The sequence below is a fragment of the Rhizocola hellebori genome, assembly GCF_016862955.1.
Lineage (GTDB): Bacteria > Actinomycetota > Actinomycetes > Mycobacteriales > Micromonosporaceae > Rhizocola > Rhizocola hellebori.
Genome location: NZ_BONY01000012.1, coordinates 1 through 109,518 on the forward strand (window position 1 = coordinate 1; position 109,518 = coordinate 109,518).

Consider the following 109,518-nt stretch of genomic DNA (forward strand, 5'->3'; position numbering starts at 1 on the left):
ACCTACATCTCTGCGTTAGGAGAGTGAGACAGAGGTGTAGGTGCGGTGGGACCTCCTGCCACCGGCTCTCGTTGCCCGCTGCGCCGCTTCCGCCGCCCGCGCCCCTTCCCTGGAACCGCCTCGCGGGGAGGCCGTGTTTTCCCAGAAAGTCGCCACGATCTGCGGGTGCCGCGCGGCACCACGCGGCGCGGCACCACGCGGCGCGGCACCACGCGGCGCCGCGCGGGGGGCCAGAGCGGGGCGGGCCAGAGCGGAGCGGCGGCTCGTGTTGGGGGAGGGCTAGCTGTAGGACGGGCGGCGGAGCATTTGGTCGGCGTCGTTGAGCGGGACTCCGGTGGCGATGAGCAGGTCGAGCACGGCGGCGTCGGCGGAGGCGGCGACGGTGGCGGCTGAGATCGACAGGGGCTGGGAGCGCATGACGTCGACCCAGCGGCCGGCGGAGATGAGCAGCGGGCGGGCCTCGTGCGGCTGGCCGTCTCGGTGCATCTCGTCGCGCAGGACGGCTAGGCCGTCGGCAAGGGCTTCGAGCATTTGGGGGAGGGCGGGCGGCACCGGCTCGCCCGTGCGAAGCACCCCCCACCAGGCGTGGCGGGCGAGGGTGCGGATGTCGCGAACGGCGAAGCCGATCTCGCGCGCGGAGTTGACGTTCTCGGCGAGGTTGCGCCGGGAGACGCGGCTCCAGATGGCGGAGCGGCGCACCTGGCGGAGCACGTCCTGTAAGCGGTTCAGCTCGTGGTCGACGTCGTTGAGGGCGAAGACCGCAGTCCCGGCGGCGGCGGTGTCACCGGAACGCAGGGCCGCCGCGATTGCCCGGGTGTTGATCGAGAGAAGGCTCAGCACAGGCTCGATGGCCTCGTTGACCCGGCGGACTGGATTGCGTGGGGTGCTCAGGTAGGCCACCGCGATCGCGACGAACGCCCCGATGAGCGCGCTGAGGGCGGCGTGCCGGGTGGAGAAGTGCGGGATGAACATCGTGGTCACGAGCGCGCCGTTGACCTCGCCGAACAGGAACAGCCACAGGCCGCGCCGATGTGGTGCGCACAGCACCTGGACCAGGGTGACGGCCACGAGCGGCGCGAAGAGTGGGAAACTGCGCTCGACCACGTAGCCGATTCCGATCGACACCAGGGCGGAGGCGCCGACCTGGACAAGCGTCAGACCCGATTCGCTCAGGAAGAGCTTGCGCATCGCCGTCCATTCGGATTGTGAAGGTTTATCCGGATAAGCCAAGATTAGTGTGTCTGACCTCGCAATTTGGGTCACAGCGCATTCACAGCGGGTTGACGGAAGGTTGATCGTGTAGGCGGACGTTGCATCGGGTACCAAATGGGGAAATGGATCGGAGTAGAAGGTGCGAAGTCACAACGGCCTCAAGACAGCAGCCCTGCTCGGGCTGCTCACTGCGATTATTTTGGCCGTCGGCTATTGGTTCGGCGGCAGCACAGGCCTGGTGATCGCTGTGGTGCTTTCACTGGTCATGAACGGGGTCAGCTACTTCTTCTCAGACAAGATCGCGCTGCGTTCGATGCGCGCACGGCCGGTCACCCAGGCCGAGTTCCCGCAGCTCTACCAGATGGTCGGCGAGCTGGCCGCGCAGGCGAAGCAGCCCATGCCACGCCTGTATGTCAGCCCGACCATGCAGCCCAACGCCTTCGCCACCGGCCGCAACCCGCAAAACGCCGCGGTTTGTGTGACCGAGGGGATCACCGGCATCCTCGACTACCGCGAGCTTCGGGGAGTCATCGGGCACGAGCTTTCCCACGTTTACAACCGGGACATCCTGATCGCCAGCGTGGCGGCCGGTCTGGCCGGCATCATCACCATGCTCGCCAATCTGGCCTGGTTCATCCCGATCGGCGGCAGCAGCGACGATGACGGTCCCAACATGGGCGTCGTCCTGCTCATGCTGATCCTCGGCCCGCTTGCCGCGGGGATCATCCAGATGGCGATCAGCCGGAGCCGTGAGTTCCAGGCCGACGCGTCCGGAGCAGAGCTCACCGATGACCCGTTGGCGCTGGCCAGTGCGCTTAAGAAGATTCATATGGGTACCCAGAAAATGCCGCTCCCGGCGGAGCCACGTCTTGAGAGTTCGGCTCACCTGATGATCGCCAACCCGTTCCGCGGTGGTGGCATCAGCAAGCTGTTCTCCACCCACCCGCCGATGGAGGAGCGGGTTCGCCGGCTCGAGCTGATGGCGGCGAACTCGGGCCCTATCCAGTACAGGCGCTGATCTTTTCGGCGGTGGCGGGCAGCCGATAAGCTGCCCGCCATGTCACCCCGTGCGCCCCTCAGCGTCGGCTTCTCCGCGCTGGCGAAGATAGTCACGATCATCCTGGCGCTGGCGGTCGTTGCCGTTGGCGCCGTCGTCGCCCTCATCGCCTACGGCTTCGCCTACGGCGAGCGCGAGTCGATCACCTCCTCCATCGGCGACGGCGTGACGCACCGGGACGCGGACGGCAAGCTCGTCCCCGGCCCAGGTGTCCAGCAGGAGATCGACACCGTTGGCTGGATCGGCATGATCGCGGGCGGTTTTTGCTCGCTCGTCTTGGTACTTCTCGCGTTCTACCTCGCGCTGCGGGTGCTTCGCACGGCAGCGTGGATCTCCGGTTCTGAGCTGTCCATGCGCGGGGCCGTGCGCAGGCGGTCCGCCGATCTGGCCACCGCCCGGGTGAGCACCCGCAAACAGCCCAATCAGCTGGTCGCCAACGACCTCACCCTCAACCTCGGGTCGCTCAAAGATGATCAGCTGATGATGCTGGCCAATGCGATCAGCAACAAACGCGTCCGAAGTGGACCGTCGGATGAGGCGTTCGTCACCGCCGACCGTCTCCGGGAGCTGGCGAGAGACCCCTTCGCCTAACTTGTGTTAGGATCAAACACGGCATTCACTCCTTACAGCGCTCGCAACTGCGGGCGCTGTTTGCGCGCGCCTTTGGAAGGGGGCTCTGGAATGAAAGCGTTCAAGCAATATGTGGCGGTGTGGCGAGTTCCGGGCGCCCCGCTTCTCCTGATCGTCGGCATGTTCGCCCGGGTCGGGATCGGCATGATCTCGCTGGCGCTGCTGCTGCTTGTGCACAACGCCACCGGTAGCTACGCCACCGCCGCGATAGCGACCGCCTGCTACGCCATCGCGGGCGCCGCGCTCGGCCCGATCTGGGGACGGCTGGCCGACCGCTTTGGACCGACCCGGGTCCTGCTGGCCTCCGGGTCGGCGCATCCGATCGCGCTCGCGGTCCTTCTGCTCATCCACCAAGGGCCAATCAACTGGATCTATGTCGCCGCTGCCGCGGCGGGTGCGACATATCCGCCGCTGACCGCTGCCATCCGTGGCGCGTGGACTTCCCTCACCCGCCCAGACGGCCCCTACGGCGCGGTGCGGCCCACTGCTCTCGCTGCGGAAACCTCGATGTTCGAGCTTGTCTTCGTGGTCGGCCCGCTGCTCGTGGCGCTCTTCGTGGCCCTGGCCAACCCGGCCTTCGCCATCGGCTTCTCCGCCGCAGCCACTCTGGTGGGGACAATCGCTCTCGCGCTCGGATCGGCCATCCGCGGCCAGAAGCCGCACCCGTCCGCCGAGCCCACCTCCGGACTCGGCCCGCTTCGCGCGCCCGGCTTCGCCGCCCTGCTCGCCTGCTGCGCCGGTCTCGGCGCAGCCTTCGGCGCCTCGACCGTCGCCATCCCCGCCTACGCACAGGCCCAGGGCGGTTCCAATCCGGAAACCATGGCGGGCGTGCTGATCGCGGTCTGGAGCCTGGGCAGCGCTCTCGGCGGGCTCTGGTTCGGCACTCGCGTCGTCCGTTCGGCGCTGAGCCGCCAGTTCGCCATTCTGCTCGCCGCCGTCGCGGCCAGCCTCATGATCCTGCCGATCATGCCGGGCCCGATCGCGCTCGGGGTTGCCCTGGTCATCGGCGGAGCCACCATCGCACCGGCGCTGACCATCGAAAACGCTCTCGTCGGCAGGCTCGCCCCGGGCCGCATGATGAACGAGGCCTACACCTGGATGGTCACCATCGGCGTGTCGGCAAGCGCGTTCGGAAGCTCGATCGCCGGCGTCATCGTCGACCACTCCGGGGCCGGTCCCGCTTTCCTTTTCGCGGGATTGGCTGCCGCCTTCGGCGCGGCTGTCGCCGCTTTCCCATCGGGCGCCATTGCCCGCGCCGACGCCGCAGCCGTCTACTCCTGATCCGCCTCACGCGGCCGCCCCACACCGGGCGGCCGCACCGAGTGTCAGCGGTAGTTGGTGAACTGCAGGGCCACGCCCAGGTCAGCCCCCTTGAGCAGGGCTATCACCTCTTGCAGGTCATCCTTCTTCTTGCCGGTGACCCGCAGCTGGTCGCCCTGAATCTGCGCCTGCACACCCTTGGGGCCCTCGTCACGGATCTTCTTCGAGATGGCTTTTGCCTTCTCCTGATCGATCCCCTGAACTATCTTGCAGTCGATCCGGTAGATCTTCCCGGACGGCTTCGGCTCACCCGCGTCGAGCGACTTCAACGAGATGTCGCGCTTGATGAGCTTCTCCTTGAAGACCTCCAGCGCGGCCTTCGCCCTATCCTCGGTGCTGGCCTTGATAACCACCGCCTCATCACCGGCCCAGTCAATCTCCGCGCCGGTGTCGCGGAAGTCGAACCGAGTGCCAAGCTCCTTCTGAGCCTGACGAAGGGCGTTATCCGCCTCTTGGTGATCCACTTTGCTGACGATATCGAAGGACGGGTTGCTAGCCACGTGCACTGCCTCCTCAGGGTGCCAATGGAGTCACCCTAGTCTGCCCGCCAACCCATCGCCCCTCAACGTTCACCACGCAGCCATAACAGCGCGCCCCGCCCGCGTTTTGGAGCCGCGGGGCGGGGCGCTTTGCTTTGCAGAATTAGGCGATGGCTGCCTTCGGGTCCGGTCCGTAGGCGTTGGCCTGCGGCTGCCCAGCCTGGAGGACAAGGCCAAGCAGCCAGAAGCTGCCGATGAAGGGCACGAAGGTAATCAGGTACCACCAGCCGGACTTGCCACCGTCGTGCAACCGGCGAACGGTCACCGCCAGGGTCGGAATGATGGTCGCCAGAAGGTAAATGAAGTACACGTACATCAAGGCGTCGATCTCAGCCGCATTCGCCACAACGATCAGAGCGACCGCGATCACGACGTGGATGAGCGCAAACATCCAGAACTCTTTACGCCGGGCCCGTCCGCTGAACTTGGCGTAGCTCTTGAGGACGTTGAGGTACCAGCTCACTTGTTTCCCTTTCCTAATGTGGATCAAGTAAGCAGGGACAGTAGAGATCTGGATCACGTTGGACAACCGCCGAACAGATGATCGAAAGGAATCCGAACAGTCGCTGGTGTGACCATGGTCCAACCCGGTTGCACGACCCCGCCCCGGTACCGTTATTCTTGCGGGGCACTAACCAAGGCAGGTTGCCCGAGTGGTCAATGGGAACGGTCTGTAAAACCGTCGCGAGAGCTACGTTGGTTCGAACCCAACACCTGCCACCACCAGCAAAAAGAGGCTCCGAGCAGCATTCGCTCGGAGTCTCTTTCTTTGTGAGCTGATTCCGTTCGTGGATCAGTAGATGCTGTCCAGCATCAGCCAGTCGCCGGGGCCGGGGTATATGGAGCGGTTGGCGGTGTGCTGGTGGTAGAGGCAGCTGGTCTCGAAGAGGTTGTGGGCGAGGCCGAGTGCGTGGCCCAGCTCGTGGCAGCTGGTTTCCCGGTGCCAGTGGGCGTCGCCTGAGGGGATGTAGCCGGCGCCGGTGTAGTCGTTGAGTTTGACTACGGCTGCGGTTCTGGTGAGGCCGTTGTGGGTGTAGGAGGCTTGGCCGACCCAGCCGATGTCGCCGTAATCCTGGTTGTAGACGTCGACGCAATGGGCGCTGGACGGGCACGAGTAGCTGAAGCGGTACCCGGAATCAATGGCAATGGATTCGTTCCACTTGACGACGGATTCATAGACGGGCCATTGGGCGCCGGTGTGGTCAAGGAAATAGACGGCGGGATGGGTGCCGCCCCAGTGGTATCGGTTGATGCCGCACAGCCGAAGGTAGGCGTAGGCGCCTTGAATACTGCAATCGACCTCGGCCGGGGCGATGACACCATTGGCTGTGGCCGTTGGGGCGATTAGGCCTCGGGTGCCGGCGGCTTTGAGCTTTTCGTAGAGGGCGTGTGCGCTGACGCCTCGGGCGGGAGTCCAGGTGGTCACGGTCTGAGTGCCATCCGGGTTGTTGACGACGGCGCTAACTTCCTCGATAAAGTCGACTTTGGTGAGGGTCTGGCTCGGTGCGGCCATAGCGGGCGCCACGGGGGCGGTCAGGGTGAGGGCCGCGGAGATGGCGACGACTAGCTGGCGATATCTCATGCCGCCGATGCTCGGCGGGGCCGCTATGCGATCTCTGTGTGAATCCTATGCCGGGGGGAGAGCGCCGTCTTCTTGAAAAGCTTTGACGGCTGCGGCCGGTAAGCCCTACCGCAGCCGTCCCCCGTTGTGTTGCTGTATGAGCAGTGTGCGCCGGGGCGGTTGCGTATCGGCTGCTCGATAACCATCAATGAATAGGGGATTGGCGAGGAGGGGGCCGATCGGCTGTCGAGATGCGATCAATGGTGGGGATGGATAGTGTCGACTCATAAACAACAGGCGGACAAAGTACGACCGAATGGCTATACTTCCGCGAGTCGACGGCGTGGCACGCCGTCCGGCCTTCCGCACCCGCAGGGAGCTGTGGCACGATCGCCATCAGTACTATGACCGCTTCTTACCCCGCTGGAGACGATGATGCGAACGAGCAGGCTTCGCCGCTGGTTGCTCCGCGGCGCATTGTTATCGGCGGCCATGACCGCGCCACTGGCGGCCACGCAACCTGCGCAGGCCGATGAGTGGCAGTGGGACGACACGCCGGCGGTGGGCTCGTATGAGTCCAAGCCAGTCGCCGGGTGGTTCCCTGACGAGTCGACGAGCGCGGCTCACGCCGAGCTCGGCAAGGCGGCTCAGGTCGCCTCGACCGGTGTCACGGCCACGCCGCCGGATCAATTGATTCTCGCCGAGTCCTATGAATGGCAGTGGGACTGATCGGAGTCCTCAGCGAAGCGTGTTGTCGATGATGAGGTGCCAGGGTGGCGGCGACTGCAAGCGGTAGAGCCACCAGGCGCTCGCCTGAGTTGGCGTGGCTCGTCACCGGACCCATGGCAATCTTGGCTGCAGTTCTGGTGTCGGTCATCGCCATCCGAAACGATCGGCCCATCGGCGGTTGGTCGACAGCCGTCCTCTTCCTCGCGTTGTTTGTGGCCACTGAGCTTTCGGTGATCCGGTTTGATGTTCGCCGGCAGACATTCATGCTTACCCTGGTCGAGATTCCACTTCTCCTGGGGCTTTTCTTTCTCTCTCCTCTGATCTTTGTGGCGACTAGGGTCGCGGCGTCGATTCTGATTCACCTCAAGCGGCGTGCGCAGCCGGTCAAGTCCGCGTTCAACGTCGCGCTGATCGCGCTGGCGGCTTCCGCGGCGAGCCTGGTGGTGGTCTCGTTCGCCAAGCCGACCACGACCAGCGCGGTCGGCGACGCGACCGCGCCGCGGACATGGCTCGTGCTCGCGGCGGCGGTCTTGACGACGGTGCTGATCTCCCTCGGCGGCGTGGTCGGCATCATCACGCTGGTCCAGGGCAGCATTCCGCCCACGCAGCTCGTCTCCATCGCGGTGCCGGGCATGCTGATGGCTGCGGTCAACACATCGATCGCCCTGGTCGTGCTGCTTACGCTGCAAGCGAGCTGGTGGGCGCTGGTGGTCATCGCCGCGCTGCTCGCGTTCTCGATCCTTGCCTACCGCAATTACGCCCAATCGCTTCGCCAGCACCGCACGCTGAGTGAGATCTACGATCTGACCCGGGCGATCTCCGATACCCCCCACGACGGGACCTTGCCTGACACCCTGCTGGGCCGGATCCGCCAGCTGATGCAGGCCGAGTATGCGACGTTGTGGCTGCCCGCGCAGGGCAGGCACCCAGAGGTCCTGCTCAGTGCGCGCACAGACGACAAAGGCCTGCTCGATGTGGCCGGCGCGCCCGATGAGCTGCGCAGACGGGCTCTTGAGTCGGGCGAGACGGTGGCGGTCGGGGCGCAGCTCGGCGGCGATCAGCTGTTCAACGACATGCGCGAGATCGGCCTCAAGGACGCGATCGTGGTCCCGTTGCGGGCCGGATCCGCAGTCATCGGCACGCTTGAAGTGGCCAGCCGGCTGGGCGACAACTTCCACTTCACCGTGGCCGATGTGCGCCTGCTGGAGGCGGTGGCGGCGCATGCCGCGGTGGCCGTGGAGAACAACCGGCTTGTCGACAGACTTCGTTTTGACGCGTACCACGACGTGCTCACCGGATTGCCCAACAGACGGCGCATCGTGCAGTCGCTCGACGAAGCGGTCCGGGTGCGCACCCATGGCGAGGTGGTCGCCATCCTGATGTTCGACATCGACGGGCTGCGCGACGTCAACGACTCCCTGGGCCACGCGGCCGGCGACCGGCTGGTGGCCGAGGTGGGCAGCCGGCTGCGAGCCACCGCGCCGCCCGCCGCGCTGGTCGGCAGGCTGGGCGGCGGGGACGAGTTCGTGGTGACGTTGCGCGCGGCAAACGCCGAGTCGGCGATCGCGCTGGCCCAGAAGCTGCGTAAGCAGCTGCAGGATCCGATGACCATCGGCACGCTGACCCTCGATGTCGACGCCGCGGTCGGGATCGCCCTGCACCCGGAGCACGGCTCGGAGCCGGCCATGCTGCTGCAGCGGGCCGACGTGGCGACCCACGCGGCCAAGTCGGTCGCCAACGGGGTTCAGCTCTTCGATCCGGCGCTGGAGTCGAGATCGGTGCGGCGGCTCGGGCTCGCGGGAGACCTGCGCCGGGCGCTCGACAACGGGGACCTCGAGATCTACTTCCAGCCGAAGGTCAGCTTGCGGGACAGGCGCCTGGTCGGCGTGGAATGCCTCGCGCGATGGGACCATCCGACCCACGGTTCTGTTGCGCCAGAAGACTTTGTGGCGGTCGCCGAGCACACCGGACAGTTGGGCCGGCTCACCGAAGCCGTGTTGCGCGAGGGTTTGCGCCGCGCGAGGCAGTGGGTCGACGCGGGCCGCCCCCTGTCGGTAGCGGTGAACCTTTCCCCGCGCACGCTGCACGACCACGAGTTCGCGTCCACTGTGGACAATCTGCTGCAGCACTATGGGGTGGCGGCCGACCGGCTGACATTGGAGATCACCGAGGACGGCATGGTGGACGGGATAGACCGCCATCTGCCGACCCTGCGGCATCTGTTCGACCTGGGCGTAAGGCTCTCCGTCGACGATTTCGGCACCGGCTACTCGTCGCTGTCCTACCTCAGGCGCCTGCCGGTGCACGAGGTGAAGGTCGACCGCTCGTTCGTCCAGGGCATGGCGACCGATCCGGGCGATCTGGCGATAGTGCGCGCGGTGGTCGACATCTCCCGCCATTTCGGGCTGGATGTGGTGGCCGAAGGCGTCGAGAGCGAGCTCACGCTGGAGCTGCTGGACGAGATCGGCTGCGACATCGGCCAGGGCTTCCTGTTCAGCCGCCCATTGCCCTACGAGCGCCTGGAGGCGTGGCTCGGCGCGCAGACCGACGCGGAGCCCACCCCGGGCGGCGAGGTGCGCCGCCTGCGGGCCGTGGGCTGACACACATCCAACCCGATTTCCCCCTCGCCAAGGTGTTGTGTACTCTTACCGAGGCACGCGCTCTGCTTGGCGGCAGAGCGGCATGTTGCAGCGCCCCCTTAGCTCAGTCGGCAGAGCGTCTCCATGGTAAGGAGAAGGTCTACGGTTCGATTCCGTAAGGGGGCTCGGTTGGGTTCTACCCCTCCACGGCGGTGTAGCTCAGATGGCAGAGCAAGCGGCTCATAATCGCTGTGTCGCCGGTTCAATTCCGGCCACCGCTACTTTGGTCACAGCGAGTGGCCGTCATGCTCGTGTTCAGGTACTTTTAACGGCACTTTGTAATCCAGAAGTAGAAGGGCACTCCTGTGGCCAAGTCGACTGACGTACGTCCGAAGATCACCATGGCGTGTGTGGACTGCAAGGAGCGCAACTACATCACCAAGAAGAACCGGCGCAACGACCCGGATCGGATTGAGCTGAAGAAGTTCTGCCCTAAGTGCGGCAAGCACACCGCGCACCGCGAAACCCGCTGATCAAAGTCTTTCAAGAAGGGGTGGCCTGCACGGGCCACCCCTTCTTGGCATAGGTTCAATGCCATGCCGTTGGACCAGTCTTTTAACGGGCGCTCCTATCCGCCCACCGCCCCTTACCAGGTGGGGCGGGAGAAGATCCGGGAGTTCGCCACCGCGATCGGCGCGGCCGACCCGGTGCACCACGATCTCGAGGCGGCCAAGGCCGCGGGATATCCCGATCTCGTCGCGCCGCCGACCTGGCCGATCGTGATCACCATGGCGGCGCTCAAACAGATCGTCATGGACCCGGCTCTCGGCGTCGATTACAGCCGGGTGGTCCACGGTGACCAGCGCTTTCTTTACACCCGGCCGGTGGTGGCGGGAGATGATCTCGTGGTGGTCAACCACATCGAGGAGATCCTTTCCCGGGGTGGGCACGACTTCCTCACCACCCGCCAGGAGGTGCGGACCACCGCCGACGAGCTCGTCGTAACGGTTTGGCACAAAACTGTGGTCAGGGGTGAATGACGTGGCGTTTGAGGCAGGCCAGGTTCTTCCGGAACAAATCTTTCGGGTGACACGCGCCGATCTGGTTCGCTACGCGGGCGCTTCCGGCGACTTCAACCCGATCCACTGGAGCGAGCGCACAGCCACCGCCGTCGGGCTGCCCGGCGTCATCGCGCACGGGATGCTCACCATGGCCCTGGCCGGCCAGGCGGTGGCGACCTGGGCCGGGCGTGGCGACGCGGTGACCGACTTCGGCGTGCGTTTCACGCGGCCGGTCCCGGTACCCGACGATGAAGAAGGCACAAAATTGAGCTTCACCGCTGTGGTGAAGGCGGCTGATGCCGAGTCGGCGACCATCGAACTCACCGCCACCTGCGGCGGAGAACGCGTGCTGGCGCAGGCCCGGGCCAAAGTCAGGCAGGTCTGACCCGAAATTTGAGGGGTAGCCGGGTTGGCCCGTTGCGCCGACTACCCGTACACTGGTCGGCCGAGGGGTCCCAACGCGGGCCCCTCCTAGGGGTGTGGCGCAATTGGCAGCGCAGCGGTCTCCAAAACCGCAGGTTGCAGGTTCGAGTCCTGTCGCCCCTGCGTCTTACTAGACGCGGTCTCTTTGCGGCACTATCGGAAGAGACCGAACCACCCCGCGATATGGAAGTAGGGCGAAGTGGCCGAGAGCAACCGGCGTGGCGATGAAGACGCCACGGAACACGTTGACGACGTGTTCGACGACGCTGTCGACGACGACGCCACAGCGGATGACGACTCCAAGACTTCGCGCCGTGGCGGCACCGCCGTCAGGGAGCGCGCCAAGTCGGAGCCGACCGAGAAGAAGGTCGGCATCTTCGGCCGCATCGGCCGGTTCTTCCGCGAGGTCATCGGCGAGCTGCGTAAGGTCATCTGGCCGACGCGTAACGAGCTGCTGACCTATACCGCAGTCGTGGTGGTGTTCGTGGCGATCATGCTGACGATCGTGTCCGGGCTCGATTACCTCTACGCTCGTGGTGTGCTGTTCGTCTTCGGCAACCCGAAGTAAGCACTGGCTTGGACGGAGCATCCGGCCAGCAAACTAGTGGTAGTAACACGGAAGTGAGCGCGAGCGTGTCCGAGCAGGACGAGACGAACCAAACCGTGGATGAGAACACCGGCACCGTCGCGGTGGCGGAGGACGAGTTCGACCCCGCAGCCGAGCTGCGGCAGAAGCTGCGTTACGCGCCGGGCGACTGGTATGTCGTGCACTCATACGCCGGCTACGAGAACAAGGTCAAGACCAACCTCGAGACCCGCATCACGAGCCTTGACATGGAGGAGTTCATCTTCCAGGTCGAGGTGCCGACGCGCGAGGAGATCGAGGTCAAGAACGGCAAGCGCACCCAGGTGCAGAACAAGGTCTTCCCCGGCTATCTGCTGGTGCGTATGGACCTGACGCCCGAGTCCTACTCGTGTGTGCGCAACACCCCCGGGGTGACCGGGTTCGTGGGCTCCACCGACCGGGCCGACCGCCCGGCGCCGCTGAGCCTCGACGAGGTGCTCAAGTGGCTGCTGCCCACGGTCGAGCAGGCCGCGGGCGCGAAGAAGGCCAAGCCCGAGGTTCGGGTGGTGGACTTCGAGGTGGGCGACTCGGTGACGGTGACCGATGGCGCCTTCGCCTCGCTCCCGGCGACCATCAGTGAGATCAGCGCGGATCAGCAGAAACTCAAGGTGCTGGTTTCGATCTTCGGTCGGGAAACCCCGGTTGAGCTGAACTTCAATCAGGTTTCAAAGATCTAATTCGGGTCATGTACCCTTGAACGCTGTTCAGGGTTGTTTTACCCTGCCCATCTTTCTAAGCCCAGGAAGTAGACATGCCTCCCAAGAGAAAACTCGTCAAGACCTTCACGCTTCAGCTGAAGGCCGGTCAGGCTACGCCTGCTCCGCCGGTGGGTCCTGCCCTCGGTCAGCACGGCGTGAACATCATGGAGTTCTGCAAGCAGTACAACGCGCAGACCGAATCGCAGCGCGGTGACATCGTTCCCGCGCAGATCAGCGTCTTCGAGGACAGGTCGTTCAGCTTCATCCTGAAGACCCCGCCCGCCGCGCGTCTGCTCATCAAGGCGGCCGGTGTGCCGAAGGGTTCCGGAACGCCGCACTCGGCCAAGGTCGGCAGCGTCACCAAGGCGCAGCTGCGTGAGATCGCCGAGAAGAAGATGGCCGACCTCAACGCCAACGACATCGAGATGGCTGAGCGCATCATCGCGGGCACCGCCCGTTCGATGGGCATCACCGTTCGCGACTGACTTTTAGACACACGTGGGAGGGCTCGCCTCGCCGAGTCCGCCATCAACCACAGGAGATTTGAAAATGCAGCACGGTAAGAACTACAAGAAGGCCGCCGAGCAGGTCGATCGCGACAAGCTCTACGGGCCGGCCGAGGCGATCAAGCTCGCCAAGCAGACCACCACCACGAAGTTCGATGCCACCGTTGAGGTCGCGATGCGCCTCGGCGTGGACCCCCGCAAGGCGGACCAGATGGTCCGCGGCACGGTCAACCTGCCGCACGGCACCGGTAAGACCGCCCGCGTGATCGTGTTCGCTTCGGGCGAGAAGGCCGCCGAGGCTGAGGCCGCCGGCGCCGACGTGGTGGGCAGCGACGAGCTGGTCGCTCGTATTCAGGGCGGATGGCTGGAGTTCGATGCCGCTATCGCCACCCCGGACCAGATGGCAAAGATCGGTCGAATCGCGCGGATCCTGGGCCCGCGCGGTCTCATGCCGAACCCGAAGACGGGCACCGTGACGCAGGACGTCACCAAAGCCGTCAGCGAGATCAAGGGTGGAAAGATCACCTTCCGGGTGGACAAGCACTCCAACCTGCACATGATCATTGGCAAGGCGTCGTTCTCGGCCGAGCAGCTGGTCGACAACTACGCGGCCGTCCTCGACGAGGTGCTGCGTTCGAAGCCGTCCGCGGCCAAGGGCAAGTACCTCAAGAAGGTCACCGTCGCCACGACGATGGGCCCTGGCGTGCCGGTGGACCCGAACATCATCAAGAACTTCCGCGAGAACGCCGAAGCGTGATGTGAGATAGGGCGCGGCATTTGGCCGCGCCCTATCTGTTCATGTAAAGTCTGTCAAGTTCCACCCAAAGACCGCTGGTCACCTGTGTTCACACAGGTCGAAGGCCCCGCAAAGCGGGCGGCCCGCGCAGGGAAGAACGGTTTCGCTAGCTCAGCTTTGTGCTGACAAGCCCCGTGCGCCCTGCGCCGGGGCGTTTTGTTTTGCCGGACCCTCGATGTCTGTGACCGGCCTGGAGCAAACGAGAGAGGAGGGGACATGGTTGACAAGATTCGTACCGACAAGGCGACCTCGGTCGCAGAGCTGACCGAGCGTTTCCAGAACTCGACGGCCACGGTGCTCACCGAGTACCGCGGTTTGACGGTGAAGCAGCTCACCGAGCTGCGTCGTTCCATGGGCGGTGCTCAGTACACCGTCACGAAGAACACGCTCGCCAAGCGCGCTGCCGCGAACGCCGGCCTCGACGGGCTCGACACGCTGTTCACCGGTCCTACCGCGCTCGCCTTCGTCTCCGGTGATGTCGTTGAGGCGGCCAAGGGTCTGCGCGACTTCGCGAAGGCCCACCCGCAGCTCGTCATCAAGGGCGGCATCTTCGAGGGCAAGCCGCTTTCCGCGGCTGAAGTCACGAAGCTCGCCGACCTCGAATCCCGCGAGGTTCTGCTGGCCAAGCTGGCCGGCGGCATGAAGGCCAACCTGGCCAAGGCGGCCGCGCTCTTCCAGGCGCCGCTGTCGAAGGCTGTGCGCACAGTTGATGCCCTCAGGGCAAAGCAAGAATCCGCAAGCGAATAAGCCAAGGGGGCTGTCAATTATGGCGAAGCTGAGCACCGACCAGTTGCTCGACGCGTTCAAAGAGATGACGCTGATCGAGCTGTCCGAGTTCGTTAAGACTTTCGAAGACACCTTCGATGTCAAGGCCGCGGCTCCGGTCGCGATGGCCGGCCCGGCCGGCCCCGCCGCCGCGGCGGAGGTCGTCGAGGAGCAGGACGAGTTCGACGTCGTCCTGGAGAGCGACGGTGGCAAGAAGATCCAGGTCATCAAGGTCGTGCGTGAGCTGACCGGCCTGGGCCTCAAGGAGGCCAAGGACGCGGTTGAGGCCGCCCCGAAGGCGATTCTGGAGAAGGTCAACAAGGAGTCTGCCGAGAAGGCCAAGGCCAAGCTCGAGGCTGAGGGTGCAAAGGTCACCCTGAAGTAACAACTTCCTGAGTAGGGTTCTTGAACCACACTCAACAATGGGCGGGTATCCGAGTCGGATGCCCGCCCATTGTGGTGGAAGGACTTGACTGAGTCGGTCTCGCCAGGCACGCTTTCCTCAGTACGACTTCCGAGGAGTACTAAGAGCACTAAAGAAGGTGTGACTGTGTTCCACGGCACGCTCTGCGGGAGCATGCCGTGTTGACTAGACGCCGGTCCGCCTTTCGGCTACACTGCTAGTTTGCGCTGCCCTTCTGCCTTTCCCTGCCCAGGAAACTGCTGGTCCGGGTTTGTCGGGGTGCTCGCGTAACGGCCGTTGTACCACCGGTCCTCGGAAGGACGTATCTTGGCAGCCTCCCGCCCTGCGAAGACCAGTCGATCGTCGAGCGCGTTCGCTCCTCGCCGGATTTCATTCGGCAGGATCACCGAACACCTCGAAGTCCCGAATCTTCTCGCGATCCAGACAGAGTCCTTTGATTGGCTCGTCGGCAACGATTCCTGGCAGACCCGCACCGCGAGCGAGTCTCACGCTCGTTCGGGTCTCGCTGAGATCCTCGAAGAGATCAGCCCTATCGAGGATTTCTCCGGAACCATGTCGCTGAGCTTCTCCGACCCGCGCTTCGATGAGGTCAAGGCCTCCATCGAGGAGTGCAAGGAGAAGGACCTCACCTATTGTGCGCCGCTGTTTGTGACGGCGGAATTCACCAACAACTCGACTGGCGAGATCAAGAGCCAGACGGTGTTCATGGGTGATTTCCCGATGATGACGCCGAAGGGGACGTTCATCATCAACGGCACCGAGCGCATCGTTGTCAGCCAGCTTGTCCGTTCTCCTGGCGTCTACTTCTCCAAGGAGCCCGACAAGACCTCCGACCGCGACCTCTCCAGCGTCAAGGTGATCCCGAGCCGGGGTGCCTGGCTGGAGTTCGACATCGACAAGCGTGACACCGTCGGGGTCCGGATCGACCGCAAGCGCCGCCAGGCGGTGACGGTCATCCTCAAGGCCATCGGCTGGTCCGCTGACCAGATCCGCGAGCGGTTCGGCTGGTCCGAGCTGATGATGGTGACCCTCGAGAAGGACCACATCGCCGGTCAGGACGAGGCGCTGCTAGACATCTACCGCAAACTGCGCCCTGGGGAGCCCCCGACGCGCGAGAACGCCCAGACCCTGCTCGACAACCTCTTCTTCAACCCGAAGCGGTACGACGTCGCCAAGGTCGGGCGCTACAAGTTCAACAAGAAGCTCGAAGTCAACGTCCCGATCACCACGGGCACGCTCACCGAAGACGACGTCGTCGCCACCGTCGAATACCTCTGCCGCCTGCACGCGGGTGAGGACGGCTACGAGGCTGACGACATCGACCACTTCGGTAACCGTCGCCTGCGCACCGTGGGTGAGCTGATCCAGAACCAGGTTCGGGTCGGTCTTTCCCGCATGGAGCGCGTGGTCCGCGAGCGGATGACGACCCAGGACGTCGAGGCGATCACGCCGCAGACCCTGATCAACATCCGCCCGGTGGTCGCCGCGATCAAGGAGTTCTTCGGAACCTCCCAGCTGTCGCAGTTCATGGACCAGACCAACCCGCTCGCGGGTCTGACCCACCGTCGCCGCCTGTCGGCGCTCGGCCCGGGTGGTCTGTCGCGTGACCGCGCCGGCTTCGAGGTCCGTGACGTGCACCCGTCGCACTACGGCCGGATGTGCCCGATCGAGACTCCGGAAGGCCCGAACATCGGCCTGATCGGTGCGCTCTCGACCTTCGCGCGGGTCAACCCGTTCGGGTTCGTCGAGACGCCGTACCGCAAGGTGGTTGAGGGCCGGGTCACCGACCAGATCGACTACCTGACCGCCGATGAGGAAGACCGTTACGTCAAGGCGCAGGCCAACGCGAAGCTGGCGCCTGACAACTCGTTCGCCGAAGACCGGGTGCTCGTTCGCCGTAAGGGCGGTGAGGTCGACCAGGTGCTGCCTTCGCAGGTGGACTACATGGACGTCTCGCCGCGCCAGATGGTGTCGGTCGCGACCGCGATGATCCCGTTCCTTGAGCACGACGACGCCAACCGCGCCCTCATGGGTGCGAACATGCAGCGCCAGGCCGTTCCGCTGGTCAAAGCAGAAGCGCCTTTGGTGGGTACCGGTATGGAATACCGTGCCGCCACAGACGCCGGCGATGTCGTGGTGGCCGAGGTCAGCGGTGTCGTCGAGGATCTGTGTGCCGACTACATCACCGTCCACCAGGACGATGGTCACCGCCGCACCTACCTGCTGCACAAGTTCCGCCGGTCCAACTCGGGCTCGTGTGTGAACCAGAAGCCGGTGGTCGCCGAGGGTGACCGGGTCGAGGTGGGCCAGGTCATCGCCGATGGTCCGTGCACCGACAACGGTGAGATGGCGCTAGGCCGCAACCTGCTGGTCGCCTTCATGCCGTGGGAGGGTCACAACTACGAGGACGCGATCATCCTGTCGCAGCGGCTCGTGCAAGAGGATGTTCTGACGAGCATTCACATCGAGGAGCACGAGGTCGACGCCCGTGACACCAAGCTCGGCCCGGAGGAGATCACCCGCGATATCCCGAACGTCAGCGAGGAAATGCTCGCCGACCTCGACGAGCGCGGCATCATCCGGATCGGCGCCGAGGTGGTTCCCGGCGACATCCTGGTCGGCAAGGTCACCCCGAAGGGTGAAACCGAGCTGACTCCGGAGGAGCGGCTGCTTCGCGCCATCTTCGGTGAGAAGGCGCGCGAGGTGCGTGACACCTCGCTGAAGGTGCCGCACGGCGAGACCGGCACGGTCATCGGCGTCCGCACGTTCTCCCGCGAAGACGGCGACGAGCTGCCGCCTGGTGTCAACGAGCTGGTTCGCGTCTACGTGGCCCAGAAGCGGAAGATCCAGGACGGTGACAAGCTCGCCGGCCGCCACGGCAACAAGGGTGTCATCTCGAAGATCCTCCCGGTCGAGGACATGCCGTTCCTTGAGGACGGCACGCCGGTCGACATCGTGCTCAACCCGCTGGGTGTGCCGGGCCGTATGAACATCGGTCAGGTGCTGGAAACCCACCTGGGCTGGGTGGCGAAGACGGGCTGGAAGGTCGAGGGGTCCGACGAGCCGTGGAAGAAGGCGCTCCAGTCGATCGGTGCTGACACGGCCGAGCCGAACACGAACGTCGCGACTCCGGTCTTCGACGGCGCGAACGACGACGAGATCGCCGGCCTGCTGGCCAGCACCCTGCCCAACCGCGACGGCACCCAGCTGATCGGCGAGTCGGGCAAGGCGAAGCTGTTCGATGGGCGTTCCGGCGAGCCGCTGCCGGACCCGATCTCGGTCGGCTACCTGTACATCCTGAAGCTGAACCACCTGGTCGACGACAAGATCCACGCTCGCTCGACCGGGCCGTACTCGATGATCACGCAGCAGCCGCTGGGTGGTAAGGCGCAGTTCGGTGGTCAGCGCTTCGGTGAAATGGAATGTTGGGCGATGCAGGCCTACGGCGCGGCTTACGCGCTGCAGGAGCTGCTCACCATCAAGTCCGACGACGTCCTGGGCCGGGTCAAGGTCTATGAGGCGATCGTCAAGGGCGAGAACATTCCCGAGCCGGGCATCCCGGAGTCGTTCAAGGTGTTGCTCAAGGAGCTGCAGTCGCTGTGCCTCAACGTTGAGGTGCTTTCCAGCGACGGCGTGCCGCTTGAAATGCGCGAGACCGACGACGAGGTGTTCCGCGCGGCAGAAGAGCTGGGCATCGATCTGGCGCGGCGACCCAACGAGGGCATTCTCTCAGTGGACGAGGTGTAAGTAAGTGCTGGACGTTAACTTCTTCGACGAGCTGCGGATCGGCCTCGCTGGGGCCGAGGACATCCGCCGCTGGTCGCACGGTGAGGTTAAGAAGCCGGAAACCATCAACTACCGAACCCTGAAGCCCGAAAAGGACGGACTCTTCTGCGAGAAGATCTTCGGTCCGCAGCGGGACTGGGAATGCTACTGCGGCAAGTACAAGCGGGTCCGGTTCAAGGGCATCGTCTGTGAGCGCTGTGGCGTCGAGGTGACCCGATCCAAGGTGCGCCGTGAGCGCATGGGTCACATCGAGCTGGCGGCCGCGGTCACGCACATCTGGTACTTCAAGGGTGTGCCGAGCCGGCTTGGTTACCTGCTCGACCTGGCGCCGAAGGACCTGGAGAAGATCATCTACTTCGCGTCCTACGTCGTCACGAGCGTGGACACCGAGTCGCGTCACCGCGACATGACCACGGTGGAGAACGAGATCTTCGCCGAGAAGCGTCAGGCGGAGAACGCCCGTGACGCCGAGGTGGAGAAGCGCGCGGTCAAGCTCGAGTCCGATCTGGCTGAGCTGGAGAGCGAAGGCGCCAAGGCCGACGTTCGACGCAAGGTCAAGGAGGCTGGCGAGCGCGAGATGCGCCAGATCCGCGACAAGGCGCAGCGCGAGATCGACCGTCTCGACGAGGTCCTCGACACGTTCCGCAAGCTCGAGCCCAAGCAGCTGGTCACCGACGAGCTGCTCTACCGCGAGCTGCGCGACCGGTTCGGCGAGTACTTCACCGGTGGCATGGGTGCGGAGGCCATCAAGGCGCTCCTGCAGAACATGGACCTGGAGGCCGAGGCCGACTCGCTGCGCGAGACCATCCGCTCGGGCAAGGGGCAGCGCAAGCTGCGTGCGCTCAAGCGGCTCAAGGTGGTCGCCGCGTTCCTCGCGACCGGCAACTCGCCGCTGGGCATGGTGCTGGATTGCGTGCCGGTGATCCCGCCGGATCTGCGCCCGATGGTTCAGCTCGACGGTGGCCGGTTCGCCACCTCCGACCTGAACGACCTCTACCGCCGAGTCATCAACCGCAACAACCGGTTGAAGCGCCTAATCGACCTCGGTGCGCCTGAGATCATCGTCAACAACGAGAAGCGGATGCTTCAGGAGGCCGTCGACGCGCTGTTCGACAACGGCCGCCGTGGGCGTCCCGTCACCGGCCCGGGTAACCGGCCGCTGAAGTCGCTGTCCGACATGCTCAAGGGCAAGCAGGGTCGCTTCCGTCAGAACCTGCTCGGCAAGCGCGTGGACTACTCCGGTCGTTCCGTGATCGTCGTGGGTCCGCGGCTCAAGCTGCACCAGTGTGGTCTGCCCAAGCAGATGGCGCTGGAGCTGTTCAAGCCGTTCGTGATGAAGCGTCTGGTCGACCTCAACCACGCCCAGAACATCAAGTCCGCCAAGCGGATGGTCGAGCGTCAGCGCCCGGTCGTGTGGGATGTGCTGGAAGAGGTCATCACGGAGCACCCGGTGTTGCTCAACCGCGCGCCGACCCTGCACCGTCTGGGCATCCAGGCCTTCGAGCCACAGCTGGTCGAAGGTAAAGCCATTCAAATTCACCCACTCGTGTGTACGGCGTTCAACGCCGACTTCGACGGTGACCAGATGGCTGTCCACGTGCCGCTGTCCGCGGAGGCGCAGGCCGAGGCCCGCATCCTCATGCTGTCCAGCAACAACATCCTCAAGCCGGCCGACGGCAAGCCGGTGACCATGCCTACCCAGGACATGATCATCGGTCTGTACCACCTCACCCACCAGCGCACCGGCATGAAGGGCGAAGGCCGCGTCTTCAGCTCTGACGCCGAGGCGATGATGGCCTTCGACGCGGGCGAGCTTCACCTGCAGACGCCGGTGAAGATCCGCCTGGGCGACGTGACCGAGGTGGACAACGGGCCGGGCGAGGCGTGGACGGCTCCCGAGGGCTGGGCGCCGGGTCAGCAGGTGCTGCTCGAGACAACACTGGGCCGGGTTTTGTTCAACGAGACCCTTCCGGTGGGATATCGCTACGTCAACTACGAGGTGCGCAAGGGCCAGCTTTCGGCGATCGTCAACGACCTCGCCGAGCGCTACCCGAAGGTCGCCCTCGCGGCGACGCTGGATGCGTTGAAGGAAGCCGGTTTCCACTGGGCCACCTGGTCCGGCGTGACCATCGGCATGGAAGACGTCATCTCGCCTCCTCGCAAGTGGCAGATCCTTGAGCGCTACGAGAAGGAAGCAGACAGGATCGACAAGCAGTATCAGCGTGGTCTCATGACCTCCGAGGAGCGTCGTGGCGAGCTGATCGAGCTGTGGTCCAAGGCGACCGCCGAGGTGGCCAAGGAGCTGGAAACCTCACTGCCGCAAGAGAACCCGCTATGGCGCATGATCCACTCTGGCGCTCGCGGCAACCTCCTGCAGCTGCGTCAGATCGCGGCGATCCGTGGTCTGGTGGCCAACCCGAAGGGTGAGATCATCCCGCGTCCGATCAAGTCTTCCTATCGCGAAGGCCTGAGCGTGCTGGAGTACTTCATCTCGACCCACGGTGCTCGTAAGGGCCTTGCCGACACCGCGCTTCGTACGGCCGACTCGGGTTACCTGACCCGCCGTCTGGTCGACGTCTCGCAGGACGTCATCATCCGCGAGGACGACTGTGGCACCGATCGCGCGATCCCGATGCAGATCGGGGTGCAGCTCGACGGTCAGCTGTCGGTCCACGAGCACGCCGAGACCGGCGGGCACGCCCGCACGCTGGCCGAGGAGGTGGCCGGAGTCCCGCGGGGCACCGACCTCAACTCGATCATCGTTGACCGGATGGTCAAGGCCGGTGTCGAGACGGTCCGGGTGCGTTCGGTGCTGACCTGTGAGTCGAAGCTCGGCGTGTGTGCGGCCTGTTACGGGCGCTCGCTGCCGACCGGCAAGCTTGTCGATGTCGGTGAGGCGGTGGGCATCATCGCCGCCCAGTCGATCGGTGAGCCCGGGACCCAGCTGACGATGCGAACCTTCCACACCGGTGGTGTGGCTGGCGAGGACATCACCCAGGGTCTGCCTCGTGTGCAGGAAATCTTCGAGGCGCGCGTGCCCAAGGGCAAGGCGCCGATCGCGGAAACCGCTGGGCGGATTCGCATCGAGGCGGGAGACCGGTCGAAGAAGATCATCATCGTGCCGGACGACGGCAGCGATGAGATCGTCCACGACAAGATCTCCAACCGGGTGCGCCTTCGCATGCACGACGGCGATCACGTCGAGGTCGGCGAGAAGCTCACCGAGGGCACCATCGACCCGCACGAGCTCCTTCGGGTGCTCGGGCCGCGGGCGGTCCAGGTCCACCTGACCAATGAGGTCCAGGAGGTCTACCGCTCGCAGGGTGTGATGATCCACGACAAGCACATCGAGATCATCATCCGCCAGATGCTCAAGCGGGTCACGATCATCGAGTCGGGTGCGACCGAGTTCCTGCCGGGTCTGCTGGTGGATCGGGCGCAGTTCGAAGCGGAGAACCGCCGCATCGTCGCCGAGGGCGGCGAGCCTGCGGCAGGCCGTCCGGTGCTGATGGGTATCACCAAGGCGTCGCTCGCCACCGAGTCGTGGCTCTCGGCCGCCTCCTTCCAGGAGACGACCCGAGTCTTGACCGATGCGGCGATCAACGCGCGCAGTGACTCGCTCATCGGCCTCAAGGAGAACGTCATCATCGGAAAGCTCATCCCGGCGGGTACTGGCATCAGCAAGTACCGCAACGTCCGGGTGGAGCCGACCGAGGAGGCGAAGGCCAAGGTTTACTCGATGACCGCTTACGGCGAGACCGACTACGGTTTCGGCCCGGCGAGCGGTGTCGCGGTTCCGTTGGACGACTTCGATTTCGGCTCGTACCGCTAACTAGTTCTGTCCAAAAGCGAGGGATTCCGAGGTTTCGGGATCCCTCGCTTTGTTACTGTGCCTTTTATGCGTCATCCGGACGACCCGGACATAGCACCAAACTCCAAGGCCGCTGCGGCATTTTGTCTGGGGGTACTGGGCGCAGCCACCGGCATCATGCTGGGCGGCCTGATCCCGGCCACGGTCGCGCTCGTGCTGGCCCGCCAGGCACGCGCGGACATCGATGCCGGGGCGGGCTGGCAAACCGGGCACCGGCAGCTGAAGTGGGCCCATCGGCTCGCCTGGACAGGGATAGCCCTGGCCTTCGTCGCGATATCGACGCTGGTCATCGTTCGTCTGCTGCAGGGCGCCGTGGGTGAGCAAGACTTCCCGCCCACCGTGGACTGACCGGTTGACCCGCGTGGGAGGATCGCGTGGTGACGCACGATTCGCCGGGCGAGGGTTCGCCAAGGCGCGACCCCAACGGCGAAGCACCTGAGAGCTCGGCCACGCAGCCAACCCCGGAAGCCTGGCCGGCGCCGTCGCCGTGGCCTGAGCCGTCACCATGGTCGCGGCCCACCGAGCCGGTGCCGCCCCAGCAACCCGCGCCGCAGCAACCCGCGGCCCAGCCGACCGAGCCGGTGGCCGATCCCTGGGCCCGGCCGACTTCCCCGTTGCCCCCGCCGCCCGCAACCTCGGACCAGCCGACGCAGCCCGCCTATCCGGCTCAGCAACCGGTCTACGGCTCGCAGCCGACGCAGCCGGCGCATTGGGGGCAGCCAACGGAGCCGGCATCGCAGGCCCAGACTGCTTGGGTGCCGCCGGGCGGGCCAGTGCCGGGGTCTTCGGCTCCGGGGGCTTGGGTCCCGCCGGGCGGACCGGAGGCGGGGTCTTCGGCTCCGGGGGCTTGGGTGCCGCCGGGCGGACCGGTGGCGGGGTCTTCGGCTCCGGGGGCTTGGGTCCCGCCGGGTGGGTCGGTGTCGGGGGCTTGGGTGCCGCCCGGTGGGGCGGTGCCGGGTTCGCAGGGGCAGGGGGCTTGGGTGCCGCCTACGGTGCCGGTGGCTCAGGCGCAGGGGGCGGGATGGCCGCAGGGCGGGCCTCCGCCGCCGCAGGGTCCCTGGGGGCAGGGGCAGACACCGGGATGGCCGGCCGCGCAATCGCGCCCGGCCGGGCGTCGGCTGGCGACTTATCCACAGCCTGTGCGGATAGAGATGGTGCCGGACGCGCCGTATGGATTGGCGATCCTGCCGGCGTCGGTCACCACCTCGGGGGTGGCGATCGGGTCAACGGCCGCCGGAACGGGCTCCCTGCTCGTCTCTGGCGTGGTTTGGTGCTTCGGGTTGATGGGCGCCGAGGGTGGCTGGGGCGGGCTCGTCAGCGGGGCTTTCGGCGTGTTGGCGGTGCTGCTCGGAATCGGTGCGATCGGCCTGGGCTGGGCCGGGGTGCGCCAGATCCGGCGGGGCGGCGCCAGCAAGGGCCGCGGCTACGCCATCTCCGGCCTGATCTGCGGCGGAGCCGGTATTTTGCTCGCGGCTTCGGGCGTGGTGGTGGCCATCGCGCTGGTGCAGCGGGCCGCTGCTGGCACGTGATTACCCTCACCGATGGGTATCTATGGTGAGTGATCGTTCGGGACCGGGTAGACTGACTGGGCAGAGTTGCCTTCCAGGGGTCTCTGGGTCCCGTTTTGACCAGCGGGCCTGAGGTTAGGTATTCTTTCCCTTCGTGCCCAGGCATGCCTGGGCTCCTCGTGCGTGCACGATGCCGAGCGACTCGACACCTGTGTCGTGACCTGGTGTGCACCGCGATAAATGACAGACTCCGACAGTTCGAGAAATCGAGCCGCCGGGCCCGTGTGCCGGACGACACGCCCGACCGCGGGGGTGGGCAGGCGGGTAATCGTCTGCCGATCACAGCAGTTCGGGCCGCATACGCGGCCTCGGCCAAAACGAAGTTTCGCGACGGAGACGTCGCGGATGAGGAAAAGGGAGCGGAGACAACCGGTGCCCACAATCCAGCAGCTGGTCCGCAAGGGCCGCCAGGCGAAGACAGGCAAGACCAAGACGCCGGCGCTGAAGGGGAGCCCCCAGCGGCGCGGTGTGTGCACGCGTGTGTACACGACGACGCCCAAGAAGCCGAACTCGGCACTGCGCAAGGTAGCTCGCGTGAAGCTGAGCAGCCAGATTGAGGTGACCGCCTACATCCCGGGTGTCGGCCACAACCTTCAGGAGCACTCGATCGTGCTCGTCCGCGGTGGCCGTGTGAAGGACCTGCCCGGCGTTCGCTACAAGATCATTCGCGGTTCGCTTGACACCCAGGGTGTCCGTAACCGTAAGCAGGCACGTAGCCGTTACGGCGCGAAGAAGGAGAAGAGCTGACATGCCGCGTAAAGGCCCTGCCCCGCGCCGTCCCCTGCTCGCAGACCCGGTTTACAACTCGCCGCTGGTGACCCAGCTGATCAGCAAGATCCTGCTGAACGGCAAGCGCCAGCTGGCCGAGCGCATCGTGTACGGCGCCCTTGAGGGTTGCCGCGAGAAGACCAGCACCGACCCGGTGGTGACGCTCAAGCGTGCCATGGACAACGTGAAGCCGACCCTTGAGGTGCGCAGCCGCCGTGTTGGTGGCGCGACCTACCAGGTGCCGGTCGAGGTTCGCCCGGCTCGGGCCACCACGCTGGGCCTGCGCTGGCTGGTCTCGTACTCGAAGGCTCGCCGTGAGAAGACGATGATCGAGCGCCTCATGAACGAGCTGCTCGACGCCAGCAACGGTCTTGGTGCTGCTGTGAAGCGGCGCGAGGACACGCACAAGATGGCCGAATCCAACAAGGCTTTCGCCCACTACCGCTGGTAGTGGCAGACCCAACCTCTTTGAAGGGATCGTAAAGTGGCCGCCGCAGACGCCGCGCTCGCCAAGACTCGCAACATTGGCATCATGGCGCACATCGACGCCGGTAAGACGACCACGACCGAGCGGATCCTGTTCTACACCGGTATCACCTACAAGATCGGTGAGGTCCACGAGGGCGCGGCCGTCATGGACTGGATGGAACAGGAACAGGAGCGTGGCATCACCATCACCTCCGCCGCGACGAAGTGTGAGTGGAAGGGCCACACGATCCAGATCATCGACACTCCTGGGCACGTTGACTTCACCGTGGAAGTCGAGCGCTCGCTTCGGGTGCTCGACGGTGCCGTCGCCGTCTATGACGGTGTCGCTGGGGTGGAGCCGCAGACCGAGAACGTCTGGCGTCAGGCTGACAAGTACAACGTCCCGCGTATGTGCTTCGTCAACAAGCTGGACCGGACCGGCGCGGACTTCTTCCGCTGTGTCGACATGATGGTGACCCGGCTCAACGCCACCCCGCTCGTCCTGCAGATCCCGATCGGGCTCGAGGGCGACCACATCGGCGTCGTCGACCTGCTCGGCATGCGTGCGCTCACCTGGCGCGGGGAGACCCAGAAGGGTGACGACTACGCGATCGAGGAGATCCCGGCGGGGCTGAAGGACCAGGCGGAAGAGTGGCGCGTGAAGCTGCTCGAGACCATCGCCGAGGCCGACGACGAGATCATGGAGAAGTACCTCGAGGGCCACGAGTTCGCCGTTGAGGAGCTCAAGCCCGCGATCCGTCGTGCCACCATCGCCGGCAAGCTCAACCCGGTCGTGTGCGGTTCCGCCTTCAAGAACAAGGGCGTGCAGCCGATGCTCGACGCGGTGGTGGACTTCCTGCCGTCGCCTTTGGACATTCCCGCCATCGACGGTCTGTTGATGGACGGCGAGACCAAGGTCGAGCGGCACCCGGATGCCACCGAGCCGTTCTCCGGACTGGCCTTCAAGATCCAGACCGACAAGCACCTCGGCAAGCTCACCTACGTCCGGGTCTACTCGGGCAAGGTCGAGTCGGGCACCCAGGTCATCAACTCGACCAAGGACCGCAAGGAGCGCATCGGCAAGATCTACCAGATGCACGCGAACAAGCGCGAGGAGCGCGACTTCGCGTCGGCCGGTGACATCATCGCCGTGCAGGGCCTCAAGCAGACCACCACCGGTGACACGCTTTGCGACCCGCACAACCCGGTGATCCTCGAGTCGATGACGTTCCCCGAGCCGGTTATCTCGGTGGCGATCGAGCCGAAGACAAAGGCCGACCAGGAGAAGCTGGGAACAGCGATCCAGAAGCTGGCCGAAGAGGACCCGACCTTCCGCGTCAAGCTCGACGAGGAGACCGGTCAGACGGTCATCTCCGGTATGGGCGAGCTCCACCTGGAGATCCTTGTCGACCGGATGAAGCGCGAGTTCAACGTCGAGGCCAACGTCGGCAAGCCGCAGGTTGCCTACCGCGAGACCATCCGCCGCGCGGTGGACAAGGTTGAGTACACGCACAAGAAGCAGACCGGTGGTTCAGGTCAGTACGCGAGCGTGATCATCGCGATCGAGCCCCTGCCGCTCAACGGCGAAGCGACCTACGAGTTCGTCAACGCGGTCTCCGGTGGCCGGATCCCGAAGGAGTACATCCCGTCGGTGGACGCCGGTGCGCAGGACGCCCTGCAGTACGGCATCCTCGCCGGGTACCCCGTGGTGGGCGTCAAGATGACGCTGCTCGACGGTAAGTACCACGACGTCGACTCCTCGGAAATGGCGTTCAAGATCGCTGGCTCGATGGCGATCAAGGAGGCCTGCCGCAAGGCCGACCCCGCGATCCTTGAGCCGATGATGTCCGTCGAGGTCGTGACCCCGGAAGACAACATGGGTGACGTGATCGGCGACCTGAACTCCCGTCGTGGCATCATCCAGGCGATGGAAGAGCGCGGTGGCGCTCGGGTCGTCAGGGCGCTCGTGCCGCTGTCGGAGATGTTCGGCTACGTCGGCGATCTGCGGTCCAAGACCCAGGGCCGCGCCAGCTACAGCATGCAGTTCGACTCCTACGCCGAGGTTCCCGCGAACGTGGCGAAGGAGATTATCGCGAAGGCCACGGGCGAGTAATCGCCCGCGGCCTTGGCCGCCGGGGCTTCGGCCTCGTACCAAAGAAAAAATGCAAGGTCCTAAAGCGCCGGTTGGCGCCGTCGGGCGTATGAACCAAGACAGTCCACAGGAGGACACCAGTGGCGAAGGCGAAGTTCGAGCGGACTAAGCCGCACGTCAACATCGGCACCATTGGTCACATCGACCACGGTAAGACGACGCTGACGGCAGCTATTACGAAGGTCTTGCACGACAAGTTCCCGAACCTTAACCCGTATACGCCGTTCGATGAGATCGACAAGGCGCCGGAGGAGAAGGCTCGCGGTATCACCATCTCGATCGCACACGTCGAGTACCAGACCGAGAGCCGGCACTACGCACACGTCGACTGCCCCGGGCACGCCGACTACATCAAGAACATGATCACCGGTGCCGCTCAGATGGACGGCGCGATCCTGGTGGTCGCCGCCACCGACGGCCCGATGCCGCAGACCCGTGAGCACGTGCTGCTCGCTCGCCAGGTCGGCGTGCCCTACATCGTTGTCGCCCTGAACAAGAGCGACATGGTGGAGGACGAGGAGCTGCTGGAGCTCGTCGAGCTCGAGGTTCGTGAGCTGCTTTCGGCCCAGGAGTTCCCGGGCGACGACCTGCCGGTCGTGCGCGTTTCGGCGCTCAAGGCGCTCGAGGGCGACGCGAAGTGGTCCGAGGCTCTGCTCTCGCTGATGGACGCTGTCGACACCGCGATCCCGCAGCCCGAGCGTGAGACCGAGAAGCCGTTCCTGATGCCGGTTGAGGACGTGTTCACGATCTCCGGTCGTGGCACCGTGGTCACCGGTCGCGCCGAGCGCGGCATCCTCAAGCCGATGGAGGAGGTGGAGATCATCGGCATCAAGGAGAAGTCGATGAAGACCACCGTCACCGCCATCGAAATGTTCCGCAAGGTGCTCGACGAGGCCCGCGCCGGTGAGAACGTCGGTCTGCTGCTTCGTGGTATCAAGCGCGAAGAGGTTGAGCGCGGCATGGTCGTGGTGAAGCCCGGCACGACGACTCCGCACACGGAGTTCGAGTCGCAGGTCTACATCCTGTCCAAAGAGGAGGGTGGCCGTCACACGCCGTTCTTCAACAACTATCGTCCGCAGTTCTACTTCCGGACCACGGACGTAACCGGTGTGGCCACCCTGCCCGAGGGCACGGAGATGGTCATGCCTGGCGACAACGTGCAGATGACCGTCAAGCTGATCCAGCCGATCGCGATGGAGGAGCAGCTCCGCTTCGCCATCCGTGAGGGTGGCCGGACTGTCGGCGCCGGCCGGGTCACCAAGATTCTGAAGTGATCTTTGGGGCGCTCCGCTGTGAGGTGGAGCGCCCTCAAGGGCTCCCGATTTCACATTGCCGCACCTAGTACGGCATAATGAACAGGTTGCTCTGCGAACGGCTGATCGTTTGGCTGTTTCGCCTGGTGTCGAGCGTTTCGGCACCTTGCCTCTGAGAGCGGGCGTGACGCCTGCCGAGCCACGGAACGTCCTCGAAATGGGGATCAGTTTGGGCTCAGCGCGCGACACGCCCGACCGCGGGGGTCGGAGAACGGCGGCGGGTGACTGCCCTCCGCCGCAGGTAGCGGCTTGAGAGAAGGAACAGAAGCGATGGCGGGACAGAAGATCCGCATCCGGCTCAAGGCCTACGACCATGAGGTCGTCGATTCCTCGGCACGGAAGATCGTCGAGACGGTGACTCGGACTGGAGCGCAGGTTGCTGGCCCGGTGCCACTGCCCACGGAAATCAACCGTTTCTGCGTGATCCGTTCGCCGCACAAGTACAAGGATTCGCGCGAGCACTTCGAGATGCGCACACACAAGCGTCTGATCGACATCATCGACCCGACCCCCAAGACGGTGGATTCGCTTATGCGTCTCGACCTTCCGGCTGGTGTCGACATCGAGATCAAGCTGTAGGGACCGGACACTGATGGACAGGCTAGTAAAGGGCATCCTGGGCGCCAAGCTCGGCATGACCCAGGTCTGGGACAACAACAAAGTTGTTCCGGTGACTGTGGTTCAGGCCGGCCCTTGCGTCGTCACCCAGGTTCGCACCAATGACAAGGACGGCTACTCGGCGGTCCAGCTGGCGTATGGAGCGATCAACCCCCGCAAGGTGAACAAGCCCCGCTCGGGCCACTTCGCCAAGGCGGGCGTCGCACCGCGCCGCCACATCGTCGAGCTGCGTACCACCGACGCCGGCGAGTATGAGCTGGGCCAGGAGGTCACCGTTTCGACCTTCGCGGCTGGACAGCACATCGACGTCACCGGCAAGACCAAGGGCAAGGGCACCGCTGGTGTCATGAAGCGCCACGGCTTCAAGGGCCTTGGCTCCGCACACGGTGTGGAGCGCAAGCACCGCTCACCGGGCTCGATCGGCGCTTGCGCCACTCCGGGTCGCGTGTTCAAGGGCGTGCGTATGGCCGGCCGCATGGGCAACGTGCGCTACACCGCGCAGGGTCTCACCATCCAGGCTGTGGATGTGGAGAACAACCTGATTCTGGTGAAGGGCGCTATCCCTGGCCCGAAGGGCGCGCTGGTGCTGGTTCGCACCGCCGCTAAGCAGAAGAAGGGCGGTGTGGTCAAGAAATGACAACCGTTGACATTCTGAATGCCAAGGGCGACAAGGCCGGCTCGGTCGAGCTCCCCGAGGACATCTTTGATGTGCAGGCGAACATTCCGCTTATGCACCAGGTGGTCACGGCTCAGCTCGCCGCCGCGCGTCAGGGCACGCACAAGGCCAAGACGCGGGCCGAGGTCGCCGGTGGCGGCAAGAAGCCTTACAAGCAGAAGGGCACCGGTCGCGCCCGTCAGGGCTCGATCCGCGCGCCTCAGTTCACCGGTGGTGGCGTCGTGCACGGTCCCGTGCCGCGCGACTACAGCCAGCGGACCCCGAAGAAGATGAAGGCCGCCGCGCTTCGCGGAGCCCTCTCCGACCGGGCTCGCAACGGCAAGGTGCACGTCGTCTCCGCTTTCGTTGACGGCGACGCGCCGTCGACCAAGGCCGCCCTGGCCGCCGTCAAGGCGACCGCGGGTGACGCGCCCCGGGTGCTGGTGGTGCTGGGCGCGGAGGACGAGATCAACTGGATCAGCCTTCGCAACCTGCCCCAGGTGCACCTGCTCGAGGCTGGCCAGCTCAACACCTATGACGTTCTCGTTAGCGATGAGGTCATCTTCACGGCCGACGCGCTTGATGAGTTCCTGGGCATTCGTGCAGAGAGGAGCGAGAAATGACGACCATCGCCGATCCGCGCGACATCATCGTCGCTCCGGTGGTCTCTGAGAAGAGCTACAGCGAGCTCAACCGCAACTGGTACACCTTCCTGGTGCATCCGGACGCGAACAAGACCGAAATCAAGATCGCTATCCAGCAGATCTTCAATGTTCGGGTTCTGACCGTGAACACGCTCAACCGCGAGGGCAAGCGCAAGCGCACCCGTACCGGCTGGGGCAAGCGCAAGGACACGAAGCGGGCCATGGTGAAACTTGCCGATGGTGACCGTATCGAGGCCTTCGGCGGCCCGGTGAGCTGAAGGGTATAGACGAAAATGGGTATCCGTAAGTTTAAGCCGACGACGCCCGGTCGCCGTGGCTCCAGCGTCGCCGACTTCGCCGAGGTCACCCGGTCGACGCCGGAGAAGAGCCTGCTGGTTCCGCTGCCCAAAAAGGGCGGGCGCAACGCCTCCGGCAAGATCACGACGCGGCATCAGGGCGGTGGCCACAAGCGCCAGTACCGTCTGATCGACTTCAAGCGGGTGGACAAGGACGGCGTGCCGGCCAAGTGCGCTCACATCGAGTACGACCCGAACCGCACGGCCCGGATCGCGCTCCTGCACTACGCCGACGGCGAGAAGCGTTACATCATCGCGCCGAAGGACCTCAAGCAGGGCGACGCGGTCGAGTCGGGGCCGGGTGCTGACATCAAGCCGGGCAACAACCTTCCGATGCGCAACATCCCGGTCGGTACCACGATTCACAACGTGGAGCTGAAGCCGGGTGGCGGCGCGAAGCTGGCCCGCTCGGCCGGCGTCGGCATCCAGTTGCTGGGCCGCGAGGACGACTACGCCACGCTGCGTATGCCGTCGGGCGAAATCCGCAAGGTTGATGTCCGTTGCCGCGCAACGATTGGCGAGATCGGCAACGCCGAGCAGTCAAACATCAACTGGGGCAAGGCCGGCCGTATGCGGTGGAAGGGCAAGCGCCCCACCGTCCGTGGTGTCGCCATGAACCCGGTCGACCACCCGCACGGTGGTGGTGAGGGTAAGACCTCCGGTGGTCGCCACCCGGTCAACCCGCAGGGTAAGCCGGAAGGCCGTACCCGCCGCAAGGGCCAGGCCAGCGACAAGATGATCGTCCGCCGCCGCTACGCGAACCGCAAGCGCGGGTAAGGGAGCTAGGAAATGCCTCGCAGCCTTAAGAAGGGCCCGTTCGTGGACGACCACCTGCTCAAGAAGGTGGAAGTGCAGAACGAGAAGGGCTCCAAGAACGTCATCAAGACCTGGTCGCGGCGTTCAACCATCATCCCGGACATGCTCGGTCACACGATCGCTGTCCACGATGGACGCAAGCACGTCCCGGTCTTCGTGACCGAGGCGATGGTCGGGCACAAGCTCGGCGAGTTCGCGCTGACCCGCACGTTCAAGGGTCACGAGAAGGACGACAGGAAGGCTCGCCGTCGCTGACGGTGGACCGTAAGGATTTAGGGGAAACACGATGCCAACGAAGGAAGCACAGACCGTGCCGGGCGCCCGCGCGGTGGCTCGTCACGTACGTCTGTCTGCCACCAAGGCGCGCCGTGTGGTGAACCTCGTCCGCGGTCTACCCGCGAAGGAGGCTCTCACGGTGCTGCAGTTCGCGCCGCAGGCCGCGAGCGAGCCCGTGTACAAGGTGCTGGCGAGCGCTGTGGCGAACGCCGAGAACAACGAGCGCCTTGACCCGGACGCGCTGCTGGTCAGTGCGGCGTGGGTGGACGAGGGCCCGACCCTGAAGCGGTTCCGGCCGCGTGCGCAGGGTCGCGCTTATCGCATCCGCAAGCGCACCTGCCACATCACCATTGAGGTGGAAGCGGTGCAGCCCAAGGTTCGCCCGGCGGTGAAGAAGGTTGCCGCCAAGGCAGCCGCACCGGCGCCGGTCGAGGAGCCCGCTGTCGAAGCCAAGCCCGCCAAGAAGGCTGCTGCGAAGAAGGCAGCGGCTCCCAAGGCGGAGGCTGCGGAGAAGGCTCCCGCCAAGAAGGCCGCCGCTAAGAAGGCGCCTGCTAAGAAGGCTGCCGAGCAGGAGGAGACCGAGTAATGGGTCAGAAGGTTCACCCGATTGGGTTCCGGCTCGGCATCTCGACCGACTGGAAGTCGCGCTGGTACGCGGACAAGCTCTACAAGGACTACATCGGCGAGGATGTCAAGATCCGCCGCATGATGGCCAAGGGGCTTGAGCGCGCCGGCATTTCCAAGGTCGAGATCGAGCGCACCCGCGACAAGGTCCGCATCGACATCCACACCGCCCGGCCGGGCATCGTCATCGGCCGTAAGGGTGCGGAGGCCGACCGGCTTCGCGGCCAGCTCGAGAAGCTCACCGGCAAGCAGGTTCAGCTGAACATCCTCGAGGTCAAGAGCCCCGAGTCGGATGCCCAGCTGGTGTCGCAAGGTGTCGCCGAGCAGCTTTCGGGCCGCGTGGCGTTCCGCCGCGCGATGCGCAAGGCGATGCAGTCGGCGATGAAGAACCCGCTGGTGCGCGGTATCCGGATTCAGGTCTCGGGCCGCCTCGGCGGCGCGGAAATGAGCCGGACCGAGTTCTATCGCGAGGGTCGCGTCCCGCTGCACACGCTGCGGGCCAACATCGAGTACGGCTTCTTCGAGGCGCGTACGACCTTCGGCCGCATCGGCGTGAAGGTGTGGATTTACAAGGGTGACGCCGTACCGGGCCGCGAGCCTCAGGTCGACCCCGGTCGCCCCCGTCGCGGCGAGCGCGGGGACCGTCCGGAGCGTTCGGACCGGCCGCGCCGTGGGCGTTCCGGAGCCTCCGGGACGACCGGTGCAGGCACCGAGGCCGGCCGTGCGGCCGCCGCGGAACTCACCAAGGAAAGCAGCAGCGAAGCAGTGGAGACAGTGCCCGCGGCTGAGACGCAGCAGGAGGGCTGACAGATGCTGATGCCCCGTAAGCCCCCGAAGGGCTTCCGGAAGCCGCATCACCCGGATCGTTCGGGTAAGAGCAAGGGCGGCAACCGGGTGGTGTTCGGCGAGTTCGGCATTCAGGCGCTCGCGCCTGCTTACGTGACCAACCGCCAGATCGAGTCGGCGCGTATCGCGATGACTCGTCACATCAAGCGTGGTGGCAAGGTTTGGATCAACATCTTCCCGGACCAGGCCATCACCAAGAAGCCGGCGGAAACCCGGATGGGTTCCGGCAAGGGTTCACCGGAGTGGTGGGTCGCGAACGTCAAGCCGGGACGGATTCTCTTCGAGATGACGTTCCCGAACGAGACGATCGCTCGTGAGGCCATGCGCCGCGCGATCCACAAGCTGCCGATGAAATGCCGGATTGTGAAGCGCGAAGTGGGTGAGTCGTGATGGCAGCGGGAAGCAAGCCAGCCGAGCTGCGTGAGCTCTCCGGCGAGGAGTTGGTCATCAAGCTGCGGGAAGCCAAGGCGGAGCTGTTCAACCTCCGCGTGCAGGGGGCGACCGGACAGCTGGACAACAACCGGCGACTGCAGGTCATCCGTCGGGACATCGCCCGGATCTATACGATCATGCGCGAACGTGAGCTTGGTCTCTCGGCCGCGCCGACTGAGGTGGCTTAAGCACTATGAGTGAGACCAACGAGACCAACGAAAACGCAGTTCAGCGGAACCGGCGTAAGGTACGTGAGGGTCTGGTCGTCAGCGACAAGATGGATAAAACCGTCGTCGTCGTGGTCGAGGACCGCGTCAAGCACAAGCTCTACGGCAAGGTTCTTCGCCGTACGGCCAAGCTGAAGGCGCATGACGAGCAGAACGCGTGCGGTATAGGCGACCGTGTGCTGCTTATGGAGACCCGTCCCCTCTCCGCCACCAAGCGGTGGCGGGTCGTGGAAATCCTCGAGCGGGCTAAGTAAGCCAACGTTCCGCCAAGCTTCCGCTGAGCGGGAGAACTGGCAGACATTAGGAGATTGACGTGATTCAGCAGGAGTCGCGACTACGAGTCGCCGACAACACGGGTGCCCGGGAAATCCTGTGCATCCGCGTGCTCGGCGGTTCGGGTCGGCGCTACGCGAGCATCGGCGACGTCATCGTGGCCACCGTCAAAGACGCCATCCCCGGCGCCGGCGTGAAGAAGGGCGACGTCGTCAAGGCTGTCGTCGTGCGCACGGTCAAGGAGAAAAGGCGTCCGGACGGCTCGTACATCCGCTTCGACGAGAACGCCGCCGTCATCATCAAGGACGGCGGGGATCCGCGTGGCACCCGTATCTTCGGCCCGGTCGGCCGTGAGCTTCGGGACAAGCGGTTCATGAAGATTATTTCGCTTGCCCCGGAGGTGCTTTGATCATGAAGATCAAGAAGGGCGACAAGGTCCAGGTCATCGCCGGCAAGGACAAGGGCAAGGAGGGTGTGGTCCTCGCGGCCTACCCGCGCCTTGACAAGGTTCTCGTCGAGGGGATCAACCGGGTCACCAAGCACGAGAAGATCCGGACCAACCAGCGTGGTTCCAAGTCCGGCGGCATCGTCACCAAGGAGATGCCGATCCACGTGTCGAACGTGATGTACCTCGAGGACGGTAAGCCGGTCCGCGTGGGCTACAGCATCGGCGAGGACGGCCGCAAGGTTCGCATCTCGCGTAGTACAGGCAAGGAGATCGGCTGATGTCCACCGCGACCGAAGCTAAGACCATGCCGCGGTTGAAGGAGCGCTACCGCGCCGAGATTGCGGGCCAGCTGCGTGAGCAGTTCGGCTACAGCAACCCGATGATGGTGCCGGGCCTGGTAAAGATCGTGGTCAACATGGGTGTCGGCGAGGCTGCTCGCGACTCGAAGAAGATCGATGGTGCCGTCAAGGACCTGACCACGATCACCGGTCAGAAGCCGCAGATCCGGCGGGCTACCAAGTCCATCGCGCAGTTCAAGCTGCGCGAGGGCATGCCCATCGGGGCGAAGGTGACGCTGCGCGGCGACCGGATGTGGGAGTTCCTCGACCGGCTGCTGTCCATCGCGCTTCCGCGTATCCGTGACTTCCGCGGCCTCGACGGGCGCAAGCTCGACGGGCACGGCAACTACACGTTCGGTCTCACCGAGCAGTCGGTCTTCATCGAGATCGATCAGGACCGGATCGACGCGGTACGGGGCATGGACATCACGCTCGTGACCACCGCCAAGACCGACGACGAAGGCCGGGCGCTGCTCAAGCACCTGGGCTTCCCGTTCAAGGAGAACTGAGCATGGCTAAAAAGGCGCTGATCATTAAGGCTGCCGCCAAGCCGAAGTTCGCGGTGCGTGCCTACACCCGCTGCCAGAAGTGCGGCCGTCCGAAAGCGGTCTACCGCAAATTCGGGCTGTGCCGTGTGTGTCTGCGGGACATGGCCCACAAGGGCGAGCTGCCCGGCGTGTCGAAGGCTTCCTGGTAATTCCCAAGCTTCCCCTTCGCCGTAGGCCCACCGATGGGTCCGGGAACCGCGGCGAGAAAGGCTAACTAAGACAATGACCATGACCGACCCGATCGCAGACATGCTGACCCGTCTGCGTAACGCCAACCAGGCGTACCACGAGCAGGTGAAAATGCCCTACTCGAAGATCAAGGCGAACGTCGCCGAGGTCCTCAAGGCAGAGGGTTACATCGCCTCGTGGTCTGTCGAGGAGCCCGAGGAGGGCGCCGTCGGCAAAAAGCTGGTCGTCGAACTGAAGTTCGGCCCGAGCCGTGAGCGGAGCCTCGCCGGTATCCGGCGCGTCTCCAAGCCCGGTCTGCGGGTTTACGCCAAGTCACAGGAGCTGCCACGGGTGCTCGGTGGCCTCGGCGTGGCGATTATTTCGACGTCCCAGGGGCTGCTCACCGACAGGCAGGCCCGCAAGCGAGGGGTGGGCGGGGAAGTCCTCGCCTACGTCTGGTGAGGAAGGTCTGCCATGTCGAGAATTGGACGTAAGCCGATCCCGGTGCCCACTGGCGTCGAGATCACCATCGATGGACAGACCGTAAAGGTCAAGGGCCCCAAGGGTTCCCTTGAGCACACGGTCAGCGAGCCGATCATTGTGGAGCGCGGGGAGAACGGCGAGCTTCTCGTCACCCGCCCCAACGATGAGCGTCGCGCCAAGGAGCTGCACGGGCTCTCTCGGACCCTGGTCGCCAACATGATTGTTGGCGTCACCGAGGGTTACAAGAAGAGCCTGGAGATCAGTGGTACGGGTTACCGGGTCGCCGCCAAGGGCAGCGATCTGGAGTTCGCCCTCGGCTTCTCGCACCCAGTGCTGGTGCAAGCGCCGGAGGGGATCGCCTTCCAGGTGGAGAAGCCGACCCTGTTCCACATCTCCGGAATCAACAAGCAGCTCGTGGGCGAGATCGCGGCGAACATTCGCAAGATTCGCCCGCCGGAGCCCTACAAGGGCAAGGGCGTCAAGTACGTCGGCGAGGTTATCCGCCGTAAGGCCGGTAAGGCCGGCGGTAAGGGAGGTAAGAAGTGAGCGCCACGCTTCTCAAGCGCCGCGGTGGCAGCGATGTCGCCGCCAAGCGCGCGGTTGGCCGTGCGCGTCGGCACTTCCGCGTCCGCAAGAACGTCAGCGGAACCCCGGAGCGTCCTCGTCTGGTCGTCACCCGGTCGCTGCGCCAGATCACCGCTCAGATCGTCGACGACACCAAGGGTCACACCGTGGTATCGGCTTCGAGCCTGGACGCGTCGATCCGGACAGCCGCAGGCAGCAAGAGTGAAATCGCCACCAAGGTCGGCGCACTGCTCGGTGAGCGTGCCAAGGCCGCTGGTATCAGCAAGGTCGTCTTTGACCGCGGTGGTAACCGTTACGCGGGTCGCATCGCGGCCCTCGCCGATGCCGCTCGCGGCGCCGGACTCGAGTTCTAGGAAGGGTGGCTGGGTAACATGCCAGGTCCACAGCGCCGGGGCACGGGTTCCGGTACAGGAAGCAGCAACGAAGGCGGCGGCGACCGCGGCGGACGCGGCGAACGTCGCGGACGCGGCGAAGGTCGCGGCGGCCAGTCGGTCGAGAAGACCCCTCATCTTGAGCGGGTAGTCGCGATCAACCGTGTGGCCAAGGTGGTCAAGGGCGGACGCCGGTTCAGCTTCACCGCTCTGGTAGTGGTGGGCGACGGCGAAGGCACCGTCGGCGTCGGCTACGGCAAGGCCAAGGAGGTGCCCGCGGCGATCGCCAAGGGTGTCGAGGAGGCCAAGAAGCACTTCTTCAAGGTGCCCAGGATCGCCGCCACCATCCCGCACCCGGTGCAGGGTGAGGCAGCGGCCGGTGTGGTGCTGCTCAAGCCGGCGAGCGCTGGTACCGGTGTTATCGCCGGTGGCCCGGTGCGTGCCGTGCTGGAGTGCGCGGGCATCCACGACGTGCTGTCGAAGAGCCTCGGCTCGTCGAACCCGATCAACATCGTGCACGCGACCGTCGCCGCTCTGAAGATGCTGGAGTCCCCGGAGGCCATCGCGGCCCGCCGTGGGCTTCCGGTCGAGGATGTCGCGCCCGCCAAGCTTCTGGCGGCGCGTGCGGGAGCGGGTGCGTAATGGCGCAGTTGAAGGTGACCCAGGTCCGGTCCGACATCGGTGCGAAGAAGAACCAGCGTGATTCGCTGCGTTCGCTTGGTCTGAAGCGGATCCACGACGTGGTGGTGAAAGAGGATCGTCCCGAGATCAGGGGAATGATCTTTGCGGTCAGCCACCTCGTGAAGGTCGAGGAGGTTGAGTAAATGACGATCAAGATTCACCACCTCCGGCCGGCGCCAGGAGCCAAGACCGCGAAGACCCGAGTGGGTCGCGGTGAGGGTTCCAAGGGCAAGACGGCTGGACGTGGTACCAAGGGATCGAAAGCCCGCAGGAACATCTCGCCGGCGTTTGAGGGTGGGCAGATGCCCCTGCACATGCGCCTGCCGAAGGTGAAGGGCTTCAAGAACAAGTTCAAGGTCGTGTTCCAGGTGGTCAACCTGGACCGGCTCGCTGAGCTGTTCCCCAACGGCGGCCAGGTTGGCCCGCTCGAGCTCGCTCAGAACGGTGCGGTCCGCAAGGGCCAGCCGGTCAAGGTGCTCGGCACGGGTGACCTGAACGGCATCAAGCTCCAGGTTGCGGCGCACGCGTTCAGCGCTTCGGCCAAGGAGAAGATCGCGGCTGCCGGTGGCTCCGCAACGGAGCTCTGAAAGACGATGAGCCATGGCGTCCTTCCCGTTTGGGCAGGGCGCCGTGCTCCGTCCCGGAGCATTGATGGCAAAACGTTATGGCATCTTGGCCGAAGGGTCGGACACCATAAGCTCTTAGATCGACCCTGGCACAGATATCTGTTCGCCAGACCTGACCAATTCGGGTTCAGGCTGTTAGAGTCCGAACCCAGCTACGCGTGAAATCGCGCCGTAGCTGTTAGTCACGCCCCTTGAAGTCGCCACCGGCTACCGGTGCCCTCGCGCAGGAGGAAAGAGTTGCTCTCCGCGTTTATCAGTGCGTTCAAAACGCCTGACCTGCGCAAGAAGATCCTTTTCACATTAGGGATCATTGCGATCTACCGTCTCGGTGCCACGCTGCCCAGCCCGGGCGTTGCCTACGGCAATGTGCAGCAGTGTGTTGAGGCGATGAAGACCGGCGACCAGAGCGGGGTCTTTACACTGCTCAACCTCTTCTCCGGCGGCGCGCTCATGTCGCTGTCGGTCTTCGCGCTGGGCATCATGCCCTACATCACCGCGTCGATCATCCTGCAGCTGCTTACCGTGGTCATCCCGCGGTTGGAGCAGCTCCGCAAGGAGGGTCAGGCCGGTCAGGCGAAGATCACTCAGTACACCCGGTACCTGACGCTGGGTCTCGCGGTGTTGCAGTCCTCGGCCTTCATCGCCCTGGCGCGCTCCGGCCAGCTGTTCAACAACATGTGCAACGAGTTCCCGATCGTTCCGCAGACCAGCCTCCCGGACTGGGTCACCGTCGGCATGCTGGTCATCACGATGACCGCCGGCACCGGCGTGGTCATGTGGCTCGGCGAGCTCATCACCGACCGTGGTGTCGGAAACGGCATGTCCGTCCTCATCTTCACCTCGATCGCGGCGCGCCTGCCCTCAGAGGGCTGGCAGATCCTCGACTCGCAGGGTGTCTGGGGCTTCGTCGGCGTCATCGCGCTGGTCCTCGTGGTCATCACGCTGGTGGTCTACATCGAGCAGGCGCAGCGGCGCATCCCGGTGCAGTACGCCAAGCGGATGGTCGGCCGCAGGATGTACGGCGGCACGTCGACCTACATCCCGCTGAAGGTCAACCAGGCCGGTGTTATCCCGGTGATCTTCGCGTCCTCGCTGCTCTACCTGCCGCAGCTGGCACTCGACTTCATGCGCAGCGACAACCCGGGCAAGGTCTACATCTTCATCGAGAAGTACTTCGCTACGCCCACGTCGTGGTCCTACATCCTCACGTACGGCCTGCTGATCCTCTTCTTCACCTACTTCTACGTCTCGATCACGTTCAACCCGACCGAGGTCGCGGACAACATGAAGAAGTACGGTGGCTTCGTGCCGGGTATCCGCCCGGGCAAGCCGACGGCCGACTACCTCAGCTTCATCCTGAGCAGGATCACCCTTCCAGGCGCGCTCTACCTGGCCATCATCGCGGTGCTGCCGAACCTGTTCTTCATCGCGCTCGACAGCCAGGCCTACCAGAACTTCCCGTTCGGTGGAACGGCTGTGCTGATTATGGTCGGCGTGGGTCTGGAGACGGTCAAGCAGATCGAGAGCCAGCTCATGCAGCGTAGCTATGAAGGATTCCTGCGGTGACGTTGAGCTCCTCCAGGCGTCACCGCAGTGAGGAGACGTAATGCGATTGGTTCTGGTAGGTCCGCCCGGCGCGGGCAAGGGCACTCAGGCGGAGTACATCGCCGCCCACCTGTCTGTGCCCAAGATTTCGACGGGGGACATTTTCCGGGCCAACGTTACGCAGGCGACTCCGCTCGGACTCGAGGCCAAGCGCTACATGGACGCGGGTGGCCTCGTTCCCGACGAGGTAACGATCAACATGGTGCGGGAGCGTCTGACCGAGCCGGATGCCACGGACGGGTTCCTGCTCGATGGCTTTCCCCGGACGGTCCCGCAGGCCGAAGCGCTGGACAAGATGCTCGGCGACAGCGGCGTGAGCCTCGACCTGGTGCTGGAGCTGATCGTCGACAACGACGAGGTGATCCGGCGCCTGTCGGGCCGGCGCAACTGCCGCGGGTGCACCAAGATCTGGCACGTCGAGTTTGACGCGCCCTCCCGCGAAGGCGTCTGTGACCGTTGCGGGGGCGTGCTGTACCAGCGCGACGACGACAAGCCCGAGACCGTCGCCGAGCGGCTGCGGGTGTACGCCCGCGACACCTCGCCGCTCGTCGAGCACTACGGCGGGCAGGGCAAGCTGGTCGGGATCGACGCCACGGGACCGGTAGAAGATGTGACTGAGCGCGCAATCGACGCTCTCAGGTCCTACAGCGCGTAACTTTGCAGCTGTGGAAATCGAGATCAAAACTCCCGAACAGCTGGCCCTGATGCGCAAGGCCGGGCTGGTGGTAGCGGCCGCGCTGGAAGCCTGCCGGGAGGCGGTGAAGCCGGGCTTGACCACCGCCGATCTCGACGCGATCGCGGAGGACGTGATCCGGTCGAGCGGCGCGGTGCCGTCTTTCAAGGGCTACCACGGCTTTCCGGGCACGATCTGCTCATCTGTGAACGAGCAGGTGGTTCACACCATCCCGAATCCGCAGCAGGTGTTGCGCGAGGGTGACCTGATTTCGATCGACTGCGGGGCGATCCTCGACGGCTGGCACGGCGACGCCGCGATCACCGTGGGGGTAGGCGAGATCGCGCCGGAGTTGGTGACCATGACCGAGGTCGCGGTCGACTCGCTCTGGGCGGGCATCGCCGCGGCGGCCCGGGGAGTGAAGTCGGGCAAGGGAAGGCTGACCGACGTCTCTTACGCGATCGAGTCGTCGATCCGTAAGGCGCCGAAAAAATATGGCATTGTTCGCGGGTACGGCGGCCACGGCATCGGCACCGAGATGCACCAGGATCCGCACATCCACAACTACGGCCGGCCGGGCCGGGGCCCGTCCCTGATTCCCGGGATGGCGCTGGCCATCGAGCCCATGATCACTCTGGGCTCGCCAAAGACTCTCGAGCTGTCCGACGGCTGGACAGTCGTCACGCTCGACCGCCTTCCCGCAGTGCACGTCGAGCACTCCGTGGCCCTCTACGCCGACGGCGTCGTGGTCACCACCGCCGCCGACGGCGGCCGCGAGCGCCTCGGCGACTTGTTAAGCAGTGCTGCCCGCGACTTTCTTTAGCGGGAGCCAGCGTCACAGTGATTTGACACACCCGAGCGCGGGATGCGTGGGGGCCAGTTTGTATCGATGGGCGGGCACGCGTAGACTCGCCTATTGGCGCACCGCGTCTTCTCTGTCGTGCTCATCCGCGCTTCGGTAAGCAGACAGACCGCGGCTGGCGTAATCGAGAGATTACGAGAGACCCGGTAAGCCGACTTATCCACCCGACGTCAGGTAGCGGAGGACATGCCGAAAAAGGATGGGGCCATCGAGATCGAGGGCCGCGTAATAGAGCCACTCCCGAACGCAATGTTCCGGGTTGAGCTCGCGAACGGTCACAGGGTCTTGGCCCACATAAGCGGAAAAATGCGTCAGCACTACATCCGCATCCTGCCCGAGGACAGGGTCGTCGTCGAACTCTCGCCGTACGACTTGACCCGGGGACGCATCGTCTACCGCTACAAGTAACTAAGAGGGCGAGCCGTGAAGGTCAAGCCAAGCGTCAAGAAGATCTGCAATAAGTGCCGCGTCATCCGCAGGCACGGCCGGGTCATGATCATTTGTGATGACCCGCGCCACAAGCAGCGTCAAGGCTGATTGCAGACCGACATCTAAGTACAAGCTCGTTCCGGCCGCGGGGACGTCCCATTCGGGAAACTCCTGTGGCCAACCCCCGGTACCAGGCCGGGGCCTCTTTATGGGGATGGGAACGCGGCGCAGACCTGGTGGTATCACAGGAGCCAATCCATGGCACGTCTTGTTGGTGTGGATCTCCCGCGCGAAAAGCGCATGGAGATCGCACTTACTTACGTCTTCGGCATCGGCCGGACTCGCGCTCAGGAAACCCTGAAGGCGACCGGCATCAGCCCCGACAAGCGCGCGAAGGACCTCACCGACGACGAGGTCGTGCAGCTGCGGGATCACATCGAAGCCAACTACAAAGTAGAAGGTGACCTGCGCCGCGAGGTCGCCGCTGACATCCGCCGCAAGGTGGAGATCGGTTGCTACGAGGGCATCCGGCACCGCAAGGGGCTGCCTGTCCGTGGACAGCGGACCCGCACCAACGCTCGCACCCGCAAGGGCCCGAAGCGCACGGTGGCCGGCAAGAAGAAGGCCGGCAAGAAGTAGCGGTCAGCCGCAACCGATCTGAACTAAGGAGCGCACTAAGCAATGCCACCTAAGGCACGCACAGGCGCCGCGGCCGTCAAGAAGGTCCGGCGCAAGGAACGCAAGAACGTCTCCCACGGGCAGGCGCACATCAAGAGCACGTTCAACAACACCATCGTGTCCATCACGGACCCGACCGGTGCTGTTATCTCCTGGGCTTCCGCCGGTCAGGTGGGGTTCAAGGGTTCCCGTAAGTCCACCCCGTTCGCCGCTCAGCTGGCCGCCGAGGCCGCCGCGCGCCGGGCGATGGAGCACGGGATGCGCAAGGTTGACGTGTTCGTGAAGGGTCCCGGTTCGGGCCGTGAGACCGCCATTCGTTCGCTGACCGCCGCTGGACTTGAGGTCGGGCAGATTTCCGACGTCACCCCGCAGCCGCACAACGGATGCCGTCCGCCGAAGCGCCGCCGGGTCTAAGGGAGAAAGATAGATATGGCTCGTTATACAGGTGCCGACTGCCGTCGCTGCCGTCGTGAGAAGCAGAAGCTGTTCCTCAAGGGCAGCAAGTGCGATGGGCCCAAGTGCCCGTTCGAGTCCCGGCCGTTCCCGCCGGGGCAGCACGGCCGTGGCCGTGCCAAGGAGTCCGAGTACCTCCTGCAGCTGCGCGAGAAGCAGAAGGCCCGCCGCATCTACGGCGTGCTGGAGCGGCAGTTCCGCGGGTACTACGAGGAGGCCAACCGCAAGACGGGCAAGACCGGTGAGGTCCTGCTGCAGATTCTCGAATCGCGTCTGGACAACGTCGTGTACCGCGCTGGCCTGGCCAAGTCGCGTGACCACGCTCGCCAGCTCGTCAAGCACGGCCACTTCCTGGTCAACGGCAAGAAGGTCGACATCCCGTCGTACCGCGTCCACGCCCACGACATCGTCGAGGTCCGCGGCAAGTCGCGCGAGATGACGCCGTTCATCGTGGCGCAGGCCGAAGCGGGCTCGCGTGGCGTCCCGGCCTGGCTGGAGACCATCCCCAGCCAGTTCAAGGTGCTCGTCCACTCGATGCCGGCCCGGGGTGCCATTGACACCCAGGTCCAGGAACAGCTGATCGTCGAGCTCTACAGCAAGTAGCAGTTCATTTGGGAGGGCGTCATATAGCGGGCGCCCCTAACCAAGGAGAAACAAAGTGCTCATCACCCAAAGGCCGTCTCTGACCGAGGAATCGATCAGCGAGACCCGTTCCAAGTTCACCATCGAGCCGCTTGAGCCGGGCTTCGGCTACACGCTGGGCAACTCGCTTCGGCGCACCCTGCTCAGCTCGATCCCGGGCGCCGCTGTCACCAGCATCAAGGTCGACGGCGTGCTGCACGAGTTCACCACGATCCCCGGGGTCAAGGAGGACGTGGTCGAGCTGGTCATGAACGTCAAGGAGCTGTGCGTCTCGTCGGAGCACGACGAGCCGGTCAGCATGTACCTGCGCAAGCAGGGCCCCGGCGATGTGACCGCGGGCGACATCCAGCCTCCGGCCGGTGTCACCGTGCACAACGCCGACCTCAAGCTGGCGACGCTCAACGGCAAGGGCCGCCTGGACATGGAGCTGACGGTCGAGCGTGGCCGTGGTTACGTGACGGCGGCGCAGAACAAGAACGCCGGCGCCGAGATCGGCCGGATTCCGATCGACTCGATCTACTCGCCGGTGCTCAAGGTGACCTACCGGGTCGAGGCGACCCGTGTCGAGCAGCGCACCGACTTCGACCGCCTCATCATCGATGTGGAGTCGAAGGCGTCCATCTCGCCGCGCACCGCGCTGGCGAGCGCCGGGTCCACCCTGGTCGAGCTCTTCGGGCTCTGCCGCGAGCTGGACGAGACGGCCGAGGGTATCGACATCGGACCGTCGCCGCAGGACGCTCAGCTTGCCGCTGACCTGGCGCTGCCGATCGAGGAGCTGGACCTCACCGTCCGTTCCTACAACTGCCTCAAGCGCGAGGGCATCAACTCCGTCGGTGAGCTCATCGGGCGCACCGAGGCGGACCTCCTCGACATTCGCAACTTCGGCCAGAAGTCGATCGACGAGGTCAAGATGAAGCTGGCTGGTATGGGACTGGGGCTGAAGGATTCTGCTCCCACCTTCGACCCGGCCAATGTCGTGGATTCCTTTGGCGAGGCCGACTACGACAATGACGATTACCGCGAGACTGAACAGCTTTAAGGAGCACCAATGCCTACGCCCACCAAGGGTCCCCGCCTCGGGGGCAGCCCCGCGCACGAAAAGCTGATGCTGGCCAACCTCGCCAGCTCGCTGTTCAAGCACGGCCGGATCCAGACCACGGAGACCAAGGCCCGCCGGCTTCGCCCGCTGGCCGAGCGTCTCATCACCAAGGCCAAGCGCAACGACCTGGCGGCTCGCCGCGAGGTCCGCAAGACGATCGGCGAGAAGGACGTCTTCGTGTCGCTCTTCGAGGAGATCGCGCCGCGTTTCGCCAACCGTGAAGGCGGCTACACCCGCATCGTGAAGACCGGCCCGCGCAAGGGCGACGCTGCCCCGATGGCGATCATCGAGCTCGTCGAGGAACTCGTGGTGGCTGAGGAGCCGAAGAAGAAGGCCGCGGCCAAGGCTTCGGCGAAGAAAGCCGCGCAGGAGGACAAGGTCGCTGTGCTGTCCGGCGAGGCAGACGAGGCCGACGAGGCTAAGGCCTGAGTTGCACGTAACTGAAAGCGGGTCGGCGCCCATCGGGGTGCCGGCCCGCATTCGTTTGGATGTGGCCTACGACGGCACGAACTTCTCGGGGTGGGCTGTCCAACCTGGACGGAGAACCGTCGCGGGCGAGCTGACCGTCGCGCTGGAGAAGGTGTTCCAGACCGTCACGGGGCTGACCGTCGCGGGCCGCACGGATGCCGGCGTTCATGCGACAGGCCAGGTGTGTCACTTCGACGTGCCGGCGCAGCTGTGGGCCGAACGTGGCGTGGCGTTGGGAAGGCGGCTGGCCGGGCTGCTGCCACAGGACGTCAGGGTGATGCGGGCGGTTGAGGTGCCGCGCGAATTCGATGCCCGCTTCTCAGCTTTGTGGCGCCGATATGAGTACCGGGTGACCGACGCCGAATACGGCGCGAACCCGTTGCGCCGCTTGGACACCCTGGCCTGGCAGCGGAAGCTGGACCTGGGCGCGCTCAACGTGGCCGCGGCGGGCCTGACCGGAGAGCACGACTTCGTGGCCTTCTGCCGCCGCAAGGAGTTCGCCACCACCATCCGCGAGGTGACCGAGATTTCGTGGCGGCGCGACCCGCAAGACATCCTGATCGCCACCGTGCAGGCGGACGCCTTCTGCCAGCAGATGGTGCGCAGCCTGGTCGGGGCCATGCTCGCGGTGGGCGAGGGCCGGCGGGAGGCGGGCTGGCCGGCGAGCCTGCTGAAGCGCGCTGAGCGCGCCACAGACGTTCCGGTGGTGGCCGCCCATGGGCTGACCCTGGTGGCGGTGGGATATCCGGAGCAGGGCGACTACGCGGCCCGTGCCGAGGGCACCCGCAAGCTACGGACTCGCCGGGACTGACCCCGCCGGGCTGCCCTCGACGACCGGGTCGTTGGCGCGGGCCTCGAGTATCCGGTTCTTCAGGTAGAGCTGGACGATGTCTTCCATGATCTGCTGGGCGAACGGGTCGTCCTTCGGGATCTCTTTGCTGTCGCTGCGCGCGATCACGCAATAGGCGACGTAGTGACCCTTGACCGTCCAGCCGACCACGCTCGAAGCCAGGGCCAGGGCTTTGGTGCTCTTGTCGGAGGGGATCACGTACCCGACGAATCTGCCCTTCTGCCCTTCGACGATCTTCTTGATCTGGTCCCATGCCTTTTCGGCGTTGAGGGCCGTATCCAGGTTCATGATGCCGCCGGTGACCACATAGCCCTCGGCCGGTGTGCTCAGTGTTCCGCGCACCACCTGGCTGCAGCCCATGCCCTCGATCAGTTTGGTGATCTCGCCGGCAGTGGCCGACTTGCACTCGGTCAGCTCCTGCGCGTCGATCAGGGTGTAGACCTCGTTGGGCCGCTTCTGGTCGATCACGATCGATTTGTTGGGGAACAGCTCAGACTCGGTCAGCGGGACCGGATCGACCACCTGCGACGAGATGTCCACGGGGGTGCTGGTCGCCTTTGGAGCCTCCGTGTTGGCCTGCGCCTGCACGCCCTTCTGCTCATCCAGAACGATCAGGTAGGAGCCGATGCCGCAGACGGCGAGCACCAGAATGATCGTGATCGCGGTGAGGCTGGCCTTCCAGCGGCGCGACAGATGGGGGTTGAGGGAAACCCGCTGCCATCGCCGGCCCGGGGCGGCCGGCCTCGGCCGGGGCATCGGGCGCTGCACGCCGGGAGGCGGCTGCAGGTTCTGTGGACCTTGGCGGCGCATCGGCGGCGGTGGAGGCCCAGGCGGACGACCGCGGCCGGGTTGCGGCCGCGGGGCAGGGCTGATCGGCGGTGCTGAGGCAAGTCTTTCCGGCGACAGCCGGCTGTAGTCGCCACGTCCATTGCGCGGCGGCATCGGCCCGGGTGCCTGCGGTGGCGGCGGGGGGGCCGGTTGGGCGGGAGCTCGGCGCCGGGCGCCGGGAGGCGGCGGCGGGGGCACCGGAACACGCGGCATCGGCGGCGGCTCGTTGACCCCGCGTGGGCGGGCCATCGCGCCGTTGCGGGCGCCTGGCGGCTCGGGGGGTAGCGGTGGTTTGCGTTCGGAGAAGCCGTTGAAACCGTCGGGCGGAGGCTCGGGCGTGCGCCGGCGGCCAGACCCACGCGCGGCGGATGGGTCACGGGAGTCCCGTCGTGGCGGAGGCGGCCAGTCGCCGTTGCCTCCGCTATACCCATGAGCCATGTCGCACAGCGTAACGGACGTCATATGCCGTTCGCCCCTGCGGCGGGCTGGTCTGACCGATCGGGGGAGAATGTGCCGGTGACCGAGCACTATTTCACCGCGGAACCCACGAGCGAAACACGAATACGTGAGATTGACTTCACTGTGCAGGGGAACAGTTACTCACTGTCGGTGGCCAGTGGCGTTTTCTCCTCCGATCGGCTTGATCCCGGTACGAGTGTGTTTCTTCGCAAAGCGGAGCTGCCCGGCCCGCAGTCCGAAGGCGTTTTCCTCGATCTGGGGTGCGGCTACGGACCCATCGCCGTGGTGCTGGCGACGATGGCGCCGCAGGCGAAGGTGTGGGCGGTCGACATCAACGCCCGGGCAAGGGACCTGGCCCGCCGCAACGCGAAAGGTCTTGCCATCACGGTGGCCGCGCCGGACGAGGTGCCCACGGAGGTGACCTTCGCTCAGATCTGGTCGAACCCGCCGATTCATGTGGGCAAAGCCGAATTGCACAAGCTTCTGCTGACCTGGCTGCCGAGACTGGAACCCGACGGTGTGGCCTGGCTCGTGGTGGCCAAGCACCTGGGCAGCGACTCGCTGCAGCAGTGGCTTATCGGTCAAGGGTTCCCGACTCAGCGCCACGCCAGCGCGGCCGGCTTCCGGGTGCTGAAAGTAAGTCGCCAAAGCACCGCCTGATCAGGCAGTATTCCGGCCGTGGGATATATAGACGTGGCCGGGGTCGCTTTCGTGCTGCCCGACGGGCGGGAGCTTTTCAGCGACGTTTCCTTCCGCGTCGGTGAGGGGTCCAAGGTCGCTCTGGTCGGGCCGAACGGCGCGGGCAAGACGACCCTGCTGCGCATGGTGGCCGGTGACCTTCCCGTCAAGATCGGTGCGGTGGCCCGGTTCGGTGGGCTGGGCGTGATGCGTCAGTTCATCGGCATGGTGGCCGACGAGACGACGCTTGCGCAGCTCGCCTTCAGCTTGATGGAGCCGCAGCTGCGAGCGGCCGGCGAGCGGCTGGTCAAGGCCGAGGCGGCGATGCGGGAGCAGGACACGGTCAAGTCCCAGGTGCGCTATGCCGAGGCGCTCACCGGCTTCGGCGAGGCCGGTGGATACGACGCCGAGGTTCTTTTCGACACCGTTTCGACACTCATCCTCGACAAGCCGTGGGAGGCGACGAAGGACCGTCCAACCCGGACACTTTCCGGTGGCGAACAGAAACGTTTCGCGCTCGAGCTTTTACTGCGCGGTAACGACGAGGTGCTTCTCCTAGACGAGCCGGATAACTTTCTCGATGTACCAGCCAAACGCTGGCTCGAGCAGAGGTTGCGCGAATCCAAGAAGTCGATCCTCTATGTCAGCCACGATCGTGAGTTGCTCAACCAAACCGCCGATCGTGTGGTGGCCGTCGAGGGTGGCAGCGCGTGGACCCACGTGGGCAGCTTCGCCTCGTGGCACGAGGCCCGGGTGGCCCGCCACGACAGCATGGAGGAGCGCCGCCGCCGCTGGGACGAGGAACACGAGAAGCTGCGCCAGCTAATGCTTATGTACAAACAGAAGGCCGCCTATAACGATGGGATGGCTTCCCGGTACCAGGCGGCGCAAACTAGACTGAGGAAGTTTGAGGAGGCGGGTGCCCCGCCGCTGCCGCCCAAGGATCAGCAGATTCAGATGCGGCTGCGCGGCGCACGCACGGGTAAACGAGTGGTGATGTGCGAAGGTCTGGAGCTGGTGAACCTCACCTTCCCGTTCGACCTTGAGCTGTGGTACGGGGATCGGCTGGCGGTGCTGGGCGCGAACGGCACCGGCAAGTCACACTTCCTGCGGCTGCTCGCGGGCGAGACCATCGCCCATGAGGGTGGGCATCGCCTTGGCGCGCGGGTGGTGCCGGGCCACTTCTCCCAGACCCACGATCGCCCGGAGCTGATGCAGCACACGCTTTTGGACATTCTCTGGCGCGGCGACGCGGATCGCCCGTCGCTGGCCCGCGAGGCGGCCTACAAGGTTCTCGACCGCTACGAGCTTGCCAAGCAGGCCGAGCAGAGGTTCGGCACGCTCTCCGGCGGCCAGCAGGCTCGTTTTCTTATTCTGCTGCTTGAGTTGAGCGGCGTGACCCTGCTCCTGCTCGATGAGCCGACCGACAACCTTGACCTGGCAAGCGCCGAGGCGCTGGAGCAAGGGCTGGACGGCTTCGAGGGCACCGTCATCGCGGTGACGCACGATCGCTGGTTCACCCGCGGCTTCGACCGTTTCCTGCTGTTTCAAAACGATGGAGAGGTGCGCGAAACTGTAGAACCTGTTTGGGACGTACGCTAGCCATCGATCATCATAAAAGTGTATCTTCCTCGATAAGAAACTCTCTTTACCCCCGAGGGAGGAACAATGCGCCTCACCCGACGCGCAATGGTCGTAGCCACCGCCGCTGGATTGGTGGTCGGCGGTCTCGCTGGCGCGCCAGCGGAAGCCGCGTATGACATTTACGCGCAAGCAGCGCTGGCCAACGGCCTCGACGACACTCAGTCCGCAGGCAGCTATGTCTCCAACGGCCGCGTGGTCGTTGCAGTCACGAACGAAGCCGCCGCCGCCCAGATCCGTGCCAAGGGTGGCACGGCTCAGGTGGTCAAGTTCAGTGCCGCGGCCCTGAACGCAGTCGTCAGTGACCTTGACCCACACGTCGCCGGCACCGCATGGTCGGTGGATCCCTCCACCAACCAGGTTGTCGTAGACATCGACGAAACCGTTACCGGTGAGAAACTTGCCGCGGTCAAGACCGCGGTTGCCCGCGCCGGTGGCATGGCCCGCGTCGAGAAGATGACCGGTGTGCTGAAGAACAACATCCGTGGCGGCAACGCCATCTATGTCAGCGGCGCTCGCTGCTCGCTCGGTTTCAACGTGCGCAGCGGCAACACCTTCTACTTCATCACCGCCGGTCACTGCACCAACATCGGCGCCACCTGGAACGATGGCTCGACGACCCTCGGAACCCGGACGGGGACAAGCTTCCCGACCAACGACTACGGGATCGTGCGCTACAACGCCTCCTACACCAACCACCCCAGCGCCATCGCGAACGGCCAGACCATCACGTCGGCCGGTAACGCAGTGGTCGGCCAGGCTGTCCGCCGTCACGGCAGCACCACTGGCAACCGGGGCGGCACCGTCACCGGCCTGAACGCCACGGTCAACTACGCTCAGGGCTCCGTCTTCCAGATGATCCGCACCAACGTTTGCGCCGAGCCTGGCGACAGCGGCGGCTCGATGTACGCGGGGTCGGTTGCTCTCGGTCTCACCTCAGGCGGCAGTGGAAACTGCACCTCCGGTGGAACCACCTTCTTCCAGCCGGTTCCCGAGGTTCTGAGCCGTTACGGCGTCCAGATCGGCGGCTGACCTGAAGTTGCACAGGAGCTGGCGGCGGCGTTAGGCTGCCGTCAGCTTTTCACACGACCCACGGGAGTCCGGTGCACCGGGCTGAGAGGGGGCTTAGTAGCCCCGACCGTAGAACCTGATCCGGATCATGCCGGCGCAGGGAGGAGACCAGCATGCTGGGCAGAGTCCACCTCATCACCGACAGCAGGCCCGGCGCGGATCCGGTGCGCCAAGTGCGTTCCGTGTTGAGCGTGGCCACCGCGGACCTGGTGATTCAGTTCCGTCCCGCCGACGACTGGCCCGACCGTCTCGTTTACTACCAGGCCCTCGAAATCCTTGCCATGACAAGCGATTTGGGGGTACTGCTGCTCGTCAACGACCGGTTAGACATCGCTCTGGCCGCCGGGGCCGGCGGCGCCCATGTAGGCGCGCAAGACCTTCCGGTTTCCGTGGCGAGGCGCCTGCTCGGCGCGGGGGCGGTGCTCGGCGCGACAGCTCGTGACGCGCCCACCGCGAAGCAGGCAATGCTCGACGGTGCCACCTATGTCGGAGTGGGGCCCTGTTTCCAAAGCTCCACAAAGGACGGTCTACCAGCTCCACTTGGTCCGTCCGGATTGGCTCAGGTGACCCCCTACGCCCCGGTCATCGCGATCGGCGGCGTCACCCTCGAGCGCGTCCCGTCACTGCTGGCCGCGGGTGCCCACGGGGTGGCGGTGGTAGCCGCAGTGGCGGAAGCCAAAGACCCATGCCGGGCCCTGGCTGACCTTCTCGACACGGTGTCGCGGCACACGGTCCACAGCGAGCCGAGGGTGCTGGCGCCGTGAGGGTGGGCGTCATCGGTGGTGGAATCATTGGGCTCAGCATCGGCTGGGAATGCTCGCGGCGCGGGCACGAAGTCGTGGTTGTCGACCCCGCGCCGGGGCGAGGCGCCTCGCACGTGGCGGCCGGAATGCTTGCGCCCGTGGGGGAGTCGTACTTCGGTGAGCACGAGCTGACCCGGCTGCTCGTGGAGGCGGCCGCGGCCTGGCCCGGTTTCGTGACGGCGCTCGGCGGGGACCTCGGCTACCGCAGCGAAGGAACACTCCAGATTGGACTCACCGTCGACGATCTCGCGGATCTGAAGCGCCTGTGGGAACACCAGAAGACGCTGGGCTTCGCGGTGGAGCCGGTCGCCCCCAGCGATGTCGAGCCGAGCCTGCATCCGCGGGCCCGTGGTGTCCTGGTCCCGGCGGATCACCAGGTCGATCCCAGGCGGGTGGTCAACCGGCTGCTGTCAGAGGTTACGGTCGCCGAGTCGCTGGACGACGTCGACATCACCGTGCTCGCGGCCGGAATAGGCAGCGCCGCATGGGGTTTGCCCATCCGTCCGGTCAAGGGAGTGGTGCTTCGCCTGCGCGGCCCGCACCTGCTCGACCATGTGATTCGGGGGATAGCCGACCGAAGGCCGGTCTATCTGGTGCCGCGCGACGACGGCGAAGTGCTGATGGGCGCAAGCATGCGCGAAAGCGCCGACACGGCGGCGAGCGCGGGTGAGGTTCGTGACCTGCTGCGCTCCGCCACCGATCTGGTGCCAGACCTGGCCGAGCACACGCTGGCCGAGGTGTCGGTCGGGCATCGTCCCGCCACACCGGACGGCGCACCGATCGTCGGTCAGCTGCGCCCGGATCTGCTTGTCGCGACCGGACACTACCGGCACGGCGTGCTGGCGGCTCCGCTGACCGCGACAGCCATCGCCGACTTGGTGGAAGGCAAGCCGCTGCCCGCGATTTGGCAGCCGTTCCAGCCCGGGAGGTTCGCATGAACATAGTCATCCTCAACGACACGCCGCGAGAGGTGGTCCCCGACCAGACCGTGGCCGAGCTGCTGAGCGAGCTTGTGTTGCCCGCCAGGGGAATCGCGGTGGCGGTCAACGGCGAGGTGGTGCGCCGAGGGGACTGGCCCACCCATCACCTGCGCGACGGAGACCGGGTCGAGGTTCTCAGCGCGGCACAGGGCGGCTGAGATGGATGACCTGCTTCGCTTGGCCGACACCGATTTCAGCAGCCGGCTCATCCTCGGCACCGGCGGCGCGACCAGCCTGCTGGCGCTCGAAAGGGCAATCGTGGCCTCCGGCGCTCAGCTCGTCACGGTCGCGCTGCGCCGCGTCGACGTCACCACGCCCAGCCTGATGGAGGTGCTGGAACGTTGCGGGGTAAGGCTTTTACCCAACACGGCCGGATGCTACACAGCCGCCGACGCGGTGCGCACGGCTCGGCTTGGCCGGGAGGCGTTCGGTACGGACTGGGTCAAGCTGGAGGTCATAGGCGACGAGCGGACCCTGTTGCCCGACGCGGTTGAGCTGATCAAGGCTGCCGCCCAGCTGGTTGCCGACGGGTTCGTGGTTTTGCCTTACACCACAGACGATCCGGTCCTCGCCCGCCGCCTGGCCGACCTCGGCTGCGCGGCGGTGATGCCGGCCGGAGCGCCCATCGGTTCGGGCCTCGGCATCACCAACCCGCACCACCTGGAGCTGCTTCGGGAGGCCGTCACCTGCCCGGTGATCCTCGACGCCGGCATCGGCACGGCCAGCGACGCCGCGCTCGCGATGGAGCTGGGCTGCGACGCGGTCCTGCTCGCCAGCGCAGTCACCCGCGCCCAGGACCCAACCGCGATGGCCGCCGCCATGCGCCATGCGGTGATAGCGGGCCGGCTCGCCGCAAGAGCCGGCCGCATCCCCCGCCTCACCCACGCCCAAGCCTCCACCCCCGGCCACCCCACATGGTGACCCCCCACCGCGCCGTGGCGGGTGAAGGGTGAAGGGGATGGAGTTGGGGTTGGTGGTGGTTACCGATCGGGGGATGGCTGGGGGGAAGGCGCGGCTGGTGGAGGTGGTGGCGCGGGCTCTGGAGGGTGGAGCGCGGACGGTTTTGTTGCGGGAGAAGGATTTGGGGCGCGAGGAGCGGCTCGAGCTGGCGGAGGCGTTGCGGGCGCTGGGGGCCTGTGTCATCGCTGCGGGGGCCGATCGGCTCGGCGGGAACGCCGTGCACCTTAGCTCGACCGAGTCAGCTGTAGCAGCCAGGTTGACAGGGCGGTCCTGCCACGACAAGGCTGAGGTCATGCGATCCAAAGAGGACTATGTGACGCTGTCGCCGATCTTCCCCAGCCGTAGCAAGCCCGGATATGGGCCGGCTCTTGGCGTTAGCGCGCTTGGCATTGGTACCAAGGAAATAGTGGCTTTAGGGGGTATAGAAACCCCGGCGCAAGCAAGGGCATGCCGGGAAGCGGGGGCGGCCGGCGTGGCCGTCATGGGGGCGATCATGCGCGCGGAGGATCCCGCGGCCGTGGTGCGAGGACTGCTGGCATGACACCAACGGTTGCGCTGACCATCGCGGGGTCCGATTCCGGTGCAGGGGCAGGGATTCAGGCCGATCTGAAGACCTTCGCGGCGCTCGGCTGCTACGGCACTTCGGTGCTGACCGCGGTCACGGCGCAGAACACGGTGGAGGTCAGGGACGTGTTCGCGTTGCCACCCACCGTGGTGGGGCTGCAGCTGGCCGCGGTGCTGGATGACTTCCAGGTGGCCGCGGTGAAGGTGGGCATGGTGGCCAGCGGGGAGATCGCGGCGACCATCACGGCTCGGGCCAGAGCTGGTGAGCTGCCCAATTTGGTGGTGGATCCGGTGCTGACCGCATCGAGCGGGCGCAGGCTGGGCATCGCGAGCGCCATCGAGCGGCTGCTGCCCTACGCCACAGTGATCACCCCTAACCAGTCCGAGGCTTCGGCTTTGCTCGGCTGGCAGGTGTCGACTCCGACCGACATGGCCGGCGCGGCCTCGCAACTGGCCGCGCACGGCGCCAAGTGTGTGGTGGTGACCGGTGGTGAGGGCGTGGGCGAGGACGCGGTGGACGCGATGTGGACGTCAAAAGGCGTGCGGATGCTCAAAGCCCCACGCGTGGACACCCGCAACACCCACGGCACCGGATGCACCTACTCCGCGGCGATCACAGCGCGTCTAGCGCTCGGCTACCCGCTGGAGGACTCGATCGACTTTGCGAAGCGATATGTGCGCGCGGCGCTGATCGCGGCGCAGGGATGGCGGCTTGGCAGCGGTGTCGGGCCATTGAATCACTTCGTTAGGGGTCAAGATGCGACGTAAGGTCTATGTCGGCTCGCTCAGGGTGCCTTTCGCGTCGGTGGAGCTGGCGGAGGACAACCCGCCGGTTCTGCTCTATGACACGTCGGGTCCGTCCACTTTCGACAGTCTGCCCCGAAGGGACTGGATTGCGCAGCGGGCCGGTGGACCGGTCACCCAGCTGGCGTTGGCGCGGCAGGGGGTGATTACCAAGGAGATGGAGTTTGTGGCGACCCGCGAGGGTGTCGAGCCGGAACTGGTGCGGCACGAGATTGCGGCGGGCCGAGCGGTGCTTCCCGCCAACGTCAACCATCCCGAGCTGGAACCGATGATCATTGGGAAAGCGTTTCTGGTCAAGGTAAACGCGAACATCGGCACCTCGGCGGTCACCTCGGATGTCGCCACCGAGGTGGAAAAGCTCACCTGGGCCACGAGATGGGGCGCGGACACGGTGATGGATCTGTCCACCGGACCGCACATCCACGCCACCCGCGAGGCGATTGTCCGCAACTCGGCTGTCCCGATCGGGACGGTGCCCATCTACCAAGCCCTCGAAAAGTGCAATGGCGACCCGATCAAGCTGAGCTGGGAGCTGTACCGGGACACCATCATCGAGCAGGCCGAGCAGGGCGTGGACTACATGACCGTGCACGCCGGGGTGCTGCTGCCGCACATCCCGCTCACCACGGATCGGGTCACCGGCATCGTGTCGCGCGGCGGCTCCATCATGGCCGCCTGGTGCTTGGCGCATCACGAGGAGAACTTCCTGTACACCAACTTCGCCGAGCTGTGCGCGCTGTTCGCCAAGTACGACATCACCTTCTCGCTCGGGGACGGCCTGCGGCCGGGTTCCATCGCCGACGCCAACGACGAGGCCCAGCTTGCCGAGCTGCGCACGCTCGGTGAGCTGACGAAGATCGCGTGGGAGCACGACGTCCAGGTGATGATCGAAGGGCCGGGTCACGTGCCGATGCACAAAATCAAGGAGAACGTCGACCTGCAGCAGCAGTGGTGCCACGAGGCGCCCTTCTACACGCTGGGCCCGCTGACCACCGACATCGCGCCCGCCTACGACCACATCACGTCAGCCATTGGTGCGGCCATGATCGCCATGTACGGCACCGCCATGCTCTGCTACGTGACCCCCAAAGAGCATCTGGGCCTGCCCAACCGCGAAGACGTCAAGGCCGGGGTGATCGCCTACAAGATCGCAGCGCACGCCGCCGATCTGGCCAAAGGCCACCCGGGCGCGCAGGCGTGGGACGACGCGCTGTCCAAGGCGCGCTTCGAATTCCGCTGGGAGGACCAGTTCAACCTTTCCCTCGACCCGGTAACCGCGCGCGAGTACCACGACGAGACACTTCCGGCCCCGGCCGCAAAAACGGCTCACTTCTGCTCTATGTGCGGGCCGAAGTTCTGTTCGATGAAGATCAGTCACGAGATCAAAGCGGCGGGGATGAAGGAGAAGTCAGAGGAATTCGTCGCTTCGGGCGGTCGGGTATACCTGCCGCTCGCGTGAGCTGCGGGGAAGCAACGCGATGATCGTCGAGAGGGTCAACCCGACCACGACGGCGATCATCGCCCCCAGATAGCCGTCGGCCTGGCCGGTCAGCTTCTGCGGGCCGGGCCCGCTGAGCAGGTAGGCGAGGCCGGCCAGCAGTGGACCGGCCGTGCCGCTCAACGCGATCAGGATGCGGGGTTGCCGCCGTGCCCGGCCCACGATGGCCACCAGGATGCCCACCGCCGCGGCCAACACGGGCATGCTGAACGACGCCCGCGGGATCGGTTCAAGCGTGCTGATGTCGAGCACGCCCAGCCTCGGCTGCTCGAGATAGAGCCGGCCGAACAGCGGCGGGATTTCGCTGATGGAGACCACGGCCAGTACCCAGATGGAGAACGTGAAATAGGCGACATTGGTGGTCATCGGTGCGTTCCCGGCGATGATGGCGCTCATCCCTATCCCCACCGCGAGCGCGGCGCAGACCGTGAAAGCCACCGTTATGGCGGGGTTGACCGGAAGACCGAGCTTGGCGTCGATCGCCGGATAGACCGTCAGCGGGAGGCTGGCCACACCGGCGCCCAGCCCGGCAGCGCTCGCGGCGACCAGGCGCACCCCGATGCCGACGCTGAGCCGCTTGGTGAGCAGGCGCGACAGGCCGGCCGCATAGGCCCCGCCGCCGACCACGGCGGTCAGGATGAACCAGGCGATCCAGGTCAGCTGGATGTTCCAGTCGCCATCGGCCTCGGCGAAGTCACGATTGAGCCGTAACGCGCCGAGCCCATAGACCACACCGAATTGAGCTGCGCTGATGAGGGCGGCACTGGCGAATCCGGCCGCGAAAATCCGTGCCCAAAACTTCATTTCGGACATCCACCAACGAAGTGGCGAGGCGGTAGAGAGCGCTTCACGCGGGGAACATACCGCTAGTCGACCGGCAGTCGATAGCCCCGTTTGACCACGGTCTGTACGAACGACGGGTTGCCCAGGCCAGCCCTTAGCCGGGCCACCGCCATTTCCACGGCATGCTCGTCGGCCCCCCGAGGCAGCGCGGGCAACAGCGATGCTCGCGAGCGAACCTTTCCCGGTACCGTCGCCAGCGCGCGCAGAACGGCCATAGGTGCCGGGGCCAGTGGCCGCAGCGCACCATCGACCATCGCCGCGTGCCCCCGCAACACCAGCGAGTGGCCGGCCACCTCGATGGAGATAGCGCGCTGGGGAAGTTCGTCGGCGATCGCGCGGACCAGGGCCCCCAACCGCGCCCGGCCCGGGGCGATGACCGGGATCCCTTGGCGGATAAGCGGCGCAGCGGTCACCGGGCCGACGCAGGCAGCCAGCACGTCGGAGCGAAGCGCCTCCATCACGGCATCGGCCCCCACCCCGGCCGCGGCGAGCAAAGCCCCCACGGCGGGAGCGGAGGTGAACGTGATCGCATCCACCAGCCGGCTGGTGATCAGGTCGACGAGACGGTGCAGCGGAGCCGAATCCAGCGGAGGCGCCCACCGGTAGACGGGCACCTCGATGACCTCGGCCCCGGCCGCGCGCAGCGAGGCGCAGAACTCAGGCTGCTGCTCCCCGTGCAGCTGTACGGCGATGACCGTGCCGCTCACCCCGCGCCGCAGCAGATGGGCCAGGCACTCGTCGCAGCTTTCCGAGTCGGGCGACCATCGGTCGACCAGCCCGGCCGCCCGCACCGCGCCGCGCGCTTTGGGCCCGCGCGCCAGGATGTAGGCGTCGGCGAGAACCAGCCGCAGCGGGTCGGCCAAACCCCAGCCCTCGGCCGCCTCCAGCCAGCCGCGCATGCCGATGCCGGTGTTGGCGACCACGATGTCCGGTGGGGTGTCCAGACAGCGCCTGGTGGCCTCGCGCAGTTGCGAATCGTCGTGCAGCGGCACTATCCGCAACGCCGGGGCGATAACCACCCGTGCTCCCCGCCGCTCCAAGAGCGCGGCGAGCTCGTCGCGTCTTCGGTCAGCGGTGACGCCGATGGTGAACCCCGAGAGTTCTGTCATGAGACAGCCACTTCAACCAGTCCACCGTTACATCGCACCGGATAGGTGGGCAGGCTGACGCCTGGAACGTCGAGGCACTCACCCGTACGCAGGTCGTAGACCTGCTTGTGCAAGGGCGAGGCGATGGTGGGCGCGTCGCCCCGCGAGCCGACGATGCCCCGGGACATGACCTGCGCCCCGGCCAGGGGATCGCGGTTGTCGATGGCGAAAACCGCACCGTCGTAGGTGCGGATCAGGGCAACCTGGATGCTGCCGATCAGGGCAGCGGCGCCCCGCTCCGGCTGGAGGCGCTCAAGCGGGCAAACCAATGTCCATTGCGTCTTCATCTGGGCACCTTCTGACCTCGTTCGAATGTGAAATTGATTTCGGGGTCGGGGGTGTCCGGCGCGTTCACGAAGGAGACGAACCGGGCGAGGCGTTGCGGGTCATCGAGGGTTTCGCGCCACTCATCGGCGTAGGACTCGACGTGACGGGCGATCATCGCGTCCAGTTCGGCGCACAGGCCGAGCGAGTCATCGATGATGACCTCACGCAGGTGGTCGAGGCCGCCCTCCATCGCCTCGATCCAGGAAGCGGTGCGCTGCAAGCGATCCGCTGTCCGGATGTAGTACATGAGGAAGCGGTCGATGGTGCGGATCAGGTCCTCGGTCGAGACGTCGGTGAGGAAGAGGTCGGCGTGGCGCGGCTTGAACCCGCCGTTGCCGCCCACGTAAAGGTTCCAGCCCTGTTCGGTGGCGATGACCCCGAAGTCCTTGCTGCGCGCCTCGGCGCATTCGCGGGCGCAGCCGCTGACGGCCGACTTTATTTTGTGCGGCGCGCGCAGCCCCCTGTACCGCAGCTCGAGCTCGATGGCGAGCCGGACCGAGTCCTGCACGCCATAGCGGCACCAGGTGGAGCCGACGCAGCTCTTGACTGTCCGCAGCGCCTTGCCGTAGGCGTGCCCGGACTCGAACCCCGCATCGACCAGCCGTCGCCAGATCTGGGGAAGCTGCTCGACCCGCGCGCCGAACAGGTCGATGCGCTGGCCACCGGTGATTTTCGTGTAGAGCCCGAAGTCCCGCGCGACCTCGCCCACCACGATGAGCTTGTCCGGCGTGATCTCACCGCCGGGGATGCGCGGGACGACGCTGTAGGTGCCGTCGCGCTGGATGTTGGCCAGGAAGTGGTCATTGGTGTCCTGCAACGCGGCTTGCTCGCCGTCGAGGATGTAGCCGTTGCTCATGCTGGCCAGGATCGAGGCGACGGCCGGCTTGCATATGTCGCAGCCGCGCCCGCGTCCGTGCTCGGCGATGAGCAGGTTGAAGGAGGTGATCTGCCGGACCCGGATGACGTCGAAGAGCTCCTGGCGGGAAAGGTCGAAATGCTCGCACAGCGCTTTGCTCTGCTGGACACCGCATTCGGTCAGCAGCTGCTTGAGAAGCGGGACACACGAGCCACAGCCCGTCCCCGCTTTGGTGCATTCCTTTAGCGCGGGTACGTCGGCACAGCCCAACGTGATCGCATTCGTGACCTGCGCCTTGGTCACCGCGTGACATGAGCACACCTGGGCGCCGTCGTTGAGCGGAGTGCTGGTCTGTCCGGATAGGACGGACAGCGGAGAGGCGGGCAACGGCCCGCCCAGGCACGCGCGCAGCGAGGGGTAGGCCGCGGCATCGCCCACCAGGATCCCGCCGAGCAGAGTCTGCGCGTCGTCGGTGAGAAGCAGCTTGGCGTAGACACCCGTGACCTGATCGGTGATCACGACATCGAGCCCCTCGGCGAACGGGGTGCCGAAGCTCGCCACATCCACGCCGAGCAGTTTGAGCTTGGTGGACGTATCGGGTGTGGCCATCGTGGCGGTGCCGCCGGTCAGCCGATCGGCGACCACCTCGGCCATGGCGTAGCCGGGTGCCACCAACCCGTAGCAGACCCCTTGCAGCGCAGCGCATTCTCCGATCGCCCAGATCGCCGGGTCTTCGGTCGCGCAGGACTCGTCGACAAGGTAGCCGCCGCGCGGACCCTTGGGCAGATCGACCAGCTCGTCGCGGGGCCGGATGCCGGCCGCGATGACGACGACATCGGCCTCGAGCGTGCCGCCGTCGGCAAAGGTCATGATATGGCGGTCTACGCCGACACATCCCCGTCCGGTGTGGACGGTGACACCGAGCGCGTCTATGTGCCGCTTGAGGATTGCACCGCCGCCCTCGTCGACCTGCATCGGCATCAGCCGTGGCGCGAACTCCACGACATGGGTGGACAGGCCCATGCCGCGCAGGGCATTGGCGGCCTCGAGCCCGAGCAGGCCGCCACCCAGCACCACGCCTGTCTTCTTTCCTGACGCGGCGGCCCGCATCGCTTCCAGATCCTCGATGGTCCGGTAGACCAGGCAGCTCTCCGCGCCCGGGAAGGGCGGCACGAACGGCCGCGAGCCGGTGGCCAGAACCAGGGCGTCATAAGGGATTTCGCCATTGATCAGCTTGCGTTCCCGGTCGACCTGGATCGCGGGCGTCCCGAGCCGCACCTGCACCCCGGGCGGTGGACCACCCAGATCCAGCTCAGCGCCCTCGAACCAGGACGTGAGCCGCACCCGGTCGTAGGCCGGCCGGTGCTCCTCGGCCAGCACCGTCACCTGCCAGTGGGTGCCGTCGCGCTCCGTCAGCGCTTCCAGGAACCGCTGGGCGACCATCCCATAGCCGGCGATGACTAGATGTTTCACGCTGCGGTCACCAGCCAATCCACAATGCCTTCCACCGCATCGCGGCAGGTGCCGCAGCCGGTGGTCGCCTTGGTCGCACCGACCAGGGCCTCCATGCCGTGCGCCCCTTCGCGCCAGCACCTGACGAGCTCGCCCTTGCTGACTGAATTGCACTGGCACACCGTCGCCCCATCCGGCATCAGTGCCGGAGTGTCCACAGTCGACGGTGTACCACCCCCGATCGCCCTGCCAAGGAGCAGTGCTCGCCGGTCGGAAGGCACCGTTGCCCGGCGGTCGAAGAGCTGGATCACCTGGCCGATGCTCGGATTGTCGCCGAGCATCACCGCCCCGGCGACGCGGTCGTCGCGGATGAGCAGCCGTGCGTAGGTGCCGCGGGCCGGATCGGCGAAGCTGAGATCCTCGTCGTGCGGCGCGGCCTGCATGCTGCCCATCGCGGCCAGATCGATGCCGGAGGCTTTCAGCCGGGTCACCGGCGCCGCCGGCGAGTAGACGGCGAGCGGCTCGGCGCCGCTCAGCTGCCTGGCGATGACCCGAGCCTGCTCCCAGGCCGGTGCCACCAGCCCGCCGACCTCGTTGCCGAGCTGGGCACAGTCACCGAGCGCGGAGATCCGGCGATCCGAGGTGCGCAACCGTTCATCCACCACAATTCCGCGGTCGACCACCAGCCCCGCCTGCTTGGCCAGCGCCACGTCGGGCCTTACCCCGCACGCCACCACCAACAGGTCGGCGCTCAGCACCCGCCCGTCCGCCAGCGTCAGCTCCGCACCGGCGCCGGCGGTGGCGCCAGCGGTCGCGGTGGCACCGGCGGTGGCGGAAGCACCGGCCATGGCGGGGAAGCGGGCGGAGGTGGTGGCGGCGGCGAGATGCACGGTGATGTGCAGCGCTTCCAGCGTGCGCTCCAGGACGCGCGAGGCGGCCGGATCGAGCTGGCGCTCCATCAGGTGGCCGACGGCGTGGACGACCTCCACCCGCAGACCGCGCAGGGCCAGCCCGCGGGCGGCCTCCAAGCCGAGGAGACCGCCACCGAGGACTAGCGCCGACTCCGCGGTGGCGGCCGCCTCGAGAATGCGGTGGCAATCGTCGAGCGTCCGGAAGGTGAAAGCGTGCTCCAGGCCGGGAACCGGGGGTACCAGGGCCTGCGAGCCGGTGGCGAGCACGAGATGGTCGTAGGGAAGCAGCGTGCCGTCGGCCAGCCGCACGGTCTGCGCCGCGCGATCGATCGCGATCGCGGCGACACCCACCCGGGCCTTGGCGCGCGTGGACATCGAGATGTCGGCCGGGCGGTGCTTACCGGCCAGCACCGAGGAGAGCAGGATGCGGTTGTAGGCGGAATGGATCTCCGCTCCGACGACGGTGACGTCAGCGTCCATCGCGGAAAGCTCGTCGGCGAGACGAGCCCCGGCCATGCCGAAGCCAACAATGACGATTTTCATGATTGGGCTGCCTCCAGGCGGACCGCGCACACCTTGAACTCGGGCATCCGGGAGATCGGGTCGAGCGCATCGCTGGTCAGCGAATTGGCTCGGGCCGCCCCGGCGTAGTGGAAGGGCATGAAGACGGTGTCCGGCCGGATGGTGGCCGATAGCCGGGCGGGCGCGACGGCCTCGCCGCGGCGGCTTGTCACCCTCACGAGCTGGCCCTCGGCGAAGCCCAGATCGGGATGCAGCTCAATGAAAGGCTCGCCCCGCAACGACTTCACGCGTCTGCTCTGCGCCCCCGACTGGTACTGGGTGAGCACCCGTCCGGTCGTCAGATACAGCGGAAAGTCGGAGTCGATCTCTTCGGCCACGGGGCGGTGTTCCACCGCGACCATGCGGGCCCGGCCATCGGGCGTGGCAAAGGATTTCTCGAAGAGCCGCGGCGTGCCTGCCCGGTCTGCGTCGGGGCAGGGCCAGAAAACGCCGCCCTCGGCGTCAACCCGCTCCCAAGTGACGCCTGCGTAATCAGCCACCCCTCCCGCAGTGGCACGCCGCAGCTCCTCGAAGACAGTGTGCGGGTCAGAATCAAACCGCACACCTTTTTCTCCGCTGCCGAGCTTGGAGGCAAGCTCGGCAATCACCGCCAGATCCGTCCCTATCCCCGGCGGTGGCTCCCGGAGAGCGCGTCTTCTAAGAACACGGCCCTCCAGATTGGTCATAGTGCCATCTTCTTCGGCCCACTGGGTTACAGGCAGAACAACATCTGCTATGACAGCCGTCTCACTGAGGACAAAGTCGCAGACCACCAGGAGATCGAGACTTTCAAGGCGCTTGGTGATGTTGTTCGCATGCGGTGCTGAAACCACAGGGTTGGAGCCGAAGACAAGTAACGCTTTGACCTCTTTGCCCAGGCAATCTAGTAGCTCATAGGCGGAAAGACCAGGCCCGGGAAGGGATTCCGGCTCAACCCCCCAGACGGAAGCGACATGCGAACGGGCAACAGGATCATCTATTCGTCTATAACCGGGAAGCTGATCGGCTTTTTGTCCGTGCTCGCGTCCGCCCTGTCCATTTCCCTGGCCGGTGAGACACCCGTACCCGGAGCCCGGCCGGCCCGGCAAACCCAGCGCCAGCGCGAGGTTGATGAGGGCGGTGACCGTGTCCACGCCCTTGCTGTGCTGCTCGGCTCCGCGCGCGGTGAGGATGATGGCCCGCCCGTTGGCAAGCGCGCGGGCGGTGGCTTCCAAGTCGGTGACCGGTACCCCCGTGATCCGTTCCACGCGGGCGGGCCAGTATCCTGCGGCGCTTGCCCGGACCGCCTCCCAGCCCGCTGTCCGCTCGTCCAGATAGGACTGATCGATCAGCCCTTCGGCGATCACGAGATGGAGAAGCCCAAGGGCGAGCGCCAGATCCGTCCCGGGGGTGGGCTGCAGATGAATGGTGGCGGCGCGCGCGGTCATGGTGGCGCGCGGGTCCACGACTATCTGCACGCCCCCGTTTTCCCTTTGCTCCGTCAGGTACCGGGCAAAAGGCGGCATGGTCTCGGCGACGTTGCCGCCCACGAGCAGAAGCGTGTCGGCCTTGGCGATGTCGGCCATCGGAAAGGGCAGCCCCCGGTCGATGCCGAAGGCGCGATTGCTCGCCGCCGCGGCCGAGCTCATACAGAAGCGGCCGTTGTAGTCGATGTTCTTGGTGCCCAGGGCAACCCGGGCGAACTTGCCCAGCGAATAGCACTTCTCATTGGTCAGCCCGCCGCCGCCGAACACGGCAACGGCATCAGGCCCATGGGTTAGCTGGATGTCCAGAATTTTCGCCACGATCAGCGAGTAGGCCTCATCCCAGGTGGCAGGCTGACCGGAGATCAGCGGCGTGGTAAGCCTTTCCGGATGATCGAGCAGCTCGGCCGCTGTCCAGCCCTTCTGGCATAACCCGCCCCGATTTGTCGGAAAATCGCGGGAGCCCACCTCGACCCGGCCGTCGGCGCCTTCGCGCAGCATCATCCCGCACTGCAAAGCGCAGTAAGGGCAATGTGTCGCGACCTCTCGCATGCCCTTCAGCGTGGGTTATCGCGATTTCACTGCCGCGTCCCATGTGTTTCGAGCACGCTACGGCCCCCGCACGTTCGAAGGATACCGATGTGCCCGAATGGCCGATTCACGCAATTCACACATCGGGTGACGATCAACTCACGGTGGGTAAAAGGTGCTAATCACTCATCTGCTTGGCACGAAGAAAAGGATGACCGATGGTCATACCAAGCGTAGTGTTCATGGCATGACTGCCAAGGTGACCCTCTCGTTTACGGACGAGACGATCGAAGACGCGAGGCGCTATGCCGAGCGCGATGGCTTATCGCTATCGGCCTGGATGGACCAGGCAGCTCGGGAGAAAGCGCAGCGAGAGCTCTTCACTGCACACGCCGCTGTGGTGCGGCGCGCCGGCTATGACCGGCTGGAAAAGCACGCTCTGGATGATGAGCGTGAAGTAGAGATGGTGCGCAACGAGATCCGGGGGCGGCGTGCTGCACAGAGGTGAGATCTGGCGCATAGAGGGAGCCCGAGAGCGGCTCGGCCTCGTGATCAGCTCTGACGTTTACAACGGCACGGACGTGCCGATTGTTCTCGTCGCTGAAGTCGTCGAGGAAGAGGAGCTCAGAGATTCGCCCTTAGCTGTTCCGATGGGCGAGTTCGTCATTATGCCGGACCGGGTCTCTTCCCCTATGAAACGCTGGTTCACCGATATGGTCGACGTCGCGGACACCGACACCATGAACCGGGTCGGACGGGCCCTGAGGATTATTCAGGACCTATAGCGTCGTCATCTTTCGGGCATTGCTTACGGAGATCTTCCGCCATTGGAGCGAAGATCTCCGTAAGTGTTTGTACCTGCTCCGGCGTGAGCCGATCGATGAAAAAGGCGCGCACCTGCTCGACGTGAAACGGCGCCACCTTCTCGATGGTGTCCCAGCCGTGCTCGGTGAGCACCGCGAACTGGCCACGCCGATCGCCCTCGCAGCTCTCCCGCCGCACCAGGCCGGCCCGCTCCATGCGGGTGATCTGATGGGATAGCCGGCTCTTCTCCAGCAGCGTTCCCTTGGCCAGCTCCCACATGCGAAGCCGGCGCTCAGGCGACTCGGAGAGCCGCACCAGCACCTCGTAGTCCGAACCGGACAGCCCGTGCTGCTGATGGCCACGCTCCAGCTCGACCGCGAGCAGGCGGTTGGCGGCAAGATAGCTGCGCCAGGCGCGCTGTTCCGCCTCGCTTAGCCATCGCGGTGCTGGGGCTGTCATGGCTCCCACTCTAATGAGCGTCTCAGATTGTGCTGACGACGTCGTCGTACTCCAGACGCGGGCTGCGGGCGAACCAGGCATTCTCGCCGGGCTTGCCGATGTTCACGACCGCCAGCACCTCGTGCTCGCCGTCGGGGAAGAATTCCTTGTTGATGCCGGCCTTGTCGTAACCGGTCATCGGGCCGGCGTAGAGGCCAGCCGCGCGCACGCCCAGGATGAAGTAGCCGACCTGAAGCGCGCCATTGAATTTCGCCGTCTCGGCGCGGGCGTGGTCGTCGCCGGTGAACCAGTCGCGCACCCCGGGCACGTGCGGGAAGGTGCGGTGGAACTCATCGTGGAAGTGGGTGTCCGCGGCGAGGATGGCGGTAAGCGGCGCCGACGCGGTCTTGGGCTTGTTGCCCTCGCCCATGTGCGAGACGAGCCTCTCGCGCGCCTGCGGCGAGCGCACCAGAACGATACGCAGCGGCTGCATGTTCAGCGAAGTGGGCGCGAACTTCACCAGGTCGTAGATCGCCTGGATCTGATCATCCGAGACGGGCTCGTCGGTGAAGGTGTTCGCGGTCCGGGCCTGACGGAACAGAAGGTCCTGGGCCGACTCGTCTAGCAAAAGGCTCATACCAGCTAGATTACGAGAAAGTTGAAGCTTCAACAATGGTATGTGACCTGCTCAACCGTTGTTGAAGCTTCAACGCGCTAGACGGTGGCGTGGGCGAGGCTGGGCAGGCGCTCCACCAGCACACGGCGGCGCAGGTAGCACCACCAGGTTACGGCGAGGCAGGTGCCGTACATGACGGCGAACCAGGTGAAGGCGGTGCTGATCCCACCCGTGGCCTTGATCGAGTCGCTGATCGCCCGGGGCAGGTAGAAGCCGCCCAGGGCGCCGATCGCGCCGGCTATGCCCAGGGTCGCGGCGGACTCGCGCTTGGCCGTGACCAGGTCGGCCGATTTGGCGGCGAAGATCGCCGGGATCATCCGATAGGTCGAGCCGTTTCCGGCTCCGGCGGCGGTGAACAGTACCCAGAAAGAAATCAGGAAAAGCGGCAAGCTCTTCGCGCCGACAGCGGTCACCACGCCATAGGAACCGAGCCCCATGAGCACGAAGCACACGGCGGTGACCCGGGCCCCACCGAATTTGTCAGACAGCCAACCGCCAACGGGCCGGATCAGCGAGCCGATCAGCGGGCCGGTGAAGGCCAGCGTGATCATCGCGGTGGCACCCACCTTCCACACCGGCGCTTGGGGGAACTGGAGCTTGAGCACCAGCGGGAAAGCGGCGGAGTAGCCCAGGAACGAGCCGAAGGTGCCGATGTACAGGAACGACATGATCCACGTATGGGCCCGCTTCACGGTCGCGAACTGAGCCTTGAACGGGGCCTTGGCCACCGCGAGGTTGTTCATGAACAGGTAGGCGCAGGTGGCGGCGGCCAGGATCAGCGGCAGCCACATCAGGCCCCCGTAGACCAGCCCGGCCGCGAGCACCAGCGGGACGAAGAACTGCATCGTCGAGATGCCGATGTTGCCGCCCGCGGCGTTGAGGCCCAATGCCGTGCCCTTCTCCCGCTCGGGGTAGAAGAACGAGATGTTGGTCATCGAGGAGGCGAAGTTTCCGCCGCCGAATCCCGCGGTGGCGGCGCACAGCAGCACCACCCAGTAAGGGGGCTGCGTGGTGACCGCGAAGATCAAACCGCTTACCGGGATCAACAGGAGCAAAGCACTCATCGTGGTCCAGACGCGTCCCCCGAAACGGGTCACCGCGAACGTGTAGGGCAGGCGCATCAGTGCGCCGATCAGGTTGGGGAGCGCCACCAGCCAGAACTTCTGATCCACCGAGTAGGGGAACAGCGCGGGCGGGAGAGCGACCACCACCACGCTCCACAGCGTCCACACGGAGAAGCCCAGATGCTCAGCGAAGATCGAAAAGATGAGGTTCCGCCGGGCGATGCGGCGGCCGGTCGAGGCCCAGAACTCGCGATCCTCGGGATCCCATGCAGACAAAGTCATGTCCGGACGGTACAAAGCGTTAATTGCTGTGACATGAATTGAGCCGCACCGTCGGCTCGGGTAGCCTGTGAGGCGGGCCATTCCGCCCCGGTTTTGCCCTGTGCCGGGGGCACGGGTATCGTTAACCGCTGTTGCGCGAGCGACTGCTTAACAGTGCGCGAGCAACCCACTCATCCGACGACAGACAAGGTAAACCTGTGCGTACGTTCAGCCCGAAGCCGGGTGATATCGAGCGTCAGTGGCACGTCATCGACGCTTCTGACGTCGTGCTGGGCCGGCTCGCCTCCCACGCCGCGACGCTTCTGCGCGGCAAGCACAAGCCCATGTTCGCGCCTCACGTCGACACTGGTGACTTTGTGATCGTCGTGAACGCTGCCAAGGTTGCCCTTACCGGCAACAAGCGCGCGACCAAGTTCGCCTACCGCCACTCCGGTTACCCGGGTGGTCTGCGGGCGACTTCCTACGAGGAACTGCTCACCAAGAACCCTGAGCGCGCCATCGAGCTCGCCGTCAAGGGCATGATCCCTCACAACAAGCTCGGCCGTCAGGTCATGACCAAACTGAAGGTCTACGCCGGCCCGGAGCACCCGCATGCGGCGCAGCAGCCGAAGCCGTTCGAGATCAAGCAGATCGCGCAGTGAGCGCGGGCGAAGGAAACACCATGACCGACACCGTGCCGACTCCCGCCGCTGTTGCCGAGGCCGCCGAGCCCGCAGCTGCGCCAGTCGTGACGAAGGCTCCGCCGAAGTTCCGCGGCGAGCGTCCGATCCAGACCGTGGGCCGCCGCAAGCAGGCCATCGTCCGGGTTCGCCTGGTGCCTGGCACCGGCAAGATCACGTGTAACGGCCGGGAGCTGGCCGCGTACTTCCCGAGCAAGGTCGCGCAGCAGGCCGTGCGCGAGCCGCTCGTCATCGCCGACAAGGCCGAGCAGGTCGACGTCATCGCCAACCTGCGTGGTGGCGGCATCACCGGTCAGGCCGGTGGGCTGCGTCTGGCCATCGCCCGCGCGCTCATCGAGCTCGAGATCGACGACCGCCCGGCGCTGAAGAAGGCCGGCTTCCTCACCCGTGACTCCCGGGTCAAGGAGAGCAAGAAGTACGGTCTCAAGAAGGCCCGTAAGGCTCCTCAGTACTCCAAGCGTTGATCTATACGAACTAAGCGCCGGGTCTGCTTCCACGTTCCTCGCCGGAAGCGGCCCGGTGCATTTTTTGCACTCAATGGAAAGGCTTCCGCGATGGGGCGTCTGTTCGGCACCGATGGGGTGCGCGGCCTGGCCAACGCCGACCTGAGCCCCGAGCTGGCGATGGCCATCGCGGTGGCCGCAGTGCGCACCCTGGTCGACGCCGACAGCAGCCATCAGCCGCTGGCCCTGGTGGGCCGGGACCCGCGGGCGAGCGGGGAGATGCTGGAGGCCGCGGTAGCGGCCGGGCTGTCCAGCGCGGGGGCCAACGTGGTGAGGGTGGGCGTGTTGCCCACGCCCGGCGTCGCGTTCCTGACCGCCGAGGTGCGCGCCGACCTGGGCGTGATGGTTTCGGCGAGCCACAACCCCATGCCCGACAACGGGGTCAAGCTCTTCGCGGCGGGCGGGCACAAGCTGCCCGACGACATCGAGGACGCCATCGAGAAGCGTCTACACGAGACCTGGACCAGGCCGACCGGTTCGAAGATCGGCCGCATCCACGATCTGCTCGATGGTGCCGAGCACTACCAGAAGCACCTGTCCGCGGCCTTCCCGCAGCGCCTGGACGGCCTGAAGGTGGTTCTCGACTGCGCCAACGGGGCGGCCAGCGAGATCGGCCCCGAGGTCTTCCGGGAGGCCGGCGCGGAGGTCATCGCCATCCACGCCGAGCCCGACGGGCTGAACATCAACGACAACTGTGGGGCGACCCACCTGGAGTCGGTGAAGGCTGCCGTCCTTGAGCACGGCGCCGATCTCGGCGTGGCCGTGGACGGCGACGCAGACCGCTGTCTGGCCGTCGACGCGCTCGGGGTCGAGGTCGACGGCGATCAGCTGATGGCGATCCTGGCGCTGGCCATGCGCGAAGCGGGAACGCTGACCGACAACACGCTCGTCGCCACCGTGATGAGCAACCTCGGGCTGAAGATCGCCATGCGGGAAGCCGGCATCAACCTGGTGGAAGCCGCGGTCGGTGACCGCTACGTGCTGGAAGAGCTGCGCGCCCGCCAGCTCGCGCTGGGCGGTGAGCAGAGCGGCCACGTCATCATGCCGTCCTACGCCACCACCGGTGACGGATTGCTTGCCGGGCTTGCCGTGGTGGCCAGGATGGCGCAGACCGGGCAGAGCCTCGCCGATCTGGCGAGCGTGGTGAAGAGGTTGCCGCAGGTGCTCATCAACGTCCGGGTGGGCGACAAGACCGTGACCCGGGCGTCCGCGGTCGCCGACGCGGTGGCCGCCGCCGAGGCGCAATTGGGCGCTACCGGACGGGTGTTGCTGCGCCCCTCCGGGACCGAGCAACTCGTTCGGGTGATGGTCGAGGCCTCCTCCGCCGACATCGCCCAGAAGATCGCTGAAGGGCTGGCCGCCGAGGTGCGCTCAGCCAGCCCCGTCGCCTAACGGTCACTCACTATGGGTGCGTTCTAGTTTTTGGGCGCTGCGGTGGGGAAGTCGGTGGGAAAGTCTGTGGGGAGGTTGTCCACGATTTCGTTCACCTTGTCATTGGCCCACCAGGTGAAATAGGCGAAGGCACCGCCACAGACGACGCAGCCGAGCAGCAGCACGCCCAGGATGATGCCGATGATCGGGCCTGCCTTGCTCTTGACGACAGGCTGCTGGGGCGGCGGAACCGGCCCGCCGTATTGCGGGCTGGGAGGAGGGGGGTAACTCATGTCGCGCATCCTATGGGCGAGTGCAACCCCCAAGTGCGCAAAATCTCTGCGTAAAAGTTTGGCTTTCGCGCACGCCTCTTGCGCGATATGGTGCCTGCATGTGTGGAATCGTTGGCTACGTGGGAGATCAGCCCGCGCTCCAGGTAGTGCTCGATGGGCTGCGGCGGCTCGAATATCGCGGATATGACTCCGCCGGTGTCGCCATCCTGACCGAAGGTGAGCTGCGCCTGGCCAAGAAGGCAGGCAAGCTGACCAACCTGGAGAAGGCGCTGCAGGACGAGCCGGGCCGTTTCGACGGTGGCACCGGCATCGGGCACACGCGCTGGGCCACGCACGGTGGGCCCACCGACCGCAACGCCCACCCCCATGTGTCCAGCGACGGGCGCATCGCCGTGATCCACAACGGCATCATCGAGAACTTCGCCAGGCTGCGCGCCACGCTCGAGGCCTCCGGCATCGAGTTCGCCAGCGACACCGACACCGAATGTGTGGCACACCTGCTGGCTTTCGAATTCGCCGTCGTCGGCGACCTGGCCGAGGCCATGCGCCGCACCTGCATTCAGCTCGAAGGGGCCTTCACCCTGCTGGCCGTCGAGGCCGGGCAGCCCGGCCGGGTGGTCGGCGCCCGCCGCAACTCGCCGCTGGTCGTCGGCCGTGGGAAGGGCGAGAACTTCCTCGCCAGCGACGTGAGCGCCTTCATCGCCCACACCCGCGACGCCATCGAGCTGGGCCAGGATCAGGTGGTCACGATAACGGCCGATGCCATTGAAATAACAGACTTTTCCGGGGTACCGGTAACAGGCCGCGACTTCCACGTCGACTGGGATCTGGCTGCCGCCGAAAAGGGCGGCTACCCGTGGTTCATGCTCAAGGAGATCGAGGAGCAGCCGCAGGCGGTCGCCGACACGTTGCGCGGACGCCTGGGCGACCAGGGCGAGATCCTGCTCGACGAGGTGCGCCTGACCGACCAGGACCTGCGCGACGTCGACAAGATCTTCATCGTGGCGTGTGGCACTGCCTATCACGCGGGGCTGGTGGCCAAGTACGCCATCGAGCACTGGACCCGGATCCCGTGTGAGGTCGAGCTGGCGAGCGAGTTCCGTTACCGCGACCCGGTTCTCGACCGCTCCACGCTGGTGGTGGCGATCTCCCAATCGGGCGAGACCATGGACACGCTGATGGCGCTGCGGCATGCCAAGGACCAGAAGGCGCGGGTGCTGGCGATCTGCAATACCAACGGCTCCACCATCCCGCGCGAGTCCGACGCGGTGCTCTATACGCACGGCGGTCCGGAAATCGCGGTCGCGTCGACCAAGGCGTTTCTCACCCAGGTGGCGGCGTGCTTCCTGGTCGGGCTGCATCTGGCGCAGGTGCGTGGGGTGAAGTTCGCCGACGAGGTGGGCGCCATCGTCGACCAGCTGCAGGCCATGCCCGGGCTGATCAAGCGGGTTTTGTCCACCATGGACGGAGTGCGCGAGCTGGGGCGTTCCCTTGCGTCGCAAAGCACTTTCATCTTTTTGGGGCGGCACGTGGGGTACCCGATAGCCCTGGAAGGCGCGCTCAAGCTCAAGGAGCTGGCCTACGTGCACGCCGAAGGCTTCGCGGCCGGCGAGCTGAAACACGGCCCGATCGCGCTCATCAGCGAGGGCACGCCGGTGGTGGCGGTGGTTCCGTCTCCGGCCGGGCGCGGCTTCCTGCACGACAAGGTAGTCAGCAACATCCAGGAGGTGCGGGCGCGCGGCGCGATGACCATCGTGATCGCGGAGGAGGGAGACGAGGCGGTCGTGCCCTACGCCGATCACCTCATCCGGGTGCCGCGCACACCGACGCTGCTCGCGCCGCTGGTCACCACGGTGCCGCTGCAGGTGCTGGCGGCGTCCATTGCGGACGCCCGCGGCCACGACGTCGACCAGCCCCGCAACCTCGCCAAGTCGGTCACGGTCGAGTAGGCCGGTAATTCTGGCTCCTGCTAAAGCAAGCTGCGGCGTGTCGGGAACGGCTCCGTGTGTCGTGCTGGGTCACGTCGGATCTCGACGCATAGGATGACGCACATGCCAACGCTGAATATCACGCTGTCGTTGCCGCAACACGAGATTGACAGCATTCGGGAGGCAGCCGGCTCGGAGTCCCTCGCCGCCATGACTGCGCAGGCCTTGCGCAGGGAGCTGCGAGCCCGCAGCGCTGCAGCCTATTCGGCGTGGAATGAGGCGTTGCCCGAGGAGGTCAAGGCAGACCTCGACGCATGGGATGCCGCCCCGATGCCGGGGTGGGAGGCTTGAGGCGCGGCGACGTCCACGAATATGCGATCGGCTCAAGAGTCGTTCGCGCGGTCATCGTCTCGGCCGGTCAATATGCTCCCGGCCGCATAGCCATGGCGCCCGTCGCCGAGGTCGACCCCAAAGGCAAAGCGTTCGGGCTGGCCGTGCCGACCGGCGCCGCCGATCCGCTGCTCGGCAGCGTGGATGTCGGCCGGATTCGCCCGGCCGACCCCGAGCTGATCAGAGCCCGGGTAGGCACCATGTCCGCGGTCACCATGGGCCGGATTTCGGCTGCCCTCAAAGATTTTCTGGATCTGGACTGAAACATTGGCGCGTGCGAAGCAACGCGCGGCAGCGCCGCTCGAGAGCCGGCGCGGTGCTGCGGGCGTGCGAGTGTCGACCACCGGCGGTGGGCGCAGGGGTTATCGTCAGCGGCGTGATTGTGTCGGTGGGCAACGATGTCGTCCTGGTGGAACGCTTTGATGCGGCGCTCAAGCGGACCCCGTTGCTGGCGGAGCGGCTGTTCACGGACGCCGAGCGGCGTACCGCGTCGGGGCATCCGCGTGCGGCCGACTCGCTGGCGGCTCGCTTCGCGGCGAAGGAGGCGGTCGCCAAGGCGCTTGGGGCACCACCCGGCCTGCAATGGCACGATTGCGAAATCGTGGTCGATCCCGATGGCAGGCCATGGCTGACCATCACCGGCACCGTCGCCGCGGCCGCCGCCGAGCGCGGCATCGAACGATGGCATCTGTCGCTTTCCCACGACGGCGGGATAGCCTCTGCCGTGGTCATCGCGGAGGCTGGTCTGTGATCGGGGCCTGGCTAGCGTGAGCGGGCGCGGGGAGGGCATGGCATGAGGGCTGTTTATCGAGTCGCCGAGGTGCGAAGCGCCGAGGAGAGGCTGATGCGCGAGCTGCCGCCGGGCACGCTCATGCAGCGGGCCGCGTTCGGGCTGGCCCGTCGTTGTGCGCTGACGCTTTCGCCCGTCTACGGGTCGCGCGTTCTGCTGCTTGTGGGCTCGGGCAACAACGGCGGTGACACGCTGTATGCCGGGGCGTTGCTGGCTCGCCGGGGCGCGGTCGTCAATGCCGTGCTGGTGGGAAGCAAGGTGCACCTGGAAGGGCTGACCGCCTTCCGCTCGGCCGGAGGGCTCGTCGTGCAAGAGGTGCCCGAGCAGGCCGACCTGGTGGTCGACGGGCTCGTGGGGATAGGCGCCAGCGGGCCACTCGGCGCCGCGGCGGCCTCACTGATCCAGCAGCTGCCCGAGGCGCCGGTGATCGCGGTCGATGTGCCATCCGGCGTGGAGGTCGACACCGGCGATGTGCCGGGCGCCGCACTGCGCGCGGACGTGACTGTCGCCTTCGGCTGTCTGAAGCCCGCGCACGTGATCGGGGCGGCCGTGCCCTACGCCGGGCAGGTGGAGCTGGTCGACATCGGGCTCGAGCCCTACCTCGCCGGCGGTCCCGCGCTGATGGTGGCCGACGCGCCCGACATCGCGGGGTGGTGGCCCAAACCCGGCCCGGAGTCGGACAAATACTCGCGCGGGGTGGTCGGGCTGGCCACCGGTTCCGACGCCTACCCGGGGGCGGCTCTGCTGTCCGTGTCGGGTGCGGTGGCCGGGCCGGCCGGGCTGATCCGCTACGCGGGAAGCGCGTATCCGCTTGTGGCCGAGAGGTTTCCGAGCTCGGTAGTGACGTTGCGGGTGGCCGACGCCTTGCGCGTGCAGGCTTGGGTTTGCGGATGCGGGCTGGGCACCGGCATGGAAGCACAGGCCGAATTGCGTTCCGTGCTGGCTTCTCCGGTACCAGTCATAATCGATGCCGATGCGATAACGATGCTTGTCGACGGAACGATGTCGCACGCGCTGCGCGGTCGGGACGCCCCCACGATTCTCACCCCGCACGACCGCGAATACACCAGGCTGGCGGGCGAGACCCCCGGCCCGGACAGGGTCGCAGCCGCCCTGAAACTGGCCGCCTGGACCAAATCGGTGGTAGTCCTCAAAGGACACCGCACGGTTGTCGCCGCACCCAACGGCGAAGCCTGGGTGAACCCGACCGGATCACCGGCGCTGGCCACCGGCGGCACAGGCGATGTGCTTGCGGGGCTTATGGGTTCGCTGCTGGCCGCTGGCGTCCCTCCGGTGCGGGCTGCGGTCATGGCCACCTACGTGCACGGTCAAGCCGGACGCGAGGCGGCCCGGCAAGGCCCGGTCACCGCTGTCGAGGTGGCCGCCGCCCTGCGCCCCGTGATCGCGGACATACAGCACGCTTGAGCCCGGCCGCTGTCGTAGGCCGCCGCTACAGTTGGGCGTCGCTGGGGGATGGAGCGCTCAATGGGGAAGAACAGCCGGGAACGCCATAGGGCCAAGCAGAAAGCTGCCGCCCACGCCAAACGTCGCTCCCACTCGGCGGGTGCCCCCATCGTCGGCCCAGCCGATATCCCGGCTCAGCACCAGCCCCTAGCGGAGATCATTTCCGATGCTCTCCGCGCCCGGCAGCGGCGGCATGCCGCCGATCTGAAGCGTTGCCGCACTTTGCTGACCGACGGTCCGGGCGGCGCGGTCGGCGTCCAGACCGTGAACCGCACCCTGTTCACGGCGCTGCTGCGAGAGGTGCGCCAGGCTTGGGAGCGTGGCTGGCAGCCGGCCGAGCTGGTGCGGATGGCCCGCCGCGAGCACACCGCCCGCCATGCCAGGCAGATGGTCGATGCCATCGCGGCCCAGATGCGCGTCTATGCCAAGGCCACCGTGGAGCCGCGCTGGCAGGCGCAGCTGGCAGCCCTTGACGCCCAGGTCTGGTGGGACCACGACGACCACTACGTAGACGTCTGGGGTGAGCAGGAGAAGCTCGACCGTGCCGCGGCCATCGACCATCTGCTCGACCTGATGCACCTGCTGAAGAGCCTGCCGCCGATCGAGCCAACGGGGCCTATGCCTGGAGGCGCACAGCAGATCTGGCAGGCGAGCCCGAGCCGAGACACCGATGTCGATCAGCGGATGCTCGACCGGGTGCGCGCGTTGCTTGCCAAGGCCGAGTCCACGGACTTCCCGGAGGAGGCGGAGACGTACACGGCCAAGGCGCAACAACTGATGGCGCGCTACAGCATCGACCATGCTCTGCTTGCCGCCGGGTCGGGCGGAAAGGACAAGCCGATCACTCGGCGCATCGGCATCGACAATCCTTACGAGGCACCAAAAACGTTGCTGCTGCAGGTGGTCGCCGAGGCGAACAGGTGCCGCGCCGTGTGGATGAAGCGATTCGGCCTGACGACCGTCGTCGGTTTCCCGGCCGACCTCGACTCGACGGAGCTGCTGTTCACGTCCCTGCTTGTCCAGGCCACCAGGGCGATGACCGCCCTCAATCCCAGGCCCGACCGATATGGGCGCAACAACACCCGCTCATTCCGCCAGTCGTTCCTCACCGCCTACGCCTCGCGGATCGGGGAAAGGCTCAACAGCACCACCGAAGAGGTAGACCGCGAGATGGCGGCTTCCGCCGGCGGCGCCAACCTGCTACCCGTGCTGGCGGCCCGAAGCGAAGCGGTAGAAAATGTCTTCGCCGCCCAGTTCCCCGAGCTGACCAGCTTCGAGACGCCGATCAGCAACCGCGAGGGCTGGGCATCCGGCCGCGCCGCCGCCGACCGCGCCACCCTGCAAGGCAAGCAAGCGGTCGCCCGCTGATAGGACATGGAAATGGATAAGCGGGGGCTATCCGTCCGGCTTCGCTTCGGCTTGTATGTGCTGTATGCCGGGACTCGACTACTCGCTGTTGTTTGAAGCAACCACTGCGATCGCCACTTTGGCGGTGCCCATCATCGTGGCGATCATGGCTCATCGCTTCAGCAATCGCCTTAAAGCATGGGAAGCGAGCCAGTGGCGAAATCAGGAACTAATCAAGGCCAGACTTGAGTACTACCGGCAATTGGTACCCAAACTCAACGATCTGATGTGCTACTTGACCTTCATCGGCAGCTGGAAGGAATTCACCCCGCCGGCAATGGTTGGTTCGAAGCGGGAGCTTGACCGAGAATTCTTCTGTGCCGCACCGCTTTTCGATGATGATGTTTATGAGGCTTACAACCAGTTCATGAGCCAATGCTTTGTCACGCACGGCGGTTGGGGTACGGATGCCCAGCTAAGGACGAGCTACCGCGGCAGAAGATCGGTGGCCAGTCAATGGAATCCGGCATGGGAAGGGCTATTTGCCTACCAAGCCGACCAAACGATCCCCAAGGGGGAACTGGAAAAGACCCTCGCCCGCTATAACGCGTTGATCGCCGCGTTCGCGCGGAACATCGATCTGTCCAATACGCACGATCGTTATGTGGGCGCCAACATACTCTTCGAGCCCGTCATTGACGCGGAGCGGACCTCTCCGCCGGGGAAGTGACAGTGCTGTCGCGCCTCAGATCGTGGCGAGGTCGATCGTTGCCGGGAACGGCACAGTCATATTGACCACTCCGCTGAAGATCTCGGTGTCTCGGTAGGCGTCGCTGGCCATATCGAGAGAGTAGGTATAGATGATCGGCACGTCGGTCATCGCCTGCTCGACTCTCCAATAGAATTGAATCCCTGCCTGGGCGTACTGATCCAACTTAATCTCGCGGTCAGTGGTCTCCGAGCCGGGCGAGATGACTTCGATGACCATAAGTACGTGCTCTGGGCGTGTCGGTGAAATGTCGATCGTCTCTGCTCGGTAGATGAAGACATCTGGTCGCCGGTCACACAATGGGTCATCCTGGAGCCTTAGGACGCACCCGATAGCGGCGTACCACTGGTTCCCGGCTGCCGCCTCCAGCGCGTTCGCGAGCAATCGTGCTATTCGCCGGTGTCGCTGGGGGGCGCCGTGACTTAGGGCCGTCATCGCGTCCACGATATCTCGAACGCGAGCCATAGGGGCGTCGCCCTTAGGCAGCACGACAAGGTCGCACATACGTCGCACGGCCATTGCCAGATCTGCCCCTGATTTGCGTCAATGTCGGAGAATGCGCACAACGACGTCGGCGCGAGAGGTGATCGTGAAACGAATTCGCTTGGCGCGGCGGCGCAGAACCGTGGGCCTGAGCCAAGAAGCGCTCGCTGAACAACTCGGTGTGGACCGAACCACTGTGATCCGCTGGGAACGGGGGCAGTCCGAGCCGCAGCCATGGCAGCGGCCGAATCTGGCCATGGCACTCAAGGTGTCTGTTGAGGAGCTGGCTGTTTTGCTTGATTCATGGGATCTTGTGGTTCCGCAGGCACCGGCTGTCTTGGCAGCCAACGAGAGTTGCGAGCTGGGCTTTGACGTCGTCATGAGTGCTCGCGTTCACTACGAGAAGATGTATCGAAATGCGCGGTGTTCCGGTAAAGCCGCACATCGAGTCCTTTCTCGGCCGCCGTGTCAGTCCGGCTCTGCGTTCCAGTCGTGACAACCAATCAGGACGAAATCTGCGGCGAGCGGCAGCCAGCCTGATCGCCATCGCCGGGATATGCGCCTACGACGCCGAGCAGCACCAAGTAGCTGATGGGCATTTCAGCAAGGCGCTTCATCTCGCCAAAACCTCGGGCGACGTACCGCTATCCGGGTACGTGACTGCGTTGATGGCCAACCAGGCGCTTTGCCTCGGCAAGAATGAGACCACGATTCTCCTGGTGGAAAGCGCATTGCGTTGCGGAGAACGGTTCCTATCAGCAGCTTTGCAAGCAGATCTTTACTCGATGCAGGCAAAAGCACATGCCCAACTGGGCGCGTATGCGGATTGTCGCCAGCAGATGCGCATCGCCGAGCGTTGTGTTGAGTTGATCAATCCGGCAGATGAGCCCAGTGAGACGAGCTACGTGCACCCTGGGCTTATGGAACTCAAGAGCGCCGAGTCCCTGCTGAAGATCGGGGAGCTCGATGCGGCCCACGCCTTCGCCGAGGCCTCGATTCGTCTGGGTCCTGCAGATGATCCGCGGGGTCGGTTCTACAGCCACGCCATACTGGCGATAGTCCTCGGCGAGCAACGGAAGGTCGAGGAGGGGTGCCCTGACAATTTCGCAAGGCATGGACTCTCATCGTGTACGGGACCAGCTCGGCCGTTTGATCAGGACTTTCCTTCCCTCTGGCGACAATTCTGAAGTTCAAGACTTCCTAGCCAACGTCAGACACTTCCTGGCTGTGGCCTCCTAGCTGGCATACTCGGCGCTGTGAAGTGGCATGTTCACTCGGAGCGTGAGCTGTACCGTGACCGTTGGGTCGATCTTCGATGCGCCGACGTAGAACTTGACGATGGGCGCCGCCTCGACCACCGGTTCATCAACGTGCAAGCTGGCGCGGGGGCGGTCGTCCTCAACGACCACGATGAAGTACTCCTGATTTGGCGGCATAGATTCATTACCAACGCCTGGAACTACGAGATCCCTATGGGCGCAATAGAACCGGCCGAAGCCCCCATAGCCGCTGCCGCTCGTGAAACAGAGGAGGAGACCGGCTGGCGGCCAGGGCCGCTCAGATTCCTGATGTACGACGAGCCGATGAACGGACTTCTCAATACCTGCAACCACATCTATCTGGCCGAGACAGCAGATCATATCGGCTCGCCGAGCGAAGGCTTCGAATCGGATCATGTTGCTTGGGTGCCTCTCGCCAAGCTTCCAGATCTGATTCGTGATCGGCAGATTGTCGGCGGTACCACTATCGCGGCTCTGCTCATGGCCGCTAGGGAGCACGGAGTCTGACCTGTGGCCGCCAGGGATAAGAGCGTGCTATCGGTGTTGCTCTCGTCTAGGCTCGCGTTTCGTGGTTGTGGAGATACGGCGGTTGGGGCCGGCGGAGGTGACGCCTGAGCTGATGGCGGCGGTGGCGCACAAGCGGGTGTGGGCGCAGGATCCGGAGGGCTCGATGGCGCGCGCCAAAGAGCTTTGCAGCGCTGAAGACCGGGTGATCCTGATCGCTTACGTGGAAGGCAAGCCGGTGGGAATGGCCGAGGTTCAGGATTATGGCCAGTCGGTGTGGCGGGGTTTCAGCGTCGCGCGGCTGCACAACATTCAGGTTGATGCGGCTTGTCGCAGGCAAGGTATAGGGCGCAAGCTGTTTGACGCGGTGGTGGCGTGGGCCGCGGGGAGGCCGCATCCGGGACATCTTGAGTGGCAGGCGAGTCCGGCCGCGATCGAGTTTTATCGCAGTCTGGGGCTGGAGCCTGACTACGAGTCGGATTTGAAGGAGTATCCGTTCTACGACATCGACTTACGTCTGAGGTAGCAGCGGGGCGAGGCGATCGGCCCAGTCGCCGCGGTGGGCCACCAGCTCGATCTCGCGGGTGTCGTCGTCGCGGCGGGAGATGAGGACCTCCAGATAGGAGTCGGCGAGGCGTTCGGCCATGCCGTGTCCCCATTCGACGACGGTTACCGACTCGTCGACGGAGGCGTCCAGGTCGAGGTCGTCGACTTCGAAGTCCTTGAGGCGGTAGGCATCCACGTGCACCAGCGGCACCGGGCCACGATGGACGCGGGAGATGACGAAGGTGGGCGAGGTGACGTCGCCGGTCACGCCCAGGCCCACGCCGATGCCTTGGGTCAGCGCGGTTTTCCCGGCGCCGAGCGGGCCGTTGAGGATGATGAGGTCGCCTGGGCGAAGCAGCTTCGCCAGGCGCGCACCGAAAGCACGGGTGTCATCGGGAGTCGTCAGCAGGATCAAAACTGCTCCAGAAAATCGGTGATCGCCGCGTTGACCTCGTCTGCGCATTCGAGCATCACCACGTGTCCACTGTTGGGCAGTTTGACATAGGTGGCCCGGGGCAGCAGCCGAGCTATCTCTTCGGAATGGGTGACTGGCGTGACCATGTCCTTCTCGCCCGCAATCAGCAGCAGCGCGGCGTCTTCGAGGGTTCTCAGCGCTGGGTACCGGGCGTGGCTGTAAAGCGTGCGCAGGTAACGCGCCACGGTGTCGGTGCTGGTGCGCGAGTTCATTCGCTCCACATAGGACACCAAGGCCGGGCTCGGCTTCTCACTGCCGAACCCGTAGCGCCGGGTGAGCACGAAAGCCAAGTCGGTGCTGGCTTTGCGCAGCTTGTCGATGCCGCCGCCGGTGAGCCGGGAAGCCCCGTTGACGATGTTCATCACGCCCGGGGCGGCGCGGGTGATCAGATCGGGCAGCCCGAACAGGCGCGAGCCGTTGATCTGCCCGCCGGAGGTGGCGATGAGCACCACGCCACAGACCCGGCTGGAGAACAGCTCCGGTGCCTGTTCCGCGCACGCCATGATGGTCATGCCGCCCATCGAGTGTCCGATCAGGACGATCTGACCTTCGGGGACGGTGGCCTTGATGACGTCGTGCAACGCGTCCCCGAGCGCGGGCAGCTCGTACTCGCCCTCGGTCAGGCTGCTGGACAGGCCATGGCCGGGCTGGTCGTAGAAGACCATCCGATGCTTGCCCGCCTCGTCCAATGCCTTGCGCTGGAAGTGAAAGGTGCCCTGATCGAGACAGAACCCATGGACGAAGACGAGCGTCGGCTTGGCCGAGGTGTGCATCGGCTCCACGATCTCGACGTGCAGCTCGATGCCGTCGTCGGTGGTGACCGTGAGCGTCTCGTCGTAGGGGAGCATGCCGAAGGGTTCCTCGGCGAACGCGTCGTCGCGCCGGTTGCGGCGCACCAGGGTGCGTTCGACGGCGACCCCGGCGGCGATGCCCGCGGCGGCGACACCGACCACGGCTCCGATCAGTGACGCTCGCTTGCGCCGTGAAGCCTGCGGTGCCTTGGCGCCCGTCTGCTCGTCCGCCTCAGACATAGGTTCTCGGGACACGCGCGCTGCCGAAGCGGGTGACTATCTCGTAGTTGATGGTGCCGCAGGCGCGGGCCCAATCGTCGGCGGTCGGCTCGCCGTGCTCGCCGGTGCCGAACAGGATCACCTCGTCGCCCTCGGTCACCTGCGCGTCGCCGACGTCGACCACGAACTGGTCCATGCAGACCCGACCGGAAACCTTGTACCGCTTGCCATTGATCTGAACCGGCCCGGACGAGGACGCGTGCCGGGGAACCCCATCGGCATAACCCAACGGCACCAGGACCACGTTGGCCTGCGCGGCGGTGAAGTAGGTGTGCCCGTAGGAGATGCCCTGCCCCTGCGGGATCCGCTTGACCAGCATGGCCTGCGCCCGGGCGGTCATGGCGGGGCGCAGCCCGAAGCTCTGGCCCTCCACCGGCGACAGCCCGTAGCTGGCCACGCCCGGCCTCACCAGATCGAAGTGGGTGTCGGGCCGGGTCAGCGTGGCGGCGGAGTTGGCGATGTGGCGCAGCTGCGGGTCGAGGCCGTGCCGCTTGGCGATTTCGAGGCCGTCATGGAAGACGTCGAGCTGGCGATCGATGGTCTCGTGCCCCGGCTCGTCGGCGTAGACGAAGTGACTCCACACCCCTATCGCCTTGACGAGACCTTCCTTCTGGGCTCTCGCGGCGGCCTCGACAAGCGTGGGCCAGTCGGCGGGAGTGGCGCCACTGCGGCTCAGGCCGGTATCAATCTTGAGGTGGATCCGGGCCGGTTGACCAGTCTCACGAGCGGCGTCGATCACGGCCTTCAGATGTCCGATACTCGACACGCCCAGATCGATGTCCTGCTTTATCGCGCTGGCCACCGGCTGGCCCGGCATCCACAGCCAGGCCATGGTCGGCGTGGTGAGCCCCGCCTCGCGCAGCTCGAAAGCCTCACCCAGCGTGCAGACCCCGAGCCACGTTGCGCCTCCGGCCAGCGCGGCCCGCGCCGACGGCACGGCGCCGTGCCCATAACCGTCGCCTTTGACCACCGCCATCACCTGCGCGCTGGTGCCACTCGCCAACAGCGCGATGTTGCTGGTGATCGCTCCCAGGTCGATCTGTACCTCGGCCTGCCACATGCGCCAAGACTACCTATAAGTAGGCAGACAGCCGCTGAAGGTGTAGGTGGTTTAGGCTGAACTACGTGCTTGTGCTGGTCCTGGACACTGCGACGCCCGCGATCACAGCTGCCGTAGCCGACCTCGGCGACGGGGGGATCGAGCTGCGCGCGCAGCGCGTGACGGTCGACGGACGCGCCCACGGCGAGCTGCTCGCGCCGTCGATCGATGCCGTGCTGACGGAGGCTGGGGTGAAACCCTTCGACCTTTCCGCCATCGTGGTGGGCGTCGGGCCGGGCCCGTTCACCGGTCTGCGCGCCGGGCTGGTGACCGCCGCCACGATGAGTTCGGCGCTGGGCATCCCGGCCTACGGTGTGTGCACGCTGGATGCTCTCGGAGCGGCGACGGTCGGCACCGTCCTGGTGGCCACCGACGCTCGGCGACGTGAGATCTACTGGGCCGTTTATCGGGATGGCTTGCCTGGTACCCCACCAAAAGTGGCGAAACCAGCGGAGGTGGCGATCGCCATTGCGAGCGAAGGCGTGCTGCGCGCTGTGGGTGAGGGCGCTGAGAAATACGCCGAGCTGCTCGGGGTGAGCGCGGAAGCGCCGAGCTTTCCGCCGCCGATCGAGTTCGCCCGGCTGGCCGCCGACCGGGTGCGGGCCAAGGCGCCGAGCGAGCCGCTCACGCCGCTTTACCTGCGCCGGCCCGATGCGGTCGAGCCGGCCACCCGCAAACCGGCCCTCGCCGCGGGTGAGCGATGAACATCGAGCGCCTCCGCTGGTGGCAGATCGAGGATCTGCTGCCCATCGAGAACGACCTCTTCGGCAAAGAGGCGTGGACAGCGGCGATGTTCTGGAACGAGCTGGCCAACGGGCATCACTATCTGGTGGCCACCGAAGACGATGGCTCGGTGCTCGGCTACGCCGGGCTGGCCGTCGGCAAGGACGAGGCCTGGATCAACAACATCGCGGTGCGCCGGGACGCCCAGCGGCGCGGAATAGGCCGAGCCCTGCTCAATGCGCTGCTCGATGAGGCGAGGCGGCATCACGCGAGCCAGGTGCTGCTGGAGGTGGCCTCGGAAAACGTGGCCGCACAACATCTGTACGGAAGCTACGGCTTCGAGACCATCGGGCTGCGCCGCGGCTACTACCAGCCGAGCAACACCGACGCCCTCGTGATGCAGTTGGAGCTAAGGGATGCGTGACGAGCCGCTCGTTCTCGGCATAGAGACAAGCTGCGACGAGACTGGGGTCGGCATCGTACGCGGGCACACCCTGCTGGCCGATGCGCTGGCCTCCAGCGTCGACGAGCATGCCCGCTTCGGCGGCGTGGTGCCCGAGGTGGCCAGCCGTGCCCACCTCGAGGCTCTGGTGCCGACCATCAACCGGGCACTCGACGATGCGGGCGTCAAGCTGGCCGACCTCGATGCGATCGCGGTCACCGCCGGTCCGGGTCTGGCGGGCGCCTTGCTGGTCGGGGTGGCCGGGGCCAAGGGGTTGGCGCTCGCGACGGAGAAGCCGATCTTCGGCGTCAACCATCTGGCCGCGCATGTGGCGGTGGACACGCTGGAGCACGGCCCATTTACCGGGCCCGCCATCGCGCTGCTGGTCTCCGGCGGGCATTCGTCGCTGTTGCGGGTCGACGATCTCAGCGCCGGGGTCACCCCGATGGGCGCCACCATTGACGACGCCGCGGGGGAGGCCTTCGACAAGGTGGCCCGGTTGCTGGGCATGCCCTTCCCGGGCGGGCCGCCGATCGATCGCGCCGCGCGCGAAGGCGAGGCCACCGTCAGCTTTCCGCGTGGCCTGACCACAGCGCGCGACCTGCAGTCGCATCGGTTCGACTTTTCGTTCTCGGGCCTGAAGACGGCGGTCGCGCGGTGGGTGGAGGCCCGCGAGCGGGACGGCTCGCCGGTGCCGGTCAACGATGTGGCGGCCTCGTTCCAGGAGGCGGTCTGCGATGTGCTGACTATGAAAGCGATCGATGCCTGTCGGCATGCTGGGGTGCAGACGCTCGTGATCGGTGGCGGGGTCGCGGCCAACTCGCGGCTGCGCGCCATGGCGCAGGAGCGGGCGGCCAAACATGGCATCACCGTCCGGGTACCAAGGCCGAAGCTCTGCACAGACAATGGCGCGATGGTGGCCGCCCTCGGCTCCCACCTGGTCGCGGCCGGCCGGCGACCGTCCAAGCTGGACTTCCCAGCGGACTCCGCCATGTCGCTGAGCCTGATCGGCGTGTAGCTTTGCCAGACGTGATCGTGCGGATGTGGGAGGTGCGGGCCTATCCCCGCACGTTCGATCAGTTGCTGCAATGGGTTTGCGAGGTCGCTGTCCCCGAGTTGGAGGAGCGCCTCAACCATGTGAGCAGCGAGGTGTTCTCCTCCACCGATCTGCGCGTGGTGGTGATCTCCCGCTGGCACCGCGATCCGACCGAGGCGCCCGTGGTTCCGGCCGGCCTGGCTCGGTCGGCGCAGTCGTGGGACTTCACCCCAGTAGATCGATGATCTCGCGCAGTTTGCCGATGGTTTCGCCTGTCCAGGTGGGATCGGAGTAGGCGTACTCCAGCGTTCGCACGGTGCGCATGCCGATCGCGCTGGCCCCGCGCAGCTCGCCGTCGGAGCCGTCGCCGACGTAAAGGCATTCCGCGGGCGTGACTTCGAGCGCCTCGCACGCCTTGAGGTAGATGGCGGGTTCCGGCTTGAGCAGGTGTTCCTTACACGAGAAGATGACCGCGTCCATCCGGGCCGCGAGCGGCTGCTTGGGCCATTGGATCTCGGTTTCCTGGCTGCAGTTGGTGACCACGGCCAGCTTGAAACCCCGGCTGCGCAGCACGTCGAGGGTGGCCAGGATGGTCTCGGCCGGCCACAGGATGGAGTGGTGAAGCCGTTGCCAGGTAAGGGTTGCCAGCCTCACCTCGCTCTCGGACGGGTCGGCGCCGAGCTGCTGGGCCAGGGCGTCGAGGGTCTCCTCGATGGTGCCCAGGGTGCCGCGCATGCGTTCGTTGGCGCTGGCGTTGAACAGCTCCACAAACGCGGGGCCGTCGAGGCCCAGGGATCGGGCCATCTCGTTCAGCGCCACCTCACGTCGCGGACCGCCGCCACGTACCAGGGTTCCGTAGAGGTCCAACACCACCGCGCGAATCATGTTCGCAGGTTAGCGTGTGGAAAATCGGTGGCGTCACCCGCAACCCGTAGAGTAAGGTCGCTCCCGCTATGCGACCCTTACCAGTTGCCGATCCGGGCACCCCCGAAGTCAGGTCTGCCACTCGCTATCTCTGGTGGCTGGCTGGTCACCAGCTGGGAAACCTCGCCTACGGCATGTTCTTCGGGATCGCCTGGATGCTCTCGGGCGCGTTGATGCCCTACGTTCTCGGCCGCGGCGTTGACGCGGGCGTAGTCCACCGTGATCTGACCTCCCTGGCCCAGTGGGCCGGGGTTTTTATTTTGCTCGCGGCCACCCAGACCACCTGCGGTCTGCTGCGGCACCGCAACGCGGTCTTCAACTTCCTCTCCGCGTCGTTCCGCACCGTCCAATCGGCCATCGCCCACGCCGGCAAGCTCGGCGCGACCCTGCCCAAGCGGCTCGCGACCGGCGAGGTGGTGGCGATCGGCGCCTCCGACACCAACCACATCGGCAACGCCCTGGACATCACGGCCCGCTTCGCCGGCGCGATCGTCACCGTCATCGTGGTTTCGGTGATCCTCCTCAACGCCTCGGTCACCCTCGGTCTGGTGGTCGTGCTCGGCGTCCCGGTGGCTATCGCCATCACGAGCCTGCTGGTGAAACCCTTGCATCACCGCCAGGTCGCCTATCGGCACCAGCAGGGCGCGCTCACCGGGCGGGCCGTCGACATCGTCTCCGGTCTGCGGGTGCTTCGCGGCATAGGTGGGGAGTCGGTCTTCTCCTCCCGTTTTCGCACCGAGTCACAGAAACTGCGCGACACCGGGGTCAGCGTGGGCCGGGTCGACTCGCTGCTGGAGGCCTCGAAGATCACCGTGCCGGCGCTGCTGATGATCCTGGTGACCTGGCTGGGCGCCCGTCAGGTGATCGCCGGGGAGATCTCGGTCGGGCAGCTGGTCTCCTTCTACGGCTACGCCACCTTCATGGTGGTGCCGCTGCGCACCTTCGGCGAGGCGCTCGACAAGTTCATCCGCGGCCACGTCGCGGCCACCCGGGTGCTGAAACTGTTGCAGCTGCAGCCCGAAATCGCCGACCCGGCCACGCCTGTCCAGCTGCCGGTCAGCGGGCCGCTGGCCGACGTCAAATCCGGGCTGACCCTGCAGCCCGGAATATTCATGGCACTCGTGTCGGATCGTCCCGACGACGCCATCGACATCGCCGACCGGCTCGGCCGCTACACCGACGGCGAGGTCACCCTCGCCGGTGTCCCGCTCAGCTCCGCCACACGGGAGCAGGTGCGTCAGCGAATTCTGGTTTCCGACAACAACTCACGGCTGTTCAGCGGCGCGCTTCGGGAGGAGCTCGACCCGACCGGCCGCTGCGACGATGAGGAGCTGCGCAGGGCGATCACCGCTGCCAGCGCCGAAGACATCGTGGAGGCGTTGCCAGAGGGGCTCGACGCATTCGTCGCCGAGCGCGGCAGGGAGTTCTCCGGCGGGCAGCAGCAGAGGTTGCGGCTGGTGAGGGCGCTCATGACCGACGTGCCGATCCTCATCCTGGTCGAGCCGACCAGCGCCGTCGACGCACACACCGAAGCCCGCATCGCCGCGCGCCTGGGCGCTTACCGTCAGGGCCGCACCACGCTGATCACCAGCACCAGCCCGCTCGTGCTCGACCGCGCCGAACGCGTTGCCTTCGTCGAAGACGGCAAGGTGATCGCCGAGGGCACCCACCGCGAGCTGATGGCCAACGAGCCCAGATATCACGCTGTGGTGACGCGAGGGGAGGACTGATGGCCAGGGTCGCGCTGCCCGTTGCCGATTCGGCCGAGGTGAAGCGGTACGCCAAATTCCTTATGCGCAAACACTATGCACGCCTGATCGAAGTCGTCGGCCTGCACGGCCTCGCCGCGCTGGCCGGGCTCGGCGCCCCGCTCGTCTTCGGCCAGCTGATCGACCGGCTTCGCGCGGGGACCAGCTTCGCGACGGTGGACAAGCTCATTCTCGCGCTGCTGGCCTTCGCGCTCACCCAGGCGGTGCTCACCCGTTTCGCGGCACTGGCTTCAACGAAGCTGGGCGAGCTGGTGCTGGCTGAGCTTCGGGAAGATTTCGTCGACCGGGTGCTGTCCATCCCGCTGTCCACGGTCGAGCGGGCCGGCACCGGCGACCTGGTCACCCGGACGAGCCGGGACGTAGCCGCGCTGTCGCACACCGTGCGTCGTGGCGTGCCGGAGACCCTCATCGCGATGGTTTCCATCCTGGTCACCGGCGGCGCGCTGGTGTGGCTCTCCCCGCTGCTTGCCTTGCCCTGCTTGGTCGGCGTGCCGTTCCTTGTCGCCGGCACGCGGTGGTACCTGCGCCGAGCCGTCAAGGCCTATCTGCGGGAGAACGCGTCCAACTCCGAGCTTCTCGATGGGCTCACCGAGGCGGTCGAGGGTGCCCGTACCACCGAGGCGTTCGGGGCTGACAAACGGCGCAAGGTGCGCACAGACAACGACCTGCGCGAAAACTACCGCGCCGAGCGGGCAACGCTAGGTCTGCGAACGGTTTTCTGGCCGATCGCCGACATGGGCTTCATGCTGCCGATCGCCTCGACGCTGTTCTTCGGCGGCTGGTTCTTCATGCAAGGCTGGGCAACGGCGGGCGCGGTCGTCTCCGCGGTGCTGCTGGTGCAGCAGCTCGTCGATCCGGTGGACAGGCTGCTGAGCTGGATGGACGAGCTGCAGGTGGGCGGAGCTTCACTGGCCCGGCTGCTGGGTGTGTCGATGGTTGGCGACGATCGCAAGGTCACCGGGGTGGCCGCGGCCGACGAGCGGCTTGACGCGCGGGGCGTTCGATACTCCTATGTGGACGATCGCGATGTGCTGCACGGGGTCGACCTGTCCATCGCGCCCGGCGAGCGGCTGGCCATGGTGGGCCCCTCGGGAGCGGGCAAGTCGACGCTGGGCCGCCTGCTGGCCGGCATCGACGGCCCACGCACGGGAGCGGTGACCGTCGGTGGCGCGCCCCTGGTTGAGCTGCCCCTGGAAGAGCTCCGCGGCCACGTCGCTCTGGTCACTCAGGAACACCATATTTTTCTGGGTACCCTGCGGGAGAACCTGGCGCTGGCCAAACCCACCGCCGACGACGAGGAGATCAAGGCTGCGCTGCAGGCGGTCGATGCCCTCGACTGGGTGGAGGAGCTGCCCGAAGGCTTGGACACCGTGCTCGGCAGCGCCAAGCACAACGTCTCGCCGGCCCAAGCCCAGCAGCTCGCCCTTGCCCGCCTGGTGCTGGCCGACCCGCACACGCTGGTGCTCGATGAGGCGACCTCACTGATCGATCCCCGGTCGGCCCGGCATCTCGAAAGATCGCTGGCCGCGGTCTTGGAGGGCCGGACGGTGGTGGCCATCGCCCACCGGCTCTTCTCGGCACACGACGCCGACCGGGTCGCCGTGGTCGAGGAGGGCAAAATCGCCGAGTTGGGCTCACACGACGAGCTTGTTGCGGCGAACGGGTCATACGCGGCACTCTGGCGCTCGTGGCAGGCTTAGGAATCGTGGGGATCACTCCTGGTTCCGAGCTGGAGCGTGCGTTGCGGCACGGGCCGTTCTCGCGTGCGCTGCGCGCCGCCATCGCCGCGCGCGGCCAATCGCTGGACCGGATTCACCGGCGTCTGGCCGCCCACGGCGTCCAGGTCAGCCCGACCACATTGAGCTATTGGCAGCGCGGCAAGTCGGTGCCGAAGCACGACGAGTCCATGGCCGCGGTGAAGCTGCTCGAACAGCTGCTCTCCGTGCCCGAGCACTCGCTGACCGGGCTGTTGCGGCCGTGGGTGAAGACCGACTTCATCGACAGGCAACTTTGGTCCAATGTGGACAGTCTGGCGGTGATGCTGGAGGGCATGGACACCTCCGGGGCGGATCAGCTGGTACGCCTGGCGGTGCACGACCACTACCAGGTCGATGCCGATATGCGCGAACGCGCCGGCTGGACCCGCAGCGTGTTCCGGGCTCTCAGCGATGGTGTAGACCGCCTCGTCACCGTCTTTCGCTCCGATGACGAAGGTGGGCCGGTGCCGGCCCTCAGCGACGTCCGCTTCTGCACCCTCGGCCGGGTCCTGCGCGACCGCGAGTCCGGCTTCCTGGCGGCAGAGCTTCTGTTCGACCACATGCTCAACGCGGGCGAGACAGTCGTCATCGAGTTCAGCACCGTCTACGAGGACGAGGCGCCGCCCGCCCGCAACTTCGACCGCCGCTTCGGCCACCCGGTTGGCCACTACGTCCTGCAGGTCTCGTTCGACCCACAGGTGGTGCCGAGCCGGTGCTTCAGCTACTCCCGCGACGCCGACGACGCCCCGCAGCGCGATCGGCGTGAGCTGACCGTGGGCGCTTCGGCCTCGGTACATCTGGTGGCGAACAATGTGACCCACGGTATCTGTGGCATCGACATCGATTGGGGTTAGCCCGCCATGATGGTCTACTCAGTGCGCAGCGAATTCTCCGACCCGCAAACCCGCCAGCGCTACCTTGACTGGCTCACCGGCGGGCACGCCCAGGCCTTGATCACCCAGGGCGGCGCTCTGCGCGCGGAGGTGGCGCTGCTGGACGACGGCTGCGTCGAGACGCGTTACCTGTTCGCCTCCCGCGAGGCGTTCGCCGCCTACGAGGCGGGTCCCGCGGTGGCCCTGCGCGCCGACAGCGTCGCCAAGTTCCCGCCCTCGGCCGACATCCGCACCACGCGATCCACCGGCGATCTCGCGGGTCTGTACGATTCCTGACATCGAAAAGCTTTTGGCCTTCGATGTCCCAGGTGCTCATGCCTTCGAACGCGCTCCATCCGTGAGCGCGCCTTGCGAAGGGAGCACCATGAGCACCAAACTGCTCGCCCGGGTCGCCCTGCTCGGCCTGGCCGCCATGGCCGCGCTGACCTCGGTCGCCGCCCCGGCAACCGCCGTGCCCAACCTCACGCGCACCAGCGCGACCTCGGTCGCCGACTCCACCCAAACCAAGGAGGCGCTGGCCCAATGTCCCGCCGGGACAAGGGTTCTGGGTGGAGGCGGAACCATCAACGGTGGCGGCGGCAACGTCCACTTCATCCGCCTGCAGGCACTCGGCAGCACTGACCGTTTCGCCGCCGCGGCCATGGAAGACGGAAACTATCCGGGTTCCTGGTCGGTGACCGCTTGGGCGATCTGCGGCCAGCAACCGGCCGGGCTCACCTACGTGTCCTTCGTCTCGCCCGACAACCCCGATGAGCACAAGGACGCCGCGGTCGAATGCCCCGATGGCACCGTCGCGATCAGCCACGGCGTCCGCGTCGTCGGCAGCACCGGCCACGTGGTCATCGGCGGTTTCGGGCCGTTGGCGCCCACCGGTACCAAGGCAAACGCCACCGAAGACCAGCATGGCGAACCGGCCGACTGGGACCTGTGGGCGCATGCCGTCTGTGCCAGCTCACTGCCCGGCCAGCAACTCGTCTGGGCCGACGACATCCCGGCCGACTCCAACCCGGACATCGTCACCGTCAACTGCCCCACCGGAAAGCGCGTCCACGGTCTCGGTAGCACCATCAACCAGAGCTTCGGCGAAGTCTTTCACGTCGCGCTCGTCCCCAACGCGGCCCTGACCGCGGTCACCGCCACCGCGATCGAAGACAGCAGCGGAGCCGCCTTCAACTGGTGGACCCGCGTCTACGCCATCTGCGCCTTCTAACAGCGGCTCGACCATCGCAGGGGGTCAGCCTTTTACGGCCCCCTGCGTGAAGCCGGTGATGAAGCGGTCGAGGAAAAGGTTGAAGACAAACGCTATCGGGAGCGCCACCAGGACGGTGGCCGCTTGGAGCGACTGCCAGAAGAAGACGTCGCCGCGGATCAGCTCGGTCGGCACTCCGGTGGAGATGACTTTTTCCGACGACGGCGACACGAAGGCCAGCGCGTAGATGAACTCGCTGGCGGTCAGGGTGAAGGCGAAGACGATGACCGCCACGATGCCCGGGAAGGTAAGCGGGACAACGGCTCTCCAGAAAGCGCCGAGGCGGCTGTAGCCGTCGACCATGGCCTGCTCTTCGATGTCACGCGGGACAGCTTTGAGGAACCCGATGAGCAGCCAGATGGAGACGGGGATGGTGATGGTGGGGTAGATCAGCACCAGGGACCAGGTGGAGTCCTGCAGGCCCGCCGCGACGACTATTCGGGACAGGGAAAGGAACAGCAGGCTGGGCGGGACGAGGTAGACCAGGAAGATGGCGATGCCGAACCAGCCGGCCCACGGGCGGTCGAGCCGCGCCAGCGCATAGGCCGCAGGGAGTCCTAACAGGAGGGTGATGCCGACGACCAGAACGCCGACCCACAACGTGTTCCAGGCGAAGGTACCAAATGATGCATTGGTGAAAAGGTAAGTGATGTGATCGGGCGTCGGCGGACGGTTGTACAGAAACGGGTTGTTGTCCGGGTTGTAGAGGTCGCGATTCTGCTTGAACGCCGTGACCAGACTCCACAGGAAAGGCGCCGCGCTGCAGAGGGCGACCATGATGGCGGCAAGGTAGAGCGGGGCACGGCGCATCACCGAACCTCCAATCGCCGCACGGCTCGCAGGATGGCAATGGCCGCGGCCAGCAGGAGGGGGAAGAGGAACAGCGCGATCGCCGCGCCCTGGCCGACGTCGCCACCGTCGATGCCGCGGAAGAAGGCCCAGCTGGTCAGCACCTGGGTGGCGTTGTTGGGACCACCGTTGGTGAGCACGTCGACAACGGCCATGTCGGTGAAGGTGAAGATGGCGCCGAAAAGGGCCGACACCGCGATGACCGGCATGGTCATCGGAATGGTCACCTCGAACATGCGCCGCCAGTAGCCGGCGCCGTCCATGCGCGCCGCCTCATCCATGTCCTTGGGGATGGCCACCAAACCGGCCATCATGATGACGGCGGCCAGCGGGGTGAGCCGCCACACGTGCACGGCGATGACCGAGGCCATGGCCAAGGCGGGCTCGCCGAGCCAATACATGTTGGAGCCGTTACCCGCCTCCGCCAGGAAGCCAAGCTGGCGAAGCACCCAGTCGATCGGGGAGTAGATCGAGTCCAGCAGCCAGAGCCAGGCGACCGCGCCGAGCGTGGCCGGGGTGGTCCAGGGCAGCAACACCAGAAAGCGCACCACCCACTTGCCCCGAAAGTCGGCGACCAGAATGTTGGCGACGATCTTTCCCAGTACCACGATGAGAAGCATCGAAATCGCGGTGAAAAGGAACGTGTTGCCCAGCGACTGCCAGAAGACCGGATCGTCGAAGATACTCCGGAAGTTATCCACCCCAACGAAATCGAAACTCGGATCGCCGGACGTGACGTCGGAGAAGGCGAGCCCGACCGCAAGCACGAAGGGGACTCCGACGAGCGCGAGGATGTACACCACGCTGGGCATAAGGAAGATCCAGGCCAGCGCGCCATCGCGGTCGGCGACTCTGGTCCTCATGGCTGGGTCCGCAGGCCGGTGCTCGCGTCGAAGTACCGCAACCTGTTGCGGTTGATGGCGAAGTCGTAGGTCTCGCCCGCGTGCACCTCGGAGGTGACGGTGGCGGGAAGGCGAGCGATGACCCGGCTCTTCTCGCCTGCCCCGGTGGCGGTGCCGTAGAGGTGACGGTCGCCGGAGAGGTATTCCATGCGGTCAACGGCCAGCTTGACTTGCAGCGCATCGGCGCCGACGACCGAGGCCGGAAGCAGGTGCTCGGGCCGGAAGCCGACGAGCTTCCCGTCGTTGGGCACGAGGTTCATCGGCGGCGAGCCGATGAAGGTCGCGACAAAGGTGTCCGCTGGATCGTCGTAAACCTCGGTCGGCGGGCCTACCTGGCGTACGGTTCCGTTGTTCAGCACGGCGATCCTGTCGCCCAGGCCCATCGCCTCCACCTGATCGTGCGTTACGTAGATGGTGGTGGTCGCCACCTCCTGCTGGAAGCGCTTGAGCTCGTCGCGGGCAGAGGCGCGCAATTTTGCGTCCAGATTGGACAGAGGCTCGTCGAGCAGGAAGACCTGCGGGTCGCGCACCAAAGCACGGGCCAGCGCCACCCGTTGCTTTTCGCCGCCGGAGAGCTGGCGGGGCTTGCGGTCAAGCAGATGGCCGATGCCGAGCAGCTCGGCCGCCCAGGTTGTTTTGCGTTCCCGCTCGGCGGGCGCCATCTTGGCCGCCCGCAACGGGAACACGATATTTCCGCGCACTGTCTTATGTGGATAGAGCGCGTAGCTCTGGAACACCATGGCGATCTGCCGTGCCCTGGGCGGGAGCGCGGTCACCACCTGGCCGTTGATCAGCACGTCACCCGAGGTCGGCTGCTCCAACCCGGCGATCGTGCGCAACAGGGTCGTCTTGCCGCAGCCCGACGGCCCCAGCAGCACCAGGTATTCGCCTTCGTTCGTGGCAAGGCTCACGCCATCGATGGCGCGAACCTTGCCCGAGTCGAACTCTTTGACCAGCTGAGCGACCTCAACGATCGCCATCAGCCACCCACCAGGCCCCTCGCCCGCCACTTCGCGAAGATCGGGGTGATCAGGCCCTCGGCCTCGGTGACCGCCTGTTTGGCAGTCAGCTCACCACGAGCCGCCTTGGCGAACATGTTGGGGATGATGAACGTGCTGAACACCTCGCCCTCGGCCGGGCTGGCCGGGCCGGGATGCCCGATGTTGGTGCTCCACTTGGTGCCGTCGGCCAGCAGCTTGAGCTTGTCGGATGGCTTGGAGCCGAACGGATCGCTGGCCAGCCATGCGTTCAGGTTTGGCGTCAGCTTGTCCCACGCGCAGAAGTCGTAGAGCTTCGACGCGTAGGTGGCCGCGGCGTAGTTGGTGGTGTAGTGCAGCAGGAATTCCTTTGCCGCATCGGCATTCTTGGCGTGCTTGGGCACCACCCAGTTGTACATGACGTGTTGCGCTGCCAGCGCGCCCTGCGTGCCGCGCAAGGCCGACACGAAGTGGATGTCGTCGGCGACCTCGGGCGCGGTGCCCTGGGCCGTGCGGTAGGCCGAAATCGAGTTCACGGCGTAGGAGAGCTTGCCCGCCACCAGACCCTGGTTGTTGCTCGCCGCGTTCCACGAGAACACCTCGTTGGTCATGGTCTGCTTGAACAGTTTGGCCATATATTCCACGGCGGCGACCGTCTGGTCGGAGTTGATGACGACCTTTTCGCTCGCGTCCTGAATCGACGAGCCGAACGACCACATCAGCGCCCGCAGGACCATGTTGGAGTCGATCTCTTGCGACATCCCCAGGCCCATCTGGATATTCTTTGACTTCATTATCTCTGTCCCGCCCGTGAGCAGCTCGTCCCACGTCGACGGACCGTTGGGCAGGCCCACGCCCGACCACAGGGTCTTGCGATAGTTGCCCGGGTCGGGCACCCAGCCGGGCGAATAGGCGTAGAACTTCCCGGTTTTCGGGTTGAGGCTTGACTTGCGGCACAGCTCCAACTGCGGGCCGTGGCGCTTGACCGCTTCGTCGGTCACGTCCTTGAGGTCGAGCACGCCTTCCTCGAAGCTGGACAGGCAGGCGATGAACTGGACCAGGTCGTGACCCTGCCCAGCCGAGATCTCGGCGGCAAGACGGGTGGTGATCTGCGCCTGGTCAATGTGGTCGACGGTAACCTTGACCCCGGTCTTGCCGCCCCAATCAGCGCAGAACTTGTCGAACCAGGTGTCGTGACTCGGAACAAAATGGCTCCACAGCAGGATCTTCAGCTCGCCGGAGATCTTGCGGGTCGGTTCCGCAAAGGTTTCAGCGGGTGCTCCGACGGAGCCGGTGGGACCCCCCGGGCCTGGGTCCTCTTCGGACGCGCAGGCCGCCAGTGCGGCTCCGAGTCCGAGTGCGCCAACACCGTGCAACACTGCGCGCCTAGATATTTCGGACATGCAATTGAGGCTAACCGGTCAGCTCAGCGCGCGATAGAGGCGACCTTGGCTCCGGTTAGGCGGATGAGATCCTCGGCCGATAGTTGGACCTGCAGACCGCGTTTACCAGCCGATACATAGATCAACCCATTATCCAAAGCAGACTGATCGACTATGGTTGGCAGGCGTTTACGCTGGCCCAACGGGCTGATTCCACCTCGGACATATCCCGTCACCCGCTCGGCCAGCTCCCGCTCAGCCAGCGCCGCCTTCTTGCCTCCCGCCGCCGACGCGAGCGCTTTGAGGTCTATGTCCCCGGTAACCGGAACCACCGCGACTGTCAGATTTCCGTCCACTTCGGTCACTAAAGTCTTAAAGACCCGGCCCGGCTCGGCCCCCAGCGCCTCCGCGACCACGGCACCATAGTTAGGAGTGTCGGCGTCCACCGAATAGGGGTGAAGCGTGTGCGCCACCTTCTGCTTGACCAACAAAGCGGTCGCGGGAGTTCCCTGACTAGCCACACCACAAATCCTATTTCCACACTTTGCGCCGCGCCGTCGTGGCCGCCCGCCGTATCTCCCGGCGGCGAACGACATGCCCGTGCGTGGTCACCCTCCCAGCGGCTCCGCCGCCCCACCCGCCACCTTCGGGCCCCCATGCCGCTGCCGCCCATGCCCGTGTGCGGCAGCGTAGCCGCCGGGCAGGACCAAGCACGCTGCTGCGGCTGCCTCCACCTGCTGCTTTCACGGCGCCTGGATCTTTGCGTTAGGGGAGTGAGGCAGAGGTGTAGGTGCCGTGGAAGTGGACGGGCGGCCGTCGGTGACTGGTGTGATCGGGGCGGTGGGGTTGGGGCGTTGTTTGCGGAGGTTGCTGTGCTGGTCGGCGGCGTAGCCGCCGGGCGCGACCGAGCACGGAGGTGGCGTTGCCGCCCGGGAGGTGCGGCGGATGACCACGACGGGCCGGCGTGGAGAGAAAGAGAAAGAAGTCGCAGGTATGGGGGTGATTAGGTGGTGGGGGTGGCGATTATGGCGACGGGGGCACCGGCTATGCGGGTGAGGATTAGGGAGGCGGGGTTGGGGCCGTCTAGGCGGAGATCTTTGCGGAGTGAGTCGACGTCGAGGGCGGAGCCGCGCTTGAGGATTTCGAGGCGGCCCACTGCGCGTGTGCGCAGGGCTGCTCGTAAACGCTTGAGGGAGAACGGGAGGATCTCGTCGACGGCGAAGCAGCGGCCGAATGGGGTCGGTGTGGGACGGTCGGCCCAGACGTAGGCGATGTCTGGGTCGGCGAGGGTGCCGTCGACGAGATTGGCGAATTCGGCGACCAGGTGGGCGCGGACCACGGCGCCGTCGGGGTCGTAGAGGTAGCCGCGGGGATCGGCTACTGCCGCCCGGGCCAGGCCGGTTCCGGTCAGCTCGTGTGCTTCGGGGCCGCGGATCACGGTGGCCCGGCAGGCGACCTCGGCCAGGGGGCCGCACCAGGCGGCGGCCTCGACCACCTCGCCGTCGACGGAGACGAGCTCCAGCTCGGCGCCGGACGGGAGTAGGGCCTGGTCGATGCCAGGCGCGAGTTTGAGCACGGTGCTGGGCACACGTTCGGCTAGCGACACCACCCAGTCCCAGGGCGGCGAGTAGTCGGCCGGGCGGAAGATCCGTCGTGAGCCCGAGCGCCGGGCCGGGTCACAAAACGCCGCGCCGACCAGGCTGAGATCGAAGTCACGGGCGTCGCCGACCGTGATCGAGGCGGTCGGCGCGTTGAGCGCGGCGCACGCCGCCGTCACTGGGTCGGCCTCGACGCCGTATGCGGTCAGACCGGCCCGGATAAAAGCACGAAGATCGGCACCGAGCCCGCATCCCAGATCGGCCACGCTGACCGCGCCACTGCGGCTCAGCCGCTGCGCCCGGCGGGTCGCGACCGCCAGCCGGGTGGCCTGTTCGAGGCCGGCACGGGTGAGGTACATCTCGTGCGCGGCTGGACCGAACTTCGCCTCGCCCTTGCGTCGTAGGGTCGCCTGGGTCAGCGCGGCGGCCGCCAGCGACGGGCCGAATCGCGCTCGCAGGCTTGATGCGGCAGCGAGCCGATCGCCTTCGACAAGCGCGTCGGCGGCTGCCAAAGCCTGCTCCCCGGCGGGCTCCCGCAATAGTGCGAGCTGGGCTAAGTCCACCGAGACATCCTGGCACTCTCCTTGACGGAGTGCTAAAGGCGACCTAGTCTGGCGATTAGCACCCTCACTAGTAGAGTGCTAACTAAGACCGCCCCGGCAGGGCCGACACCCGCGACGACGGTGCTGCTCCGGGCGGTGAATTGGGACAAGTTTTCGATACCCCAGGAGGGTATGCTCGTGACTACCGCGACGAAGGTTGCGATCAAGCCGCTCGAGGACCGCATTGTGGTCCAGGCAAATGAGGCTGAGACCACCACCGCGTCGGGTCTTGTTATTCCCGACACCGCCAAGGAGAAGCCGCAGGAGGGCACTGTCCTCGCTGTTGGCCCCGGCCGCATCGATGACAAGGGCAACCGCGTCCCGCTTGACGTGGCAGTGGGTGACACCGTCATCTACTCCAAGTACGGCGGCACCGAGATCAAGTACCGCGGCGAGGAGTACCTCGTGCTCTCCGCCCGTGACGTGCTCGCGGTCATCGAGAAGTGACCTGATCAGTGGTCCGGCTTCCCTCACGGGTTGGCCGGACCACTGTCTATTAAGGAGATTATGAATGGCGAAGATCCTTAGCTTCTCCGATGAGGCGCGTCACCTGCTGGAGCACGGTGTCAACGCGCTCGCGGACACGGTGAAGGTCACGCTTGGCCCGAAGGGCCGCAACGTGGTGCTGGACAAGAAGTTCGGTGCCCCGACGATCACCAACGATGGCGTCACCATCGCCAAGGAGATCGAGCTGTCCAACCCTTACGAGAACCTGGGCGCCCAGCTCGTCAAGGAAGTCGCGACCAAGACCAACGACGTTGCCGGTGACGGCACCACGACCGCCACGGTGCTGGCTCAGGCCATGGTCCGCGAAGGTCTGCGCAACGTTGCGGCCGGTGCCAACCCGGCCGGCGTCAAGCGTGGCGTCGACGCCGCTGCCGCCAAGATCAGCGAGGCACTGCTGGCGAAGGCGGCCGCTGTCGCGGACAAGTCTGACATCGCCCACGTAGCCACCATCTCCGCGCAGGACTCGACGATCGGTGAGCTGATCGCCGAGGCGATGGAGAAGGTCGGCCGCGACGGCGTCATCACGGTCGAGGAGGGCTCCACCCTCGCCACCGAGCTCGATGTCACCGAAGGTATGCAGTTCGACAAGGGTTTCATCTCGCCGCACTTCGTCACCGACGCCGAGTCGGGCGAGGCCGTGCTTGACGATCCCTACATCCTGATCACCACGCAGAAGATCTCGTCGATCGAGGAGCTGCTGCCGCTGTTGGAGAAGGTCCTCCAGTCGGGCAAGCCGCTGCTGCTCGTCGCCGAGGACGTGGACGGCCAGGCCCTGAGCACGCTCGTAGTGAACTCCATCCGCAAGACCATCAAGGTCGCCGCGGTGAAGGCGCCCGGGTTCGGCGACCGCCGCAAGGCGATGCTGCAGGACATGGCGATCCTCACCGGCGGTGAGCTGGTCGCGCCGGAGCTTGGCCACAAGCTCGACTCGGTCGGTCTCGAGGTGCTGGGCTCGGCCCGGCGCGTCGTGATCACCAAGGACACCACCACGATCATCGAGGGTTCCGGTGCCGGCGACGAGGTCGAGGCGCGCGTCGGTCAGATCCGCAAGGAGATCGAGGCTTCCGACTCCGACTGGGACAAGGAGAAGCTGGCCGAGCGTCTGGCCAAGCTCTCCGGCGGCATCGCCGTCATCAAGGTCGGTGCCGCGACCGAGGTCGAGATGAAGGAGCGCAAGCACCGCATCGAAGACGCGATCGCCGCGACCAAGGCCGCTGTCGAGGAAGGCATCGTGCCCGGCGGTGGCGCGGCCCTGGTTCAGGTCATCTCGGCGCTCTCCGACGACCTCGGCTTCACCGGTGACGAGAAGGTGGGTGTCTCGATCGTGCGCAAGTCGCTGGCCGAGCCGCTGCGCTGGATCGCCCAGAACGCCGGCCACGACGGCTACGTCGTCGTGAATCAGGTCGCGGCGGCCGAGTGGGGCCACGGCCTCAACGCGGCCTCCGGTGAGTTCGTCGACCTCGCCAAGGCCGGCATCGTCGACCCGGTGAAGGTGACCCGCAACGCGGTGCTCAACGCCGCCTCCATCGCGGGGCTGCTGCTGACCACCGAGTCGCTGATCGTCGAGAAGCCGAAGAAGCAAGAGGCCGCGAACGGCGGCGGACATGGCCACGGTCATGGCCACGGCCACCAGCACGGCCCCGGCTTCTGAGCCGAAAGCCGACAGACACTTTGCCCCGGCGGGGATAACCTGCCGGGGCATTGTCGTGTCTGGAGGCCTATGCAAGCCGCGGTTCGCACCAGGGGTCTTGGCTGGTCGATGTTTTGGGCGCTGGTCAGCTATCTCGTGACCACCGTCGGCACCATGCTCGCCAACTATCTGACCCCGGCCGAGGTGACCCCGCTGCAGGGGTCACTCATCTCGACCGGCGTCGGTCTCGTGGTGGTCATGGCCGGGGTCTTCATCGATCGGGCGAAATCTGGTCGCCCACAAGAGCTTCCGCCTCCCGCGCCGGTGTATCCGGGCTATAGCGTGCCGCGGAGCAGCCCTCGACCGCGCACGATGCCATGGGTGCTGGCGATTGTCGTGGTGCTGTTGCTGTGTGGGTGCGGGGGAGTCGGCGTCACCTACGCCGCCCAGTGGATCGGCGGCAAGATCGTCACCGATGTCGAGTGCATGCAGCATCCCGACCGGTGTGTGGAGAAGGGCCCGAGCGTCTCCCGCTTGGCGCAGCCGGTCTCCAAGTCGGCCGGCTATGTCACGGTGACCATCACGAAGCTGGCCGTGGCCGAGAAGAACGTGCTGGTGACCATCACGGTTAAGAACGGCGGGCCGCGGGAGATCGTCATGCCCTCGATCCAGCTGACCATTCCGGGTGCGCGCACCCTGCAGCGCGACAGTCTGGCCGGCGATTGGTCGGAGGGAAGCGTGCCGGCCAATGGCGAACGCACCGGGCTGCTCTTCTTCGACGGCGTGATCGCGGGCGACGTCACCAAGGTCACGCTGGCCTTCACGCAGATCTTCAGCGGCGACTTCAACGCGCCTAGAAACATAGCCGTCGATCTCCCGTTGATCACCACTTCGTAAGAACTTTTTGAGGCTCCATGGCGCAGACTTACGCCATGGTGTCGAAGGGTCGGGCCGCGCTCGCTGGGGTCGTCGCGGCAGCGGTAGCGCTGGGTGTCGCCGAGGTGGTGGCGGCCCTGATCGGGCCGCAATCCGCGCCGCTGATCGCGGTCGGCGGGGTGGTCGTGGATTCCATCCCGGAGCCGGCCAAGCAGTTCGCCATCTCCATTTTTGGGGTCTACGACAAAGTCGCACTTCTGGTGGGTACCAGTCTGCTGCTGGCCATTTTCGCGGCGCTGATCGGCATCGGGGCAAGTCGCGACCGCCGCTGGGGCTACGCCGGCATCGCCGTCTTCGCCGCGATCGGCATCGCCGCCGCCCTCACCCGCCACAACGCCACCTGGCTCTGGGTCCTGCCGACCCTGATCGGCAGCGCCGCCGCGCTCTTCGTTCTGTTCCGCCTCTTGGACCTCGCGGAAACCACCTCGCCCGCCGGTGCAGACACCGCACCGCGTGCGACGGCAGGAGGCTGGCCCGACGAGGAGGGAACGGAAACCCGCGCCGCGGCAATGGCGCCACGCGGCGAGCAAAGGCGAAGTTTTCTCGGCTGGGCCTTGGGAACGGCCGCCGTGGCCGTGGTCGCCGGGCTTGGCGGGCGCTGGCTCAGCAGCCGCCGCACGGCCGAGCTCGCCCGCAAGGAAGTGGTGCTGCCACCGGCTTCCAGCCCTGCTCCGGCGCTGCCGGCCAACATCGATCCGCCGGTGGGGAGCCTGGAGAAGTATGTGACCCCCAACCCGTACTTCTACCGGATCGACACCTCGCTGGTCACGCCGCAGGTGGATCCGGCCGCATGGAGGTTGAAGATCCATGGGCGGGTGCGAAACCCTTTCACACTCACGTTTGACCAACTCATGGCCCGGCCGATGATTGAGCGCTACGTGACCCTGGCCTGTGTGTCCAATGAGGTCGGTGGTGACCTCATCAGCAACGCCAAGTGGTTGGGGGTACCCGTAAAAGACCTGCTCGACGAGGCCCAGCCTGAGGACGGAGCCGACCAGGTGGTGAGCCGCTCGGTGGACGGCTGGACCTGTGGCACCCCGACTTCGGTGTTGCGCGACGGGCGGGATGCGATGCTGGCCGTCGGCATGAACGGTGAGCCACTACCGGTGGAGCACGGCTTCCCGGTGCGGATGGTGACCCCCGGCCTGTACGGCTACGTGAGCGCCTGCAAGTGGATTACCGAGATCGAGCTCAGCTCCTTCGCCGACTTCGACGCCTACTGGATCCGGCGGGGCTGGTCCGCGCAGGGGCCTATCAAAACCCAGTCGCGCATTGACGCCCCAAGGGACGGGGCGAAGGTGACCGCGGGGGAGACGGTGGTGGCCGGCATCGCCTGGGCGCAGCATCGCGGCGTCAGCGTGGTCGAGGTAAGCACCGACAACGGGGCCACCTGGCAGCAGGCCGAGCTGAAAGGCGCTGTGTCAGCCGATACCTGGCGCCAGTGGACCCTGCCCTGGAAAGCCGCGCCTGGCAAGCACACGATCATCGTGCGGGCCGCGGACAGCACCGGTGAGCTTCAGCCGAGCCGCCCTGTGCCGGTGGTGCCGGACGGGGCCGAGGGCTGGCATTCGATCACCGTGACGGTGTCGTAAGCCGCGCTTCAAGCCCGCGCACATCGAGCTCGCCGCTCCAGCCCTCGCGGAGGATCTGTAAGCGCTCGTGCTCGGTAAAACCGCCCCATACCCCGTAGGGCTCTCTTGTGCTCAGCGCGTAAGCCGCGCATTGCGCCCGCACTGGGCAGCGTTCACAAACACGTTTTGCCGCGTTTTCGCGCCGACCACGGGATGCGCCTCGTTCTCCATCTGGGTGGAAGAACTGGGCGCTGTCGCGGTCTCGGCAAGCGCCACGGTGCTGCCAGGCCCAAATGTCGGCTATCGGACCGGGAAGTCTATGGAAGTGAGCCACCTGACCTCCTTGGGGGATGGGAGGCTGTTTTGCGCAACGTACGCACGTTACTCCTCGTGCGTCCAGTTGTCGTCACCCGTTGGATGATCAGGTAGTACTAGCCCAAGTTTTCGTACACATTCCCCGAAAGTGCGTAATGATCTGGCTAACTCGTGGTCTTCTTCGCAGGAGAGAGGGGGATCACCGTGCAGACCGTCCTCGTATGCGTCAGGACAGCACAGAGCGCGGCGACAATCGCATCGTGTGCTGAAAGGCTTGGCGTCGGTGCGGGTGTCCGCACCGCGACCAGCGCGGCAGATGCCATAGCTCAGCTTGGCACCTTTCCGGCCGGGATAGTCTTCGCCGATACGGCATTGACTAAGCCCGACACGGTTGGCTTCACCCGCCGGGTGCTGGCCATCGCCCCACAGACTCAACTGGTGCTCTTTGGGCCAGAGGAGCCCGCGGTGGCGCAGGGTGCTATTCGGGCTGGAGCGCGCGGATTGATCGGTGGCACCGATCTCGATCCGGCCAGCGCGGCTGCGAAGGCTCTGCTTTTGGTGGCTCGGCTTGCCGCGCCGCCCGCGCCTTCGCTTCCCCCGCCGCAATTGCCCAAGGGGCGCACCCAGGTGGCCACCTATCCGGCCACCGCGGTCGTTCCCGCGCAACGTGTCGACGTGCCCATCACGGCGGCCGCCCGCCTCGGTCCGCTGGCGCGGCCGGTGCGCTCGGTGACGCTCACCGAACGTGAGCTTCAGGTGTTGCGTGGGATGGCCGACGGACAGAGCAACGCGGAGATCGGCCGTGAGCTCTTCGTGTCGGAGGACACCGTCAAAACACACGCCCGGCGCCTGTTCCGCAAGCTGGGCGCCCGTGACCGCGCCCACGCGGTGGCGGCCGGCTTCAGAGCAGGATTGGTCAGCTAAAACACCCACCATGAGACGCACGGGTCGTGGCCCAGCACACCGAGCCACGCCCCTGCGGGTGATTTAGCGCAAGGTGGGCTGAACGCGAAGCGTTCAGCCCACCTTGCTGCCAGCTACTTGTCCTCTTCGACCATGTCGTCGACGGCGTCCGCGTACCCCCGCGCGTACTCCCAGGTCACATAGTGATCAGGATCTGGGTCGTAGGCGGGCTCGTGCACGCGGGGCCGGCCTGAATCGAGAAGATGCTTCAGGTTGCCGCGTAACAGATCCCAGTCGAAGTAGTGCGGCTCGCGGCAGTCTTCGCAGTCGACCACGAGACCGCGGACCCCCTTGGGAGTGAGCAGCACCTGGTAGATCTCCAGCTCTGACAGATCGGCGAGCAGGTCCGCGCGTTCCTGCGTGGAGAGCTCGCCGTAAGCGTCACCGTCCAGATCATCAAGATCGGCGGTGGGATCGGCGGGATCCCCGTGGAACGGGTCAATCGGCTCGTCGTGCACCCCTTCACGTTAGTACCCAATCGAGTCTGTGGCTCGGTCACCTGGGTAGGATTCGGAAGATGGACAGCATTCCACTTGGCCTGACCTTCGATGACGTTCTCCTAGTTCCGGCTGAGTCGGACCTGATTCCCAGCCAGGTAACCACCGCCACCCGGCTGACCCGCGAAATCACCCTTAATATCCCGATTGTTTCCAGCGCGATGGACACCGTGACCGAGGCGCGCATGGCGATCGCGCTGGCCCGCCAGGGCGGCATCGGCACCCTGCACCGCAACCTGGCCATCGAGGAGCAGGCGGCCCAGGCCGACCTGGTGAAACGCTCCGAATCGGGCATGATCACCAACCCGGTCACCTGTTCGCCTGACGACACCCTGCGCGACATCGACGCGCTGTGCGCCCGCTACCGGATCTCCGGCGTGCCGGTGGTCGACGGCAGCGGCACGCTGGTGGGCATCGTGACCAACCGCGACATGCGCTTCGTCTCCGACCTGTCGGTCCGCGTCCACGAGGTGATGACCTCGATGCCGCTGGTGACCGCGAAGGTGGGAGTGTCCAAAGAGGAGGCGCTCGCGCTGCTTCGCACGCACAAGGTCGAAAAGCTGCCGCTGGTCGACGAGGCCAACCGGTTGCGTGGCCTCATCACGGTCAAGGACTTCACCAAGAGCGACCAGTACCCGAACGCCGCCAAGGACGACGCGGGCCGGTTGCTCGTGGCCGCCGCGGTCGGGGTGGGCGACGAGGCGGGCTACAAGCGGGCCCGGGCTCTGGCCGACGTGGGCGTCGACGTGATCATGGTGGATGTGGCGCACGGCCACAGCAGCGCGGTGATCGATCTGGTGTCCCGGTTGAAGAAGGAGACCTCGGCCCAGATCGTCGGCGGCAACGTGGTCACCTTCGAAGGGGCCAAGGCACTCGTCAACGCGGGCGCCGATGCGGTGAAGGTGGGCGTCGGGCCGGGCGCGATCTGCACCACGCGAGTGGTCGCAGGCGTTGGCATGCCTCAGATTACGGCCATCATGGAGGTGGCCCGGGCGTGCCGGCCGGCCGGGGTGCCGATCATCGCTGACGGCGGCATCCAATACTCCGGCGACATCGCGAAGGCCATCGTGGCCGGCGCTGACACCGTGATGCTGGGCGGGCTGCTGGCCGGCTGCGCGGAGTCGCCGGGCGACCTGATCTTCTCCAATGGCAAGCAGTACAAGACTTACCGCGGCATGGGCTCGCTCGGCGCGATGATGGCGCGGGGCCCGGCCGCGCAGAGCTACTCCAAGGACCGCTACTTCCAGGCCGACGTGACGAGCAACGAGAAGCTGATCCCCGAGGGCATCGAGGGCCAGGTGCCCTATCGTGGCCAGGTGTCGACGGTGGCCTACCAGCTCGTCGGCGGCCTGCGCCAGGCCCTGTTCTACAGTGGCGCAGACAGCATCGCCGAGCTGCAGAAGCGCGGCAAGCTGGTGCGGATCACCTCGGCCGGTTTGAAAGAGAGCCACCCGCACGACATTCAGATGACCGTGGAAGCTCCCAACTATTCATCGAGGTAATCATGCGGGACATGGTCGAGGTTGGACTCGGCAAGTCAGCACAGCGTGGGTTTCATTTGGACGACATCGCGATCGTGCCCACCCGCCGCACCCGCGATGTCGACGATGTGTCGACCGCTTGGCAGCTTGACGCCTACCGGTTCGGCATTCCGTGTGTGGCGCACCCCTCCGACGCCACCATGAGCCCCGACACGGTCGTCGCCCTGGGCCAGGCCGGCGGCCTCGGAGTGCTCAATGTCGAGGGTCTGTGGACCCGGTACGAAGACCCGACCAAGCTGCTCGCCTCGGTGAAGGAGAGCGAGAACCCGACGGTCACGCTGCAGGAGCTCTACTCCGAGCCGATCAAGCCGGAGCTCATCGCGGAGCGGGTCCGCGAGATCCGCACGGGTGGGGTGACCGTCGCCGTGCGCGTCTCGCCACAGCACACGCTCAAGCTGGCGCCCGTCATCCTCGACGCCGGGGTCGACCTGCTGGTCATTCAGGGCACGCTGGTCTCGGCCGAGCATGTGTCCACGGTGGACGAGCCGCTGAACCTCAAAGAGTTCATCGCCGACCTCGACCTGCCCGTGATCGTGGGCGGGTGCACCAACTATCAGACCGCGCTGCACCTGATGCGGACAGGCGCGGCCGGGGTCATCGTGGGCATCGGCGCGGATGATCTGTCCAGTACGGACACTGTGCTCGGGATCAGGGTGCCGATGGCGACCGCGATCGCCGACGCGGCCGCTGCCCGTCGCGACTATCTGGATGAGACCGGCGGGCGTTACGTGCACCTGATCGCCGACGGTGACGTGCACACCTCCGGTGACATCGCCAAATCGCTGGCCTGCGGGGCAGACGCGGTCATGCTCGGCATGCCGCTGACCATTGCGGCCGGCAGCCCCGCGGGCGGGTTGTGGTGGCATCCTTCGGCGAGCCACCCCAAGCTCCCGCGTGGGCACGTGGGGACGATCGACGATGCTCCTTCGGTACCCCTCGAAAAGCTTTTATTTGGCCCCTCAGACGACGCCGGCGGAGGGCTCAATCTCTTCGGTGGCCTCAAACGAGCCATGGCCAAGTGTGGCTATCGTGATCTAAAAGAGTTCCAGAAGGTTGGGTTGATGCTCGATCGCTGAGGTAGCTTTCCCGCCATGGGCAAGTCTGCATGGGTGCTGACCGGTGTCGCGGTCACGGTGTTGGCTGCGTGCACCACGACGCCTTCCAAGCCGCTGTTTACCGAGGAAACCGCTGCTCCCGAGGTTTCTTCCTCGGCGGCCGCCCCCAGCCTGGGCGGCATAGGTGACCCCTATTACCCGACTTACGGCAACTCGGGCTACGACGTGGAGCGCTACGACCTGAAGGTCGAGTACACGCCGAACAACGATCAGATGATCGGCCATACCCAGATCAAGATGACGGCCACCGATCAGCTGACCCGTTTCCATCTCGACTTCCACGGCATGAACATCAGCCAGCTGACGGTCGATGGGGCGAAGGCCGAGTTCTCCCGCGAGCAGGATGAGCTGATCATCCTGCCGCCCAAGGCGATCGCCAAGGGCACGGCCTTCACCACCGTGGTCGACTACAGCGGGGTGCCGTCGGCGATCGGCCAGCCGGCGCTCGGCGTGACCGGGTTCCTGCACACGCCGGACGGCGCGATCGCCATCGGCGAGCCGGAGTCGGCCACCACCTGGTTCCCGGTCAACGACCATCCGCGGGACAAAGCCCTCTACTCGATCGAAGTGACCGTCCCGCAGGGGCTCAGCGCGATCAGCAACGGCGTGCTTGCCGGTGAGACGACCGCAGGCGGAAAGACCAGCTGGCGCTGGGAGGTCACCTCCCCGATGGCCTCCTATCTGACCGCGCTGGCCATCGGCAAGTATCGCGTCGTGAAGACCACCCATCAGGGGATGCCCATGGTGACCGCGGTCGCGGAAACCATCCCCAACGGGACCATCGACCGCGACATCGCCCGCACCGGTGAGATCGTCGACTTTCTCGCGAAGTCCTTCGGGCCGTACCCGTTCAACGCCTACGGCGGCATCGTCATCGACGATGACCGCATCGGGTTCGCCCTGGAGACGCAGACCAGGCCGATGTACTCCGACGGCTTCTGGCGCGGCGGGAGCAACACCACCGTGATGGCGCACGAGCTGGCGCACCAGTGGTTCGGCGACAGCGTCTCGGTCGACACGTGGCAGCACATCTGGCTCAATGAGGGCTTCGCCACCTACGCGCAGTGGATGTGGCAGGAAAGCCAGGGCGGCCCCAGCATCCAGAGCGAGTTCAATCGGCGGTACTCCGATTCGAGCAACAACATCTGGAAGGTGGCCCCCGGCGCGCCCGGCCGGGAAAACCTCTTCTCCGCCAGCGTCTACCAGCGTGGCGGGATGACCCTGCACCAGCTGCGCAAGCAGATCGGTGATGACAAGTTCTTCGAGCTTCTCAAGACCTGGGTCTCCGAGCAGCACGACGGCCTAGCCACCACCGACGAATTCATCGCCCTGGCGCAGAAGATATCCGGCAAAGACTTGGACCAATTCTTCCAAGACTGGCTCTTCACCAAATCGCGGCCAGAAATCTGAGAAATACTAAGGTTTTCAGCGCGGCGCTGCACATTCGCAGCGCCGCGCTGGTGTCTGGACTGAGCGATCTTGAAGCCCCGCTCTTTGGGGCTTCAAGATCCCGAGGGAAGACGCCAGCTTGAGGCGGCGCTGCCCGCTTGTCGCTTTAGCGCAAGCTCAATGTCACAGAGTTGATGAAGCCGGTGTCTGCTGAGGCAGCGTCGCGGGCGCGTAGCCGCCAGGTGCCGTTGGCGACCTCACCGCCGAGGTTCACGGTGTAGGTCTGATTGATGTTGTCGGCACTGCCGCCTGTCCGGTTGTGCAGGAGGTAGGCACTTCCGTCCGGGGCGATGAGGTCCACGACGAGGTCACCCTTGAAGGTGTGGACGATGTTCACCGCGACCGTGCTGGCCGTCGACGCGTTGCCGGCGCAGCCGGAGATGACGATGTCACTGAACACGTTGGTGTTGTTGTCGGGAATGGACACATCAGTTCCGTTGGTACCGGTGCAGGAACCGCCCGTCGTGTTCACGGTCCAGGTGAATCCGGCCGAGCCCGTGCCGCCGCCGGAAGCGGTGACGGTCACGCTGTAGGTGCCGACAGTTGTTGGCGTGCCTGAGATCTGGCCGCTACCCGAGTTGATGGACAGGCCGGGCGGAAGCCCGGTGGCCGACCAGGTGTAGGGCGTCGTG

General features: G+C 65.8%; 125 protein-coding genes, 4 tRNA genes, 1 pseudogene and 1 riboswitch (1 of these 131 only partly in view). Of the genes and pseudogenes, 101 read left to right on the forward strand and 29 right to left on the reverse strand.

The annotated features are described in order from the left end of the window. Positions 1–279: 279 nt before the first annotated feature. Entirely contained in the window at positions 280–1,188 is a 909-nt protein-coding gene (locus tag Rhe02_RS11535; protein WP_203908154.1) for an aromatic acid exporter family protein, read from the reverse strand. A 163-nt stretch (positions 1,189–1,351) separates the two neighbouring features. Here Rhe02_RS11535 and htpX point away from each other — a divergent pair, with 163 nt between their 5' ends. From htpX to Rhe02_RS11550, 3 genes are all read left to right on the forward strand, one after another. Beyond that, positions 1,352–2,230, forward strand: coding sequence for a zinc metalloprotease HtpX (htpX, locus tag Rhe02_RS11540; RefSeq protein ID WP_203908155.1), 879 nt, complete (start codon positions 1,352–1,354; stop codon positions 2,228–2,230). A gap of 39 nt (positions 2,231–2,269) precedes the next feature. Then, positions 2,270–2,860, forward strand: coding sequence for a hypothetical protein (locus tag Rhe02_RS11545; RefSeq protein WP_203908156.1), 591 nt, complete (start codon positions 2,270–2,272; stop codon positions 2,858–2,860). 90 nt (positions 2,861–2,950) lie between these two features. Beyond that, positions 2,951–4,180, forward strand: a complete 1,230-nt coding sequence (locus Rhe02_RS11550) for an MFS transporter (RefSeq protein ID WP_203908157.1) — start codon at positions 2,951–2,953, stop codon at positions 4,178–4,180. Between the two features lie 44 nt (positions 4,181–4,224). On the opposite strand, the gene Rhe02_RS11555 is transcribed toward Rhe02_RS11550, so the two are convergent. Further along, positions 4,225–4,719 (reverse strand): YajQ family cyclic di-GMP-binding protein, encoded by a 495-nt coding sequence (locus Rhe02_RS11555; RefSeq protein WP_203908158.1) that lies wholly within the window; start codon positions 4,717–4,719, stop codon positions 4,225–4,227. Between the two features lie 142 nt (positions 4,720–4,861). Beyond that, positions 4,862–5,221 carry a DUF805 domain-containing protein gene (locus Rhe02_RS11560; RefSeq protein ID WP_203908159.1) on the reverse strand — a complete coding sequence of 120 codons (360 nt, stop codon included), beginning with the start codon at positions 5,219–5,221 and terminating at the stop codon, positions 4,862–4,864. Between the two features lie 176 nt (positions 5,222–5,397). On the opposite strand from Rhe02_RS11560, the gene Rhe02_RS11565 reads away from it, so the two are divergent. Then, positions 5,398–5,481: transfer RNA gene (locus tag Rhe02_RS11565), tRNA-Tyr, on the forward strand. Between the two features lie 70 nt (positions 5,482–5,551). On the opposite strand, the gene Rhe02_RS11570 is transcribed toward Rhe02_RS11565, so the two are convergent. Next, positions 5,552–6,340 (reverse strand): zinc metalloprotease, encoded by a 789-nt coding sequence (locus Rhe02_RS11570; RefSeq protein ID WP_203908160.1) that lies wholly within the window; start codon positions 6,338–6,340, stop codon positions 5,552–5,554. A 471-nt stretch (positions 6,341–6,811) separates the two neighbouring features. Here Rhe02_RS11570 and Rhe02_RS11575 point away from each other — a divergent pair, with 471 nt between their 5' ends. The 54 genes and pseudogenes from Rhe02_RS11575 to truA all read left to right on the forward strand — a co-directional run bounded on the left by Rhe02_RS11575 (position 6,812) and on the right by truA (position 46,586). Continuing rightward, positions 6,812–7,048 carry a hypothetical protein gene (locus tag Rhe02_RS11575; RefSeq protein ID WP_203908161.1) on the forward strand — a complete coding sequence of 79 codons (237 nt, stop codon included), beginning with the start codon at positions 6,812–6,814 and terminating at the stop codon, positions 7,046–7,048. A 113-nt stretch (positions 7,049–7,161) separates the two neighbouring features. Further along, positions 7,162–9,648, forward strand: a complete 2,487-nt coding sequence (locus tag Rhe02_RS11580; RefSeq protein ID WP_203908162.1) for a putative bifunctional diguanylate cyclase/phosphodiesterase — start codon at positions 7,162–7,164, stop codon at positions 9,646–9,648. Between the two features lie 92 nt (positions 9,649–9,740). Then, positions 9,741–9,813, forward strand: a tRNA-Thr gene (locus Rhe02_RS11585). A gap of 22 nt (positions 9,814–9,835) precedes the next feature. Further along, positions 9,836–9,908, forward strand: a tRNA-Met gene (locus Rhe02_RS11590). A gap of 84 nt (positions 9,909–9,992) precedes the next feature. Continuing rightward, a complete protein-coding gene (gene rpmG / locus Rhe02_RS11595) occupies positions 9,993–10,160 on the forward strand; it encodes a 50S ribosomal protein L33 (RefSeq protein WP_203908163.1) in 168 nt (55 codons plus the stop codon). Between the two features lie 63 nt (positions 10,161–10,223). Continuing rightward, positions 10,224–10,667, forward strand: a complete 444-nt coding sequence (locus tag Rhe02_RS11600; protein WP_203908164.1) for a MaoC family dehydratase N-terminal domain-containing protein — start codon at positions 10,224–10,226, stop codon at positions 10,665–10,667. Position 10,668: 1 nt separating this feature from the next. Further along, entirely contained in the window at positions 10,669–11,073 is a 405-nt protein-coding gene (locus tag Rhe02_RS11605; RefSeq protein ID WP_203908165.1) for a MaoC family dehydratase, read from the forward strand. Between the two features lie 88 nt (positions 11,074–11,161). Further along, positions 11,162–11,234, forward strand: a tRNA-Trp gene (locus Rhe02_RS11610). Positions 11,235–11,310: 76 nt separating this feature from the next. Then, positions 11,311–11,679: a preprotein translocase subunit SecE gene (gene secE, locus Rhe02_RS11615; RefSeq protein WP_203908166.1), complete on the forward strand. Its 369-nt coding sequence runs from the start codon at positions 11,311–11,313 to the stop codon at positions 11,677–11,679. 65 nt (positions 11,680–11,744) lie between these two features. After that, positions 11,745–12,413, forward strand: a complete 669-nt coding sequence (gene nusG / locus Rhe02_RS11620; protein ID WP_203908325.1) for a transcription termination/antitermination protein NusG — start codon at positions 11,745–11,747, stop codon at positions 12,411–12,413. A 74-nt stretch (positions 12,414–12,487) separates the two neighbouring features. Next, entirely contained in the window at positions 12,488–12,919 is a 432-nt protein-coding gene (gene rplK / locus Rhe02_RS11625) for a 50S ribosomal protein L11 (RefSeq protein WP_203908167.1), read from the forward strand. A 64-nt stretch (positions 12,920–12,983) separates the two neighbouring features. Then, positions 12,984–13,697, forward strand: a complete 714-nt coding sequence (gene rplA / locus Rhe02_RS11630) for a 50S ribosomal protein L1 (RefSeq protein WP_203908168.1) — start codon at positions 12,984–12,986, stop codon at positions 13,695–13,697. A gap of 255 nt (positions 13,698–13,952) precedes the next feature. After that, positions 13,953–14,483 carry a 50S ribosomal protein L10 gene (rplJ, locus tag Rhe02_RS11635; RefSeq protein WP_203908169.1) on the forward strand — a complete coding sequence of 177 codons (531 nt, stop codon included), beginning with the start codon at positions 13,953–13,955 and terminating at the stop codon, positions 14,481–14,483. 19 nt (positions 14,484–14,502) lie between these two features. Continuing rightward, positions 14,503–14,886 (forward strand): 50S ribosomal protein L7/L12, encoded by a 384-nt coding sequence (gene rplL, locus Rhe02_RS11640; protein ID WP_203908170.1) that lies wholly within the window; start codon positions 14,503–14,505, stop codon positions 14,884–14,886. Between the two features lie 345 nt (positions 14,887–15,231). Beyond that, entirely contained in the window at positions 15,232–18,672 is a 3,441-nt protein-coding gene (gene rpoB, locus Rhe02_RS11645; protein ID WP_203908171.1) for a DNA-directed RNA polymerase subunit beta, read from the forward strand. Positions 18,673–18,676: 4 nt separating this feature from the next. Beyond that, positions 18,677–22,543, forward strand: a complete 3,867-nt coding sequence (locus Rhe02_RS11650; protein WP_203908172.1) for a DNA-directed RNA polymerase subunit beta' — start codon at positions 18,677–18,679, stop codon at positions 22,541–22,543. Between the two features lie 66 nt (positions 22,544–22,609). Further along, positions 22,610–22,930, forward strand: coding sequence for a hypothetical protein (locus tag Rhe02_RS11655; protein WP_203908173.1), 321 nt, complete (start codon positions 22,610–22,612; stop codon positions 22,928–22,930). Positions 22,931–23,721: 791 nt separating this feature from the next. Further along, on the forward strand, positions 23,722–24,111 hold the full coding sequence (locus tag Rhe02_RS11660; RefSeq protein ID WP_239123692.1) for a hypothetical protein: 390 nt from the start codon (positions 23,722–23,724) through the stop codon (positions 24,109–24,111). A gap of 411 nt (positions 24,112–24,522) precedes the next feature. Continuing rightward, positions 24,523–24,897 carry a 30S ribosomal protein S12 gene (gene rpsL / locus Rhe02_RS11665; RefSeq protein WP_117212619.1) on the forward strand — a complete coding sequence of 125 codons (375 nt, stop codon included), beginning with the start codon at positions 24,523–24,525 and terminating at the stop codon, positions 24,895–24,897. Position 24,898: 1 nt separating this feature from the next. Next, the gene (gene rpsG, locus Rhe02_RS11670; RefSeq protein WP_203908174.1) at positions 24,899–25,369 is read left to right on the forward strand and encodes a 30S ribosomal protein S7; all 471 of its coding nucleotides are present in this window, start codon (positions 24,899–24,901) and stop codon (positions 25,367–25,369) included. Positions 25,370–25,402: 33 nt separating this feature from the next. Beyond that, a complete protein-coding gene (fusA, locus tag Rhe02_RS11675) occupies positions 25,403–27,499 on the forward strand; it encodes an elongation factor G (protein WP_203908175.1) in 2,097 nt (698 codons plus the stop codon). A gap of 119 nt (positions 27,500–27,618) precedes the next feature. Then, positions 27,619–28,812, forward strand: coding sequence for an elongation factor Tu (tuf, locus tag Rhe02_RS11680; protein ID WP_203908176.1), 1,194 nt, complete (start codon positions 27,619–27,621; stop codon positions 28,810–28,812). Positions 28,813–29,121: 309 nt separating this feature from the next. Then, on the forward strand, positions 29,122–29,430 hold the full coding sequence (gene rpsJ, locus Rhe02_RS11685) for a 30S ribosomal protein S10 (RefSeq protein ID WP_007073037.1): 309 nt from the start codon (positions 29,122–29,124) through the stop codon (positions 29,428–29,430). A gap of 13 nt (positions 29,431–29,443) precedes the next feature. Further along, a complete protein-coding gene (gene rplC, locus Rhe02_RS11690; RefSeq protein WP_203908177.1) occupies positions 29,444–30,106 on the forward strand; it encodes a 50S ribosomal protein L3 in 663 nt (220 codons plus the stop codon). Further along, complete coding sequence (rplD, locus tag Rhe02_RS11695; protein WP_203908178.1) at positions 30,103–30,747, forward strand: 50S ribosomal protein L4; 645 nt, start codon at positions 30,103–30,105, stop codon at positions 30,745–30,747. The genes rplC and rplD overlap by 4 nt, the downstream gene beginning before the upstream one ends. Then, positions 30,744–31,046 carry a 50S ribosomal protein L23 gene (rplW, locus tag Rhe02_RS11700; RefSeq protein WP_203908179.1) on the forward strand — a complete coding sequence of 101 codons (303 nt, stop codon included), beginning with the start codon at positions 30,744–30,746 and terminating at the stop codon, positions 31,044–31,046. Before rplD ends, rplW begins: the two co-directional genes overlap by 4 nt. Before the next feature lie 15 nt (positions 31,047–31,061). Further along, on the forward strand, positions 31,062–31,901 hold the full coding sequence (gene rplB / locus Rhe02_RS11705) for a 50S ribosomal protein L2 (RefSeq protein WP_203908180.1): 840 nt from the start codon (positions 31,062–31,064) through the stop codon (positions 31,899–31,901). A 12-nt stretch (positions 31,902–31,913) separates the two neighbouring features. Then, entirely contained in the window at positions 31,914–32,195 is a 282-nt protein-coding gene (gene rpsS / locus Rhe02_RS11710) for a 30S ribosomal protein S19 (RefSeq protein WP_203908181.1), read from the forward strand. Positions 32,196–32,226: 31 nt separating this feature from the next. Next, positions 32,227–32,640, forward strand: a pseudogene (rplV, locus tag Rhe02_RS11715) (50S ribosomal protein L22); the annotation flags it as partial. A 161-nt stretch (positions 32,641–32,801) separates the two neighbouring features. Continuing rightward, on the forward strand, positions 32,802–33,647 hold the full coding sequence (gene rpsC, locus Rhe02_RS11720) for a 30S ribosomal protein S3 (RefSeq protein WP_203908183.1): 846 nt from the start codon (positions 32,802–32,804) through the stop codon (positions 33,645–33,647). Between the two features lie 3 nt (positions 33,648–33,650). Next, positions 33,651–34,076: a 50S ribosomal protein L16 gene (gene rplP / locus Rhe02_RS11725; RefSeq protein WP_203908184.1), complete on the forward strand. Its 426-nt coding sequence runs from the start codon at positions 33,651–33,653 to the stop codon at positions 34,074–34,076. Then, the gene (gene rpmC / locus Rhe02_RS11730; RefSeq protein WP_203908185.1) at positions 34,076–34,306 is read left to right on the forward strand and encodes a 50S ribosomal protein L29; all 231 of its coding nucleotides are present in this window, start codon (positions 34,076–34,078) and stop codon (positions 34,304–34,306) included. The genes rplP and rpmC overlap by 1 nt, the downstream gene beginning before the upstream one ends. A gap of 5 nt (positions 34,307–34,311) precedes the next feature. After that, positions 34,312–34,599, forward strand: a complete 288-nt coding sequence (gene rpsQ / locus Rhe02_RS11735; RefSeq protein WP_203908186.1) for a 30S ribosomal protein S17 — start codon at positions 34,312–34,314, stop codon at positions 34,597–34,599. Between the two features lie 59 nt (positions 34,600–34,658). Then, positions 34,659–35,027 carry a 50S ribosomal protein L14 gene (rplN, locus tag Rhe02_RS11740; protein ID WP_020520472.1) on the forward strand — a complete coding sequence of 123 codons (369 nt, stop codon included), beginning with the start codon at positions 34,659–34,661 and terminating at the stop codon, positions 35,025–35,027. Beyond that, positions 35,024–35,344 carry a 50S ribosomal protein L24 gene (rplX, locus tag Rhe02_RS11745; protein ID WP_203908187.1) on the forward strand — a complete coding sequence of 107 codons (321 nt, stop codon included), beginning with the start codon at positions 35,024–35,026 and terminating at the stop codon, positions 35,342–35,344. The genes rplN and rplX overlap by 4 nt, the downstream gene beginning before the upstream one ends. Then, complete coding sequence (gene rplE, locus Rhe02_RS11750) at positions 35,344–35,913, forward strand: 50S ribosomal protein L5 (RefSeq protein WP_203908188.1); 570 nt, start codon at positions 35,344–35,346, stop codon at positions 35,911–35,913. The genes rplX and rplE overlap by 1 nt, the downstream gene beginning before the upstream one ends. A 2-nt stretch (positions 35,914–35,915) precedes the next feature. Then, positions 35,916–36,101: a type Z 30S ribosomal protein S14 gene (locus Rhe02_RS11755; protein WP_020520469.1), complete on the forward strand. Its 186-nt coding sequence runs from the start codon at positions 35,916–35,918 to the stop codon at positions 36,099–36,101. Between the two features lie 73 nt (positions 36,102–36,174). After that, entirely contained in the window at positions 36,175–36,582 is a 408-nt protein-coding gene (rpsH, locus tag Rhe02_RS11760) for a 30S ribosomal protein S8 (protein WP_203908189.1), read from the forward strand. 12 nt (positions 36,583–36,594) lie between these two features. Next, positions 36,595–37,149 (forward strand): 50S ribosomal protein L6, encoded by a 555-nt coding sequence (gene rplF, locus Rhe02_RS11765; RefSeq protein WP_203908190.1) that lies wholly within the window; start codon positions 36,595–36,597, stop codon positions 37,147–37,149. Continuing rightward, positions 37,146–37,541: a 50S ribosomal protein L18 gene (gene rplR / locus Rhe02_RS11770; protein ID WP_203908191.1), complete on the forward strand. Its 396-nt coding sequence runs from the start codon at positions 37,146–37,148 to the stop codon at positions 37,539–37,541. Before rplF ends, rplR begins: the two co-directional genes overlap by 4 nt. An 18-nt stretch (positions 37,542–37,559) precedes the next feature. Continuing rightward, positions 37,560–38,201, forward strand: coding sequence for a 30S ribosomal protein S5 (gene rpsE / locus Rhe02_RS11775; RefSeq protein WP_203908192.1), 642 nt, complete (start codon positions 37,560–37,562; stop codon positions 38,199–38,201). Then, entirely contained in the window at positions 38,201–38,383 is a 183-nt protein-coding gene (gene rpmD / locus Rhe02_RS11780; RefSeq protein WP_203908193.1) for a 50S ribosomal protein L30, read from the forward strand. The genes rpsE and rpmD overlap by 1 nt, the downstream gene beginning before the upstream one ends. Further along, positions 38,384–38,827: a 50S ribosomal protein L15 gene (gene rplO, locus Rhe02_RS11785; RefSeq protein WP_203908194.1), complete on the forward strand. Its 444-nt coding sequence runs from the start codon at positions 38,384–38,386 to the stop codon at positions 38,825–38,827. A gap of 276 nt (positions 38,828–39,103) precedes the next feature. Beyond that, a complete protein-coding gene (secY, locus tag Rhe02_RS11790) occupies positions 39,104–40,432 on the forward strand; it encodes a preprotein translocase subunit SecY (RefSeq protein ID WP_203908195.1) in 1,329 nt (442 codons plus the stop codon). A 40-nt stretch (positions 40,433–40,472) separates the two neighbouring features. Next, positions 40,473–41,126 (forward strand): adenylate kinase, encoded by a 654-nt coding sequence (locus Rhe02_RS11795; protein WP_203908196.1) that lies wholly within the window; start codon positions 40,473–40,475, stop codon positions 41,124–41,126. 10 nt (positions 41,127–41,136) lie between these two features. Next, positions 41,137–41,967 carry a type I methionyl aminopeptidase gene (gene map, locus Rhe02_RS11800; protein WP_203908197.1) on the forward strand — a complete coding sequence of 277 codons (831 nt, stop codon included), beginning with the start codon at positions 41,137–41,139 and terminating at the stop codon, positions 41,965–41,967. A 225-nt stretch (positions 41,968–42,192) separates the two neighbouring features. After that, complete coding sequence (gene infA, locus Rhe02_RS11805; RefSeq protein ID WP_018347787.1) at positions 42,193–42,414, forward strand: translation initiation factor IF-1; 222 nt, start codon at positions 42,193–42,195, stop codon at positions 42,412–42,414. A gap of 15 nt (positions 42,415–42,429) precedes the next feature. Next, the gene (rpmJ, locus tag Rhe02_RS11810; protein WP_020520458.1) at positions 42,430–42,543 is read left to right on the forward strand and encodes a 50S ribosomal protein L36; all 114 of its coding nucleotides are present in this window, start codon (positions 42,430–42,432) and stop codon (positions 42,541–42,543) included. 150 nt (positions 42,544–42,693) lie between these two features. Then, the gene (gene rpsM / locus Rhe02_RS11815) at positions 42,694–43,074 is read left to right on the forward strand and encodes a 30S ribosomal protein S13 (protein ID WP_203908198.1); all 381 of its coding nucleotides are present in this window, start codon (positions 42,694–42,696) and stop codon (positions 43,072–43,074) included. Between the two features lie 42 nt (positions 43,075–43,116). After that, positions 43,117–43,527, forward strand: coding sequence for a 30S ribosomal protein S11 (rpsK, locus tag Rhe02_RS11820; protein WP_020520456.1), 411 nt, complete (start codon positions 43,117–43,119; stop codon positions 43,525–43,527). Between the two features lie 15 nt (positions 43,528–43,542). Further along, complete coding sequence (gene rpsD, locus Rhe02_RS11825) at positions 43,543–44,169, forward strand: 30S ribosomal protein S4 (RefSeq protein ID WP_203908199.1); 627 nt, start codon at positions 43,543–43,545, stop codon at positions 44,167–44,169. A 55-nt stretch (positions 44,170–44,224) separates the two neighbouring features. Continuing rightward, positions 44,225–45,247 carry a DNA-directed RNA polymerase subunit alpha gene (locus Rhe02_RS11830; RefSeq protein ID WP_203908200.1) on the forward strand — a complete coding sequence of 341 codons (1,023 nt, stop codon included), beginning with the start codon at positions 44,225–44,227 and terminating at the stop codon, positions 45,245–45,247. A 9-nt stretch (positions 45,248–45,256) separates the two neighbouring features. Continuing rightward, positions 45,257–45,736, forward strand: a complete 480-nt coding sequence (rplQ, locus tag Rhe02_RS11835) for a 50S ribosomal protein L17 (protein ID WP_203908201.1) — start codon at positions 45,257–45,259, stop codon at positions 45,734–45,736. A 31-nt stretch (positions 45,737–45,767) separates the two neighbouring features. Beyond that, complete coding sequence (gene truA, locus Rhe02_RS11840; RefSeq protein WP_203908327.1) at positions 45,768–46,586, forward strand: tRNA pseudouridine(38-40) synthase TruA; 819 nt, start codon at positions 45,768–45,770, stop codon at positions 46,584–46,586. On the opposite strand, the gene Rhe02_RS11845 is transcribed toward truA, so the two are convergent. Continuing rightward, positions 46,566–47,381, reverse strand: a complete 816-nt coding sequence (locus Rhe02_RS11845; RefSeq protein WP_203908202.1) for a hypothetical protein — start codon at positions 47,379–47,381, stop codon at positions 46,566–46,568. The two genes, truA and Rhe02_RS11845, sit on opposite strands and share 21 nt — an antisense overlap. Positions 47,382–47,915: 534 nt before the next feature. Between Rhe02_RS11845 and Rhe02_RS11850 the strand changes: the two genes are divergently transcribed. The 10 genes from Rhe02_RS11850 (at position 47,916) to thiC (ending at position 56,872) form a co-directional block, all read left to right on the forward strand. Further along, positions 47,916–48,572: a class I SAM-dependent methyltransferase gene (locus Rhe02_RS11850; protein ID WP_203908203.1), complete on the forward strand. Its 657-nt coding sequence runs from the start codon at positions 47,916–47,918 to the stop codon at positions 48,570–48,572. An 18-nt stretch (positions 48,573–48,590) separates the two neighbouring features. Then, on the forward strand, positions 48,591–50,192 hold the full coding sequence (locus tag Rhe02_RS11855) for an ABC-F family ATP-binding cassette domain-containing protein (protein ID WP_203908204.1): 1,602 nt from the start codon (positions 48,591–48,593) through the stop codon (positions 50,190–50,192). Positions 50,193–50,258: 66 nt separating this feature from the next. Then, positions 50,259–51,263 (forward strand): S1 family peptidase, encoded by a 1,005-nt coding sequence (locus tag Rhe02_RS11860; RefSeq protein WP_203908205.1) that lies wholly within the window; start codon positions 50,259–50,261, stop codon positions 51,261–51,263. A 50-nt stretch (positions 51,264–51,313) separates the two neighbouring features. Then, positions 51,314–51,422, forward strand: a riboswitch (TPP riboswitch). Continuing rightward, positions 51,416–52,066 carry a thiamine phosphate synthase gene (gene thiE / locus Rhe02_RS11865; RefSeq protein ID WP_203908206.1) on the forward strand — a complete coding sequence of 217 codons (651 nt, stop codon included), beginning with the start codon at positions 51,416–51,418 and terminating at the stop codon, positions 52,064–52,066. It overlaps the preceding riboswitch by 7 nt. Further along, entirely contained in the window at positions 52,063–53,043 is a 981-nt protein-coding gene (locus Rhe02_RS11870; protein WP_239123694.1) for an FAD-dependent oxidoreductase, read from the forward strand. The genes thiE and Rhe02_RS11870 overlap by 4 nt, the downstream gene beginning before the upstream one ends. Next, complete coding sequence (gene thiS, locus Rhe02_RS11875) at positions 53,040–53,243, forward strand: sulfur carrier protein ThiS (RefSeq protein ID WP_203908207.1); 204 nt, start codon at positions 53,040–53,042, stop codon at positions 53,241–53,243. Before Rhe02_RS11870 ends, thiS begins: the two co-directional genes overlap by 4 nt. Before the next feature lies 1 nt (position 53,244). Next, on the forward strand, positions 53,245–54,006 hold the full coding sequence (locus tag Rhe02_RS11880; RefSeq protein WP_203908208.1) for a thiazole synthase: 762 nt from the start codon (positions 53,245–53,247) through the stop codon (positions 54,004–54,006). Positions 54,007–54,043: 37 nt separating this feature from the next. Further along, positions 54,044–54,586, forward strand: coding sequence for a thiamine phosphate synthase (locus Rhe02_RS11885; protein WP_203908209.1), 543 nt, complete (start codon positions 54,044–54,046; stop codon positions 54,584–54,586). Beyond that, positions 54,583–55,377 carry a bifunctional hydroxymethylpyrimidine kinase/phosphomethylpyrimidine kinase gene (gene thiD / locus Rhe02_RS11890; protein WP_203908210.1) on the forward strand — a complete coding sequence of 265 codons (795 nt, stop codon included), beginning with the start codon at positions 54,583–54,585 and terminating at the stop codon, positions 55,375–55,377. Before Rhe02_RS11885 ends, thiD begins: the two co-directional genes overlap by 4 nt. Then, the gene (gene thiC / locus Rhe02_RS11895; protein ID WP_203908211.1) at positions 55,367–56,872 is read left to right on the forward strand and encodes a phosphomethylpyrimidine synthase ThiC; all 1,506 of its coding nucleotides are present in this window, start codon (positions 55,367–55,369) and stop codon (positions 56,870–56,872) included. The genes thiD and thiC overlap by 11 nt, the downstream gene beginning before the upstream one ends. Here thiC and Rhe02_RS11900 read toward each other — a convergent pair. The 6 genes from Rhe02_RS11900 to Rhe02_RS11925 form a co-directional block, all read right to left on the reverse strand. After that, positions 56,822–57,715, reverse strand: coding sequence for a hypothetical protein (locus Rhe02_RS11900; protein WP_203908212.1), 894 nt, complete (start codon positions 57,713–57,715; stop codon positions 56,822–56,824). The two genes, thiC and Rhe02_RS11900, sit on opposite strands and share 51 nt — an antisense overlap. Before the next feature lie 62 nt (positions 57,716–57,777). Continuing rightward, on the reverse strand, positions 57,778–58,863 hold the full coding sequence (locus Rhe02_RS11905) for a uroporphyrinogen-III synthase (RefSeq protein ID WP_203908213.1): 1,086 nt from the start codon (positions 58,861–58,863) through the stop codon (positions 57,778–57,780). After that, positions 58,860–59,189: a nitrite reductase small subunit NirD gene (gene nirD / locus Rhe02_RS11910; protein WP_203908214.1), complete on the reverse strand. Its 330-nt coding sequence runs from the start codon at positions 59,187–59,189 to the stop codon at positions 58,860–58,862. Before nirD ends, Rhe02_RS11905 begins: the two co-directional genes overlap by 4 nt. Next, the gene (nirB, locus tag Rhe02_RS11915) at positions 59,186–61,558 is read right to left on the reverse strand and encodes a nitrite reductase large subunit NirB (protein WP_275412608.1); all 2,373 of its coding nucleotides are present in this window, start codon (positions 61,556–61,558) and stop codon (positions 59,186–59,188) included. Before nirB ends, nirD begins: the two co-directional genes overlap by 4 nt. Further along, complete coding sequence (locus Rhe02_RS11920; protein ID WP_203908215.1) at positions 61,555–62,991, reverse strand: FAD-dependent oxidoreductase; 1,437 nt, start codon at positions 62,989–62,991, stop codon at positions 61,555–61,557. The genes nirB and Rhe02_RS11920 overlap by 4 nt, the downstream gene beginning before the upstream one ends. Then, positions 62,988–65,024 carry a molybdopterin oxidoreductase family protein gene (locus Rhe02_RS11925; RefSeq protein WP_203908216.1) on the reverse strand — a complete coding sequence of 679 codons (2,037 nt, stop codon included), beginning with the start codon at positions 65,022–65,024 and terminating at the stop codon, positions 62,988–62,990. The genes Rhe02_RS11920 and Rhe02_RS11925 overlap by 4 nt, the downstream gene beginning before the upstream one ends. 226 nt (positions 65,025–65,250) lie before the next feature. On the opposite strand from Rhe02_RS11925, the gene Rhe02_RS11930 reads away from it, so the two are divergent. Further along, positions 65,251–65,511: a DUF6364 family protein gene (locus Rhe02_RS11930; RefSeq protein ID WP_203908217.1), complete on the forward strand. Its 261-nt coding sequence runs from the start codon at positions 65,251–65,253 to the stop codon at positions 65,509–65,511. After that, positions 65,495–65,788 carry a type II toxin-antitoxin system PemK/MazF family toxin gene (locus Rhe02_RS11935; protein WP_203908218.1) on the forward strand — a complete coding sequence of 98 codons (294 nt, stop codon included), beginning with the start codon at positions 65,495–65,497 and terminating at the stop codon, positions 65,786–65,788. Before Rhe02_RS11930 ends, Rhe02_RS11935 begins: the two co-directional genes overlap by 17 nt. Here the strand turns inward: Rhe02_RS11935 and Rhe02_RS11940 are convergent. From Rhe02_RS11940 to Rhe02_RS11950, 3 genes are all read right to left on the reverse strand, one after another. After that, entirely contained in the window at positions 65,772–66,266 is a 495-nt protein-coding gene (locus Rhe02_RS11940) for a MarR family winged helix-turn-helix transcriptional regulator (protein WP_203908219.1), read from the reverse strand. The two genes, Rhe02_RS11935 and Rhe02_RS11940, sit on opposite strands and share 17 nt — an antisense overlap. A gap of 22 nt (positions 66,267–66,288) precedes the next feature. Beyond that, a complete protein-coding gene (locus tag Rhe02_RS11945) occupies positions 66,289–66,882 on the reverse strand; it encodes a malonic semialdehyde reductase (protein WP_203908220.1) in 594 nt (197 codons plus the stop codon). 77 nt (positions 66,883–66,959) lie between these two features. Further along, complete coding sequence (locus Rhe02_RS11950; RefSeq protein WP_203908221.1) at positions 66,960–68,267, reverse strand: MFS transporter; 1,308 nt, start codon at positions 68,265–68,267, stop codon at positions 66,960–66,962. Between the two features lie 197 nt (positions 68,268–68,464). Between Rhe02_RS11950 and rplM the strand changes: the two genes are divergently transcribed. From rplM to glmM, 3 genes are all read left to right on the forward strand, one after another. Continuing rightward, positions 68,465–68,908: a 50S ribosomal protein L13 gene (rplM, locus tag Rhe02_RS11955; RefSeq protein ID WP_203908222.1), complete on the forward strand. Its 444-nt coding sequence runs from the start codon at positions 68,465–68,467 to the stop codon at positions 68,906–68,908. A 20-nt stretch (positions 68,909–68,928) separates the two neighbouring features. Further along, positions 68,929–69,411 carry a 30S ribosomal protein S9 gene (rpsI, locus tag Rhe02_RS11960; RefSeq protein WP_203908223.1) on the forward strand — a complete coding sequence of 161 codons (483 nt, stop codon included), beginning with the start codon at positions 68,929–68,931 and terminating at the stop codon, positions 69,409–69,411. 90 nt (positions 69,412–69,501) lie between these two features. After that, complete coding sequence (gene glmM, locus Rhe02_RS11965) at positions 69,502–70,842, forward strand: phosphoglucosamine mutase (RefSeq protein ID WP_203908224.1); 1,341 nt, start codon at positions 69,502–69,504, stop codon at positions 70,840–70,842. A 23-nt stretch (positions 70,843–70,865) separates the two neighbouring features. On the opposite strand, the gene Rhe02_RS11970 is transcribed toward glmM, so the two are convergent. After that, the gene (locus tag Rhe02_RS11970; protein WP_203908225.1) at positions 70,866–71,114 is read right to left on the reverse strand and encodes a hypothetical protein; all 249 of its coding nucleotides are present in this window, start codon (positions 71,112–71,114) and stop codon (positions 70,866–70,868) included. Between the two features lie 98 nt (positions 71,115–71,212). Here Rhe02_RS11970 and glmS point away from each other — a divergent pair, with 98 nt between their 5' ends. From glmS to Rhe02_RS12005, 7 genes are all read left to right on the forward strand, one after another. Next, positions 71,213–73,063: a glutamine--fructose-6-phosphate transaminase (isomerizing) gene (glmS, locus tag Rhe02_RS11975; RefSeq protein WP_203908226.1), complete on the forward strand. Its 1,851-nt coding sequence runs from the start codon at positions 71,213–71,215 to the stop codon at positions 73,061–73,063. 102 nt (positions 73,064–73,165) lie between these two features. Then, a complete protein-coding gene (locus tag Rhe02_RS11980; RefSeq protein WP_203908227.1) occupies positions 73,166–73,393 on the forward strand; it encodes a hypothetical protein in 228 nt (75 codons plus the stop codon). Continuing rightward, on the forward strand, positions 73,390–73,695 hold the full coding sequence (locus tag Rhe02_RS11985; RefSeq protein ID WP_203908228.1) for a hypothetical protein: 306 nt from the start codon (positions 73,390–73,392) through the stop codon (positions 73,693–73,695). The genes Rhe02_RS11980 and Rhe02_RS11985 overlap by 4 nt, the downstream gene beginning before the upstream one ends. 113 nt (positions 73,696–73,808) lie before the next feature. Then, a complete protein-coding gene (locus tag Rhe02_RS11990; protein WP_203908229.1) occupies positions 73,809–74,183 on the forward strand; it encodes a holo-ACP synthase in 375 nt (124 codons plus the stop codon). 42 nt (positions 74,184–74,225) lie between these two features. Next, positions 74,226–75,647, forward strand: a complete 1,422-nt coding sequence (locus Rhe02_RS11995; protein ID WP_203908230.1) for an NAD(P)H-hydrate dehydratase — start codon at positions 74,226–74,228, stop codon at positions 75,645–75,647. Positions 75,648–75,812: 165 nt separating this feature from the next. Continuing rightward, positions 75,813–77,054, forward strand: coding sequence for a DUF2786 domain-containing protein (locus Rhe02_RS12000; RefSeq protein ID WP_373320626.1), 1,242 nt, complete (start codon positions 75,813–75,815; stop codon positions 77,052–77,054). 64 nt (positions 77,055–77,118) lie between these two features. Continuing rightward, positions 77,119–77,763, forward strand: a complete 645-nt coding sequence (locus Rhe02_RS12005; protein ID WP_203908232.1) for a hypothetical protein — start codon at positions 77,119–77,121, stop codon at positions 77,761–77,763. A 15-nt stretch (positions 77,764–77,778) separates the two neighbouring features. Here the strand turns inward: Rhe02_RS12005 and Rhe02_RS12010 are convergent, their stop codons facing one another. Then, the gene (locus tag Rhe02_RS12010) at positions 77,779–78,321 is read right to left on the reverse strand and encodes a Uma2 family endonuclease (RefSeq protein WP_203908233.1); all 543 of its coding nucleotides are present in this window, start codon (positions 78,319–78,321) and stop codon (positions 77,779–77,781) included. A gap of 37 nt (positions 78,322–78,358) precedes the next feature. Between Rhe02_RS12010 and Rhe02_RS12015 the strand changes: the two genes are divergently transcribed. From Rhe02_RS12015 to Rhe02_RS12030, 4 genes are all read left to right on the forward strand, one after another. Then, a complete protein-coding gene (locus Rhe02_RS12015) occupies positions 78,359–78,781 on the forward strand; it encodes a helix-turn-helix transcriptional regulator (protein WP_203908234.1) in 423 nt (140 codons plus the stop codon). Then, positions 78,702–79,472 carry an NsdA family TPR-like regulatory protein gene (locus tag Rhe02_RS12020; protein ID WP_203908235.1) on the forward strand — a complete coding sequence of 257 codons (771 nt, stop codon included), beginning with the start codon at positions 78,702–78,704 and terminating at the stop codon, positions 79,470–79,472. The genes Rhe02_RS12015 and Rhe02_RS12020 overlap by 80 nt, the downstream gene beginning before the upstream one ends. Before the next feature lie 69 nt (positions 79,473–79,541). Further along, positions 79,542–80,072 (forward strand): NUDIX domain-containing protein, encoded by a 531-nt coding sequence (locus tag Rhe02_RS12025; RefSeq protein WP_203908236.1) that lies wholly within the window; start codon positions 79,542–79,544, stop codon positions 80,070–80,072. 61 nt (positions 80,073–80,133) lie between these two features. Then, the gene (locus tag Rhe02_RS12030) at positions 80,134–80,595 is read left to right on the forward strand and encodes a GNAT family N-acetyltransferase (RefSeq protein ID WP_239123697.1); all 462 of its coding nucleotides are present in this window, start codon (positions 80,134–80,136) and stop codon (positions 80,593–80,595) included. On the opposite strand, the gene tsaE is transcribed toward Rhe02_RS12030, so the two are convergent. From tsaE to alr, 3 genes are read right to left on the reverse strand one after another with little or no spacing between them, the layout of a single operon-like run. Then, positions 80,581–81,078 carry a tRNA (adenosine(37)-N6)-threonylcarbamoyltransferase complex ATPase subunit type 1 TsaE gene (gene tsaE, locus Rhe02_RS12035; RefSeq protein ID WP_203908237.1) on the reverse strand — a complete coding sequence of 166 codons (498 nt, stop codon included), beginning with the start codon at positions 81,076–81,078 and terminating at the stop codon, positions 80,581–80,583. The genes Rhe02_RS12030 and tsaE overlap by 15 nt on opposite strands. Then, positions 81,027–82,121 carry an alpha/beta fold hydrolase gene (locus Rhe02_RS12040; protein ID WP_203908238.1) on the reverse strand — a complete coding sequence of 365 codons (1,095 nt, stop codon included), beginning with the start codon at positions 82,119–82,121 and terminating at the stop codon, positions 81,027–81,029. The genes tsaE and Rhe02_RS12040 overlap by 52 nt, the downstream gene beginning before the upstream one ends. Next, positions 82,114–83,220 (reverse strand): alanine racemase, encoded by a 1,107-nt coding sequence (gene alr, locus Rhe02_RS12045; protein ID WP_203908239.1) that lies wholly within the window; start codon positions 83,218–83,220, stop codon positions 82,114–82,116. The genes Rhe02_RS12040 and alr overlap by 8 nt, the downstream gene beginning before the upstream one ends. A gap of 65 nt (positions 83,221–83,285) precedes the next feature. Here alr and tsaB point away from each other — a divergent pair, with 65 nt between their 5' ends. Genes tsaB through Rhe02_RS12065 form a run of 4 tightly spaced genes read left to right on the forward strand, consistent with a single transcriptional unit; the run spans position 83,286 to position 85,705 of the window. After that, positions 83,286–83,963 carry a tRNA (adenosine(37)-N6)-threonylcarbamoyltransferase complex dimerization subunit type 1 TsaB gene (gene tsaB, locus Rhe02_RS12050; RefSeq protein WP_203908240.1) on the forward strand — a complete coding sequence of 226 codons (678 nt, stop codon included), beginning with the start codon at positions 83,286–83,288 and terminating at the stop codon, positions 83,961–83,963. Further along, positions 83,960–84,406 carry a ribosomal protein S18-alanine N-acetyltransferase gene (gene rimI / locus Rhe02_RS12055; RefSeq protein ID WP_203908241.1) on the forward strand — a complete coding sequence of 149 codons (447 nt, stop codon included), beginning with the start codon at positions 83,960–83,962 and terminating at the stop codon, positions 84,404–84,406. Before tsaB ends, rimI begins: the two co-directional genes overlap by 4 nt. Next, a complete protein-coding gene (gene tsaD, locus Rhe02_RS12060; RefSeq protein ID WP_203908242.1) occupies positions 84,399–85,442 on the forward strand; it encodes a tRNA (adenosine(37)-N6)-threonylcarbamoyltransferase complex transferase subunit TsaD in 1,044 nt (347 codons plus the stop codon). The genes rimI and tsaD overlap by 8 nt, the downstream gene beginning before the upstream one ends. An 11-nt stretch (positions 85,443–85,453) precedes the next feature. Further along, a complete protein-coding gene (locus Rhe02_RS12065; RefSeq protein WP_203908243.1) occupies positions 85,454–85,705 on the forward strand; it encodes a hypothetical protein in 252 nt (83 codons plus the stop codon). Here the strand turns inward: Rhe02_RS12065 and Rhe02_RS12070 are convergent. Continuing rightward, positions 85,686–86,345 carry an HAD family hydrolase gene (locus Rhe02_RS12070; RefSeq protein WP_203908244.1) on the reverse strand — a complete coding sequence of 220 codons (660 nt, stop codon included), beginning with the start codon at positions 86,343–86,345 and terminating at the stop codon, positions 85,686–85,688. The two genes, Rhe02_RS12065 and Rhe02_RS12070, sit on opposite strands and share 20 nt — an antisense overlap. A 68-nt stretch (positions 86,346–86,413) precedes the next feature. Here Rhe02_RS12070 and Rhe02_RS12075 point away from each other — a divergent pair, with 68 nt between their 5' ends. From Rhe02_RS12075 to Rhe02_RS12095, 5 genes are all read left to right on the forward strand, one after another. After that, complete coding sequence (locus tag Rhe02_RS12075; RefSeq protein ID WP_203908245.1) at positions 86,414–88,114, forward strand: ABC transporter ATP-binding protein; 1,701 nt, start codon at positions 86,414–86,416, stop codon at positions 88,112–88,114. Further along, a complete protein-coding gene (locus tag Rhe02_RS12080; RefSeq protein ID WP_203908246.1) occupies positions 88,114–89,853 on the forward strand; it encodes an ABC transporter ATP-binding protein in 1,740 nt (579 codons plus the stop codon). Before Rhe02_RS12075 ends, Rhe02_RS12080 begins: the two co-directional genes overlap by 1 nt. Before the next feature lie 5 nt (positions 89,854–89,858). After that, entirely contained in the window at positions 89,859–90,764 is a 906-nt protein-coding gene (locus Rhe02_RS12085) for a hypothetical protein (protein WP_203908247.1), read from the forward strand. Positions 90,765–90,770: 6 nt separating this feature from the next. Continuing rightward, positions 90,771–91,079, forward strand: coding sequence for a DUF4286 domain-containing protein (locus Rhe02_RS12090; protein WP_203908248.1), 309 nt, complete (start codon positions 90,771–90,773; stop codon positions 91,077–91,079). A gap of 88 nt (positions 91,080–91,167) precedes the next feature. Then, the gene (locus Rhe02_RS12095; protein WP_203908249.1) at positions 91,168–92,013 is read left to right on the forward strand and encodes a hypothetical protein; all 846 of its coding nucleotides are present in this window, start codon (positions 91,168–91,170) and stop codon (positions 92,011–92,013) included. Between the two features lie 24 nt (positions 92,014–92,037). On the opposite strand, the gene Rhe02_RS12100 is transcribed toward Rhe02_RS12095, so the two are convergent. The 6 genes from Rhe02_RS12100 to Rhe02_RS12125 all read right to left on the reverse strand — a co-directional run bounded on the left by Rhe02_RS12100 (position 92,038) and on the right by Rhe02_RS12125 (position 98,323). Further along, positions 92,038–92,862, reverse strand: coding sequence for a carbohydrate ABC transporter permease (locus tag Rhe02_RS12100; RefSeq protein WP_203908250.1), 825 nt, complete (start codon positions 92,860–92,862; stop codon positions 92,038–92,040). Beyond that, positions 92,862–93,764: a carbohydrate ABC transporter permease gene (locus Rhe02_RS12105; RefSeq protein ID WP_203908251.1), complete on the reverse strand. Its 903-nt coding sequence runs from the start codon at positions 93,762–93,764 to the stop codon at positions 92,862–92,864. Before Rhe02_RS12105 ends, Rhe02_RS12100 begins: the two co-directional genes overlap by 1 nt. Further along, the gene (locus tag Rhe02_RS12110) at positions 93,761–94,783 is read right to left on the reverse strand and encodes an ABC transporter ATP-binding protein (protein ID WP_203908252.1); all 1,023 of its coding nucleotides are present in this window, start codon (positions 94,781–94,783) and stop codon (positions 93,761–93,763) included. Before Rhe02_RS12110 ends, Rhe02_RS12105 begins: the two co-directional genes overlap by 4 nt. Then, positions 94,783–96,183, reverse strand: a complete 1,401-nt coding sequence (locus Rhe02_RS12115) for an ABC transporter substrate-binding protein (protein ID WP_203908253.1) — start codon at positions 96,181–96,183, stop codon at positions 94,783–94,785. The genes Rhe02_RS12110 and Rhe02_RS12115 overlap by 1 nt, the downstream gene beginning before the upstream one ends. Positions 96,184–96,206: 23 nt before the next feature. Next, on the reverse strand, positions 96,207–96,683 hold the full coding sequence (ybaK, locus tag Rhe02_RS12120; RefSeq protein WP_203908254.1) for a Cys-tRNA(Pro) deacylase: 477 nt from the start codon (positions 96,681–96,683) through the stop codon (positions 96,207–96,209). 482 nt (positions 96,684–97,165) lie between these two features. Next, a complete protein-coding gene (locus Rhe02_RS12125; RefSeq protein WP_203908255.1) occupies positions 97,166–98,323 on the reverse strand; it encodes a class I SAM-dependent methyltransferase in 1,158 nt (385 codons plus the stop codon). A 177-nt stretch (positions 98,324–98,500) separates the two neighbouring features. On the opposite strand from Rhe02_RS12125, the gene groES reads away from it, so the two are divergent. The 4 genes from groES to Rhe02_RS12145 all read left to right on the forward strand — a co-directional run bounded on the left by groES (position 98,501) and on the right by Rhe02_RS12145 (position 103,027). After that, positions 98,501–98,809, forward strand: a complete 309-nt coding sequence (gene groES / locus Rhe02_RS12130) for a co-chaperone GroES (RefSeq protein ID WP_505973674.1) — start codon at positions 98,501–98,503, stop codon at positions 98,807–98,809. Between the two features lie 64 nt (positions 98,810–98,873). Continuing rightward, on the forward strand, positions 98,874–100,520 hold the full coding sequence (groL, locus tag Rhe02_RS12135) for a chaperonin GroEL (RefSeq protein WP_203908256.1): 1,647 nt from the start codon (positions 98,874–98,876) through the stop codon (positions 100,518–100,520). Positions 100,521–100,628: 108 nt separating this feature from the next. Next, entirely contained in the window at positions 100,629–101,396 is a 768-nt protein-coding gene (locus Rhe02_RS12140) for a hypothetical protein (protein ID WP_203908257.1), read from the forward strand. 35 nt (positions 101,397–101,431) lie between these two features. Beyond that, entirely contained in the window at positions 101,432–103,027 is a 1,596-nt protein-coding gene (locus Rhe02_RS12145; RefSeq protein WP_203908258.1) for a molybdopterin-dependent oxidoreductase, read from the forward strand. Here Rhe02_RS12145 and Rhe02_RS12150 read toward each other — a convergent pair. Beyond that, a complete protein-coding gene (locus tag Rhe02_RS12150) occupies positions 103,008–103,340 on the reverse strand; it encodes a WhiB family transcriptional regulator (RefSeq protein ID WP_203908259.1) in 333 nt (110 codons plus the stop codon). The two genes, Rhe02_RS12145 and Rhe02_RS12150, sit on opposite strands and share 20 nt — an antisense overlap. 185 nt (positions 103,341–103,525) lie before the next feature. Between Rhe02_RS12150 and Rhe02_RS12155 the strand changes: the two genes are divergently transcribed. Next, entirely contained in the window at positions 103,526–104,245 is a 720-nt protein-coding gene (locus tag Rhe02_RS12155) for a helix-turn-helix transcriptional regulator (protein ID WP_203908260.1), read from the forward strand. Positions 104,246–104,358: 113 nt separating this feature from the next. On the opposite strand, the gene Rhe02_RS12160 is transcribed toward Rhe02_RS12155, so the two are convergent. Further along, the gene (locus Rhe02_RS12160; protein ID WP_203908261.1) at positions 104,359–104,742 is read right to left on the reverse strand and encodes a DUF5319 domain-containing protein; all 384 of its coding nucleotides are present in this window, start codon (positions 104,740–104,742) and stop codon (positions 104,359–104,361) included. A gap of 59 nt (positions 104,743–104,801) precedes the next feature. Between Rhe02_RS12160 and guaB the strand changes: the two genes are divergently transcribed. From guaB to Rhe02_RS12175, 3 genes are read left to right on the forward strand one after another with little or no spacing between them, the layout of a single operon-like run. Continuing rightward, positions 104,802–106,283, forward strand: a complete 1,482-nt coding sequence (gene guaB, locus Rhe02_RS12165; RefSeq protein ID WP_203908262.1) for an IMP dehydrogenase — start codon at positions 104,802–104,804, stop codon at positions 106,281–106,283. A 2-nt stretch (positions 106,284–106,285) separates the two neighbouring features. Continuing rightward, positions 106,286–107,398 carry a GuaB3 family IMP dehydrogenase-related protein gene (locus tag Rhe02_RS12170; protein ID WP_203908263.1) on the forward strand — a complete coding sequence of 371 codons (1,113 nt, stop codon included), beginning with the start codon at positions 106,286–106,288 and terminating at the stop codon, positions 107,396–107,398. A 15-nt stretch (positions 107,399–107,413) separates the two neighbouring features. Continuing rightward, complete coding sequence (locus tag Rhe02_RS12175) at positions 107,414–108,847, forward strand: M1 family metallopeptidase (RefSeq protein ID WP_203908264.1); 1,434 nt, start codon at positions 107,414–107,416, stop codon at positions 108,845–108,847. Positions 108,848–108,992: 145 nt separating this feature from the next. Here the strand turns inward: Rhe02_RS12175 and Rhe02_RS12180 are convergent, their stop codons facing one another. Beyond that, on the reverse strand, positions 108,993–109,518 hold the end of the coding sequence (locus tag Rhe02_RS12180; protein WP_373320623.1) for a M14 family zinc carboxypeptidase. It continues 1,382 nt past the right edge of the window; the window shows 526 of its 1,908 coding nt (coding positions 1,383–1,908); its start codon lies beyond the right edge, outside the window; its stop codon occupies positions 108,993–108,995.

What these genes read in the sequence shown, in the direction of transcription:
- rpsJ (WP_007073037.1), top strand. Translation starts at nt 29,122, where the DNA reads ATGGCGGGACAGAAGATCCGCATCCGGCTCAAGGCCTACGACCATGAG.
- rplL (WP_203908170.1), top strand. Translation starts at nt 14,503, where the DNA reads ATGGCGAAGCTGAGCACCGACCAGTTGCTCGACGCGTTCAAAGAGATG.
- Rhe02_RS12140 (WP_203908257.1), top strand. Translation starts at nt 100,629, where the DNA reads ATGTTTTGGGCGCTGGTCAGCTATCTCGTGACCACCGTCGGCACCATG.
- Rhe02_RS11970 (WP_203908225.1), bottom strand. Translation starts at nt 71,114, where the DNA reads ATGAGTTACCCCCCTCCTCCCAGCCCGCAATACGGCGGGCCGGTTCCG.
- Rhe02_RS11580 (WP_203908162.1), top strand. Translation starts at nt 7,162, where the DNA reads ATGGCAATCTTGGCTGCAGTTCTGGTGTCGGTCATCGCCATCCGAAAC.
- Rhe02_RS12040 (WP_203908238.1), bottom strand. Translation starts at nt 82,121, where the DNA reads ATGTCTGAGGCGGACGAGCAGACGGGCGCCAAGGCACCGCAGGCTTCA.
- Rhe02_RS11950 (WP_203908221.1), bottom strand. Translation starts at nt 68,267, where the DNA reads ATGACTTTGTCTGCATGGGATCCCGAGGATCGCGAGTTCTGGGCCTCG.
- rplF (WP_203908190.1), top strand. Translation starts at nt 36,595, where the DNA reads ATGTCGAGAATTGGACGTAAGCCGATCCCGGTGCCCACTGGCGTCGAG.
- Rhe02_RS11795 (WP_203908196.1), top strand. Translation starts at nt 40,473, where the DNA reads ATGCGATTGGTTCTGGTAGGTCCGCCCGGCGCGGGCAAGGGCACTCAG.
- nirD (WP_203908214.1), bottom strand. Translation starts at nt 59,189, where the DNA reads ATGAAGACGCAATGGACATTGGTTTGCCCGCTTGAGCGCCTCCAGCCG.
- Rhe02_RS12020 (WP_203908235.1), top strand. Translation starts at nt 78,702, where the DNA reads ATGCGCGGTGTTCCGGTAAAGCCGCACATCGAGTCCTTTCTCGGCCGC.
- Rhe02_RS11655 (WP_203908173.1), top strand. Translation starts at nt 22,610, where the DNA reads ATGCGTCATCCGGACGACCCGGACATAGCACCAAACTCCAAGGCCGCT.
- rpsS (WP_203908181.1), top strand. Translation starts at nt 31,914, where the DNA reads ATGCCTCGCAGCCTTAAGAAGGGCCCGTTCGTGGACGACCACCTGCTC.
- Rhe02_RS11980 (WP_203908227.1), top strand. Translation starts at nt 73,166, where the DNA reads ATGCCAACGCTGAATATCACGCTGTCGTTGCCGCAACACGAGATTGAC.
- thiE (WP_203908206.1), top strand. Translation starts at nt 51,416, where the DNA reads ATGCTGGGCAGAGTCCACCTCATCACCGACAGCAGGCCCGGCGCGGAT.
- rplC (WP_203908177.1), top strand. Translation starts at nt 29,444, where the DNA reads ATGGACAGGCTAGTAAAGGGCATCCTGGGCGCCAAGCTCGGCATGACC.
- rplO (WP_203908194.1), top strand. Translation starts at nt 38,384, where the DNA reads ATGACGATCAAGATTCACCACCTCCGGCCGGCGCCAGGAGCCAAGACC.
- infA (WP_018347787.1), top strand. Translation starts at nt 42,193, where the DNA reads ATGCCGAAAAAGGATGGGGCCATCGAGATCGAGGGCCGCGTAATAGAG.
- thiC (WP_203908211.1), top strand. Translation starts at nt 55,367, where the DNA reads ATGCGACGTAAGGTCTATGTCGGCTCGCTCAGGGTGCCTTTCGCGTCG.
- rplQ (WP_203908201.1), top strand. Translation starts at nt 45,257, where the DNA reads ATGCCTACGCCCACCAAGGGTCCCCGCCTCGGGGGCAGCCCCGCGCAC.
- Rhe02_RS12145 (WP_203908258.1), top strand. Translation starts at nt 101,432, where the DNA reads ATGGTGTCGAAGGGTCGGGCCGCGCTCGCTGGGGTCGTCGCGGCAGCG.
- Rhe02_RS12080 (WP_203908246.1), top strand. Translation starts at nt 88,114, where the DNA reads ATGGCCAGGGTCGCGCTGCCCGTTGCCGATTCGGCCGAGGTGAAGCGG.
- Rhe02_RS11945 (WP_203908220.1), bottom strand. Translation starts at nt 66,882, where the DNA reads ATGAGCCTTTTGCTAGACGAGTCGGCCCAGGACCTTCTGTTCCGTCAG.
- thiD (WP_203908210.1), top strand. Translation starts at nt 54,583, where the DNA reads ATGACACCAACGGTTGCGCTGACCATCGCGGGGTCCGATTCCGGTGCA.
- guaB (WP_203908262.1), top strand. Translation starts at nt 104,802, where the DNA reads ATGGACAGCATTCCACTTGGCCTGACCTTCGATGACGTTCTCCTAGTT.
- alr (WP_203908239.1), bottom strand. Translation starts at nt 83,220, where the DNA reads ATGTGGCAGGCCGAGGTACAGATCGACCTGGGAGCGATCACCAGCAAC.
- rpsI (WP_203908223.1), top strand. Translation starts at nt 68,929, where the DNA reads ATGACCGACACCGTGCCGACTCCCGCCGCTGTTGCCGAGGCCGCCGAG.
- rplE (WP_203908188.1), top strand. Translation starts at nt 35,344, where the DNA reads ATGTCCACCGCGACCGAAGCTAAGACCATGCCGCGGTTGAAGGAGCGC.
- Rhe02_RS11545 (WP_203908156.1), top strand. Translation starts at nt 2,270, where the DNA reads ATGTCACCCCGTGCGCCCCTCAGCGTCGGCTTCTCCGCGCTGGCGAAG.
- Rhe02_RS12110 (WP_203908252.1), bottom strand. Translation starts at nt 94,783, where the DNA reads ATGGCGATCGTTGAGGTCGCTCAGCTGGTCAAAGAGTTCGACTCGGGC.
- Rhe02_RS11925 (WP_203908216.1), bottom strand. Translation starts at nt 65,024, where the DNA reads ATGCGAGAGGTCGCGACACATTGCCCTTACTGCGCTTTGCAGTGCGGG.
- Rhe02_RS11940 (WP_203908219.1), bottom strand. Translation starts at nt 66,266, where the DNA reads ATGACAGCCCCAGCACCGCGATGGCTAAGCGAGGCGGAACAGCGCGCC.
- glmS (WP_203908226.1), top strand. Translation starts at nt 71,213, where the DNA reads ATGTGTGGAATCGTTGGCTACGTGGGAGATCAGCCCGCGCTCCAGGTA.
- tsaD (WP_203908242.1), top strand. Translation starts at nt 84,399, where the DNA reads ATGCGTGACGAGCCGCTCGTTCTCGGCATAGAGACAAGCTGCGACGAG.
- Rhe02_RS11880 (WP_203908208.1), top strand. Translation starts at nt 53,245, where the DNA reads ATGGATGACCTGCTTCGCTTGGCCGACACCGATTTCAGCAGCCGGCTC.
- tsaE (WP_203908237.1), bottom strand. Translation starts at nt 81,078, where the DNA reads ATGCGCAGACGAGGTCAACGCGGCGATCACCGATTTTCTGGAGCAGTT.
- Rhe02_RS11905 (WP_203908213.1), bottom strand. Translation starts at nt 58,863, where the DNA reads ATGACAGAACTCTCGGGGTTCACCATCGGCGTCACCGCTGACCGAAGA.
- Rhe02_RS11920 (WP_203908215.1), bottom strand. Translation starts at nt 62,991, where the DNA reads ATGAAAATCGTCATTGTTGGCTTCGGCATGGCCGGGGCTCGTCTCGCC.
- Rhe02_RS11930 (WP_203908217.1), top strand. Translation starts at nt 65,251, where the DNA reads ATGACTGCCAAGGTGACCCTCTCGTTTACGGACGAGACGATCGAAGAC.
- Rhe02_RS11550 (WP_203908157.1), top strand. Translation starts at nt 2,951, where the DNA reads ATGAAAGCGTTCAAGCAATATGTGGCGGTGTGGCGAGTTCCGGGCGCC.
- Rhe02_RS12090 (WP_203908248.1), top strand. Translation starts at nt 90,771, where the DNA reads ATGATGGTCTACTCAGTGCGCAGCGAATTCTCCGACCCGCAAACCCGC.
- Rhe02_RS12095 (WP_203908249.1), top strand. Translation starts at nt 91,168, where the DNA reads ATGAGCACCAAACTGCTCGCCCGGGTCGCCCTGCTCGGCCTGGCCGCC.
- thiS (WP_203908207.1), top strand. Translation starts at nt 53,040, where the DNA reads ATGAACATAGTCATCCTCAACGACACGCCGCGAGAGGTGGTCCCCGAC.
- Rhe02_RS11850 (WP_203908203.1), top strand. Translation starts at nt 47,916, where the DNA reads ATGCCGTTCGCCCCTGCGGCGGGCTGGTCTGACCGATCGGGGGAGAAT.
- Rhe02_RS12070 (WP_203908244.1), bottom strand. Translation starts at nt 86,345, where the DNA reads ATGATTCGCGCGGTGGTGTTGGACCTCTACGGAACCCTGGTACGTGGC.
- Rhe02_RS11535 (WP_203908154.1), bottom strand. Translation starts at nt 1,188, where the DNA reads ATGCGCAAGCTCTTCCTGAGCGAATCGGGTCTGACGCTTGTCCAGGTC.
- Rhe02_RS11995 (WP_203908230.1), top strand. Translation starts at nt 74,226, where the DNA reads ATGAGGGCTGTTTATCGAGTCGCCGAGGTGCGAAGCGCCGAGGAGAGG.
- rpsM (WP_203908198.1), top strand. Translation starts at nt 42,694, where the DNA reads ATGGCACGTCTTGTTGGTGTGGATCTCCCGCGCGAAAAGCGCATGGAG.
- rpsG (WP_203908174.1), top strand. Translation starts at nt 24,899, where the DNA reads ATGCCGCGTAAAGGCCCTGCCCCGCGCCGTCCCCTGCTCGCAGACCCG.
- Rhe02_RS12170 (WP_203908263.1), top strand. Translation starts at nt 106,286, where the DNA reads ATGCGGGACATGGTCGAGGTTGGACTCGGCAAGTCAGCACAGCGTGGG.
- Rhe02_RS12005 (WP_203908232.1), top strand. Translation starts at nt 77,119, where the DNA reads ATGCCGGGACTCGACTACTCGCTGTTGTTTGAAGCAACCACTGCGATC.
- groL (WP_203908256.1), top strand. Translation starts at nt 98,874, where the DNA reads ATGGCGAAGATCCTTAGCTTCTCCGATGAGGCGCGTCACCTGCTGGAG.
- rpsH (WP_203908189.1), top strand. Translation starts at nt 36,175, where the DNA reads ATGACCATGACCGACCCGATCGCAGACATGCTGACCCGTCTGCGTAAC.
- rpsC (WP_203908183.1), top strand. Translation starts at nt 32,802, where the DNA reads ATGGGTCAGAAGGTTCACCCGATTGGGTTCCGGCTCGGCATCTCGACC.
- Rhe02_RS12115 (WP_203908253.1), bottom strand. Translation starts at nt 96,183, where the DNA reads ATGTCCGAAATATCTAGGCGCGCAGTGTTGCACGGTGTTGGCGCACTC.
- Rhe02_RS11885 (WP_203908209.1), top strand. Translation starts at nt 54,044, where the DNA reads ATGGAGTTGGGGTTGGTGGTGGTTACCGATCGGGGGATGGCTGGGGGG.
- rplB (WP_203908180.1), top strand. Translation starts at nt 31,062, where the DNA reads ATGGGTATCCGTAAGTTTAAGCCGACGACGCCCGGTCGCCGTGGCTCC.
- rpmD (WP_203908193.1), top strand. Translation starts at nt 38,201, where the DNA reads ATGGCGCAGTTGAAGGTGACCCAGGTCCGGTCCGACATCGGTGCGAAG.
- rpsK (WP_020520456.1), top strand. Translation starts at nt 43,117, where the DNA reads ATGCCACCTAAGGCACGCACAGGCGCCGCGGCCGTCAAGAAGGTCCGG.
- rplD (WP_203908178.1), top strand. Translation starts at nt 30,103, where the DNA reads ATGACAACCGTTGACATTCTGAATGCCAAGGGCGACAAGGCCGGCTCG.
- rpsE (WP_203908192.1), top strand. Translation starts at nt 37,560, where the DNA reads ATGCCAGGTCCACAGCGCCGGGGCACGGGTTCCGGTACAGGAAGCAGC.
- Rhe02_RS11600 (WP_203908164.1), top strand. Translation starts at nt 10,224, where the DNA reads ATGCCGTTGGACCAGTCTTTTAACGGGCGCTCCTATCCGCCCACCGCC.
- Rhe02_RS12105 (WP_203908251.1), bottom strand. Translation starts at nt 93,764, where the DNA reads ATGAGGACCAGAGTCGCCGACCGCGATGGCGCGCTGGCCTGGATCTTC.
- rplJ (WP_203908169.1), top strand. Translation starts at nt 13,953, where the DNA reads ATGGTTGACAAGATTCGTACCGACAAGGCGACCTCGGTCGCAGAGCTG.
- Rhe02_RS11755 (WP_020520469.1), top strand. Translation starts at nt 35,916, where the DNA reads ATGGCTAAAAAGGCGCTGATCATTAAGGCTGCCGCCAAGCCGAAGTTC.
- glmM (WP_203908224.1), top strand. Translation starts at nt 69,502, where the DNA reads ATGGGGCGTCTGTTCGGCACCGATGGGGTGCGCGGCCTGGCCAACGCC.
- Rhe02_RS12175 (WP_203908264.1), top strand. Translation starts at nt 107,414, where the DNA reads ATGGGCAAGTCTGCATGGGTGCTGACCGGTGTCGCGGTCACGGTGTTG.
- Rhe02_RS12010 (WP_203908233.1), bottom strand. Translation starts at nt 78,321, where the DNA reads ATGGCCGTGCGACGTATGTGCGACCTTGTCGTGCTGCCTAAGGGCGAC.
- rpsQ (WP_203908186.1), top strand. Translation starts at nt 34,312, where the DNA reads ATGAGTGAGACCAACGAGACCAACGAAAACGCAGTTCAGCGGAACCGG.
- Rhe02_RS12015 (WP_203908234.1), top strand. Translation starts at nt 78,359, where the DNA reads ATGCGCACAACGACGTCGGCGCGAGAGGTGATCGTGAAACGAATTCGC.
- rimI (WP_203908241.1), top strand. Translation starts at nt 83,960, where the DNA reads ATGAACATCGAGCGCCTCCGCTGGTGGCAGATCGAGGATCTGCTGCCC.
- Rhe02_RS11575 (WP_203908161.1), top strand. Translation starts at nt 6,812, where the DNA reads ATGACCGCGCCACTGGCGGCCACGCAACCTGCGCAGGCCGATGAGTGG.
- Rhe02_RS11845 (WP_203908202.1), bottom strand. Translation starts at nt 47,381, where the DNA reads ATGCCCCGGCCGAGGCCGGCCGCCCCGGGCCGGCGATGGCAGCGGGTT.
- rplP (WP_203908184.1), top strand. Translation starts at nt 33,651, where the DNA reads ATGCTGATGCCCCGTAAGCCCCCGAAGGGCTTCCGGAAGCCGCATCAC.
- rplA (WP_203908168.1), top strand. Translation starts at nt 12,984, where the DNA reads ATGCAGCACGGTAAGAACTACAAGAAGGCCGCCGAGCAGGTCGATCGC.
- Rhe02_RS11570 (WP_203908160.1), bottom strand. Translation starts at nt 6,340, where the DNA reads ATGAGATATCGCCAGCTAGTCGTCGCCATCTCCGCGGCCCTCACCCTG.
- rplK (WP_203908167.1), top strand. Translation starts at nt 12,488, where the DNA reads ATGCCTCCCAAGAGAAAACTCGTCAAGACCTTCACGCTTCAGCTGAAG.
- Rhe02_RS12100 (WP_203908250.1), bottom strand. Translation starts at nt 92,862, where the DNA reads ATGCGCCGTGCCCCGCTCTACCTTGCCGCCATCATGGTCGCCCTCTGC.
- Rhe02_RS12075 (WP_203908245.1), top strand. Translation starts at nt 86,414, where the DNA reads ATGCGACCCTTACCAGTTGCCGATCCGGGCACCCCCGAAGTCAGGTCT.
- Rhe02_RS11860 (WP_203908205.1), top strand. Translation starts at nt 50,259, where the DNA reads ATGCGCCTCACCCGACGCGCAATGGTCGTAGCCACCGCCGCTGGATTG.
- Rhe02_RS11900 (WP_203908212.1), bottom strand. Translation starts at nt 57,715, where the DNA reads ATGAAGTTTTGGGCACGGATTTTCGCGGCCGGATTCGCCAGTGCCGCC.
- rpmC (WP_203908185.1), top strand. Translation starts at nt 34,076, where the DNA reads ATGGCAGCGGGAAGCAAGCCAGCCGAGCTGCGTGAGCTCTCCGGCGAG.
- rplW (WP_203908179.1), top strand. Translation starts at nt 30,744, where the DNA reads ATGACGACCATCGCCGATCCGCGCGACATCATCGTCGCTCCGGTGGTC.
- rpsD (WP_203908199.1), top strand. Translation starts at nt 43,543, where the DNA reads ATGGCTCGTTATACAGGTGCCGACTGCCGTCGCTGCCGTCGTGAGAAG.